This window comes from Stenomitos rutilans, assembly GCF_059505485.1.
Window position 1 is genome coordinate 57,672 of the sequence record NZ_JCACKR010000139.1, and the last position, 115,343, is coordinate 173,014.

Annotated in this window: 97 protein-coding genes (2 of these 97 cut by a window edge); 54 read left to right on the forward strand and 43 right to left on the reverse strand. The window is 50.4% G+C overall.

Going from position 1 to position 115,343, the window contains the following annotated elements; translation table 11 throughout:
• From AC5JLP_RS28805 to AC5JLP_RS28820, 4 genes are all read left to right on the forward strand, one after another.
• Positions 1-779 carry the 3' portion of a nucleotidyltransferase domain-containing protein gene (locus AC5JLP_RS28805; RefSeq protein ID WP_496071287.1) on the forward strand. 70 nt of this gene lie to the left of the window's left edge, so only the last 779 of its 849 coding nucleotides appear in the window; the start codon falls outside the window, past its left edge; its stop codon occupies positions 777-779.
• Between the two features lie 43 nt (positions 780-822).
• A complete protein-coding gene (locus tag AC5JLP_RS28810) occupies positions 823-1,398 on the forward strand; it encodes a GNAT family N-acetyltransferase (protein ID WP_496071288.1) in 576 nt (191 codons plus the stop codon).
• 100 nt (positions 1,399-1,498) lie between these two features.
• Positions 1,499-2,578: an XdhC family protein gene (locus tag AC5JLP_RS28815; RefSeq protein WP_496071289.1), complete on the forward strand. Its 1,080-nt coding sequence runs from the start codon at positions 1,499-1,501 to the stop codon at positions 2,576-2,578.
• A 126-nt stretch (positions 2,579-2,704) separates the two neighbouring features.
• Positions 2,705-4,453, forward strand: coding sequence for an ATP-binding response regulator (locus AC5JLP_RS28820; RefSeq protein ID WP_496071290.1), 1,749 nt, complete (start codon positions 2,705-2,707; stop codon positions 4,451-4,453).
• A 125-nt stretch (positions 4,454-4,578) separates the two neighbouring features.
• Here the strand turns inward: AC5JLP_RS28820 and AC5JLP_RS28825 are convergent, their stop codons facing one another.
• From AC5JLP_RS28825 to AC5JLP_RS28850, 6 genes are all read right to left on the reverse strand, one after another.
• On the reverse strand, positions 4,579-5,334 hold the full coding sequence (locus AC5JLP_RS28825; RefSeq protein ID WP_496071291.1) for an ATP-dependent Clp protease proteolytic subunit: 756 nt from the start codon (positions 5,332-5,334) through the stop codon (positions 4,579-4,581).
• A 117-nt stretch (positions 5,335-5,451) separates the two neighbouring features.
• Positions 5,452-6,672, reverse strand: coding sequence for a hypothetical protein (locus AC5JLP_RS28830; RefSeq protein ID WP_496071292.1), 1,221 nt, complete (start codon positions 6,670-6,672; stop codon positions 5,452-5,454).
• Positions 6,673-6,844: 172 nt separating this feature from the next.
• A complete protein-coding gene (locus tag AC5JLP_RS28835) occupies positions 6,845-7,864 on the reverse strand; it encodes a hypothetical protein (protein ID WP_496071293.1) in 1,020 nt (339 codons plus the stop codon).
• An 89-nt stretch (positions 7,865-7,953) separates the two neighbouring features.
• On the reverse strand, positions 7,954-8,112 hold the full coding sequence (locus tag AC5JLP_RS28840; protein WP_496071294.1) for a hypothetical protein: 159 nt from the start codon (positions 8,110-8,112) through the stop codon (positions 7,954-7,956).
• 150 nt (positions 8,113-8,262) lie between these two features.
• Positions 8,263-8,430 (reverse strand): hypothetical protein, encoded by a 168-nt coding sequence (locus AC5JLP_RS28845; RefSeq protein WP_496071295.1) that lies wholly within the window; start codon positions 8,428-8,430, stop codon positions 8,263-8,265.
• A 5-nt stretch (positions 8,431-8,435) separates the two neighbouring features.
• On the reverse strand, positions 8,436-8,744 hold the full coding sequence (locus AC5JLP_RS28850; protein ID WP_496071296.1) for an NfeD family protein: 309 nt from the start codon (positions 8,742-8,744) through the stop codon (positions 8,436-8,438).
• Positions 8,745-8,994: 250 nt separating this feature from the next.
• On the opposite strand from AC5JLP_RS28850, the gene AC5JLP_RS28855 reads away from it, so the two are divergent.
• Both AC5JLP_RS28855 and AC5JLP_RS28860 read left to right on the forward strand, forming a co-directional pair.
• The gene (locus AC5JLP_RS28855; RefSeq protein ID WP_496071297.1) at positions 8,995-10,362 is read left to right on the forward strand and encodes a helix-turn-helix domain-containing protein; all 1,368 of its coding nucleotides are present in this window, start codon (positions 8,995-8,997) and stop codon (positions 10,360-10,362) included.
• Positions 10,363-10,793: 431 nt separating this feature from the next.
• The gene (locus AC5JLP_RS28860; protein WP_496071298.1) at positions 10,794-12,074 is read left to right on the forward strand and encodes a Sll1247 family protein; all 1,281 of its coding nucleotides are present in this window, start codon (positions 10,794-10,796) and stop codon (positions 12,072-12,074) included.
• Positions 12,075-12,151: 77 nt separating this feature from the next.
• Here the strand turns inward: AC5JLP_RS28860 and AC5JLP_RS28865 are convergent, their stop codons facing one another.
• Together AC5JLP_RS28865 and AC5JLP_RS28870 are read right to left on the reverse strand one after the other, a co-directional pair.
• A complete protein-coding gene (locus tag AC5JLP_RS28865; RefSeq protein ID WP_496071299.1) occupies positions 12,152-13,429 on the reverse strand; it encodes an aminotransferase class I/II-fold pyridoxal phosphate-dependent enzyme in 1,278 nt (425 codons plus the stop codon).
• A gap of 202 nt (positions 13,430-13,631) precedes the next feature.
• Positions 13,632-14,798: an aromatic ring-hydroxylating dioxygenase subunit alpha gene (locus AC5JLP_RS28870; RefSeq protein ID WP_496071300.1), complete on the reverse strand. Its 1,167-nt coding sequence runs from the start codon at positions 14,796-14,798 to the stop codon at positions 13,632-13,634.
• A 323-nt stretch (positions 14,799-15,121) separates the two neighbouring features.
• On the opposite strand from AC5JLP_RS28870, the gene AC5JLP_RS28875 reads away from it, so the two are divergent.
• From AC5JLP_RS28875 to AC5JLP_RS28895, 5 genes are all read left to right on the forward strand, one after another.
• Positions 15,122-15,625 (forward strand): sterol desaturase family protein, encoded by a 504-nt coding sequence (locus AC5JLP_RS28875; RefSeq protein WP_496071301.1) that lies wholly within the window; start codon positions 15,122-15,124, stop codon positions 15,623-15,625.
• A gap of 229 nt (positions 15,626-15,854) precedes the next feature.
• Positions 15,855-16,178, forward strand: a complete 324-nt coding sequence (locus AC5JLP_RS28880) for an Mpo1-like protein (protein WP_496071302.1) — start codon at positions 15,855-15,857, stop codon at positions 16,176-16,178.
• 296 nt (positions 16,179-16,474) lie between these two features.
• Positions 16,475-17,881, forward strand: coding sequence for an amidohydrolase family protein (locus tag AC5JLP_RS28885; protein ID WP_496071303.1), 1,407 nt, complete (start codon positions 16,475-16,477; stop codon positions 17,879-17,881).
• A gap of 181 nt (positions 17,882-18,062) precedes the next feature.
• Positions 18,063-19,310 carry an ABC transporter permease gene (locus AC5JLP_RS28890; protein WP_496071304.1) on the forward strand — a complete coding sequence of 416 codons (1,248 nt, stop codon included), beginning with the start codon at positions 18,063-18,065 and terminating at the stop codon, positions 19,308-19,310.
• A 317-nt stretch (positions 19,311-19,627) separates the two neighbouring features.
• On the forward strand, positions 19,628-20,392 hold the full coding sequence (locus tag AC5JLP_RS28895) for an ABC transporter ATP-binding protein (protein ID WP_496071305.1): 765 nt from the start codon (positions 19,628-19,630) through the stop codon (positions 20,390-20,392).
• A 232-nt stretch (positions 20,393-20,624) separates the two neighbouring features.
• Here the strand turns inward: AC5JLP_RS28895 and AC5JLP_RS28900 are convergent, their stop codons facing one another.
• The 4 genes from AC5JLP_RS28900 to AC5JLP_RS28915 form a co-directional block, all read right to left on the reverse strand.
• Positions 20,625-22,910 (reverse strand): glycosyltransferase family 2 protein, encoded by a 2,286-nt coding sequence (locus AC5JLP_RS28900; protein WP_496071306.1) that lies wholly within the window; start codon positions 22,908-22,910, stop codon positions 20,625-20,627.
• A gap of 174 nt (positions 22,911-23,084) precedes the next feature.
• Positions 23,085-24,365 (reverse strand): ATP-binding protein, encoded by a 1,281-nt coding sequence (locus AC5JLP_RS28905; protein WP_496071307.1) that lies wholly within the window; start codon positions 24,363-24,365, stop codon positions 23,085-23,087.
• A gap of 66 nt (positions 24,366-24,431) precedes the next feature.
• Positions 24,432-25,097 (reverse strand): Crp/Fnr family transcriptional regulator, encoded by a 666-nt coding sequence (locus AC5JLP_RS28910; RefSeq protein WP_496071308.1) that lies wholly within the window; start codon positions 25,095-25,097, stop codon positions 24,432-24,434.
• Positions 25,094-25,465 (reverse strand): thioredoxin family protein, encoded by a 372-nt coding sequence (locus AC5JLP_RS28915; RefSeq protein WP_496071309.1) that lies wholly within the window; start codon positions 25,463-25,465, stop codon positions 25,094-25,096. The genes AC5JLP_RS28910 and AC5JLP_RS28915 overlap by 4 nt, the downstream gene beginning before the upstream one ends.
• A 484-nt stretch (positions 25,466-25,949) precedes the next feature.
• Between AC5JLP_RS28915 and AC5JLP_RS28920 the strand changes: the two genes are divergently transcribed.
• Together AC5JLP_RS28920 and trxA are read left to right on the forward strand one after the other, a co-directional pair.
• On the forward strand, positions 25,950-26,414 hold the full coding sequence (locus AC5JLP_RS28920; RefSeq protein WP_496071310.1) for a hypothetical protein: 465 nt from the start codon (positions 25,950-25,952) through the stop codon (positions 26,412-26,414).
• A gap of 287 nt (positions 26,415-26,701) precedes the next feature.
• Positions 26,702-27,025, forward strand: a complete 324-nt coding sequence (gene trxA, locus AC5JLP_RS28925) for a thioredoxin (RefSeq protein ID WP_496071311.1) — start codon at positions 26,702-26,704, stop codon at positions 27,023-27,025.
• Between the two features lie 161 nt (positions 27,026-27,186).
• Here trxA and AC5JLP_RS28930 read toward each other — a convergent pair whose 3' ends face one another.
• On the reverse strand, positions 27,187-28,368 hold the full coding sequence (locus tag AC5JLP_RS28930; protein WP_496071312.1) for a metallophosphoesterase family protein: 1,182 nt from the start codon (positions 28,366-28,368) through the stop codon (positions 27,187-27,189).
• A 153-nt stretch (positions 28,369-28,521) separates the two neighbouring features.
• Between AC5JLP_RS28930 and AC5JLP_RS28935 the strand changes: the two genes are divergently transcribed.
• The gene (locus tag AC5JLP_RS28935) at positions 28,522-29,712 is read left to right on the forward strand and encodes a hypothetical protein (protein WP_496071313.1); all 1,191 of its coding nucleotides are present in this window, start codon (positions 28,522-28,524) and stop codon (positions 29,710-29,712) included.
• A gap of 33 nt (positions 29,713-29,745) precedes the next feature.
• On the opposite strand, the gene AC5JLP_RS28940 is transcribed toward AC5JLP_RS28935, so the two are convergent.
• Positions 29,746-30,438: an N-acetylmannosamine-6-phosphate 2-epimerase gene (locus AC5JLP_RS28940; RefSeq protein WP_496071314.1), complete on the reverse strand. Its 693-nt coding sequence runs from the start codon at positions 30,436-30,438 to the stop codon at positions 29,746-29,748.
• A gap of 182 nt (positions 30,439-30,620) precedes the next feature.
• Positions 30,621-32,153, reverse strand: a complete 1,533-nt coding sequence (locus AC5JLP_RS28945; RefSeq protein WP_496071315.1) for a SulP family inorganic anion transporter — start codon at positions 32,151-32,153, stop codon at positions 30,621-30,623.
• A 282-nt stretch (positions 32,154-32,435) separates the two neighbouring features.
• On the opposite strand from AC5JLP_RS28945, the gene AC5JLP_RS28950 reads away from it, so the two are divergent.
• The 3 genes from AC5JLP_RS28950 to AC5JLP_RS28960 are packed head-to-tail and all read left to right on the forward strand — an operon-like array spanning position 32,436 to position 34,747.
• Complete coding sequence (locus tag AC5JLP_RS28950; protein ID WP_496071316.1) at positions 32,436-33,374, forward strand: alpha/beta fold hydrolase; 939 nt, start codon at positions 32,436-32,438, stop codon at positions 33,372-33,374.
• Complete coding sequence (locus tag AC5JLP_RS28955; RefSeq protein ID WP_496071317.1) at positions 33,371-33,802, forward strand: GNAT family N-acetyltransferase; 432 nt, start codon at positions 33,371-33,373, stop codon at positions 33,800-33,802. The genes AC5JLP_RS28950 and AC5JLP_RS28955 overlap by 4 nt, the downstream gene beginning before the upstream one ends.
• A 12-nt stretch (positions 33,803-33,814) precedes the next feature.
• Entirely contained in the window at positions 33,815-34,747 is a 933-nt protein-coding gene (locus AC5JLP_RS28960; protein ID WP_496071318.1) for a serine hydrolase, read from the forward strand.
• Positions 34,748-34,756: 9 nt separating this feature from the next.
• On the opposite strand, the gene AC5JLP_RS28965 is transcribed toward AC5JLP_RS28960, so the two are convergent.
• The 3 genes from AC5JLP_RS28965 to ctpA all read right to left on the reverse strand — a co-directional run bounded on the left by AC5JLP_RS28965 (position 34,757) and on the right by ctpA (position 40,143).
• Complete coding sequence (locus AC5JLP_RS28965; protein WP_496071319.1) at positions 34,757-37,057, reverse strand: GAF domain-containing protein; 2,301 nt, start codon at positions 37,055-37,057, stop codon at positions 34,757-34,759.
• 570 nt (positions 37,058-37,627) lie between these two features.
• Positions 37,628-38,884 (reverse strand): HD domain-containing protein, encoded by a 1,257-nt coding sequence (locus tag AC5JLP_RS28970; RefSeq protein WP_496071320.1) that lies wholly within the window; start codon positions 38,882-38,884, stop codon positions 37,628-37,630.
• Complete coding sequence (gene ctpA, locus AC5JLP_RS28975; RefSeq protein ID WP_496071321.1) at positions 38,884-40,143, reverse strand: carboxyl-terminal processing protease CtpA; 1,260 nt, start codon at positions 40,141-40,143, stop codon at positions 38,884-38,886. The genes AC5JLP_RS28970 and ctpA overlap by 1 nt, the downstream gene beginning before the upstream one ends.
• A gap of 264 nt (positions 40,144-40,407) precedes the next feature.
• Here ctpA and petB point away from each other — a divergent pair, with 264 nt between their 5' ends.
• The 3 genes from petB (at position 40,408) to AC5JLP_RS28990 (ending at position 42,385) form a co-directional block, all read left to right on the forward strand.
• The gene (petB, locus tag AC5JLP_RS28980) at positions 40,408-41,076 is read left to right on the forward strand and encodes a cytochrome b6 (RefSeq protein WP_496071322.1); all 669 of its coding nucleotides are present in this window, start codon (positions 40,408-40,410) and stop codon (positions 41,074-41,076) included.
• Positions 41,077-41,207: 131 nt separating this feature from the next.
• Positions 41,208-41,690 carry a cytochrome b6-f complex subunit IV gene (gene petD, locus AC5JLP_RS28985; RefSeq protein ID WP_496071323.1) on the forward strand — a complete coding sequence of 161 codons (483 nt, stop codon included), beginning with the start codon at positions 41,208-41,210 and terminating at the stop codon, positions 41,688-41,690.
• 314 nt (positions 41,691-42,004) lie between these two features.
• Entirely contained in the window at positions 42,005-42,385 is a 381-nt protein-coding gene (locus AC5JLP_RS28990) for a hypothetical protein (RefSeq protein WP_496071324.1), read from the forward strand.
• Positions 42,386-42,537: 152 nt separating this feature from the next.
• Here the strand turns inward: AC5JLP_RS28990 and AC5JLP_RS28995 are convergent, their stop codons facing one another.
• Positions 42,538-42,960: a hypothetical protein gene (locus AC5JLP_RS28995; protein ID WP_496071325.1), complete on the reverse strand. Its 423-nt coding sequence runs from the start codon at positions 42,958-42,960 to the stop codon at positions 42,538-42,540.
• A 117-nt stretch (positions 42,961-43,077) separates the two neighbouring features.
• Positions 43,078-44,955: a tetratricopeptide repeat protein gene (locus tag AC5JLP_RS29000; RefSeq protein ID WP_496071326.1), complete on the reverse strand. Its 1,878-nt coding sequence runs from the start codon at positions 44,953-44,955 to the stop codon at positions 43,078-43,080.
• 290 nt (positions 44,956-45,245) lie between these two features.
• Here AC5JLP_RS29000 and AC5JLP_RS29005 point away from each other — a divergent pair, with 290 nt between their 5' ends.
• Entirely contained in the window at positions 45,246-45,803 is a 558-nt protein-coding gene (locus AC5JLP_RS29005; RefSeq protein WP_496071327.1) for a hypothetical protein, read from the forward strand.
• A gap of 56 nt (positions 45,804-45,859) precedes the next feature.
• On the opposite strand, the gene AC5JLP_RS29010 is transcribed toward AC5JLP_RS29005, so the two are convergent.
• The 3 genes from AC5JLP_RS29010 to AC5JLP_RS29020 form a co-directional block, all read right to left on the reverse strand.
• A complete protein-coding gene (locus tag AC5JLP_RS29010; protein WP_496071328.1) occupies positions 45,860-47,023 on the reverse strand; it encodes a sensor histidine kinase in 1,164 nt (387 codons plus the stop codon).
• A gap of 149 nt (positions 47,024-47,172) precedes the next feature.
• Entirely contained in the window at positions 47,173-47,616 is a 444-nt protein-coding gene (locus AC5JLP_RS29015) for a response regulator (RefSeq protein ID WP_496071329.1), read from the reverse strand.
• Positions 47,613-50,441 (reverse strand): PAS domain S-box protein, encoded by a 2,829-nt coding sequence (locus AC5JLP_RS29020; protein WP_496071330.1) that lies wholly within the window; start codon positions 50,439-50,441, stop codon positions 47,613-47,615. The genes AC5JLP_RS29015 and AC5JLP_RS29020 overlap by 4 nt, the downstream gene beginning before the upstream one ends.
• 465 nt (positions 50,442-50,906) lie before the next feature.
• On the opposite strand from AC5JLP_RS29020, the gene AC5JLP_RS29025 reads away from it, so the two are divergent.
• Positions 50,907-51,299, forward strand: coding sequence for a hypothetical protein (locus AC5JLP_RS29025; RefSeq protein ID WP_496071331.1), 393 nt, complete (start codon positions 50,907-50,909; stop codon positions 51,297-51,299).
• Between the two features lie 442 nt (positions 51,300-51,741).
• Here AC5JLP_RS29025 and AC5JLP_RS29030 read toward each other — a convergent pair whose 3' ends face one another.
• On the reverse strand, positions 51,742-52,245 hold the full coding sequence (locus tag AC5JLP_RS29030; RefSeq protein WP_496071332.1) for a DNA recombination-mediator protein A: 504 nt from the start codon (positions 52,243-52,245) through the stop codon (positions 51,742-51,744).
• A 167-nt stretch (positions 52,246-52,412) separates the two neighbouring features.
• Positions 52,413-53,012: a PadR family transcriptional regulator gene (locus AC5JLP_RS29035; RefSeq protein ID WP_496071333.1), complete on the reverse strand. Its 600-nt coding sequence runs from the start codon at positions 53,010-53,012 to the stop codon at positions 52,413-52,415.
• 145 nt (positions 53,013-53,157) lie between these two features.
• On the opposite strand from AC5JLP_RS29035, the gene AC5JLP_RS29040 reads away from it, so the two are divergent.
• The 4 genes from AC5JLP_RS29040 (at position 53,158) to AC5JLP_RS29055 (ending at position 58,175) form a co-directional block, all read left to right on the forward strand.
• A complete protein-coding gene (locus tag AC5JLP_RS29040; protein WP_496071334.1) occupies positions 53,158-54,252 on the forward strand; it encodes an ABC exporter membrane fusion protein in 1,095 nt (364 codons plus the stop codon).
• Between the two features lie 119 nt (positions 54,253-54,371).
• Entirely contained in the window at positions 54,372-55,526 is a 1,155-nt protein-coding gene (gene devC, locus AC5JLP_RS29045; protein ID WP_496071335.1) for an ABC transporter permease DevC, read from the forward strand.
• 143 nt (positions 55,527-55,669) lie between these two features.
• The gene (locus tag AC5JLP_RS29050) at positions 55,670-56,392 is read left to right on the forward strand and encodes a DevA family ABC transporter ATP-binding protein (protein WP_496071336.1); all 723 of its coding nucleotides are present in this window, start codon (positions 55,670-55,672) and stop codon (positions 56,390-56,392) included.
• 343 nt (positions 56,393-56,735) lie between these two features.
• On the forward strand, positions 56,736-58,175 hold the full coding sequence (locus tag AC5JLP_RS29055; protein ID WP_496071337.1) for a carotenoid oxygenase family protein: 1,440 nt from the start codon (positions 56,736-56,738) through the stop codon (positions 58,173-58,175).
• A 259-nt stretch (positions 58,176-58,434) separates the two neighbouring features.
• On the opposite strand, the gene AC5JLP_RS29060 is transcribed toward AC5JLP_RS29055, so the two are convergent.
• A complete protein-coding gene (locus AC5JLP_RS29060; protein ID WP_496071338.1) occupies positions 58,435-59,109 on the reverse strand; it encodes a response regulator in 675 nt (224 codons plus the stop codon).
• Positions 59,110-59,157: 48 nt separating this feature from the next.
• Positions 59,158-60,282, reverse strand: coding sequence for a sensor histidine kinase (locus tag AC5JLP_RS29065; protein WP_496071339.1), 1,125 nt, complete (start codon positions 60,280-60,282; stop codon positions 59,158-59,160).
• Positions 60,283-60,477: 195 nt separating this feature from the next.
• Here AC5JLP_RS29065 and AC5JLP_RS29070 point away from each other — a divergent pair, with 195 nt between their 5' ends.
• From AC5JLP_RS29070 to AC5JLP_RS29085, 4 genes are all read left to right on the forward strand, one after another.
• Positions 60,478-61,614 (forward strand): sensor histidine kinase KdpD, encoded by a 1,137-nt coding sequence (locus tag AC5JLP_RS29070; protein ID WP_496071340.1) that lies wholly within the window; start codon positions 60,478-60,480, stop codon positions 61,612-61,614.
• Positions 61,615-61,664: 50 nt separating this feature from the next.
• The gene (locus AC5JLP_RS29075; protein WP_496071341.1) at positions 61,665-63,071 is read left to right on the forward strand and encodes an anhydro-N-acetylmuramic acid kinase; all 1,407 of its coding nucleotides are present in this window, start codon (positions 61,665-61,667) and stop codon (positions 63,069-63,071) included.
• 57 nt (positions 63,072-63,128) lie between these two features.
• On the forward strand, positions 63,129-63,575 hold the full coding sequence (locus tag AC5JLP_RS29080) for a hypothetical protein (protein ID WP_496071342.1): 447 nt from the start codon (positions 63,129-63,131) through the stop codon (positions 63,573-63,575).
• A 499-nt stretch (positions 63,576-64,074) separates the two neighbouring features.
• Positions 64,075-65,667, forward strand: coding sequence for a serine/threonine protein kinase (locus AC5JLP_RS29085; RefSeq protein ID WP_496071343.1), 1,593 nt, complete (start codon positions 64,075-64,077; stop codon positions 65,665-65,667).
• A 78-nt stretch (positions 65,668-65,745) separates the two neighbouring features.
• Here the strand turns inward: AC5JLP_RS29085 and AC5JLP_RS29090 are convergent, their stop codons facing one another.
• Together AC5JLP_RS29090 and AC5JLP_RS29095 are read right to left on the reverse strand one after the other, a co-directional pair.
• On the reverse strand, positions 65,746-66,627 hold the full coding sequence (locus AC5JLP_RS29090) for a universal stress protein (RefSeq protein ID WP_496071344.1): 882 nt from the start codon (positions 66,625-66,627) through the stop codon (positions 65,746-65,748).
• 581 nt (positions 66,628-67,208) lie between these two features.
• Positions 67,209-67,406, reverse strand: a complete 198-nt coding sequence (locus tag AC5JLP_RS29095; RefSeq protein ID WP_496071345.1) for an NblA/ycf18 family protein — start codon at positions 67,404-67,406, stop codon at positions 67,209-67,211.
• 644 nt (positions 67,407-68,050) lie between these two features.
• On the opposite strand from AC5JLP_RS29095, the gene thrC reads away from it, so the two are divergent.
• The 6 genes from thrC (at position 68,051) to AC5JLP_RS29125 (ending at position 71,104) form a co-directional block, all read left to right on the forward strand.
• Positions 68,051-69,352, forward strand: coding sequence for a threonine synthase (gene thrC, locus AC5JLP_RS29100; RefSeq protein ID WP_496071346.1), 1,302 nt, complete (start codon positions 68,051-68,053; stop codon positions 69,350-69,352).
• A 98-nt stretch (positions 69,353-69,450) separates the two neighbouring features.
• Positions 69,451-69,816: a hypothetical protein gene (locus tag AC5JLP_RS29105; protein ID WP_496071347.1), complete on the forward strand. Its 366-nt coding sequence runs from the start codon at positions 69,451-69,453 to the stop codon at positions 69,814-69,816.
• 48 nt (positions 69,817-69,864) lie between these two features.
• The gene (locus AC5JLP_RS29110; protein ID WP_496071348.1) at positions 69,865-70,140 is read left to right on the forward strand and encodes a BrnT family toxin; all 276 of its coding nucleotides are present in this window, start codon (positions 69,865-69,867) and stop codon (positions 70,138-70,140) included.
• Positions 70,124-70,336: a hypothetical protein gene (locus AC5JLP_RS29115; protein ID WP_496071349.1), complete on the forward strand. Its 213-nt coding sequence runs from the start codon at positions 70,124-70,126 to the stop codon at positions 70,334-70,336. The genes AC5JLP_RS29110 and AC5JLP_RS29115 overlap by 17 nt, the downstream gene beginning before the upstream one ends.
• Positions 70,337-70,416: 80 nt before the next feature.
• A complete protein-coding gene (locus AC5JLP_RS29120) occupies positions 70,417-70,692 on the forward strand; it encodes a MoaD/ThiS family protein (RefSeq protein WP_496071350.1) in 276 nt (91 codons plus the stop codon).
• A 16-nt stretch (positions 70,693-70,708) separates the two neighbouring features.
• The gene (locus AC5JLP_RS29125; RefSeq protein ID WP_496071351.1) at positions 70,709-71,104 is read left to right on the forward strand and encodes an ACT domain-containing protein; all 396 of its coding nucleotides are present in this window, start codon (positions 70,709-70,711) and stop codon (positions 71,102-71,104) included.
• Positions 71,105-71,222: 118 nt separating this feature from the next.
• Here AC5JLP_RS29125 and AC5JLP_RS29130 read toward each other — a convergent pair whose 3' ends face one another.
• From AC5JLP_RS29130 to priA, 3 genes are read right to left on the reverse strand one after another with little or no spacing between them, the layout of a single operon-like run.
• Entirely contained in the window at positions 71,223-72,164 is a 942-nt protein-coding gene (locus AC5JLP_RS29130) for a tetratricopeptide repeat protein (RefSeq protein ID WP_496071352.1), read from the reverse strand.
• Entirely contained in the window at positions 72,145-72,348 is a 204-nt protein-coding gene (locus tag AC5JLP_RS29135; RefSeq protein WP_496071353.1) for a hypothetical protein, read from the reverse strand. Before AC5JLP_RS29135 ends, AC5JLP_RS29130 begins: the two co-directional genes overlap by 20 nt.
• 12 nt (positions 72,349-72,360) lie before the next feature.
• A complete protein-coding gene (gene priA, locus AC5JLP_RS29140) occupies positions 72,361-75,198 on the reverse strand; it encodes a primosomal protein N' (protein ID WP_496071354.1) in 2,838 nt (945 codons plus the stop codon).
• Positions 75,199-76,068: 870 nt separating this feature from the next.
• On the opposite strand from priA, the gene AC5JLP_RS29145 reads away from it, so the two are divergent.
• Together AC5JLP_RS29145 and AC5JLP_RS29150 are read left to right on the forward strand one after the other, a co-directional pair.
• Entirely contained in the window at positions 76,069-77,346 is a 1,278-nt protein-coding gene (locus AC5JLP_RS29145; RefSeq protein ID WP_496071355.1) for an RNA polymerase sigma factor, RpoD/SigA family, read from the forward strand.
• Positions 77,347-77,480: 134 nt separating this feature from the next.
• Positions 77,481-79,049 (forward strand): glycoside hydrolase family protein, encoded by a 1,569-nt coding sequence (locus AC5JLP_RS29150; RefSeq protein ID WP_496071356.1) that lies wholly within the window; start codon positions 77,481-77,483, stop codon positions 79,047-79,049.
• 8 nt (positions 79,050-79,057) lie between these two features.
• Here AC5JLP_RS29150 and AC5JLP_RS29155 read toward each other — a convergent pair whose 3' ends face one another.
• The 5 genes from AC5JLP_RS29155 to AC5JLP_RS29175 form a co-directional block, all read right to left on the reverse strand.
• Positions 79,058-79,618: a pyridoxamine 5'-phosphate oxidase family protein gene (locus tag AC5JLP_RS29155; RefSeq protein ID WP_496071357.1), complete on the reverse strand. Its 561-nt coding sequence runs from the start codon at positions 79,616-79,618 to the stop codon at positions 79,058-79,060.
• Positions 79,619-79,882: 264 nt separating this feature from the next.
• Complete coding sequence (locus tag AC5JLP_RS29160; protein ID WP_496071358.1) at positions 79,883-81,520, reverse strand: DHA2 family efflux MFS transporter permease subunit; 1,638 nt, start codon at positions 81,518-81,520, stop codon at positions 79,883-79,885.
• 119 nt (positions 81,521-81,639) lie between these two features.
• Positions 81,640-82,272, reverse strand: a complete 633-nt coding sequence (locus AC5JLP_RS29165; RefSeq protein WP_496071359.1) for a TetR/AcrR family transcriptional regulator — start codon at positions 82,270-82,272, stop codon at positions 81,640-81,642.
• Between the two features lie 211 nt (positions 82,273-82,483).
• Positions 82,484-83,728, reverse strand: a complete 1,245-nt coding sequence (locus AC5JLP_RS29170; protein ID WP_496071360.1) for an MFS transporter — start codon at positions 83,726-83,728, stop codon at positions 82,484-82,486.
• Positions 83,729-83,909: 181 nt separating this feature from the next.
• Positions 83,910-84,485: a hypothetical protein gene (locus AC5JLP_RS29175; protein WP_496071361.1), complete on the reverse strand. Its 576-nt coding sequence runs from the start codon at positions 84,483-84,485 to the stop codon at positions 83,910-83,912.
• A 303-nt stretch (positions 84,486-84,788) separates the two neighbouring features.
• On the opposite strand from AC5JLP_RS29175, the gene AC5JLP_RS29180 reads away from it, so the two are divergent.
• From AC5JLP_RS29180 to AC5JLP_RS29190, 3 genes are all read left to right on the forward strand, one after another.
• Positions 84,789-85,961 carry a ferrochelatase gene (locus AC5JLP_RS29180; RefSeq protein WP_496071362.1) on the forward strand — a complete coding sequence of 391 codons (1,173 nt, stop codon included), beginning with the start codon at positions 84,789-84,791 and terminating at the stop codon, positions 85,959-85,961.
• A 155-nt stretch (positions 85,962-86,116) separates the two neighbouring features.
• A complete protein-coding gene (locus AC5JLP_RS29185; RefSeq protein ID WP_496071363.1) occupies positions 86,117-86,926 on the forward strand; it encodes a Uma2 family endonuclease in 810 nt (269 codons plus the stop codon).
• Positions 86,927-86,985: 59 nt separating this feature from the next.
• Positions 86,986-87,141 carry a hypothetical protein gene (locus AC5JLP_RS29190; RefSeq protein ID WP_496071364.1) on the forward strand — a complete coding sequence of 52 codons (156 nt, stop codon included), beginning with the start codon at positions 86,986-86,988 and terminating at the stop codon, positions 87,139-87,141.
• Positions 87,142-87,201: 60 nt separating this feature from the next.
• On the opposite strand, the gene AC5JLP_RS29195 is transcribed toward AC5JLP_RS29190, so the two are convergent.
• Both AC5JLP_RS29195 and AC5JLP_RS29200 read right to left on the reverse strand, forming a co-directional pair.
• A complete protein-coding gene (locus tag AC5JLP_RS29195) occupies positions 87,202-89,478 on the reverse strand; it encodes a tetratricopeptide repeat protein (RefSeq protein ID WP_496071365.1) in 2,277 nt (758 codons plus the stop codon).
• Between the two features lies 1 nt (position 89,479).
• On the reverse strand, positions 89,480-90,829 hold the full coding sequence (locus AC5JLP_RS29200) for an AAA family ATPase (RefSeq protein ID WP_496071366.1): 1,350 nt from the start codon (positions 90,827-90,829) through the stop codon (positions 89,480-89,482).
• A gap of 704 nt (positions 90,830-91,533) precedes the next feature.
• Between AC5JLP_RS29200 and treZ the strand changes: the two genes are divergently transcribed.
• The 3 genes from treZ (at position 91,534) to AC5JLP_RS29215 (ending at position 97,342) form a co-directional block, all read left to right on the forward strand.
• Positions 91,534-93,363: a malto-oligosyltrehalose trehalohydrolase gene (treZ, locus tag AC5JLP_RS29205; RefSeq protein ID WP_496071367.1), complete on the forward strand. Its 1,830-nt coding sequence runs from the start codon at positions 91,534-91,536 to the stop codon at positions 93,361-93,363.
• 185 nt (positions 93,364-93,548) lie between these two features.
• Positions 93,549-96,341 carry a malto-oligosyltrehalose synthase gene (gene treY, locus AC5JLP_RS29210; RefSeq protein WP_496071368.1) on the forward strand — a complete coding sequence of 931 codons (2,793 nt, stop codon included), beginning with the start codon at positions 93,549-93,551 and terminating at the stop codon, positions 96,339-96,341.
• Between the two features lie 377 nt (positions 96,342-96,718).
• Positions 96,719-97,342 carry a DUF2721 domain-containing protein gene (locus AC5JLP_RS29215; RefSeq protein WP_496071369.1) on the forward strand — a complete coding sequence of 208 codons (624 nt, stop codon included), beginning with the start codon at positions 96,719-96,721 and terminating at the stop codon, positions 97,340-97,342.
• 107 nt (positions 97,343-97,449) lie between these two features.
• Here the strand turns inward: AC5JLP_RS29215 and AC5JLP_RS29220 are convergent, their stop codons facing one another.
• The gene (locus AC5JLP_RS29220) at positions 97,450-99,702 is read right to left on the reverse strand and encodes an ATP-binding protein (RefSeq protein WP_496071370.1); all 2,253 of its coding nucleotides are present in this window, start codon (positions 99,700-99,702) and stop codon (positions 97,450-97,452) included.
• Positions 99,703-100,388: 686 nt separating this feature from the next.
• Between AC5JLP_RS29220 and AC5JLP_RS29225 the strand changes: the two genes are divergently transcribed.
• From AC5JLP_RS29225 to AC5JLP_RS29255, 7 genes are all read left to right on the forward strand, one after another.
• Complete coding sequence (locus AC5JLP_RS29225) at positions 100,389-101,081, forward strand: DUF4178 domain-containing protein (RefSeq protein ID WP_496071371.1); 693 nt, start codon at positions 100,389-100,391, stop codon at positions 101,079-101,081.
• Between the two features lie 189 nt (positions 101,082-101,270).
• Positions 101,271-102,752: a spermine/spermidine synthase domain-containing protein gene (locus tag AC5JLP_RS29230; RefSeq protein WP_496071372.1), complete on the forward strand. Its 1,482-nt coding sequence runs from the start codon at positions 101,271-101,273 to the stop codon at positions 102,750-102,752.
• A 40-nt stretch (positions 102,753-102,792) separates the two neighbouring features.
• Positions 102,793-103,818 carry a lipid II:glycine glycyltransferase FemX gene (locus AC5JLP_RS29235; RefSeq protein WP_496071373.1) on the forward strand — a complete coding sequence of 342 codons (1,026 nt, stop codon included), beginning with the start codon at positions 102,793-102,795 and terminating at the stop codon, positions 103,816-103,818.
• Between the two features lie 74 nt (positions 103,819-103,892).
• On the forward strand, positions 103,893-104,759 hold the full coding sequence (locus tag AC5JLP_RS29240) for a DUF350 domain-containing protein (protein WP_496071374.1): 867 nt from the start codon (positions 103,893-103,895) through the stop codon (positions 104,757-104,759).
• A gap of 223 nt (positions 104,760-104,982) precedes the next feature.
• The gene (locus tag AC5JLP_RS29245; protein WP_496071375.1) at positions 104,983-105,600 is read left to right on the forward strand and encodes a TMEM175 family protein; all 618 of its coding nucleotides are present in this window, start codon (positions 104,983-104,985) and stop codon (positions 105,598-105,600) included.
• A 97-nt stretch (positions 105,601-105,697) separates the two neighbouring features.
• The gene (locus tag AC5JLP_RS29250; RefSeq protein WP_496071376.1) at positions 105,698-108,661 is read left to right on the forward strand and encodes a UPF0182 family protein; all 2,964 of its coding nucleotides are present in this window, start codon (positions 105,698-105,700) and stop codon (positions 108,659-108,661) included.
• A 505-nt stretch (positions 108,662-109,166) separates the two neighbouring features.
• Complete coding sequence (locus AC5JLP_RS29255) at positions 109,167-109,943, forward strand: DUF8619 family protein (RefSeq protein ID WP_496071377.1); 777 nt, start codon at positions 109,167-109,169, stop codon at positions 109,941-109,943.
• A gap of 40 nt (positions 109,944-109,983) precedes the next feature.
• On the opposite strand, the gene AC5JLP_RS29260 is transcribed toward AC5JLP_RS29255, so the two are convergent.
• Positions 109,984-110,613 carry a precorrin-8X methylmutase gene (locus AC5JLP_RS29260; protein WP_496071378.1) on the reverse strand — a complete coding sequence of 210 codons (630 nt, stop codon included), beginning with the start codon at positions 110,611-110,613 and terminating at the stop codon, positions 109,984-109,986.
• Between the two features lie 141 nt (positions 110,614-110,754).
• Positions 110,755-111,609 carry a TPM domain-containing protein gene (locus AC5JLP_RS29265; protein ID WP_496071379.1) on the reverse strand — a complete coding sequence of 285 codons (855 nt, stop codon included), beginning with the start codon at positions 111,607-111,609 and terminating at the stop codon, positions 110,755-110,757.
• Between the two features lie 361 nt (positions 111,610-111,970).
• Between AC5JLP_RS29265 and AC5JLP_RS29270 the strand changes: the two genes are divergently transcribed.
• Positions 111,971-113,134, forward strand: coding sequence for a cysteine desulfurase family protein (locus AC5JLP_RS29270; protein WP_496071380.1), 1,164 nt, complete (start codon positions 111,971-111,973; stop codon positions 113,132-113,134).
• 268 nt (positions 113,135-113,402) lie between these two features.
• Here AC5JLP_RS29270 and AC5JLP_RS29275 read toward each other — a convergent pair whose 3' ends face one another.
• Entirely contained in the window at positions 113,403-113,555 is a 153-nt protein-coding gene (locus tag AC5JLP_RS29275; RefSeq protein WP_496071381.1) for a hypothetical protein, read from the reverse strand.
• Positions 113,556-113,823: 268 nt separating this feature from the next.
• Here AC5JLP_RS29275 and AC5JLP_RS29280 point away from each other — a divergent pair, with 268 nt between their 5' ends.
• Both AC5JLP_RS29280 and AC5JLP_RS29285 read left to right on the forward strand, forming a co-directional pair.
• Positions 113,824-114,672, forward strand: a complete 849-nt coding sequence (locus AC5JLP_RS29280; RefSeq protein WP_496071382.1) for an alpha/beta fold hydrolase — start codon at positions 113,824-113,826, stop codon at positions 114,670-114,672.
• A gap of 104 nt (positions 114,673-114,776) precedes the next feature.
• Positions 114,777-115,343, forward strand: partial view of a serine/threonine protein kinase gene (locus AC5JLP_RS29285; RefSeq protein WP_496071383.1) — the start only. The gene runs 603 nt beyond the window's last position; 567 of the gene's 1,170 nt are visible here — the first part of the coding sequence; the start codon lies at positions 114,777-114,779; its stop codon lies beyond the right edge, outside the window.

A 115,343-nucleotide genomic window follows, 5' to 3' on the forward strand; every position in this document is an offset into this window, starting at 1 on the left:
ACGCTAAAGCTGTAATGGTCACAGGTTCAATTGCAGAAGGACTGTGCGATGAGTACTCCGATTGTGACGTGGGCATTTATTATGATGAATTGCCTTCCGAAGCAGAATTACAGCTTGCGCGGCAACAGAATCAGGGTTCAGAACGGCTGTGGACGTTGGGCGATCGAAAAGAAGGTGTGATTGTCGAGAGTTACCTTGTGAGCGGTGTTGAGTGTCAGTTTGGGCACTCGACGATCGCGCAATGGGAAAAGGATATGGCAACCGTCTTGGAAGCATTTGATATTCAATCGCCTATGTTGAAAGCAATGTCTGGAACGCTGATTGGCGTTCCGTTGTATGGTGAAGCATTAGTTCAGCAGTGGAAGGCTAAAGCTGCCAGCTACCCTGATGCACTCGCTCAGGCAATGGTTGAGCATTACCTTAAGTTCTTCGCCATTTGGGGGATGCAGGAAAAGTTTGCCAAGCGTGACGCAACGCTCTGGTACTACCAGATCATGGTTGAGTCAGCCCAAAATCTTCTCGGTGTCTTATCTGGATTAAACCGTTTGTACTATTCGACATTTCAATTCAAGCAGATGAGGAGGTTTATTGAGCAGATGAAAATTACGCCCGAAAAATTTGCCTCTCGTCTTGAAAGCTTGTTTGATCAAGATGCTTCTGTAGCTATCAACCAACTTGAAACATTAGTGCGAGAGACCGTAGAGCTTGTGGAGTTTCACATGCCTCAAGTTGATACTTTGCTAACAAAACGAAAATTAGGGTGGAGACAACAGCCCTAGAAAATGAGTAATGGTGATCGTTAAGGGATAGTTGGTAAAGCTTATGAGTCAGATCCCTGAAATGGATGATGACTTACGCCCTGAATACGACTTTACTAGCCTTACTGTTGTGGCACGGGGTCAAGGACGTATGGATTACACCATTCGCGCTTTGACGGGTGAAGATGGAGCGATCGTGTGGGAAATGTTGCGGTATGCATCACACGAACCCTCGCTGGAGTCTATTCAAGAGCAACCGTATTTAGCTCGTTATGCATCAGGTTGGGGCAGAGCTGGTGACAGCGGATGTGTTGCAACCAGAGGTGCCGTATCTGTTGCTGCAGCCTGGTTGCGTCTATGGTCAGAAGACAACAAAGGGTTTGGCTACATCAGCAAGGAAATTCTCGAATTGGCAATGGCTGTAGCGCCGGATTGTCGTAATCAAGGGATTGGCACACGATTATTGATGCAGCTTTTAGACAGAGCAACCGATCGCTTTCCAGCCGTGAGTCTCAATGTGCGGCAAGACAACCGTGTTGTGAGGCTCTATGAACGAGCAGGCTTTATTAAAGTGCCAGCAAGTGAGGTAATCAATCGGACGGGTGGCGTGTCGTTTAATATGGTGCGTAAGTTCGAGTGAAATCATTGTGTGCCAGCGACTTTAGCTCTTCTGACCACACCCGATACCGAAACCCGATCGCCCACCTCGTACAATGCGATCGCCCCATACTGTATCCTACATGCTTCACTTCTACCAGCAGCTTGCTATTGCACTTCGACAGGGAGCCGTTGTGTTGGCAACGGTCGTCAATGTCAAAGGGTCGGTGCCGAGAGAAGTGGGCGCAATGATGTTCCTTTGTGCGGATGGTAGTCTTGTGGGCACGATCGGAGGCGGGGTAGGCGAAGCCAGTGTCATTGAGCAAGCAAAACAGGTGTTCGTGACAGGCGCAAAGAAAAGAGTTGATATTGACCTATCGGGTCATCCAGAGCAAATCAAACAGGGCATCTGTGGTGGCATGATGCAGGTTTGGCTAGAACGCTGGCAAGGTGAACGTGCGATCGCCCTTGCAAATGATATCGTTGGCCTCTTGCAAACTGGACAATCTGCCTCCTTACTTATTGCTTCTGCACCAGATCGCGCACCCTACCTCACCACACTCCACACCCCACACCCCACACCCCACGCTTTCACAATACCGCTCCTCCCGCCACCCATCCTACTGATCATCGGTGCTGGTCATGTGGCTGTACCGCTAGCACAAATGGCTCACCTGCTTGAGTTTCAGGTCATAGTGCAGGACGATCGCCCGGAGTTTGCGAATACCCAACGGTTTCCAGAAGCCACGGTGCTGGCTCAACCCGTCGATACAGCCGTTGCAACGCTAAACGAGAGACCACAGCTTTACGTTGCTCTGGTGACACGCAGCTATCAGCACGATATGGCGGCCCTAAAAGCACTCTTGCCCCGATCGCCCCACTACATCGGCATGATTGGCAGCCAAAAGCGAGTCAAAACCGTGTTGCAAGCGTTACGACAGGAGAGCCTTTCGGGGATGGATGCAGTCTCGATCGCGTGTCAATTAGAAGCGGTGTATGCGCCGATCGGTCTTGATCTCGGTGCCCTTACACCCGCCGAAATCGCGGTCAGCATTTGCGCCGAGTTGATTACGGTTTATCGTGGAGGCAACGGACGATCGCTCTCAGGTCGATTGCACTTTAACCGATCGCATCCCAACCCTTCGCCAGCCCTGCCAGAACCAACGGGGCTGAACAGTGCGACAAGCACCCAACACGAGCAACAGCAGGCTCAACAGCAATAAGCAAGCGGAAAGAGTTGTCAGGAGAATAGATGGCATCACGCCTTCACAATGTTTGCATTTTTCGTCGCATAGATACCCGCTATAGTAGGCTTGACCGTTATAGCTTGTGTTTTAGCAGTCCGTGAAATGTCGTCTGACCGAAGATTAAGCCTGAGCTGGGTTCTTCCTTGCGGGGCGTTTGAGCAAATTAGCAGCGCCCTTCAGCAAACGGCCCAGACGGGTGATCAAACGAGCTTGGTGCTGACAGAAGCAACGCTGCGGCGCGATCGCACAATGGCTGGACAGGGCGATCGCTTTGTAGTGGTGGTTTCACATCAGTTTAGTGGCCTGTTGATGGCAGATCCAACCCCTAATGAGGCGTTGCACGAGACCATTCATTTGACGTTTGCACCAGAGTCGATCGCAGCTTTCCTGTCCCAGTTACACCATCAGTCTCAGCATCGCTCTAAGTTGGTCGATCGGCTGCATCAGGCTGTGCAGCAAGTGCAGGCAAACAATCCAGATCTTCAAAGTGAGTTTACGCTGCGATTGGCAGACCTGATGCTAACTCACTCTCCCGCTTCACCCACCAATGCAGTCACGGCAGCGCTAGAGCAACAGCACCTGCTTGAACAGCGCGTTATTGAACGGACTCAAGAACTGCATGATGCGCTTTTAGCAGCCCAAGCCGCAAATCGTACTAAAACTGAGTTTCTGGCTGCTATGAGCCATGAACTACGGACTCCCTTAACCTGTGTCATTGGCATGGCAGAAACGCTGCTACGCGTTATGGCAATGAAGCCAGATACTTACCCTTTGCAACCGCAAAAGCAGCAAGAGTATCTCAAGCTCATCAAACGCAGCGGCGAACACTTGCTAGAACTCATCACCGACATTCTGGAAGTGTCCCAAGTTGAGGCGGGCAAGGTTGTGCTGGATGTCAAACCGTTCTCGCTGTCTCAGGTCGCGCATCAAAGCCTGCAAATACTTCAAGAACGGGCACACTCCAAGGGCGTTGAGTTAGCCCTTAAGGCGCTTGAACATGATTCACAAAGCTTAAATAGCACCGATGTAGAAGATGATGCCTTTATGGCTGATCCGCATCGAGTGAGCCAAATTTTGCTGAATCTACTCAGTAACGCTATCAAGTTCACGCCCGCAGGTGGGCGCGTCACGTTGCGGTTTGGCAGTAAGCACAATACGGCTATCTTTCAAGTTGAAGACACAGGGATTGGCATTGCAGACAATCAGCGATCGCTGCTATTCCAGAAATTTCAACAGCTTGATAGCTCCCTAACCCGCAACTACGAGGGAACAGGCTTGGGGCTTGCCCTGACCAAGCAATTGGTTGAATTGCACAACGGCAAGATTGAAGTCAACTCAACTGTTGGCGTTGGCTCAATTTTTACAGTGTGGTTGCCTGCTCAATCAGTGAATCCGTCGATCGCCCATCTAACAGACAAAACCGCTAGCCTTATGCCCGCGATCGCGCCAAACCTTCTAGAAACTGAGGCAATGAAGCGCGCGCTACCCATTGGGGAACGGGTGGTGCTAATTGAAGACCACGATGAAACAGCGCTGTTGATTTGCGACCTGCTCACTGCTGCCGACTGTCAGGTCGTATGGATGATTGATGGTGCTACCGCCATGAGGCAAATTGAGCTACTGCGTCCACGCCTGATCATTGCCAACATCCAGCTACCCGATCTGCATGGCGATCAAATCATCCAGTTTCTGCGCGACCATCCAGCCCTACAAGCCACTAAAGTCTTGGCGCTCATGGCAAAAGTCTCATCCAAAGATCACACCGTTCAGGGCGTTGATGACTATCTCATCAAGCCAGTAGAGCCATATCAATTGTTAGATAAAGTAGCAACATTAGTGGGAAGAGAGTAGAAAATAGGGAGTGAGTTTGTGAGCGATTAGCCCCCCTTGGAATTCAACCTACAGCTATCAGCACTGCTGAAAAACGTTTGTTTTAGTGGTGAATGTTTGGATAGCTCAATCAATGACTACTTTATTCAAGGTCGAGAAGCTGAAGGCAGTTGTTTCACAACCTGATCAACAATGCCATATGCTTTCGCTTCTTGAGCAGACATATAGAAGTTGCGATCGGTATCAGTTGCAATTCGCTTAAGTGACTGACCTGTATTTTGTGACAATAGCTGAGTAAGTTGTTTCTTCTGATACAAAAGTTCTTTAATCTCAATTTCAGCCTCAGTTGCCTGTCCTCCGGCTCCGCCTAGTGGTTGATGAATCATGATGCGTGAGTTAGGCAAAGCAAGCCGTTTTCCTTTTGTACCACCAGCTAAGAGTATGCTTGCCATAGAGCTTGCTTCACCAATGCTAACCGTTACAACATCAGATTTTAGCGATCGCATCGTGTCATAGATCGCCATTCCTGATGTAATCTCCCCGCCAGGAGAGTTGATATAGACATAAATATCCTTTCCAGGGGCTTTACGATCTAAATAAAGTAGCTGTGGTATGACGGCTTCTGCTAATTCAGCATCGATTTCTTTGCTAAGGACTATCACTCGTTCGTTCAGTAGCCACTCACTAATATTGCTATTAATATCTGGTTGCTCTGCTTTCTGAGTAGTAGAATTATCTTGAGCTACGACAGAGCACCGAGAATCCCTTTTATGCTTCTCACCAAGAGCCTGGGCGGAGTTTGCAGGATACAGGCTAGCGATCGCCATGCTTGCGGAAATTGAAACGAAAGGTAAGAAAAAATATCTCATCATCATTGCTTTAGTAGATAGGTCGAGCAGCAAACAACTATCAGACGTGGTGTGACTCAATCAAAACGCGATCGCGTTGCAGCCAAAAGTTCATCCTTTAAAGAATGTGGTTCTTTTAGGCTTAGATTTTTTTAAATTAGAAAAATTGACTCACTCAAGAACCTTTTCGTAAATACGGTAGGTTTTATAGATCGTGCCTCCGGAGGCTTCGATGAGTTTGCGTGAGGGAAAATTGTCTTCGTAAACCCAGGAAAGTTCTGCGCGTTTGTAGGGTTTCCCTTTTTGAATACCGCCTTTCATGCCCAAATAAATGAGTCCCAGCGGTACCATTTTGCGACGGAATTCTGGTAAGGAACAAATGGCAATGACGCGCCCCTGATCAATTTGACGACGATACCAGAGAAACTTAAGGATGCCGAACCAATTCAATTTTCCATTCACATGTTTAAGCGGAACATTGTAGTCTGGCAGACCCATCCAAAAGCCAATCATTTCACCGTTATATTCAGCGATCGGAAACACATCTGGATCAACCAAACTTTGCAGATCTTTTGCTTCCTCCAAAAACTCTTCCTGTGTGCGGGGGGTCGAACTCCAGTTATTTGAGAAGGCTTTTGTAAACAGGTTATAGAGGCTAATGCAATCCTGCTCAAACCCTTCGCCTTTGGTTCGCAATGGCCGAAAGGTAACTCCCGACTTCAACGCAATCCGGTAGCCTTTCTCAAATTCTGGTGACAGCGGTTTGTCGAGTGGAAAGTTGTACGCATAGGCATCTTTTGCTTTTTGCCAGCCGTCTTTCTCTACAAATTGCGGGTAGTAGGGCGGATTATAAGGCATCATCATCATCGGTGGCGAATCAAAGCCATCCACCAAAAACAGACAATTATTGTGGGTCGAAAGGTCGATCGGCCCTCGCACGATCGTCATGCCCTGTTCCCGCAACCACTGGCATGCAGCATCCAACAACGCCTTCGCCACGGCAAAATCAGGCACGCATTCAAAGTAGCCGAACAGTCCCACCTTTTGCCCTTCACGATCGATCAAGCGATCGTTCACCGCTGCCACAATCCGACCAAGCAGAGAAGGTGTTTTGAGTTTTGATCGCCCTCCTGGCTCCTGACTCCTGACTCCTGGCTCTTCCCCCCTCACTGCCAAAAACTGCTGTAATCGCCCATATTGCAAAAACGGATTCGTTGTTGCCAACTGCTTGGCAACACTGCTGCGAAGCGGCGGTACCCAGTTGGAATCGTTAGCATAAACGATCGACGGCACATCTAAGAACCACTCTTGCTCTACGGCTGATTTCACCGGAATGACGCGGATGGCGATCGAGCTTTGAGGTGTTGCCGTTAAGCTTGGATTGCTAGACATAGAGGATTCCATAGACACTTACCTCTGCTTTCTTAGCTTGTTATCAATACAGTTGACATCACTCCATGTGGTGTGCGCTAAAGCAGTCTAACACCGTACTTCACGTTGAGAAGAAAGGCGATATAGTGCTTACTCCACTGTTAAACAGCACTATATCAGCCTTCCTCGCGGTTTAACGCTTTGATTTACGACCTGGAGAATTTAATCCAGGGAGCCAACGGGTCGATGGTAGAAGGTCTACAAACTCCTTCAGCTCCTCTAAGTTAGGGCATCGACTGATGTTGCCTTGGGTCAACGCTCGGCAGCGCGCATCCCATTTTTGAGCGACCTCGTTGTCGGTGAGCTTTTGCTTGACTTGTTCAATGATGATGTTCCTCTTTTCTCTCCAAGGAGCGATTGGTAGAAGTTGATTTACTTCATAAACGGCATTTTCTAATTCACCTTTCTCAAGAAATTCTCGTGCTTTGTACTCGTGTTGATAGGGCTCTATTTTTTGAACCATATCCTCTCTTTGCTGTTGCCAGAATGAATTCTGATTTGTTGCATTCACGTTGATTTGATTGACTTCTTGCAAAGCGGTTTGCCAATTATCTTGGTCTAACGCTAGTTGAGCCAGGTGCCAGTGCTGCTGATTACTTTGCTGTATGGCTTTCTGCTCCGCTTCTTGCTGCAACGCTTGTGCTGACCATTGGTCGATCGCTTGCCGCGTTTCTGGATAGAGCAAACTATCGAAAGGGACTTTGTTTGCCTCTGCGATCGCGTCTTCAAAACGACTGATTGCAGCCAGCCGTCTAGCTCGATTAAGCAGCATTTTTGCTGAGTCTTCATGGCTGTCTTGCGTTTGCAAAGGTGCTTCACGCTTTGGCGATGTCTGATTACCTTGATGCCATCCTGATGGCGTTGGCTCAACGATAGACGGCTGCGATCGTGGTTGAACGTTTGCTTTGGCAAGGATGCTATAAACAACACCTGAAATAACTGTTAATCCCATGACGCTTACAACGGCAATTAACACAGTTTGAGCCATACGGTTTGGGTGCGATGGCTCATTTGATGGATGTGTCTCAGGAGCGGCAATCCATGTTTCTTGAGACGATAATTCAGAGTTTGATAGGTGATCGTTCTGAGCTTCGCTCGTGTGTGATTGATTCGTTTGAGCTTCGCTCGTTTCAGAAACTTCGGTAGAAAACACTGATGATTGGGAACAATTTGTCGGTCTCATAAGTTCGGTTTAGCAATAGCGGTTAGTAGCGTACACAACAGACCTAACGACTGAACTGCTTAAAATGGATTGACTTTAAGCACCGCGTTTAACTGATTAAATATGACTGTGAAATAGAGCAATTCTGTTAGAGGCGTAAGCCTCATCTTGCCATCAGCGATCGACATCATCAAACGCTGATAGCGATCGCTGACGGCTTCAAGTTGAGTTCTGCCCACCACTTTTAGAGCTGCGATGTAGCGCTTCTCAAGCCAGTGAGATATGGCAAATGAGGCAGCATCCAGAAGTCAGCATCAGGAGCCAAGAGTAGCTCAACCAAAGACTTCTGTCTCCTGATTTCTAACTTCTGACTCCTGACTTCTACCCACTTATGGCTTTTCTTTCTCTTCCTCTCGCTTCTTTTTGTTCTCGGCAAGGTACTTTGTGACAGCCTCGCCAATCTCTTCTTCAAGTGTTTTAGGTCGTTTGATTTGAGAAAGGAAATCCACAATGGTCACGAACACTAAGCCCGTAAAGATCGCGATCGCAAATGCCATAGTCGTTAATGTCCTTGTCTAGAATCGATAAAAGCAGGCTCAACGTACAGCGTGATATTTTGACGACTAATCACATAAACAACTTTGCCTGGAAGTAGCGTTAAGCCTTGCATGGATTTAGCCGTCCACCAAGAGCCTTGGCATTTCACTTGCCCTCTTCTGCCCGGCGCAATGGTTTGAGTAACGATCGCTTCCACAATAGGGTTTGTATAGCAATTAGAAGCGTTGGTTGTTTGCGGTTGATGATTGAATTGATGATTAGTCGAAGCGGCGGTGCCAGTTAACGCTTTCACAAAGGGAACCAGACTAAACATGGTTGCTCTCCTTACTTGGGTAGTGACGAAACTTGGGTAGTGACGAAGCAACGGATAATAGTGTCTTTTGCTACTAGCATCCGCGCTGATTTCTGATGTCTCTACTGTGGCAAGAAAATCAAACGTTTGTAATGCAGACAATTCAAGACTATTTCGCCAGCCAAGAAAAAGCTGAAGATCTACGAAGTTCAGGAAAGTTCAGGAAAGTTCAGCCTTACACTAGAGGACGAGCATCTACCTGGGTTTGCAAATGAACGCTGATGAGGCACTCAAGTTTGTTGAGGAGCTACTTTCTGAGAAGGGGAAGCGCCTGAATGATCTCCAACGTATCCTGTTCAAAGGGGCGTGGAATGGTAGGACAACGAAGGAGATTTACAGGGAATGCGCGAACCGCTGTGGTTTTGACCATTTCAATCAAAACGTTGGGCCAGAACTGTGGAAGCTGCTGTCTGACGTTGTAGGCGTTAAGGTCAGCAAACGCGGCTTACAAGGACCAGTTGAAGGAGCCTGGGAAACGCGATCGCAGCACAAATGGTCTGATTCTCCCAACGACGAAGAGTCACTACCATTTGATGGGTACTTGAAAGATGCGTTAGAAGCAGGCTTACTGTGGGACGAGCCAAAACCGTTACGAGAAAGTTTGGATAAAATGCCTGAAGTGCCATTAGTCTTTGGGCGCGACAAAGATCTTGAGCAACTGCAAGAGCGTATTTTTCTCAATAATTACCGTCTCATCAATGTGTTTGGCATCCCCGGCACTGGCAAAACCATACTGGCAGCCAAATTGGCGCATGAGGTTAAAAAACATTTTGATTACTTTATCTGGCGATCGCTAGAGCGTCCACCCGCCCTGCAAACCCTCATTGCCGATCTCGTCCAGTTTTTTTCCAATGGCACAGAAACTAGCACCGATTTATCACGACTGCTGCACTACCTGCGAAACCAGTCGTGCCTGGTGGTTTTAGATGGCTTGGAATCTGTGCTGCGGGGTGGCGTTCACAATGGAGCATACCAGGAAGGCTATGAAGACTACAGCGAGTTTCTCAAGGAAATTGGTCAGACTGCTTATCAGAGCCGCATCGTGATTACCAGTTGGGAAAAGCCAAAAGAAATTGCCCGCATGGAAGGTGAGAACCAGGGCGTTTTTGCCTTAAAGCTTGAGGGGCTAGGGGAGTTAGCCGCCCGTGAGTTTTTGACAGCCAAAGGTGCTTTTTCCTGTGCCGAAGGTGACTGGCGCTCAATTGCCCGTCGCTACGCGGGTAATCCATTCGCCCTAAATGAAATTGCCACGAACGTGCGTGAGGTCTTTGGGGGCGATGTCACCAACTTTTTAGAGCAGCTACAGCACGGTACTGCTTTGTTTGAAGACATTCGATCGCTGCTCGATCGTCAGTTCAACCGCCTATCAGATTTAGAGCGCGCCATTGTGGAATGCCTGGTGACGGGACATGAACCACTGACCATTCCCGAAATTCTGCAATCGCTACCCTGTCCTGTTTCGTCCGTAGAAGTACAGGAGGTTTTGCAGTCCTTACTGCGGCGATCGCTCATTGAAGGCAGTGCTCGTTACTCGCTCCAAACACTCATGACCGAATACATTACCTATCGGAGTCGTTAGAGAGGGCATTGAAGATTAGTGGAGGCGGTTTTCATCAAGAAGCCAGAAGCTAGAAGCCAGCATGAATACCTCTTCTGCCCCCTGAATTCTGGCTCCTGAATTTTGCTCAATCCACAATGCCTCTTACCCAACGGGGCAACGTGATCTCCAACCGCAGCAGGATGCTGCAAAGATTAGTATTACTCAAAACCAGTGGTCAGTTGACCAAGTGTCCTGATTCTCCTTACTGGTAGAATAGAGCAACCGTACAATCACAGACATCCCCAGCAAGCATTAAGTTCCTAAGCTTTACAACTGAGCAAGTCGTTATTACTAACGCTCAAGCATTTAGTCAGGGCTATCCCTTTTTGGACACGGTTTGCTGGTTGAGACTGCATTCATATTCCATCTCAAATTCTACGCACGGGTGCTCCCTAAGGAAGGCTTCTCTAATGTCAGGCTACTCCTACCAAAATTTTCAGTGTGACAAAGAACTTCTCTATACACACTTACTTAACCTTAGAAAAATAGAACATCCTGAGCAATTGCTCGATCGTCTTCATCGCTTATTTATTGAAGGTAAAGACTATTCCGATCCCGATGTTTTAGTAGCTCTAAATCGCATTGTGCTTTCAAAATGGGCAGACCAAGAATTTAGTTTAATTCTTAACCGCTGCTGCTACATTTTGATGAACTATTGGTGGTCTTATTTAGGGCATGCAGATACTGCGTTTGAGTTAGTTGAACTATTCCGCACATCCCCTTCAACGCCTGCTAGCTTTGTCGCCACTCAGCGTCTTCGTGAACTGGTCAAACTCTTTCATCACAGTGAGCAATACGCAGAATTAAAACATCGAGTGGATGCAGCAGAGACAGTATTGCCGCCTGAAACTGATCAAAATCAGCCCATTAAAAGCTTGGTGCCTCGCTATCCCTACCTATATCCGCATTGTTTGATGAATTGGGATAGCAGTGATTTGGGCCATCAAGTCATGAGCCAACTTCAAGCCAAGAAAGAGCAACAATTTGAACAAGATTTACATCGGTACACAACTCATTTGTTGCGTCGTCCGCACTCAGTCGAATCGAGATCTGCCCTTGAACTTCACAATCCTACATTGCTGACAAATCAACAGCTAGAGCTATCTATCCGCAAATTTGCTGGTAAGGCAGAAGGTTCAAAAACCTATCGAGAACTGGCTCAACAGTTTGTTAGCTCTAGTCGTCAAGCGCCTTCGTATCGATCAGTTAAGCAGCAGATGTACGGATACCTGACGGCTTCGATCGATCACTCAAGTTGTCCAAGCTATGGAAAACATCATTTTAACCGCTGGCTGGAGCATCAATTAGAAACCACATTGCCGCAGAATGATACGCTTCGCCCCAACAGTTTTTTGATGGTGCAAACCTGCGGGCAGTTGATCGATCGCCTCATTGCAAACCCCAAACACCAACCTAACCATCACGGCGTCTTTGTTGACTTGACGACAAACCTGGGTGCAACGTTCACGATCGGACTTTTGCTCAAGCTCATGCTGCTTTGTCGCGAAGCAAAATCAAACCTGCTGGCTGTAAAGTCCTATTTAGCGAAGCGTTTTGCGATCGTGCTTAAGCACTATGAGACACAGGTGAGGGGCGAAACAGCATGGCTTATAGAATGCCTTGAAAACTTGATGATTGCTTTTGGCATTCACTTTGGTCAGGCAGATTATTCCTGGATCAACCTCGCATAGTTGTTAGTTATTAGTTGTTAGTTTTTAGATATTAGACAGCTTAATGCGTTCTAAAAACTAACAACCAAAAACTATACTCAAGCGCTAATCGTTGGCTTGTAGAGTAGGTCGCGCACTTTGACCATAGTGGTTACTAGGCGATCGATTTCCTCTTTGGTGTGCAGCGCGTTTACGGTTACACGAATCCGGGGCTTGGCGATAAACCAAATGGGTGAAACCCAAATGCCGTACTCCATCATCTCTCTGGCGTAGAGCTTGGGGTTAATTTCGGGCGGCAAAATGACCGGGACGACGTTCGTTTCGCCAAGAACCAGAAAATCATTGGCTTCAAGGCGCGATCGCAAATAGCGATTGTTTTCCTGGAGTTTCTTGACGCGCTCTGGCTCTCGCTGCACGAGGCGAATACTTTCCAACGCGGCTGCCGTTGTAGGTGGCGGTAAGGAAATGGTGCCGATCGAGGTAGGCGAAACATCCAGCAAGGGCTTCAGTTCGGCCACATGGCTGCTGATGGCGGCTCCTGCTGACGCGGCAAACTTAGAAAAGGTCGTCATGATAAGGGGCACCACGCCTCGTTCCAGGGTTTGCTGAGGCTTCATCCCAAAGTGTTCGTAAATGCCACGTCCGGTCGGGCCGATCGCACCGCTAGCATGCGCTTCATCCATTACCAGAACACTACCCTCATAGTGGCTCATGGCATCCAGCATGTCTGGTAGGGGAGCAATATCGCCATCCATTGAGAACACAGCATCCGAGATGACCATGATGCGATCGTCTGGACGAGCATAGCGCTGTAGCCGCCGAGCCAAATCCTCTGTATCGCAGTGGCGGTAAGCACGCACCCGCACGCGTGGATTATGACCAAAAAGCTTACCAGAACGAGTGCCGGAATGTGCTAATGCTGAAACAATGCAGCCGTGGTTGAGTACATCGGTCAAAATCAGCGTTTCGCGGGTGTGCTGAAAGTTGGGCACCGGAATTGCGAGATGGCAAAAGGCATCAACGAGTGCCTGCATAGCCATCCACGCATTTAAGAAAAGTTGGGTATGAGGTAACTCTTTAAAGGCCGAAATTTCTTGCTCTAGCTGCCGATGCAGATCGATGCGACCACTTAACGCAGAAACAGAGCTGTTGGACGTGCCGTAGCGCAAAATAGCATCGATCGCAGCTTGCTTGACAGCGTCTTCCTGCGTGAGACCCAGCACATCATTTGTGCAGAAGGTGAGCACCGTCCGCCGTTTGCCAGTCGCCTCTTCCTCAATGTCAACGATATTGCCCTGCTTTTGATGGCAGACATAAATGTCGGGATCTAGCCCACTCTCGTACCAGCGCTGGATATACTCCTTGACAACTTGCACAGTAAACTCCTCTCACCTTTTGTAGACAGCCGAATTGCCTCTCGCTCAACAGTATATTTGCCTAGCTAGTGATTGGCTATCCAGCCCGACAGAATTTTGACTGCTGTCGGCTCAGAATGGATCAACGAAATGTTTAGAACGGTCTTATGCCAACTTATCCGGTTACGGACACGATAATGGTCATCTTTATGCTTGTAAATGGTTAGGTCGAATCTGTCCGATCGGAGACCCAACCGCCAGGTTCAGAGCTTTGTGACTGCATTGCTACGGAGCGATAGACGGGTGGACTCAGTGCTTTGTGCCCGCTCATGCTTGTTTGACTGGCACTTTGCCTAAACCGTTCATACTGCCTCACAATCAAACGCTGTACGGCGATGATTGCGGGATTAATCTCAACATACCGTCGCTTCGGGTTCGCCAGATATTGGTGCTGCTCACTTTCCATCATTTCAATGTCCTGAGCCAAAAATCGCATCAGCACAAAACGCTCTAGCACCTGTCGAAGTAATGGTTCAAGTGGCTTCAGCAGCCATTGGGGCAAGCGAATTTTGAAGAAGAAGAGCGCAAACGATCGACTTTCAACCGGGCTGACGGGGAGCCGCATGAGATAGAGCGCCGATACTCCTTGCAAACTGCTTTGATAGTGGGGGTAGCGATACTCCACGGTGATTGGCAAGGTCGTTACCTGATCAGCCCGTTCACTCAGCCCTAAAAACTTCGCCATGTGCCCCTTGTAAGATACCTGATATTCGGCACACACAGCATCCTCCGTTTCGCGCAGTCTCAGCAAACGTGGATCAAACCAGCCCTGTAAGTTTTCGTGTAGGAACCCGTGAAAGACATCCATTGAGTTCTCGTTGCAGATGGAGAAGTGCGCGTTGAAATGCCCAGTGACTAGAACTTTGAGCCAACCGGGTTCTGTGTACTCTGGCATGACAGGTGGCTGTCGATCTTGCGCGATCGTCTCATCCCCCGGAAACACCCAGATCAACCCATACTGTTCCTGCACCGGATAGCTTCGCGCCTGAGCGCAAGGGAGCTTTTGACCCTCTGGCAGGTACGGCACACTCACACACTGGCCTTCAGCATTAAACTCCCAGCCGTGATAGCGACAGGCTAGATGCTGACCCATCACCTTTCCTCGGTGCAGTTCGACGCCCTTGTGCGGGCAAGCATCTTCAAGGGCATGGAGCGCACCTTCAGCATCACGATACACGGCGATCGCTTGCTGCCAGACGATGGCCTGCATCACCTGTCCAGCTTGTAAGTGCTTTGCCCAGCCGATCGCGTACCAGTAGTTGGGGTTAATGCCAACCTCCCGCACTTCTGCACGCACCGTATGGCTTTTCAGGGTCGTAGCCAGATCCATCGCCTCTCCTTGCGCTAAGTCACCGCACCACTTTGCTCTGCACTCACAAGCCGTGCGTGCCTAAAAGACAAAGCCTCTATAAAGGCAGGTTCGCTGAAACCATATCGTCAACATAGGAATTCTCGCCAATATATTACGGTTACGTACCAAAGCGTGCGACAGCTTATTAGAAAGCTGTCAATGCCAAGCTTGGAGTGCATAATAGCACTTAATCTTTGTTAACAGAAGGCTGCCAGTGCGTGAGACAGCCAGAAGCTTGGCTAACTAGCAAAATCTTAGAATATCCGGTACGCTTCAAGCTGAGGTAGGAGTGAGAAAGTAATATGCCTGACCTAACAAAACTCGCTGTAGGACTGGTTTGTTTTGTGATTGCCTTTGTGCTAGCTAGTTTGGTGGAGTACTGGGTACACCGTTTGATGCACGCATCGCAGCGGTTGGGTGAACGGCACCGCGACCATCATCGTCGGAACGAAGGGCAGGGCGTTGTGTGGGAATTCTTGGATTACGTCAAGGGCACATTTGTGGTGATGTCCCTGTTGTTCTTCTTTTCGCTAGAAGCGGGGCTGGGTTGGTGCTTAGGAGGACTTGCCTTCGCCGCTTTTTCGTCCTACGCACACCAGCTACAGCATGAAAATCCAACCAGATGCTTTTGGATGAAGATGCCAGTGCACTACGTTCACCACAAATACGGCATGTGGCACCACAACTTTGGGCTAGCGGTGGATTGGTGGGATCACGCGTTTGGCACTTACAAGCTGGTCAATTGGCTTACAGATGAAGAGTTGAGCCAGCCACCACGCGGCTATGCTGAGTTACGCTGGTGGTAAAGCAGCAGGCGTAAGCTAAGCCGGGTGTGGTTAAGCTTAGAAACCACCTCGATCGTCAAGGTTAACAAGCTGTTATCTTGCGTCGAGCCGTAGCCTGACTCACTGTATACAGGCCAGCCTCTGGGCAAGACTGGGTCAATTCCAAAGACTTTCCATTGCTCACAGATGCCCAGGATTTGTCTATGGTATCGTTCCATAACCCGACTATAACTACCCTGGAGGACGCGCTTTGAGTTATTTCCAAGACGCGAAGGCGCACTTTATCGCCAGCCATCAAAATCCCATTAACCAGGCATTGCACCATCTCACAAATCTTCTGGCGATCGCAGCCGTCGTGTTTCTGTTTTTTGACTGGCGGCTAACCCTCGTTTGCCTGGTGCTGACCCAAGTCTTTGCGCTGGGTGGGCATGCGGTATTTGAAAAAAACGAACCTGCGTTTGTCAAGTATCCGGGCATTACCATCCTGGCAGCAATGTCGTGGTCGTTTGAGCATTGGTTTGGTTTGCGTCAAGTGCTGGCCTATTTCAACCGTGCAGCCGACGCAGGTCATTAGGTTTCTGTGAGTTGAGTTTAACGGTGTCTAAAGCGCCTGTTTAGCTAGTTATTGGCTGCTGACTCGCTGCTCTTTGCCTAATGGTTTTTGCGCCAACGTTGATGTAGAGAAGATGCTTTGCATCTCATCGCTCTTTTTTGATAGAGCAACGACACTGACCCGTTTAACTCAACTGTTTAGGTTCCACTGTTATTTAGCCGCGATCGCAGGCTAAATGCTTTGGTGCAGGTGATGCACTCCTAAAATGCATCACCCCTCTCATTGTTTTTTACCCTCAAACCGAAAGGAGAAAATGCATGTACGAAGGTCTACTGGTTGTAGATGCCGATGCTCATAAGCTGGAGAATCCTCTCGTTTTACGAGACTATATTGAACCAGAATACCGCGATCGCATCGGCCTGGTTGTAGACAGCCTGGGCGACCAACGCGCAAAAGTGATTGATGCGGATCCAGCGACAGGAAAAGCCGACTACCTCCGCATGTTTCCGCAGCCGCAGGGGCTGGGCAAAGGTGGCTTCCGTAACCTGCATCCTGACACTACTTTGGGCGCTATGTTTAACAAAGTGCGCATTCAGCATATGGATCAGGAGGGGGTCGATGTACAGGTCATTTACGGTACCTTAAACCTGATTTTCTCCAGCCTGCTGGATAAAGATCTGGCGATCGCGCTCTGCCGTGCGTACAACAGCTATATTGCTGACGACTGTCGGGGGTATGATAACCGCCTCAAGGCGATCGGCGTGGTTCCCCTCCAGGATGTGTCGGCCGCTGTGGCTGAGATGCATCGCTGCGTCAACGAACTGGGACTGATCGGCGTGGCTGTTGCACCCAACATGCCTGTTCCTCACCCCAAAGCGCCCGATGCCTTCCCCGAAATCCGTACCTGCAAAGCTATCAGCCATCCCGATTTCCGCCCCATTCTGCAAGCCGCTGTTGATCTAGACATTGCCCTGGGCATTCACGGTGGGCCTGGCTCTTACATGATGGGCGGCATTTCTGACCATATGGAAACGTTTGTGCTGAATCACATTTTTGTGCAGCGCAACCAGCAGCAACATGCCATGACCCGCATGGTGTTCGACGGTGCGTTTGAAGCATTTTCCACCCTGCGCGTTGGCTTTCTCGAAGGCGGTTGCGGTTGGGTGCCCGATCTGGCACATGCCATGCACGAACATTGGGAGAAGCGGATTCGTGATTTTGATCCCAAGCATCCCTACCGCCCATCGCTGATGGATTTCACTAAGCTGATGATCCAGGAGCGCGGTACGCACAACAACACCAACATCATCAGTCAGGCGAAAAACCTGTTTGACCTGATGTGGACGAAGGAAAACGATCCCACCAAGATCGAAGACTCCAGCCTTTACGAGCACTACGATCTGCGCCATCGTGATCCCCTGGACTACTTCAAGCGTGGACAGATCTTTACATCCTTTGAGTCGGATGATCCCGGCCCGTCTTACTTGCCGATCGGCCTGGGTGAAGCGGGTAAGCACCTGACCTGCTTCTCCGGTGACTATGGTCACTGGGATGGCGTGCTCAAAGACTGCGTGAAAGATGCGGCCACGAGTTCAGACTACGATCGCGACTACCTTGAGTTGCTACTGGGCGGCAATGCCTTGGCACTCTACGGCGATCGTCTCCGTCAATCACTTCCAGACCAGCTAAAAGCCCAACCTAGCTTGAGTCGCTCGACCCGTTAGGCGCTAAAGGCTAGCTGAGGTTTAAGGATGGAGTTTTGAGTGTTTAGCCTGAGGCTGTCCATAGCAGCTTAAAACTGAATGCTCAAAACTCTTACTGCGCTCAAACACATGAGAAGAAATTCTAAAAAACTCTTAAACTTAATAGCAACGATTCAAAAGCTGCCTTTAAATCACATTTATCATGGCATCCATTGCCCGCAAGAACTTATTTGAAGATATTCCCCGTTTTTTAGTAGCTCAGGCAGGCATTATGTTTGCAGTCAGTCTGGTTACCATCCAGATTGGCATTCTCAATGGCTTCACGCGATCGACGGGGCTGCTCATTGACCACTCAAGTGCCGATCTCTGGCTTGCCTCTCAAGACATGGTGCATCTGGAGGTTACCTCGCCCTTGCCGTTGGAGCAATTGGTCAAGGCGCGGGAAGTAGAGGGCGTGCAGCGTGCGGAAGCGTTGATGATTCGTGCAGCACTCTGGCGTTCTGCTGATCGTCGCATTGCGCCAGTGCGGTTATACGGGTTTGACCCCAACGGCCAATTGTTCGCAAATTGGAAACTGGCTCAAGGCGAACTGAATGCTTTGAACACTCCATATACGATGATGATCGATAAGGCTCAACTGTCTGCGATCAATCTCAAGCAGGTGGGAGACGCTGGCACGATCGGCTCGTTGCCCGCAAAACTGGTTGGGTTAGTGGAAGATACCCAATCGATGGCATCAAGTGCGGCTATCTTTGCCTCGCTTGAAACGGCAAATGCGTTCTCTACCTCTGGTCTTAGCTCAACGGCAACCATTCGCATTCAAAATGGGGAGGTAGAGGTACTGAATAACGCTGAGGCGGCTCCAGCACGTTCGGCCACCAGCCTGCCACCAGCCCCCAAAAAGCTCTCTCTCTCAGACTCCATCAACTTCATTCTGGTACAGGCCAAACCTGGTCAGGATATGCAAACCCTCCGTAAACGGTTAGAATCCGTGCTTCCTGGCACTCGTGCTCTCTCAAAAGCTGAGATGGCGCAGCAGACCCGTGACTACTGGGAAAAGCGGACAGGCGTTGGGTTTATTTTAGGACTGGGCGCAGCCGTTGGCTTTGTCGTTGGCATGGTGGTTGTCAGCCAAATTCTCTACTCATCTGTGTCAGACCACATTAAAGAGTACGGCACGCTCAAGGCAATGGGAGCCTCAGACTGGATTATTTACCGCGTGATTACAGAGCAAGCTTTATGGATGGCCGTCTTGGGCTACTTACCCAGCATGGCGCTCTGCGTGGGTTTGGGCACATGGACAATGGCAGCAAAGGGAATCATGATTTTGATTAGCCCAGTTACGGCGACCAGTGTGTTTTGTATTACAGTCGTGATGTGTGTTGGGTCGGCCATGTTCGCGATCCAAAAAGTGACCAGAGTTGACCCGGCGATCGTCTTCAAGGCGTAGGTTGGTTTCAACCGTTGGTTAGCTCCAGTCGTCAATTTCACCCGAAAGGCTACCTAAAAGTACGATGCGGACAAAGCCCTGGCTCGTTACACTATGTCAATGTCCTTCATTGCGCTGGTGCTGACGCTTTTAACCCTTTAATCGCTGCATGAACAATTCTATGTCACTGTACAAACTCATTCACGTTAAGAGGAAAGTTTAGGAAAACGCTATTGCCCGTGTGAAGTTAGCCTTACCTCCGTGTTTATCATTCGCTCTAGCTCCCCCTGCTCCTCACCGTTGTGCAATCTAACCTATTAGTCAAAGACGTTTAACGAATGACTGCTTCTCAAGTTCATTTTGCCGATTTTATTCAAACTCACGATCGCACCGTGTCTATTCCTACCAGTGCGAAGCGCTTGAGTGAGCATGCGATCGTCGCTCAGGGGATCGAAATGATGTACCACGTTGGTTCGCAAAATTACCACGTGTTACGCGGGGTCGATTTGACCATCCAACAAGGTGATATCCACCTCCTCATGGGGCCATCTGGGTCTGGCAAAACAACGCTGCTATCCATTCTGGCTGGTATCTTAACGCCAACGGCTGGAAGTGTAAAACTACTGGGGCGAGAGATTACCCAGATGACGCGAGAGCAACTCGCTCATTTTCGACTGCAAAACATTGGCTTTATCTTTCAGGGCTTCAACTTATTTCCCGCGCTGACCGCTTCTGAGAACGTGGAAGTTGCGCTCAAGGTCAAGGGCATTCGCGGATCATCTAATCGCCGTCGGCTAGCGCATGAGCTGCTGGCTCAGGTTAAGCTGAGCGATCGCATCAACCACCTGCCGCGTGATTTGTCTGGTGGTCAAAAGCAACGAGTGGCGATTGCCCGCGCCCTGGCGGGTGATCCTCAAATCATCATGGCAGACGAGCCCACAGCGGCTTTAGACTCCCATAGTGGACACGCAGTGATTGAATTGCTTCGACAGCTTGCAAAAGAGAGCGATCGCACAGTATTGATCGTCACCCACGATCCGCGCTTGATGGATGTTGCCGATCAAGTTTCTTCATTGGAAGATGGCCTTTTGACCAGCAGCTAAGGATCGTGGATTAAATAAAACCGACAATTTTTTGCAGGTAGGGGCGCACCGCCGTGCGCCCCTATGAGAAATGCCGAAGTTATTAAATGCTTTTTCCTAAAAGATGTTTGCCAACAGGTAAGCTATCTTACGATGTATCTAAGGCTTTGGTTGCTGTGAGGTTAATCGTCAAACCAAATGTATTGTGCTGTATTAAGGGCATAGTCGCTTTTGAAGTCTTAGAGGGAGCGTTCTACCCCCTGGCTACAGCCGTGATGCTGGTATCTGCATGGCGATCAAATAGCACGCGTGGTTTGAGCAAGATTCTAAACAGCAACCAGAGTGATCGCAACTCCCCTGGAGAACAGCGGCTCTTCCACTGACCGGGACGGCAAAACAACATCTCGACTAGTTGCCGTTGCTGGCTGAGGTCAACCGACTCAAATAAGACTCGAACCGTGAAAAATTCATCCTTCACGCTGGTACAAGTTGCGTTGCCTTGAAGCACCAGACCGTCTTCTAAAATTTCTACCTCGACGGATATTGCCGAACGGTGCATCGAAGCGGCAAGGCTCGGAAAGCCCCTCTGAGTGAGCATTACCTCAGCACCAATTTCTGAGATTGCTGTTGTTGAACCCCAAAAGACTTGCTCACCCACTTGCAACTTTACGGTTCGTCGCAGGTCAAACCATTCATGCAGACTGGGGCGAGGGACATCCAGCAAAACAAGCAGAGAGGCTCCTAGCGTCAACAGGTTATAGATGCTCCAGGTTAGCCCCAGATCGAAGCCTTTCATTTTCTCAGCCATTGCGGGTGCCGTTCCCGGTTGCCACAGCCCGATCGCCAAACTAATGCCCAAACTTGTCCACAGGCTGAACGCACTCGCCACGAACGCCACGATCAGCGGTAAGGCTAATTGCCAATTGAACGCAAAGCGATCGCGGGATGTTCCTTTAGGTGTGACGTTAAAGCCTTTACCAAAGGGGTTTAACATTGTTTTAATCACCGTGAGTGCCAACGGAACACACAACACCAGCGAGTAAATGTCTGCTAGCAAGGCCGATCGCGATCGGTGGTTGAGCCAGGAAAACACACTTAGATTCACCAGATAGTACGGCACAAAAAAATAGAAAATCTCCGCACTGGTTGCCCGTACCGGAATGACACCCAGAAACGCATAGGCGAGGGGCATCAGCAGAAACCCTACACGGGAAATGCTAGTAAACCAGTGTAGTAAGCCCTCAAGATACGCGAGCCGTTGAATGGGACGCAGCCCAGGAATGGTCAGCGGATTCGCCTTGACAAAAAAGGCTTGCAGCGTTCCCTGCGCCCAGCGAATGCGCTGTAATGCCTGATCAGCGATGCTCTCCGCCGCTAGACCAGCACTCAGCTTTTCGTTGAGATACAGCAGACGGTAGCCCTGTGCCGCCAACCGAATCCCAGTAAAGAAATCTTCACTGAGAGATTCGGTCACAAAACCGCCAATGTCAGCGAGGGCAGACCGTCTGACCACGAAGGAGGTGCCTGAGCAAACCACGCCGCCTGCTCCATCACGGATGGGTTGAATTTGGCGGTAGAACACCTCTTCTTCTGGTGTAAGCACTTGCTCTAACCCTAAGTTGCGGGCGATCGGATCAGCGTTGTAAAACGATTGTGGCGTTTGCACTAAAGCCACCTGCACGTCTTGAAAAAAGCCCACCGTGCGAGTGAGGAAGTTTCTGGTCGGCACAAAGTCTGCATCAAAGACGACAATCAACTCTCCCTGCGTCTGAGTCAGCGCATGATTGAGATTCCCTGCTTTGGCATGGCGGTTATCGGGTCGCGTCAGGTACTCACAACCCAGAGTTTCCGCCAGCGCTTTGACATCAGGTCGTCGAGTGTCATCCAGCAAATAAATCGTTTTCGGTTCGTATTCCATTGCCTGACACCCGATGAGAGTACGGCGCAGAATAAACAGCGGCTCATTATAGGTCGGGATTAAAACATCGACTGTAGGTGTAAACGCACCACTAATGACATCCACTGACCACCGATCGGCTTCGGGTCTGCGATCGCGCACTCGCAACAGCAGCACAAGCTGAATCATTCCGCCCAGCAACAACAGCAACTCCAGAAAAAACAGCCCCAGGCTAAATACTCCATTTAGCGGTGTGCTGAGGTTCAGCGTAGAGAGCGATCGCCACAGCAAGTAGCGAACCGTCAGCACCGCAAGAATGCTCACCACCAACCTTCTTGACCAGGTACGCGGATGCGGGGACACCCGTATCACCGCCAGCACGAGCAGCAACAGTACCACCGTCCAAAACAGCAGGTATTGCCCAATCATCATCGGCGCTGAAAGCCACATGGGAGGATGCTGCTGCCATTGATTGAACTGCTGAAAAATCTGGCTGATGGTGCCCTCTCCAGCAAACCAGGCAGTGACAATGCCTCCAGCCAAGATAAAAGCACCTACCATGACCAGGGTGGCAAGCTGGATGCGAGAGAGTTTTTGCCAGAGAAGCAGGAGCGAACGCTGACTAAACTGGGAAGGAGCCATCGCTTAAGAAGTTTGAACGGTTAAGTCGAGCTTGCAGAACGAAGCTGAGTCGCAACTGAGAATCTTCTAAGGACATCCTGAAGGTTGATCAGTAATGGTTTATTAGCACCTTAAACCGATGCCATAAAACGGCATTACAGATAGCTGGCTGTAGAGGCGCGGAACCGTGTGCTCTTACTGTGAAGGAAATTGAGAGAATTGATCGGATTTGGCTGCGATCGGTAACTGGACGCTGACCGTCGTTCCCATACGTGCGTCCGATTGAATGGACAGTTCGGCTCCGTGAGCGGTCAGAATCCGTTTGACGATCGCTAATCCCAAGCCTGTACCAGATGCTTTCGTCGAACAAAAGGGTTCTGTAAGCCTGGGCAAAAGCTCTGCTGGAATCGGCTCACCCCCATTGTGAATGCGAACGAGGATTTTCTCTGTTTGGGCGTTCTGAACGAGTTCACAAGTGACCACATCACCGGGTGAAACTGCTTCACAGGCGTTGCGAAACAGGTTAATAAACACCTGCTTCAACTTATTCAAATCGCCCAAAATCTCTACATTACCGATAGGATTGCTAAATTCGATCGAACGATCGACCGCTTCGGGTAACTCCCGCACATGGACGAGCAGCTCACGCAAAAACTCACTGATATTGACTTTCTCAGGCTGCAAGACTTGAGGTTTGGCATAAAGCAAAATTTCATTGAGCAATTGCTGAAGGCGATCGGCTTCACTGAGAGAGAGGTCAAGTCGATCGTGAGCCGAGACAGTCGAAAGGTGCTTTTTCGCATAGCTTAACCCCATCACCATTGTCGTGAGCGGGTTTCGCACCTCATGCACAATCATGGCCGCAAACTCACCGATCGCTGCCAAGCGTTCTCGTTCCACAAACCTTGTCTGAGCGATCCGTAGCTCTTCCGTTCGGGTCGCCACCTCTTGCTCCAAAAGCTCGTTAAACTTTTGCTGCTGCTGATAGAGGCGGTAATTATCGATCGCGGTGGCAGCACGTTCCGCAAACAGCTCAACCGTGCGAACTTCAGCCTCCGTAAATTGACGCGGCTGCCGAAAGAAGGAACAGATCGTGCCGCTCACCTTCCCATGAAGGGTACGCAACGGCACTCCCACATAGCAGAGGTACTCTTCTGGTAGTTTGCATTGCCTGTAGTCCTGCCGAACGTCTTCAATAATGAGTGGTTGCCCCGTCTCACTGATTTCGCTCACCAGCGTGCCATGCACCGAAAACCCCTCCTCCCCATCGGTTTGCCCCAAGCTATTGGCTACGATCTGCCCTGCATCGCCCTGGCAAACGGTCACAATCGACCAATCCGACTGGAGTAAGCGGCTGACCCCAGAGGCAATTTCATGAAGGTAGCGACCAAGATCCCCCGATCGATAGCTCAACGCCGCCAAGAACTCTAGAACGCGATGGTCGTGCTCATAGGGGTGAAGGTTCTGCAAATCCATAAGTCGCTTTTTAGGAGCTAATGATTGCTATAAGGCCAGAGTTGGAAAGCGCTACAAGCCCTGAAATCACATTGCTCCGAAGTCTAAGCGGCTGGTGCTGGAATCGCCATGATTGGAATCAAGTTCGGGAAATTCTTTACGCAGTGTAACTTTTCGTTTGTTTCGATTAATTTTTCCCTCCTTATGAAGCTGTTTCAAAGTTCTTGATAGCGCTTCGGGAGTTAAGCCCAGGTCATCGGCAAGCTCTTTGAGCGGACGATCGAGAATGACTGTGATGCCATCCGTTTGCACGTGCAACTGTAAATAATGCAAAATCCGCTTTCGAGCCGAACGAATGCTGCGTAACTCCAGCAGCAGTTTGCTTTCATGCAATCGTCGTGCCAGCCCTTCCATGAAACTTTCTGCAAGATCTGGGTACTGCTTGAGGGCGTTCAGAAACAACTGTTTCGGCAGCAGCCAAACTTTGGCTGGCGTATGGGCGATCGCAGTGCAAACGTACTGTTCATTGAAGAGAGCCACCTCTGCAAAACTCTCTCCAGCTTTGACACTGTAATGATTGATCTGTTGTCCATCTTCCGTATAGTTAAGTAGCTGAATCTGACCTGATTCGAGTATAAAAACAGCTTTTGCTGGCTCATGTCGAGCAAACAAAATTTGACCAGCCGGAAGCATTTTCAGGGATGCCATTGCCTGAAGTTCGGCTGGAAGCTGATTGAATTGTGAAAAGCTCATAGACAGCCAACCAAACCCCTATTCTCATGTCTCACTGAGCATAGAACGCTGAGTTTGCTCTTCAGCTTTTGCTTAGAAACGCTGCCGATCGATCGCTCTTGCACCTGCCCATCTTGAAACAAGAGGAGGGTTGGTACGGCGCGAATGCTATAGCGTGTTGCCAGATTTTCAGCCGTTGCAAGATCTAATCTACCAAGCTTCATTTGCCCAGCAAACTCGATCGCCAGCTCAATCAAGACAGGGTTTGCTGGTTGCAAAGAACCACACCAGCTTGCCCAGCAGTCAACCAGTACAGGGATTTTAGCGTTTAGCACTTCAGCCTGAAAGTTGTCATTTGTCAGCGTGATGCACGACATGTCCATTAACATAGATTTAGCCTTTTCAAAGACATTAGTGAGAGCTAAAAGTAGACATTGCACTTATATTTTTTGCAACGCCCTTACACGCTCTATTGTGAAGAAACCGATCAACTTAAGGCTGGGAATTGATTAAGAAGAAAATGAGAATTCTTTAAGCAAAGCCATTTTGTTTCAAAGATAACGAAGCGAAATTATAAATTATCACTTTTGGAGGCGTTGGCAACAGGGCTATACACCGCTTTCTTATTTAAGCCTTATGCCGTTCTAACCTTCTTCTCAGATAAGCTGCTTAGAATTTTCACAACTTCTATTGCAATAGATTCGGTTAAGTAGATGGGTTTAATGAGGCTAAAAGCTTCATTAAGTTAAAGATGAATCTCAAAATTACTGTTCTTTGATCAGCAGGATAGTTAAAGATTCATTTAACCAGTAACTTAATCTCCAAATCGAGGAAGCGTACCCCAATCAATAGCACTAATTAAGGAGATGTCTCGTGAAAAAACTTACCTACGGCATTCTATCAAGCTTGTTAATCCTGTCTGTTACGGTATCGGTTGGAGCCACAACACCACCAGCGGCAACCATCGCTCAAGCCAAACCTTTGACGATTGAGCAAATGTTTGAAACCCAGCGAGTTCTGTCTGACGAGATACAAAGTACGATGGCAGAATTAAAAGCGATGATGGCAGAAATCAAAGCGCTAACGGCTGTACCGCCCGGTCAGAACCCTACGATGGCTGATTTGTACAAGCAACAGCAGGTGATTATTTCGCAACTAGAGGCGTTAAACCTGAGCCAGACCCGGATCGATTCCGTCTTGCCTAAAAAACGAGCCGCGACCGTCCAGGATGTGTATCAACAGCAACAGGCGTTGCTCACTGAACTGAAAAGCATGAAGGCTGAGCTAAAAACAATGGTTGAAACCTATCGTGGTCGGGCAAACCTCTATAAGCAGTAAGAAAAGCACTGATATAGCGATCCGATTTGATGTGTGATCATGATTTTGGTTTAGCTATCAGCGGTCAGCTTTCAGCTTTGTAAATTCCAAGCTGACCGCTGCTCATTAAAACAGTGGTTGGTTGTAAAGCCCTAAAGCCTTTCAGTCATACCAGAAAGGACGTACCAGAAAAGTGGTTGGTTGTTACTCGCAATGAATATGAGTTGAGGAAAAGTGTATTCGTATGACTAGAATCGTTCTTCTCCACCGTGAACCTGTGAGATAATGCGAGCTTTGTAGGAGATTGCATGGCTGCTGCTTATATTCAGGACGAAGCCGAGTTCGACACGCTTTTAAGCGCTGAACCCCTGTTTGTTGTGGACTGCACCGCGACCTGGTGTGGCCCTTGCAAACTTGTTGCCCCCTTGATGGATCAACTCGCTGATGAGTTTAGCGATCGGGTTAAAGTCTTTAAGCTCGACCTCGATGCGAACAAGTCGATCGCCAAGCGCTTTAGCATCCGCAGCATTCCTGCCGTCATGTTCTTTAAAGACGGTGAACTAGCCGAAACAGTGGTTGGCGCTAAGCCCTACGAGGCGTTTAGTGGTGCACTCGCTAAATATTTGACGTGAGCATAGCAATCCTATTTGCTTTGTGAGATCTGAGCTAGCTTTCAGCCGTCAGCTTTGCGGCAGTTGAAAGCTTAAACCATCACAGGCTTTTGATGAGTGATTTAGCACTTAGAGAAAAGCTGAACGCTGACGGCTCGCTGAACGCTGGAAATTTATTCCCCTTAGCTGCTTGGCGTAAAGGTGAGCGATCGCTCTGCTGCCGTCAAATCGCTTTCCTGCACATCCAAACGCAACACTCTGCCAGTCGGCCCGACAATCAAGCGGGGCAAGGTCTTGTGATCAACCACTTGAAGGGTGGTCATGTTGTACGTCGTGTAACGGGTTGCGGCAGTGCTCCAATCGACATCAATCACCGTCAGGGTTTTGAAAGGCGCAAGTTGACTGTTGAGTAAGGGGCGTGGGCCAGCCCCTAGCGCACTGGTATGGAGCAGTTCTAGCTTGCCGCTGTGGGCAGGATAGTATGCATGATCATGCCCGCTGACATAGGTATGAACGTTGTGCTTTTCGAGCATGGCCTGAAGCTTGTCAGCACCCGCAATAATTTCGCCAAGCTCATCTCGTCCAACGGCAACGGCATAAAGGGGCAGATGTCCGATGACAAAGCGCATTTTAGCGGCCTGTGCTGTTGCGCTTGCCAAGCTTTTTTCTGCCCAGGCGATTTGTTCCGGTGGAATCTGCGAGGTCGATGCATCCCAGACGAGATAAAAAATGTCTTTGTGCTGAAAGGTGTAGTAGAAGGGAAACCCAGCCCGATCGATAAATTCCAGGTTGGGATTGTGCCCTGGTGCGTTCCAGTAGGCGGCTGTGGCTTCACGATCGCGGCCAAACAAAAACTTGCCGCCGACCGACAGCGCACCAGAGGCATCGTGGTTGCCGATCGTAAACCCAAAAGGCAATCCCGTTTTGCGGAGGGGTGCGCCAATGTGCCGTTCAAAGCCATCCCACATGGCCTGAATTTGGTCACGACTGAGGGAGGGTGATTGGCCTGCCACCATATCACCGCCACCCAGCACAACGTCCGGCTCCCAACCGGGAATGAGGGCGATCGCCTTCAGCACTTCCGCCTCATAATCTGTAGAGCCATAGGCGCTATTCAGGTCGCTAATGACGGCAATGCGCACATCACCCCGCACAGGCGCAAACAGCCCTTTAGGCGCGATCGCGGTTTTCGCCGCCGTTACTGTCTGTCCGGTTGTCGTTGCTGCTGTTGATGAGGTGCTGGTTGCAGGAGCGATCGAGGGACGATTTACAGCGCTCGTCCAAGCTTTGTGTACTAGCGTCGCGGCACCAACTCCGCCAACGATTCCACCTAAAATTAAGAATTGACGACGACTGAGACTCATAAGGGGGAAGGGGGGAAAGGCTGAAGGCTGACCGCTGAAGGCTGACCGCTAAACGCTGAGGCGTGAATAGCTGGTAAGATTGATGCTGCTGAGGTGGCACCCGTAAGAATTTAGCGCGTTTGAGTCTGTTTGTGCTGCCTGGGAGAGAAATTTATGTCAGCAGAACAGCCTTCATCATCAGAACCGATGGCTCCTGAACCGTCGGAACTAGCCTCAGAGAACGTAGCGGCTACTTCGTTAGGCCAGACGGAGGCAGATCTGGAGTTAGCGAAATCGCCTGAATCAGTAGACGCTACTGTGAACACTTCATCAGGGCAAACAGAAGCAGATTTGGAGTCGGCAACGCCATCTGGGGCTGTGGCACCTTCTCCAGTTTCGGGTGATGCGCAATCGACCTCTATACGAAGACCCCGTCCAACGAATGACGAAGTCTTACCGCAAACGTTGTTACGACTTGCGGGTGAAGCGGTGGTAGCGGCCCAACCGCTGGTCAAGCAGCAGGGCATCAAAGCATTAAAGGGTACCATTCGTCTTCTTGAACAAGCGGTTGAGCGTTTGGAAGCAGAGCCTGCACTGAAGCAAGCACCAAAGAGCACCGCACCAGCAGCATCCACTCGATCGCGACCTGGTAAACGGACACAGCCGCTTGAGGCGGAACCCCTACAAGGGCAACTTCAAACGATCGGTCGACGGCTTTGGCGATCGTGGCGGGGAGTGCTGCGGCAAGTGCGCGATCGCTTGCCTGCCTCGATCAATCGTAAGTGGTCAGATCAGGCTCTCACAGGCGCGATCGTCGGTGGTGTTGTGCTGTTGCTGTGGTCAACCTCTATTCTTTTACCCGATCGAACACAGCCGACAACTGTCGCCAAAGCCCCGCCTGCTGAGACAGTTGTTCCTTCACCATCCCCTGTATCCACACCGATCCCGATTCCTCCTATTGTGAAAGCACCGGAAGCCCCTAAACCGATCGAAAGCAGTCCACCTCCAGTGGTGCCATCGCCTTCACCACCTCCACTCAAACTCACGCCAGAGCAAACCCTCATTGCTCGGATTCAAAATCAGGTTGCTGCAATCAGCAATCAGTATGCCAACGGGTTAGTGCAATCCGTACAAGCAAACTTTCGCAGCAGTCGCTTGATTGTCCATGTCAGCAATGGATGGTACGGCTTGAGTCGATCGCAGCAAGACAAACTGGCGCGCGAACTGTTGAGTCGATCGCAGAATTTGGATTTTCTCAAGCTGGAACTGGTGGATGATGCCGGAAAACTGCTCGCACGTAGCCCGGTTGTTGGCACCGAAATGATTATCTTAAAACGGACAACCGAAGCAGTAGAGGCCGCCTAAACTGGATGCAAACAGGCATCTCAACCCCAGAGCCTACTGCTGTTGGATGGCGGCATTGTAAGCCTTTACCTGGAGATCGATGCCCGTAATCGCCGTGCCAACTACCACCGCATAGGCGCCCAGTTCTAGCGCCTTCCGAGCCATTTGCGGCGACGCAACGCCACCTTCACAGATGATGGGCACCTTGATCGCCGTTACCATCGCCGCTAGCAAATCAAATCCAGGGGGCGTCTGCTGTTGTGTAGCGGCGGTATAGCCATAAAGCGTAGTGCCAACCAAATCCGCGCCAGCCTTAGCCGCCGCGATCGCCGCTTCCAATGTATCCACATCTGCCATTACGGGTTTACCTAGTTCCTCATGAATGCGGGTAATGAGAGAGGTAACCGTCTCACCACCCGGACGATCGCGATTGGTCGCATCGATCGCAATCACATCTGCACCTGCCTGCGCGATCGCCTCTGCATGGTGAAACTGCGGTGTAATGTAGACCTCGAACCCAGGGATTTGCTGTTTCCAAAGCCCAACGATCGGAGCCACAATTTGGGCACGGACGGCTGCAACATGAGCAGGGGTATCCAATCTCACACCGATAGCTCCCTGGTTAATGGCAGCCTGCGCCATTGCCGTAATGACTGCTGGTGCGTGCATGGGCGAGTCGATCGGAGCCTGACAGGACACAATCAACCCATATTTGAGACTTTGAATGAGGCTAAAATCTACTGACATAACCGTTTAAGAGCAGTGCGGGTTTCTGGTGGCATTGAGGCAAAACCCCTGTCTTTACTGAGAATACATCGGCTTTGCCTGTACAGCTAGAAACCTTTCCTCCGACCTTCTACCTTCTTCTTCCCCTGCTCCCTCCGCTTCCCCTGCTCCCTCCGCTTCCGCCCCATCACGCCCCAATGTAGTCAAACTGACAGTCCCACGCTACTCGCATGAATCGCCTGCTCTGGTACCCCAGCGCGTCGGATCAATTGATAGCTATCGGCATTCAGACCCATCAGCGTTACCTGTGTATCGAATCGGTGGTATTTTGCGACGATTTTGGCGATCGCCGCTGCTGCTGCATAATCCCAGACATGGGACTGGCTAAAATCGATCACGACACGAGGAGAATCGGCACTATAGCCGAAGAGATTGACAAAGTTGGTAGCAGAGCCAAAAAACAGTTGTCCTGATAGCGCATAAAGTCTGGCACCATCACGATCGACCGATAGCGTTGCCCGTACTTGAGCCAATTGCCAGCCAAACATCAGCGTACTCAAGATCACTCCGGCAAGCACGCCTTTTGCCAGGTCATGAGTGAGGAGCGCGATCGCAGCGGTAAAGGGCATGACGATCGCTTCACCCAGAGGCATCGTTCGCAGCGTTTTGAGTGAGCTAAAGTCAAACGTTTCAAAGGACACCATAATCATCACGCCCACCAGCGCTGCCATCGGAATCTGCTGCACTATATCTCGCAGCACGAAGATAGAAAACAACAAGAATGCACCTGCCACAGCGGTTGATAAGCGACGACGACCACCTGATCGCACATTAATTAAGGACTGTCCTACCATCCCGCATCCCGCCATGCCGCCCAGAAAGCCCGTTACCATGTTGGCAATGCCCTGACCGCGCACTTCCTTATCTTTAGAACTGCGCGTCTCGGTGAGATCATCTAGCAGCGCCGCAGTCAGCAACGATTCCAGTAAGCCCACGATCGCCAGCGTCAGCGAGTACGGCAAAATAATCGCTAGTGTTTCCAGCGAGAAAGTGACGTGGGGCAGGTGGAACACAGGCAGATTACGCGTAATCTCGCCAATATCGCCCACGCGACGAATAGGAAGGTGTGCTGCGATCGTCACAGCGGTCATCGTCACGATCGCGACCAGAGGCGATGGCACGCGGTTTGTAAGGCGAGGGAACAGGTAGACGATCGCAAGCGTGGCAGCAACCATGACATACGCGTGCCAGGGTTCTCCTGGTAATTGCTGCACCTGTGCCAGAAAGATCAAAAGGCCAAGCGCATTCACAAACCCTGAAATGACCGTTTGTGGAATGAAGCTGAAGAAGCGCCCCAGCTTAAAAATGCCGATGAGAAACTGAATGATTCCCGTTAGAATGGTGGCGGCAAAAAGGTACTCGACCCCATGCTGTGCCACCAAAGTGGTCATGAGCAGTGCCATTGACCCGGTAGCCGCTGAAATCATCGCTGGGCGACCACCTGCCAGAGCAATCACAACCGCCATGCTGAAGGAGGTATACAGCGCCACCATAGGATTGACTTTGGCGATCGCCGCAAACGCCAGCGACTCTGGAATCAATGCCAGTGCGACCGTAATGCCCGCTAGCGTCTCAACGGGAATGCTAGACAACGGTAGCTTACGGGCAAAGGACGATTTGAGCGATCGCACACGCCCAAAGGCCGCTTTGCTAGCTCTGTTTCTAAGCGAAATCATGCTGTTTAAAGGAAGATGGGTACTTCGCGGAGATGTGAATGAACAGTAGATTTAAGGAAGGGTATTAGACAGATGTTAACTTTTCTACTGAAAGAGCCAAATGCGTCAGGGCGCTTGATGGCAAGATTTGATGCCTGCTTGATAAGATAAGGTGCTGATGTGAAGTTTTGGCTAATCTGTCCTCGCTCCGAATTCAGTACTTACGGAGAAACAGAGCAGTAGATCACGGTTGTTCTTATCGTGCAGCGGTAAAGCGCACCAAAATGTTGCATCCTAGTAGGCATGCAAGCTCAACCTTCAACCACACATCCAATGGGCGAAACGACGCCGTTTTATACGTGGCAGAACTACCGCTGCGCCTACGATCGCCTTGCCCCAAATGGTTCTGCTCATGGTTTACCGCTTTTGCTCATCCACCCGATCGGGGTGGGGTTATCACGTACCTTTTGGCAACGGTTCTGCGATGAGTGGTCTCGCACCGGGCAGCAAAATCCGATCTACAACCCTGATCTGCTGGGGTGTGGTGAAAGCGCCATGCCGTCGATCGCCTACTACCCCTCAGATTGGGCAAAGCAGCTTCAGTATTTCTTGCAAACGGTGATTCAAACACCCGTTGTCGTGGTGGTGCAAGGAGCATTGCTACCTGTGGCGATCGAGCTTGTGCATCTACAGCCGGATCTCATTCGAGGACTGGTGATGAGTGGCCCACCTGCCCGCACCTTGATTGCTAACACAACGCCGACCTGGCAACAGCGGGTTAGCTGGAATCTATTCGATTCGCCTTTGGGCAATGGCTTCTACCGCTACGCGCGACGATCGCAATTCCTACACTCTTTCTCCACCCGGCAACTTTTTGCCACGGCTGCTGGTGTGGATGCAGAGTGGCTAGCCATGCTCAGGCAAGGGTCGGCTGATCTGGATAGCCGTCATGCTGTATTCTCGTTCTTGGCAGGTTTCTGGCGGCAGGACTATACGAGCAAACTGAAGGCAATCGCCCAGCCAACCTTGATCGCAATGGGTGAGCAAGCGTCTAGCATCAGCCGCAAAGGCAAGTCAGAAACGCCAGACGAACGGCTGCAAGATTATCTCGCTCACTTACCTCACAGCGAAGGCGTGAAGCTGCCGGGACGCAACGTGTTGCCCTATGAATCAACTGCCGCATTTGTCGAGGCGATCGTGCCTTTCATCCAACGATTACAAGCGGCTGGAGTCAAGGAATGAAGGCGATCGAAACTCGATCTGCATCAGAAGCCGACTTTAATTTTTTAGTGGATCTCCATCGGCAAACCTTTCGGAGCTACGTTGAGCAGAACTGGAGTTGGGATGAAGTCCGCCAGAGGCAAGAATTGCACGAAGACTTTCACGCCTTTCCCTATGACGTGGTGTGCGATGGAGGAGTCGCGATCGGTGTTATCTCGGTTGTTGACGAGGGAGAGGCGCTTCTTCTCCAATACATCGCCATTCTGCCAACCCATCAGCGGCAGGGGTTGGGCACTCAACTTGTGCGTCAATTACAGGCTCAAGCCTTTGAAAAAGGCGTACCTGTCACACTGCATGTGTTGAAAATTAATCCCGCGAAAGCACTGTATGAACGTCTTGGTTTTGTGGTGACAGGTGAAGATGAGTACCGCTACTTTATGAGAGCGTGAAGTGAGATGAGTATGTTTTTCCACAAAGATGAGCCACTGGAAGCGGTGGGCGATCGCATCCTGGAAGCTACGTGGGCGGCGTTTCCAGGGTTAGCCCGTAACCAGTTAGCGATGACCTGGTTGGTCTACGATCCGCCTTCGCCCATGAATACGGGTGGGGCTTTAAGCGCTGAGGCATTCTGGCAATATGCTCCCCATGGTTTTAGCTATCGCGGCGTTGAGAGTATCTATCCTGCTAGCGTGGTCAAATTGTTTTACCTGGTGGCAATCCACGAATGGTTAGAGCAAGGGATGACGCAGCCTTCAGCAGAAGTGGAACGGGCGGTCAAAGATATGATTGTGGACTCCAGCAACGACGCCACGAGCCTGGTTGTAGACGTTCTAACCGGAACCACCAGTGGTCCTGAGTTGCCTGCCGCTCCCTTTGAAACCTGGAAACAGCAGCGTAATCTGGTCAATCGCTACTTTCAATCGCTCGCCTGGACAGAACTGGAAACCATTAACGTGAACCAGAAAACGTGGTGCGACGGTGCCTATGGGCGGGAACGAGCGTTTTTGGGCGAGCTGATGGATAACCGCAATAGGTTAACAACAACCGCTACCGCACGCTTGCTGCACAGCATTGTGGGGGGTGTTGCGATCTCAGCGACCCGATCGCAGTCCATGATGCAGTTGTTAAAGCGATCGCTGAATCCGGCGGATCTGGCGGCTGACCCCGAAAATCAAGTGACAGGCTTTTTGGGTGCAGGACTGCCATTGAAAGCTCATCTTTGGTCAAAGGCCGGATTGATGAGCCGTGTGCGTCACGATGCCGCGTATATTGAGCTGCCCAATGCGGCACCTTATCTGCTCGTCATCTTTACAGAAGGCACGGCCCACAGCCAGAATGAGGCCATTCTACCGTTCATCTCGCGGCAGGTTGCAGAGGCTGTGGTTAATTTTTAGTGCTGAGAGTTAGCTGTGCTTCTGTGGCGAGGGGCGTTGAGGCGCTGCTGGTGCTGATGTCGCAAACGTGATGATAAAGGTTGTTTGCTGATTGGCACTTTCAACGTGGATGCTAGCTCCCAAGTGTTCGATCAATCGGTTAACTAAGGCCAAGCCTAAGCCAGTACCGCCATGCTTCCAGGGGTCGCTGTTGGGAATGCGGTAAAACTTGTCAAAGATACGATCGAGTTCGCTCTCGGCAATCTCAGTGCCCGTATTGCTGACGTGAAGCTGGATTGTATCCGCTGTGGTCTTAGCTAACACATGGATGGTTTCACCAGAAGGTGTGTATTTGAGCGCATTTTGCAAAAGTTCAGTCACAATGCGCTCCAAGCAGGCAAAATCAGTGGTCAAGAATGGCAGATCAGCCGGTACATCAATCAGAAGGTGTTGCTGCTGACTTTTGGCACGATCGACCAACGGAGCCACCACACGCGGAATCCAGTGCTGTAACGGTTGAGTCGTTAGCGTTAAGGTATCCGCACCAGATTCGACGAGAGAAAGATCTAACAAGTCGTTAATCAGATTGATTTCGCGCTGACACTCATCCTGCAAGACTTTAAAGTACTGGGGAATGCGGCTTGACTCGTGGTTAAAGAGTCCTGTCTGCTTGAAGATGATCTCCAGCATTTGAGTCGCCATTTTGATATTTGCCATCGGTGTTCTTAGTTCATGAGATACCGAACTGAGGAAATCATCTTTAAGGTAGTTCAATTGCTCCAGGCCGCTCACCTGGGCTTGAATTTCTCGGTACAGACGTGACTGGCGGAGGGCGATCGCGCACTGGTTTGCAACTTGCTGCACCAAACGCACTTCTGATTCGCTAAAAAACTGCTCACGCGGTCGAAAAAGCCACATGTCCCCCAAAATGCCCTGGCCGTCGATAAGAGGGCAACTCAGAATGGCATATTGGTGGCTGACTTTGCGAAAGGCTTCTAAAGGGGTACGAAGCACACAAAACTGTACCCATCGCCCCTCTAGTATTTCCTGACCCACATCTGCTAGGTCTGGTATAGGAATCACAGCCCCTTTGGCCGTTTCAAACGTATCCGATCGAATCGCCTCGTAGCAAATCGTGATGGCGTTGTGTACCGGATCGTAAAGTCCTGTATCGCAACACAAAACATTCAACTCAGCGGCTAATTCCTGCACGGTTGTTTGCAGAATGTGACGCTCATCCAGACTATCGCGCATGCGATCGGTGATCCGTTTCAGCAGGGCTTCGTAGTCGAGCGCCTTGCGAAGTTGAATGGTGCGTTCCTGAACCTGAATCTCCAGAGTCTCATTTAGTTGACGCACTTGCTGATACAGTTGCGATTGCTGAATAGCAATCGCTAATTGATCCACTACTGCACAGGCAAGCTCCACTTCCGAGTCTTGCCAGCGTCGGTATTGATCTCGAATGAGTGCCAGACACCCCCAAAGCCGAGCATCAAAATGAAGTGGCACCAGTAGCCAGGTACCTGGTAAGAGTTGGGCATATTGGCTCACAGTAGCGTCGGGATGTTGGGCCACATCTTCTAACTGCACCACTTCCAGGCGCTTTAGCTGGGCGATCGGCTCATTAGGGTCATCCGCAAACTCCATTCCTGCAATATTGTGAAGCTGCTGGTTGTAATGGCTGTCTGATACCACCTTCCAAACAGGGCGCTCTGCCAAATATTGAATGATGTCGGCTCGATCGGCCTGAAGCAGTTGAGCAATTTCTGTCGTAGCTGTGGCAAAGATCGTGTTCAAGTCCAGTGAGTTCCGAATCACTTGAATCACGCGATTCAAAGCTTGCTCCCGTTGTGCCTGGACTCGAAGCTGGTCATAGAAGTAGGAATCCATCTCATGTTGAGCCTCAATCACATGCCTACCCCGTAACAGTTCGGTAGACTGCTTGCGCCAAACAGATGGATCAAGTGCTTGAAGCAAACTATGCTCTGTCACCACGCCTAAAACGTGTCGTTCCTGATGCACAACTGGCAGGTGCTGCACGTTATGCTGTTGCATCATCTGCCAGGCGATATCCGATGCGTCAGAAGGGTTGAGGGTGATGGGCGATCGCGTCATCACGGCTGCAACAGGTGTCAGCGTTGGGTTCATGCCTACCGCGATCGCTTTCAGGCAGTCACGCGCGGTGCAAAGACCAACTAATTGCTGTTGCTCCAGCACTAGCACGCAGTCAGTCTGACGTTGACTCATGCCTTGAATCGCCTCTAACACCGTTGCATCAGACGCTAGAGTAAAAGGCTGTTGCTGCATCGCGTGGGCTGGCGGAATTTGCATGTCACCAGAAGTAGAGAGCAAACATCTGCAAACGGGCTTGTTTACATCAAGCCAGATCCTCAACAACTTGCTTCAGTCCAAGGTTCCAGCAATGTAGCAATCCTATTTGGCTGGTGAAAAAGCTTCTGAACGAATCCTTCTTCAAAGCCTCTTCGTTTTACAGTTGCTTCAAGAATGCGATAGATGTCATATCAATTACAACAAACAATACAGCTACAGCAAACAATACGACAGATCACTGGACTCTAAATGTAAAAAAGCAAGGCTTGAATCAAACATCGGTTTGGCATCTATAGCGATCCTGTTTGGATTGTGAGAAAGGATTCCACTGGAATCCTTTCTCACAAAGCCTCTCAATCTCACAAATGATTTAGGACTGCTATAGCTCATACGTTCGCGTTCTAAAGGGCAAACACTTACTGCTACGTGTCAGGAACTTTTGCATCGTAACCTTTGCGTACTAAAACACCTCGAATGATGACGTATATTTGCTTAAGCGTAACGAGTAACACTCAAGAAGTCATCCGACAGTTAGCTGAACGGCACACGTTTGCGATCGCTTCTGTCGCCTCAGGGTGCTTTCAATAGCGCAGACAGGGCAGGCTCGATCGCGCGTGGGTAGATCAGCCATGCTCGCTCATAAGGAGTGGTTAACGTTTGCACCAGGGGAGACAATTCGCTTAATTCCTGCAATCCCTGGGTAGTTTGACACCTGATTCCACGCTGATAAAGGGTATAGCCACGGCTCAGAGATACTTGCAAACCGACATAATAGGTCGCGTTGCTCGGTGTGAGCCGTTGATAGACAGACTGTAACAGGGCTTGACGCTCCTCCTGAGCGAGATGCGTGACATCCAGTGCCTTGGGTAAATCACGATCGATAAACCGTCGGCACAGATCAGCCAAAAGCGGATCGTCACTGGTTTGCCAGCGTTGCAGGTGATAGGTAAAAACACCATCGTCCGCCGCGAGATACTGCTGCAAGGGCAGGCGTGGACAGTCTCCAGAGAGCCATGCCTTGACGGTATCATCGACCTCTAGCCAGCCTTGCTGCAACAACTCACGAGCACGCACAAACGCTTGCTGCAACACCCAACAGGCAGCAATGTTTTTGGGATGGTTGTATACCTGGGCATACATGAAGTAGCGCACGATTAAGTAATGCTCAACAGCAGTCATGCCTTTCCGTGCGACCACAAGCTGCTGCGTCACTGGGTCGTAGCGCATCGCCATGAGAATCCGATCTAAATCGATTCTGCCGTAGGAGGCTCCGGTAAAGTAGCTATCGCGCATCAGGTAATCGAGGCGATCGCAGTCCAATTGGCTTGATACCAGTTGCCAGACCAGCGGGATGGGATGCTTTTTCACGTAGACCTGAAGTATTTGCCCTAGCAGCGTGGGATCAAGGGCATCCAACGCGTCTCGAATGGGTTGCGACTCCTGCAAAATGCGACCCGTCCAGTGCTCATGGTTGCTGCCAAAAACGTCTTCTCCAGTGTGGCTAAACGGCCCGTGCCCAATGTCATGCAGTAAAGCCGCGCAAAGCACAACCGCACGGTAGGGCTGAAGCTGGGGATAGGATTTGGCTAAACGATCGAAGGCTCGACGTGCGATCGCCAGTACCCCAATTGAATGCGTGAACCGTGAACTCTCAGCACCATGAAAGGTAAGGCTGGCTGGCCCCAACTGCCGTACCCGCCGCAGCCGCTGAAAGGCAGGTGTATCAATTAACCGAATGAGTAACGCTTCAGTGGGATCGCTGCCATCCAGCGCGATCGCGCCATGCAGCGGGTCGTGATAGGTGCGCTCGGCAGGCAGCCCTGGCATCAGGCAGCCCCAGCAATCATGGAATGGGTAGTCAACAGCTCTACAGCGGTTTGATACTGGCGATCGTCGGGTGTTGCTACTTGTGCACCTGTAATGGGATCAAGTGGCACGGTCACATCTGGCTTAATGCCAAGTTTATTGATATCAATGTGAGCAGGCGTTTCATACTTTGCGACTGTCACAGCCAATCCCGACCCATCGGATAAATCGAAGAGGGATTGAATCAAGCCTTTGCCAAAGGTCTTTTCGCCCAAAATCGTAGCGCGACCATTATCCTTCAAAGCTCCGGCGAGGATTTCACTGGCGCTGGCTGTGCCCTGGTTGACCAGCACCACCAGGGGATCGCTTGTCAAAGCTTGCTCTGTGGCCTCAAAACTGCCTTGAATGCCTTGTCGATTCACGGTGTAGACGATCGTGCCTTTGTTGAGCCAGAGACGAGCGATCTCAATGCCTGCTTGCAGCAACCCACCCGGATTATTCCGCAAGTCCAAAATGTATGAATCTGCCCCTTGCTTTTCCAGACGTTCGATGGCGTGAGCAAGTTCAACCGTGGCATTCGCATTAAATTGGCTCAAGCGAATATAGCCAACGTTGGCAGGAGTATCCTTGTTTGCCGAAGGAGGCTGCGATCGCAATTCGGCATAGACTGGATTCAATTCAATGCGAGCGCGCACCACGTTCAGTTCAATCGGTGCCTCGCTTTCGCGTTGAATCGTCAGCGTCACCTGGCTACCAATGATGCCCCGCATCCTTGCGGCTGCTTCATCAAGTGTCAGAGTCGCTGTGGGCACTCCGTCAATTTTCACAATAGTGTCGGCTGGCTTGACTCCTGCGCGATCGGCAGGTGAGCCTGCAATGGGTGCAATCACGCGTAACTTGCCTGTCTCGGCATCCGACGCAATTTGCAATCCAACGCCAGTTAGTTCGCCAGAGGTGTTGGTCTGTAAACTTCGGTATTGCACAGGTTTGAGTAACCGCGTAAACGGGTCATCCAAACTTGTCAGCATTTGTTGAATGGCTGCATAGGTCTGCTCACGATCGCCCAACGGCTGCTTAAACGCTTTCTGGCGCACCAGCCACCAGTTTTGATGGTTAAACGTGTCGTCTACATAAGCACGATCAACCAATCGCCAAACTTCTGCCAGCAGCTTTTGCTCATCCGTTAGTGCCTGCGCTTGCGGCACGGCCCAACCCAACGTGATCAAAACCGTTAACAGAACAGCGATAAGCCGTCTAGCCCAGGAGTGATTTTTGCTCATAGTGACTAATCTTAACGTCAGTCAGAGAAAGTCTGCTACTAGCTACCGTGCGATCGCACCATTAGGCAGACCATCGGCTTTAGAAAACTTTATCTGACCTTAAGGATTGCCAGCCTCAGTCGCGCCGGATGGCAAACGCGAGAAGACCCCTGTGCTACTAGACGATCGAGCCATCATAATGATTCGTTTTTCGCATGAAAAGCAGCCTGTGTCTGTGTTACATTCTTTAGGAACAGCAATACATCTTTTAGGAATTCTTGCTTCATGTTCACTAAGCAGGTAACCGACTCGAAAGCATACCAATGGTTCGAGGAGCGGTTAGAGGTTCAGGCACTCGCCGACGATATTTCTAGCAAGTACGTCCCTCCCCACGTAAACATTTTTTACTGTCTAGGCGGCATTACGTTAGTTTGCTTCCTCATCCAGTTCGCTACTGGGTTTGCGATGACCTTTTACTACAGGCCCACTGTGGCAGAAGCGTTTGAATCCGTTCAGTACATCATGAACGAAGTTAGCTTTGGCTGGCTCATTCGCTCTATTCACCGCTGGTCTGCCAGCATGATGGTGCTCATGATGATTCTGCATGTGTTCCGGGTTTATTTGACGGGTGGCTTTAAAAAGCCCCGTGAATTGACCTGGGTTACAGGCGTTATCCTTGCCGTCATCACGGTCTCTTTTGGGGTGACAGGTTACTCACTGCCCTGGGATCAGATTGGTTATTGGGCAGTCAAGATTGTGTCTGGCGTACCCGAAGCCATTCCAGTGGTTGGCGTACTCATTTCTGATTTGCTACGGGGCGGTTCTAGCGTTGGTCAGGCAACTCTAACCCGTTATTACAGCGCTCACACGTTCGTCCTGCCCTGGTTGATTGCAGTCTTCATGCTGCTGCACTTTTTGATGATTCGCAAGCAAGGTATTTCTGGCCCGTTGTAAGGGTTTTCTGACGACGATCCGGGATAGGTGCTTATTTCGGATCAGACCTTATATAGTGGAAACTACTTTGCTCAGACTTCACTGCTTGCACCCCCTGCCGACTTCAGAACAAATAGGAGAGCGATTTTACTATGGCAACGGTTAAAAAACCGGATCTATCCGATCCTCAGTTGCGTGCCAAGCTTGCCAAGGGTATGGGTCACAATTATTATGGTGAGCCTGCATGGCCTAACGATTTGCTCTATATCTTTCCAGTGGTGATTCTGGGAACGATCGCGCTTAACGTGGGTCTCGCAGTGCTCGATCCGGCAACGATTGGCGAACCTGCTGATCCCTTTGCAACCCCGCTAGAAATTTTGCCGGAATGGTATCTTTACCCGGTGTTCCAAATCTTGCGGACTGTCCCTAACAAGCTGTTGGGTGTAGTAGCAATGGCTTCGGTACCATTGGGCTTGATTGTCATTCCTTTCATCGAGAGCGTAAACAAGTTTCAGAATCCGTTCCGCCGTCCCGTTGCAACAACCGTGTTTTTGGTTGGAACACTGGTGACGCTCTGGCTTGGTATTGGCGCGGCCTTCCCTATTGACAAGTCTCTGACGCTTGGTTTGTTCTAGATCATCCGTTTCTGGACTAATAGAGACTCGTTTGTATCAACACCTGTTGGGTTCTCTTAATGGCAGCTTGCTATGGGAGAGTTCGATGGGTGTTATTTTGTAGCGCGGAACTTACGCATTCTGACCAAAGCCTCGGAGGTTTAAGCGACTATGTTTAGTTACAATATCTGATGCTTGGTTGAAACCTCCGAGGTTTGCATAAGTCCTAAATAGTAGGGATCTCTACCCAAACAGGTAGGGAATTTCTCTTAGGCACCGGGGCAATTTCTCAGTAGGATAGGAGTATTCGAGACGACGTTGTGCAGGAGACTGCCGTGAACCAGGATAGTTTTAAGCATTTTCAAAGCGGCTTCGCTGAGGTCAGTCGCTGGCTGTTGCCGTTTGCCATCATCTGGCTATTAGGCGCGATCGGCCTTGGCTGGTTGGTCAAATCATTTTTGATTCTGGTTGGTTTGATTATCATTACACCTGTGATCGCCTTTTTTGGGTTTCGTTGGTGGTTAAAACGTAATCTCATTCAGTCAGATTGTCCTGTATGTCACCATGAATTTTTCAGCCTGAACCAGACAGAGTTTGTCTGCCCTAGCTGTAGTGAGCCGTTGAAGGTTGAGAACGGACACTTTAGCCGTTTTACTCCGCCTGGAACGATCGATGTCAGTGCCGTCGAGGTGTCCGCCCAGACGTTTGATGACTAGCCTACCAAGGGCGCTTATGTCAGGGGTGAAGATCGTATTTAAGAAGTATTCTGCATAAAATTAAAGAGGGGGACGCTGCATGCAGCGTCCCCCTCTTTGCTGATTGTCTTTAAACCACTAATAGCATGCCAACACTTTCTGTTTCTCGCACTCTAGCTGCGAGAAACAGAAAGTGTATAGGGATGTTGACCTTTGGCCCGATCGCCCACGTACACCGAGTAGGTACCTTTGCTCCACCGTCCGGGAATTGTAATTTTGCCATTCGAGTACTCATCGGCTGGCACACAAAAATCTTGCCCAGAACCGCTGCGGATCAGCAGAGTGGGCTCACCAGAGGATTGCACTGTAAATTGCAAGTTGGCATCGTCCGTAATCTGAATGACGTGGTTGGGAGTCGCAGCAATGGAGCCAGCGCACCCTTTGGCATCGCGCTTGCTGCCACCGGATGTTCCACTCAGTTGAATCGTTTGTGAGTTGGGCGTGATCGCAACGGACTGACTGAGAGCGGTTGAAGCGGTTCCCCAGGCGATCGCAGTTGCCATTGGAATCACTAACCAGCGTTGAAAGGCGTTCATTTGACTCATCTCCACCAACACCTGAAACACATGAATATATTCAGTATTACAAGTGACAAAAGTAATCAATCAGCAAATGTACCTGTTTGTGGAGTGGCACGTGTGAGATGGCACTCCCTATTCAAGCTGCCGATACTGCTCAAGCAAAACGGGCAGATGATCATAGCCGTCAACGCCAATCGTCGGAATCAGTTCAGGGCGAAGCTGGGCTAAGATCGTCGCGAATGTCTCACCAAGCTGTCCTTTGAGAATGGTCAACAGTCCTGCGGGTTGCCGCCACTCACGCGAGGCGATGCTTTCGAGGAAGTACATACCCAGGCAACCTGTGTAGATGGCTCTGTTACTATCTTGTAAGCGGTAGTAGGCTTCTGCTAAGTACGCGAGGTTCTGCCCTTGCAAGTATAAATCCCCCGAAACCTGAGCGGCTTTGAGTCCCTCTAATAAATGCTCGACCGCGGCTTTGGGTTGCTCTAACACGACATGCGCAATGCCCAGGCTGTTAAAGGCGAATGCTTGGCTTTGACGATCGCCCAACTGTTCCGCCAGCTTCAAGCCTTGCTGTAAGTAGTTAATGGCCGTTTCGTAGACTTCTGGTTCGGCTTGCTCCACCTGTTGCGCTTGCAGCACTTCGCTGTAGCCCAGGTTTACCAGAGCATTGGCCTCCCCCAAGCGATCGCCCGACTGACGGCTCAAAATCAGCGCTCTTTGGCTGTAATTAATGGCTTCGCTGTAGCGTTTCTGAGCCACACAAGTCCGGCTGAGATGGTTGAGGTTGGCAATCTCACAGGGACGATCGCCTGCTTCGGCTGCAATCTCTCTGGCAATATCGTGAAATTCTTTGGCTCGATCGAGCAATCCTTGTGCCCGTTCTGAGGAGCCAATCAACGTTAAGATGCGTGCTTTTTCCTGGGTACCTTCAACACGCTTCAGTGGTTCATTCAGGTAGTTCACGATGCTCCGCAGTTGGCTCCCTGGAAACGAAGCAAAAACGCCGCCATAAAGGGGAAAATATGGGCGCTGAGCAAACGATCGCAAAATTTGCAGAGTCACTTGAAATGCCCCCTCTGAAAGTTGGGTGCGATGGAGTGAGTTCAATGCCGTTGCCTGAGCAAACCCTCGCGCCAGTTGAGACCAGATGATTGAGAAAGCTAGAAACGTAGAAATCGATAGCTTTGCACCGACTTTCGCATCGTACACCAGCCGATCGAACCAGGCGATAAGTCCTTGCTGTAGGTACTGTAAGAGAATGACTAATTCAATCCAGGTACGCGTGTCTAAGTTAGCAAGACGAGCGGCAAACTCACTGACAGACTCATTCAGCGACAGTGCCCGAAACAACTGAATGAGTAAAGGATTGGTTAGCTGCTTTGACCACACGGCCCAGGGACTGCTCTGTCCAGGCGTACCTGCAAACCCAAGGGCCTGACCCTGATCGTAGATCCAACTGACAAGGTGGCTTTGCACTCTGTCCCATGACTCAAGTCCTTGACGAATGCCTGCGGCTAACTGGTACAGCTCTTGCTGGGTGTCGGTATCGCTCACGTCGCCCTGCTGTTGAAGTGCAGTGGCAAGTTGTTTGAGTTGCGTGCTGCTTAAGCACTGGGGCTGGTTGGGATCGATCGCGCGCAAAAACTCCGTCAGTCGTTGTGCTGCATCCGCTGCAATCACGGATTGGATCACACTGGCGATCGCTTCGGTTGCCTGGTTCTGCTGTTGCCAGCGTTCCCACTCGCCTTGAATCGTTTGAAGTGCTCGACGGCGACGGGATGCTTTTGCCTGTTTCAGCTCATCGGTTTCTGTCGCAACCTGCACTTGAACGCTTTCAACCTGCGTTTGCAGACTGCGCTCAAACAATTCACCCGTGCCAGGGATAACCCCTTCAACGAGCAACTGATAGACCTGTTCCTTCGAGCGAATATTGCCCTTCAGGGTCATTTGCACAATCTGGTCTAGCAATTGGTTGTAGCGATCGGCGGAAGGAAGAAGCTCTGACATACAGACACGCTAACAAATAAAGTAAGTTGGGTAATCAGGAAAAGCTTTTGCAGCTCTACTCGCAGGCATCAGTGACGCTGAGTATAGGCGATCGCGAAGATTCAAGCACCTCTTTTGCTGTGCTGTGCTGACCGAGAGTAGCCAACGTTAAAAACATGAGTGATTGTCCTTGATCCTAAACGCAATCTTGATCCCGTGACTGCCTAAATAAGTGTTTCAATCTTCAAGAATTGGGCTAAATTTAAGCATTGAACTAAGCCCTTGCTGAGTGGGTGTTAAGGAGTAACTACATGAACCATCTCAAGCGCGCCGTTTCCAGTCGGCAGACAACACAACTCTGGCAGAGCGGCTCTATGTTTTTGGGTGGCGCTGCCCTTGCCGTTGGTATGCTATTGACTGTCCAATCGTCTGCGACGGCACAGGCTGCCTACGGAAGCTATGTGGGTGCTGGGGTAGCTGTTGGCTTGACTCACGGTGAGCCAGGAGAGCCTGAGCGGACGTCAGGGGTGATTGCGGCTCGCTATAAGTTTCTCAAGCTGCCTGTCTCGGTTAGAGCACAGGCATTGATTGGTAAACGCACCACGCTGGTTCCTACCATTTCTTATGACCTCCCAATCAACTGGCGCACTGATGTGTATCTCGGTGTGGGCGCAGCCGTGCCTCTGGACGACGATCGCACGACACCATTGGGGAATAAAACTGGCTTTGCGATTCAACCAGGCATTGATTATGTTTTACCAAACAGTCAGGCGGTGATTTTTGGAAATGCCGTTATTGCCTTTGACGCTTATCGCAAAGGGGGCAATACAGCTGCATCACTTCAAGCAGGTGTAGGGTTGCGATTTTAGCAGGACATATTAACTGTTGTTTCGATCGCGCCTGCTTCCTTCTCAACGCCAACCGTCTATTTAAGCAGAACGCGCGATCCGGGTTGTAAGGGCAGCGTGACGGTAAAGGTTGTGCCTTTACCATCTTCGCTGCAAACTTGAATTTGCCCCTGATGTAGCTCGACGCATTTTTTGACGATCGCCAATCCCAAGCCAGTGCCTTGAATTTTGCCGACGTTGGCACAGCGATAAAACGTCTCAAAAAGGTGAGGTTGATCTTTGGTAGGAATCCCAATGCCCTGATCTTGAATATAAAACCTTGCTTTCGCATTCTGATAGCAGAGTGTGAACTGGACTTCACCACCTTGGGGTGAGTACTTCAAGGCGTTGGAAAGCAAATTAGTAAAAATATGCCTTAGTAATGCAGCATCCATTACAGCGGGTGAACAGCTTCCCTGGCAGTCAAACTTGATTGTATGACTGTCGCTATTGCTAAACTGCAATTCTTCGGTAAGTTCAGTGCAGAACTCAACTAAGTCAACTGACTCTGGCTTGTAATGCAATCCAGTCTCGGTGCTGCCCAGTAATAAGACTTCATCAAGCAATTGCATAACTTGCTTAATGGCGGTTTTGATGCGATCGAAATACTCCTGCCGTTTTGTCTCGGTTAATTCATGGTGAAAGTTTTGCAGCAGCTCTACCGCCGTGCGAATCATCGTCATGGGTGTACGAAACTCATGCGATGCCATTGAAATGAAGCTTGACTTCAGCAGATTCAGTTCCTGCTCTTGTTCTAGCGCTCTTAGCATGCTCTGTTCGCTGGTTTTAAGCCGCTTGAGAATATTTCCTCGTTCAATGGCATAGCGCAGCGATCGCCCCAAGAGAGACAGCGTAATTTGACCCTTCACGAGATAATCTTGCGCTCCACCTGCCATTGCCTGCATTGCCAGCGCTTCATCGTCCATCATGGTTAGCACGACAACTGGGATATCGGGCACGCTGACACGAAATTCTAGTAGCGTCTCCTCCTCGTCTGAATCAGGTAGGCGGAGATCCAGCAAGACGATATCAATGGGTTGAGTAGAGCACGCTTCGATCGCGCTGCTTAGCCGCTCAACGTGCGTCAACTGCCACTTTGATTGATGATTCGTTTGTTCTAAGTGTAGAAAAGATCGGCGTAATAAAGCAGCGTCGGTAGGACTATCCTCTACCAACAACACATGCTTTGGTATTTCATTCATAACACCCCGCCTTACCGCAGAGACCAAGAAATTGACGGAGACCTACTCAGTGTGACATTAGACATGCTTCCTCAAGATGCCCTGATAACGCTAACGCGACATCCGTAAATTCACGGCCATCTTAGTTCTGCTTCAGAGCGTCTTTCGGGCTAGTCTCGCGGTAATTTGACGGCTGCCAGCCAAAAATCTCCGATTAGCTGCACTACTTGCATAAATTGCCGTACATCAAACGGTTTTGTGACGTAGCAGTTGGCGTTCAGGTTATACGATCGCAGGATGTCTTCCTCACTGCTTGAAGTGGTGAGAACCACAACCGGAATGCGTTTGAGGTCATCATCGGCTTTGAGTTCTGCCAACACTTCACGACCATCCATCCCTGGCAAATTTAGATCCAGCACAATCAGGTCAGGACGCAGCGCATGGGCATAATCGCCCTGCTGCCGTAAATAATTCATTGCCGTTTCGCCATCTTCAACCCAATGCAGGGTATTGGCAATTTTTGCTTGCTCAAAGCTTTTAATCGTGAGATGAGCATCACTGGGAGAATCTTCCACCAGCAAAATCTCGATCGAGTCTAAGGTTTGTAAGGTCATGGGTCTGAATCGTCAGCAGAAGGAATTGTAAAGTAAAAAGTGGTGCCGTTCCCCAATTCTGATATTGCCCAGATCTGCCCACCATGTCGATCGACAATCTTTTTACAGATGGCTAACCCAATCCCTGTCCCTGGGAACTCAGTACGCGTGTGGAGCCGTTTGAAGATTTCAAAAATACGCTCTAGATAGCGCGGCTTGATGCCAATGCCCTGATCGCGGACGGAGAAAAGCCATGCGGGGTTGAGAGTATCGGGTAATAGGGATGGGATGTCAAGGAGAGTTTTGAGTTTTGAGTTTTGAGTTTTGAGTTCTAGATCTTGCATTTCTTCCCCTGCTTCCTCAGACTCCTCTCTCCTCTCTCCTCTCTCCTCTCTCCTCGCGCTGATGTGTACCTGAGGCGACCCTTCGCGGCAGAATTTAATGGCGTTGCCAATGAGGTTTTGAAAGAGTTGCGCTAATTGGCTTCTATCGGCAAGTACGGTTGGTAGAGGATCATAAGTGATGGTAGCGTTGCTTTCAGCGATCGCAATGTGTAAGGTGTTGAGCACTTGCTCTAAGACTGCATTGCCATCTGTGGGTTCAAAAACAAGGTCACGAGTGCCTGCCCGCGAGTAGTGCAATAGATCCTGAATCAATTGCTGCATCCGCGCTGCGCCTTCAACGATGTAGGTTCCGTAGCTTAGGGCTGTTTCGTCTAAGCGATCGCGGTAGTCTTGAGTTAGCAGTTGGGTGTAGCCCATAACGGCACGCAACGGTTCTTGTAAATCGTGAGAAGCAACATAGGCAAACTGTTCTAGCTCTTGATTTGATCGTCGCAAGTCGTCATTCGTTTGTCTGAGCGCGGTTGTGCGCTCCTGCACCTGTAGTTCTAGCCCTTCCTTAGCCTGCTGGAGAGCTAATTCTGTCTGCTTGCGATCGGTAATATTAAGAATGATGCCTAGAAAGCGAACTGCCTGTCCTGCCTCGTTGTAGAGTGCCCGACCAAACGCTGCTAGCCAGACGATCTGCCCGTTATCAGCGCGAATAATGCGATGCTCGGAACGATAGAGCGATCGGTCTTGGATTGCTCGTTCTGCTGCCAGCGACACCCACTCTAGATCATCGGGATGCGCGCAACTGCGCCACATATCTAATGTGGCCTCGCCACTGGGCACGGGTTCATACCCCAGCAGCTTGAAGTGTTGGGTTGACCAGAGCGCCTTCCCTGTTGCTAAATCAATATCCCACGTCGCCATGCCTGAACCTTCGACGGCCAAGCTCAAGCGCTGCTCACTATCACGTAGTGCGGCTTCGGCTTGTTTGCGATCAGTAATGTCACTGATAAGCGCAAAATAACCCTTTACAGTTCCTTCGCCAAAATCGGGAATGTAAACAGCACTCACCCAACGCTTGCCACCCTCTTTGTAAGGCACATAGCTTTCGTAGTTGACTTGCTGCCCTGATAGCGCGGCCTCAACGTGGGGTTTAATTGCCTGGTAAGCCGTTTCCCCTAAAACATCCTTGAGGTACTGGCCCTGAAGCATTGCCCACTCGTAGCCAAACCATTGCTCATACGCTTGATTGTTGAAGCGGTAGCGCTGTTCTGCATCAACGTAGGAGATGAGTACGGGTAAGGCATCGGTAATCAGGCGAAGTTGCTTTTCGCTTTCTAATAAGGCCTGCTCCGCCTGTTTGCGCTCGATCAGTTCACTACGAAGTAATGCATTTACCTGGGACAGTTCGACTGTGCGTGCCTGCACTCTGGCTTCTAATTGTTCGTTTGCCTGTTGCAGCGCGATTTGGGTTTGCTTGCGTTCGGCTTCGCTGCGTTTCCGGTCGCTGATATTAAACAGCGTCGAGCGGCTCATCACAAAATTGCCCGCCGCATCTTTAATGGCTGTTGCGCTCAGACTGACAGGCAAAATGGTGCCATCTTTGCAAACGAGTTCAAATTCGACATCATTGATCCAGCCCTGCTCTTTGAAAAGAGGAAACTTTTCCTGAGACACTAAAGCACTTTGAGCGGTCGTCAGTTCGCTAAACGCCTTCTTGCCAATGATCTCATCGCGGGTATATCCTAGCCACGCTAGCTCTGTATCGTTGATGCGAATAATGGTGCCTGTGTCATCCAGTGAGTGATAGCCGCAGGGTGCATGATTATACAGGTCGTAAACGTCTTCGGCATGCTTCTGCAGCGCAACTTCGGCCGCTTTACGGGAGCGGATTTCTCTTTGAAGTAGAAAAAAGATGCTGGTTAGCAAGCAAAAGCTTGCGCCGTAGCCGATGCCAGCCACAATGATCGCCTGCGCCACGACGCGATCGATGTCATCTGATCGTTGTTGAAACAGCGTTTGTTCAGTTTGTTTCATCACTTGCAGCTTTAGTTGGATTTGCTGCTGCAAGAAGAGGTTCTGTTTAAGGATGGCATTCTGTTCGACCAGTCCCAGCTTGTTTTGGCGCACCAGTGTGATGAAGCGCTGAAACAACGCTAACCGTTCGGTGATGAGTGGCTCGACTTCGTTTAAGCGCTGCTGCTGCTTTGGGTTATCGGCTGTGAGTTGCCTGGTATCGGCGATCGCTTGTTTCGTTGTTTGTACGCCTGCACGCCAGGTGGTCAATTCGTCTTCACCCTTTGCGGCAAAGTAGGCCCGTCGCCCGCGATCGGCATTTTCTAAGCTGTTGGAAATTTGGTTGAGGGTGTTTAAAACATGGTGCGTGTGGTTAATCAATCGCTGACTCTCGGTCAGTTTGTTGACACTGAGATAGGACTCAACGCCAACACCGCCTAGTAACAGCAGTGCCAAAGTGAACCCACCAGCAACAACTTTTTCAGATAATCCTTTCACAGCAGCTTTTTGGCGACGATTGATCAACAAGTTCAGCAACAGTTCAAGTTCAGCAACAGTTATAACCAGTTTTCTTTGCCTTTACCACACTCCATATCCTAAACCTGATACCCGTCTTAGATGCAACTGTGGCTGATGGATCGAGAAACGCTACAAGACATTTCCACAAGGTTTTGTCCCAGCTTTAGCATGCCACAACGACAAGCTGCCAGTGAAAGCAGACCCATTTCATCTACGTCTGCTTATGGTTAATCAGGCAACGACAACCGTGCGATCGCTGGAAATTTTGTTGCGCCGATGATCGATGAATGTCGCTGTGATGGCGATCGCAGATCTCAACAAAATCCTTAGCGTGCTAATCATTCTTAAGAGATAGGGCAAACTCGCCCACGCTCTTTACACTGAATGTATTGAAACGTTCAGGCGTTAAACCATCGTTCTCTACCCCATCGTTAAGGAGGTACTATGATCAATCACGCTTTGAACCGTGCATTCTTGCCAGGTCTGCTCGCTACAACGTTGGCCGGTACGGCGCTTCTTCCGGCTAGTCCTGCTGCCGCCGATGACCGTCTGTTGAGAGATGTAGGCATTGGTGCCGCTGCTGGCGTTGTTACGGGTGCCATCACTCATAGATCGGCGGCGCGCGGCGCGATTAATGGCGCGGCGGCTGGTGCGGCTGTCAGTGGTGCTAATAGCGCGTTTGGTAAGCACCCTGGGCATCGTGATTTACCGCGCGACGCGGCTGTTGGTGCCGGTGCGTCTGTTCTGACTGGCACCGTTACAGGTCGGCATCATGCCGTGAACAATGCGCTGACAGGTGCCGCTGCTGGGGCTGCAATTAACCTACTGACTCGTTAAGTTGGCTTCAGGTGGCAATCCGATCGAATGACTGATTGAACTTTGCGTTTGTTGCAGTGAAAAAGCGCATCTGGGCCGTTCGATCTGGATGCGCTTTTTTACACACGCATCAGAAGTGCTGTCTGATGTGAAGTTTGCGCTGAAACGTGATTAGTTGAACAACCATTTGGCTCAACTAATCAAAGTTGACTTAACTAATCAAAATAAAAGAGTGTTACGATTTTGCGTTGATCTTCATCCCTAAAAGTGATGCGTTATGCTGCGCTAACACATCCTACCCGAGCCTACGGAGTGATTAAATTGGATGTCTTAAAAGGTATGAATGCCTACCCGAACCGCCCCCCTTACCCCCCAAATTTGAGGGGTTCTGAGGTGGAAATCCCCCAATTCTGGGGGATTGAGGGGGCGAAGGCAGCGTCTCTGACACTTCTCAGACATCCTCTTAGTCAAAGTAGAATAGTGTTACGATTTTGCGTTGATCTTCAGCTTCGCGGCAGGTTGTGAGCAACGTTTGGCTGTCATGAAAGGCAAAGCAAATTAACTGCTGACAGCGCGAAATGATCTCAGCATTACAGAGCGCGCTAGCTTCAGCTAGGGATAACGTGTCGTTGCTAGGGTTTTCAACCAAATGCATAACCTGCTCTAGCTGATCGCGCGATTCTCGCGGCTGTCGCTCCATACTTTGAGGCAGAATCACGGTTAGCAGTGTCGGATCTGCCCGCATTGCACCGCGAATGGCTGCCTGGTTGGTTCCTGTGGCACCAGACGTGATCAAGCGATTACCCTCTAAGACCAGGGCATAGCTCATCATTTCGATCAAGTTCTGATGGGTGATGGGAACGTGGCGTGAGCCCAGCAACGCGATGCGCTTGGAGCCTGTTTGCTGAATGGTTGCCAGTTCTTGTAAAAAATCGTCTACCTTGGGTAGGTCTATGGACTGACTCAACGATGCTATTAACCTGAACAACCTAAATATATTAGCAGACCGGGCTATGATTGCTTGTTATGATTATTTTGTGATTGCAACAAAAAGCGCCATCGAAGGGTGCATGGGTCAGTGGACAGAGTAGTGGATGCCATTACTGCTCTTCTGCGATCGCGGCACTTGCGGCATCATTTCTCCTTTCCTTCTGTCTCCTCATGCAGCAAGGCCAGCGCTTCATCACACCAACCGATCCAATCGGTTTCGTAACGAATGCCCCGACGCAGCACCAGATATTGCAGTTTACTTTCCAGCGTGAGGGCATGGAAGTTCTGAAACTCCACAGCTTCGATTTGACGATAGTGAGCAAGCTGATGGGTATGAATTTGACGATGCTGGAGAAGCTGCTGCTGAATGACAGGCGTTGACACTAGAGCACCGACAAACACTTTGACTAGCAGTTCTTCTTTAATCGCCATTGTGTCGCAGGGAGCCGCAACCCAGGTGGCAAGCTTTTGCTGCCCAAGCTCTGTGATGCCGTAGACCTTCTTATCAGGACGACCTTCCTGTAAGACGGTGGTGGGCTGTACCCATCCCTGCGCTTCAAGTTTGGCAAGTTCACGGTAGATCTGCTGGTGAGTGGCTTTCCAGAAGCAGCCTACAGACTCCTCAAAGTTTTTGGTGAGGTCGTACCCGCTTTGAGGGCAGTTGACGAGAAGTGCCAAAATTGCGTGGGTAAGTGCCATCGGTTCGTTCCTTAATTGGCTCAAATACTTAATCGGCTCAGACATAAATTAATTCAACTATTTGCATATGCACTGATTGACATATGCAAATAGTTGAATATAGACTATCATTTAATGCAATTTATTGCATAAGCACTCATCGCCTTGAATGCGGCTTTGCGGGTTGCTCGAAATCTAGAGGTATTCTCCTATGCAAACAGCGACACCTAAAACGAGCGGGGTTGGTCAGCCACTTTCTAAAGTAACGAATCGACGAATGCTCATCGTAGCGGCAATTGGAGGGACGATCGCGGCCGCCTGTCTGTTCTACGGTTTTTCGCGGCTGGCAGTGGCTCCTCCAAGAGTGGCTCAGGCTTTGCCAGTCAATGCAGGGGCCACCAGCGTAACGGCTTTGGGTCGATTGGAACCCCAGGGCGAAGTCATTCGCCTAGCAGCATCGAGTCAGGGTAGCCGGGTGGAGCAACTGCTGGTGAGGCGAGGCGATCGGGTGCAAGCGGGACAGGTCATTGCGGTGCTGGATTCCCACGATCGTCTGCAAGCCGCGTTGGAAAAAGCCAAACAGGATGTGCAGATTGCGCTCACGAAGGTGGCCCAGGTAAAAGCAGGGGCAAAAACGGGTGAAATTGGCGCACAGGCCGCCGCGATCGCACGGCTGCAAGCAGAGTTAAACAACGCCCAGCTTGAAGCCCAGCGCTACCAGAGACTTTACGAGCAGGGCGCAATTTCTGCTTCGTCACGAGACAGCAAGCAATTGGTAGCAGATACGACTAGAGCGCAACTGCAACAGGCCAAAAATACCTTGAACAGCGTGGCGGAGGTGCGTCCGGTCGATGTTTCTGCCGCAGAAGCGGAGGTGGTAAGCGCACAAACCGCCGTCAAGCAGGCACAGGCAGATCTGGCTCTGGCATTGGTGCGATCGCCCCGTGATGGGCAAATGCTCAAAATTCATACCTGGTCAGGCGAAATTGTGGGCGACCAGGGCATTGCAGAACTGGGGCAAACTGACCAGATGTATGTCGTGGCTGAAATCTACGAAAGCGACATTCAAGCCGTTCGCAGGGGTCAATCTGCCACCATCACTAGCAGCGCGTTTAGCGGTGAAGTGCGCGGTACGGTCGATGAAATTGGGCTGCAAATCCAGAAGAAAGGCGTGCTGGACACGAACCCAACCGCTGATGCCGATGCGCGCATTGTGGAAGTCAAAATTCGGTTGGACAAACTCGGAAGCCGTAAAGTCGCTGGTCTCACTAACCTCGAAGTCACGGTGCAGATCGCTAAAGGCTGAAAGTGAAAGGTGAGGTGAGAAGTGAGAGGGGCCAGAATCAATGAAAACGCCTCTCCTGCTGCCGCCTCTGCTCCCCTTACTCCCCCTTGCCCTCATTGCCTCCCCATCCTACACATGTAATGAAACGCAAAATTCCCCTCGCATGGCTGCAAGTAAGCCGCGATCGCAACCGTCTCCTCGTCGCAATGGCTGGCATTGCGTTTGCTGACATGCTGATGTTTATGCAGTTGGGCTTTCGGACAGCTCTCTATGACAGCAATACACAGGTGCACCGCAGTTTGCGAGCCGATCTGGTGTTGGTCAGTCCGCTGGCACGCAACATTGTGAGCATGACGAACTTTCCGCGACGACGGCTCTATCAAGCAAGAAGTTTTGCTGGGGTGCAGTCGGTTGAGGCGCTGTACGCCGATTCGCGGGAATGGAAGAACCCGGATACACGCCACAATGAAGGCATTTTGTTCTTGGGCTTCAATCCTGAAAAGTCGGTGTTTAATCTGCCAGGGGTCGATCGCAACCTGGACAAGCTCAAAATGCCCGAAATGGCGTTGTTTGACCAGGGTTCGCGGGGAAATTATACCAGCATGATCGCGGCGCTGGAGTCAGGCAAAGTCGTGCCCACTGAAGTGCGAAGCCGCAAAATCAAGGTGGCAGGCTTGTTTCTAGTAGGAGCATCGTTTGCAGCCGATGGCAATGTGATTACCAGCGATCAAAACTTTCTGCGTCTGTTTCCCGATCGCAAGCAGTCAGAAGTCAGCGCGGGGTTGATTACACTAGCACCGGGCGTTGATCCAGCGCAGATGCAGCAAGTCCTCCAGGCAAGTTTGCCGAATGATGTGCGAGTGATGACGCTGGCGGAGTTTGCCGAACTGGAAAAAGCCTATTGGCAAAACAATACGCCGATCGGCTTTATCTTCAGCCTGGGCACAGTGATTGGCTTTATTGTCGGCGCGGTGATTGTCTATCAAATTCTGTCGAGCGATGTAGCAGAGCATCTGGCAGAATACGCCACGCTCAAGGCGATCGGGTATGGCGATCGCTACTTGCTCATAGTGGTGTTTCAAGAGGCGCTAATTCTAGCGGTACTGGGCTTTATGCCTGGAGCCGCGATTTCTACCGGGCTGTATGCCATGACCAGAGGCGCGACGAACCTGCCTTTGTTTATGACGGTCTCTCGCATCACTACCGTTTTCCTGCTGACGATCGGCATGTGTTTGCTGTCGGGGGCGATCGCGACGCGGAAGCTGCGATCGGCTGATCCAGCGGATATTTTTTAGAGACGAGGAGTCATACCGATTAAAAGAATGACGGCTACAGATCAATCGCTGGGTAGGGGCAAGGCAATGCCTTGCCCCTACAGGATGTGTCGCATTTTCAATTCAAATTGGTATCAGGAGTCAGGAGTCAGGAGAAGTGTTCCATGCAATCTCTCAATAAGGCTGAGTCGGTTGTTTCAATTCAAGCTCTGAATCACTATTACGGTCAGGGACGACTGCAAAAGCAGGTGTTGTTCGACATCAATTTAGAGATTCAGGCGGGCGAAATTGTCATTATGACGGGGCCGTCGGGGTCGGGTAAGACGACGTTGCTATCGTTGATTGGCAGTTTGCGATCGACTCAAAGCGGCAGTTTGCAGGTGTTGGGGCAGGAGCTTTGCGGCGCGAAGAAGGCGCAAATGGTGGCGCTACGGAGCAACATTGGCTATATCTTTCAGGCGCATAACTTACTGAAGTCTCTGACCGCCAAACAAAATGTGCTGATGTCGTTGGAACTGCACGACTTATCAACGGCGAATGCGAATGCGAGAACTGAGGCAATGCTGGCAGCGGTGGGGCTAGAGGAACGATCGACCTATTACCCCGAATATCTCTCCGGTGGGCAAAAGCAGCGAGTGGCGATCGCGCGTGCGTTGGTCAGTCATCCCAAGCTGGTGCTGGCAGATGAACCAACCGCTGCACTGGATAAACAATCGGGGCGCGATGTGGTGGAATTGATGCAGCGGCTTGCCAGAGAGCAGGGCTGCACAATTTTGCTGGTGACGCACGACAATCGCATTCTCGACATTGCTGATCGCATTGTGCAGATGGAGGATGGTTATCTCACGACGAATGCTCAATTGGCGCAAAGAAATGTAGTGGCGTGAAGGGGAGTCAGGAATCAGGAGTCAGGAGGTAGAAGACAGGAGTCAGGAGTTGAGTGTCTGACAGCTAACCCGAACTCACGTTAGCTTACGGTTGAAGGACTGTGGGCAATCGCGATGGCAATGTCAGACGATGCAGAAGGATTGTGACTCGATGCAAAAGGATTGTGACTCAATGCAAAAGCAATGTAACTCGATACAAAAGGAGTGTGAGTTGATACAAAAGCATTGCGATGAATGACAGAAGGATTACCAGGGTGATCGACTTACCTGCGATCGCCAAATAATCAACAGAAACTGTCAAGTAAGACAAGATCTACCAACATTAGATATACGGAGCTTAGCAATGATAACGATCGCTAAACCAACTCAAACTGCTGCTTGGTCAAAGGCAGTGCTGCAACCTGCAATAGAATTTGGTCCCGTGCCGCTCACTGTTTTAGCGGGTGCCGTGCCTTTAGGCTTGCGCGGTTCTCTTTATCGCAATGGGCCTGCGCTACTAGAGCGGGGCGGACAACGAGTGGGGCACTGGTTTGATGGCGATGGTGGCATTCTGGGGCTTCATTTTACCGATGCAGGCGCAACAGGGGTCTATCGCTATGTGCAAACAGACGGTTATCAAGCAGAAACGCGAGCAAACAAGTTTTTGTACAGTGGCTATGCAATGCTGCCGCCCGGTTACTGGTGGGAGCGATTTAATAAAGGACTGAAAAACGTTGCCAATACGTCTGTGATCGCGCTGCCCAATAAGTTGTTGGCGCTGTGGGAAGGTGGTTTACCCCATGCGTTGACACTGGACACGCTCGACACATTAGGGCTGGATGATCTCGGTGGCCTGGATGGTGCCACCTATTCAGCGCATCCCAAACGCGACCCAAAGACGGGCGATATTTTCAACTTTGGGCTTAGCTTTGGGCAACATGGCACGCTGAATCTCTACCGTAGCGATGCCAGTGGCAAAGTACGGCAGCACAACAAAATCCCGCTGCAAGGCTTACCTATCATTCATGACTGCGTGATGGCAGGTCAGTACCTCATCTTTTGCGTGTCGCCTGTGCGGTTGAATGCCCTGCCGGTGTTGGCAATGCTCAAGAGTTACAGCGAGGCTCTTTCGTGGCAACCAGAGAAGGGGACGGAAATCGTTGTGGTTGATCGCACCACGCTTGAAGTCGTCAGCCGCAGCGGAGCGGAACCCTGGTATCAGTGGCACTTTGGTAATGGGGGCGAACTGGCGGATGGCTCGATCGTCTTTGACCTTGTGCGCTACCCAGACTTCCAGACCAACCAATTTCTCAAAGAAGTGGCAACCGGGCATACGGAAACGCTGGCAAAAGGCACCCTCTGGCAACTGCGCTTAGATCCTCAAACGGGCAAGGTGTTGGAGTCGAGTCAGGTGGTCGATCGCAGTTGTGAATTTCCCACCGTGCAGCCTCAACAAGTTGGTGAACCATCCCGCTACACCTACCTGTCACTGCATCGTCCAGGTGCGGATCTGCAGCGCGAACTGTTTAGCACGATCGCCCGTTTCGACTACCAAACCGCCACGCTTACCGAAGCCGATTGCGGCACTAACCGCTATGCCAGCGAACCGATTTATGCCCCTGATGCTGAAACGGTCGATCGTGGCTGGGTTTTAACCGTTGTCTATGACGGCAACACCGATCGCAGCGAAGCCTGGATATTTGATCACGATCGTCTGGATGAGGAACCTGTCTGCAAACTCGCTCTCCCTCACGTAGTGCCACCTGGTTTTCATGGCACCTGGAAGGGAAAAGATGAGGGGTGAGGGGTGAAAGACTAAAGGATGTAGTTTGCTTCCCTAAGGAACACAAATAAATAGGACTTACGCAAGAGCGGTCATCTTTCGCCCCCTAGCCCCCAATTCTGGGGGAACCGAGCCAATTAAAGCCCCCAGCATTGTGGATTGGGAGGCAAATTCGCAAATCCTATAAGTTTTGAATTGCCCCCTCTGCTCCCCTGTCCCCCCGCCCCCTCTACTCCCCTACCCCCTCTGCCCCCTTGCTCTCTGCCCGATTCCCTACTCCCTACTCCCTTGAAATTAAACGGTTTTGCAAAGCGACGATCGCGGCTTGAGTACGATCGCGGACATCCAGCTTGTGTAGGATTGCGTGGACATGAACCCGTACAGTACCGGACGTGATGTAGAGAAGATCGGCAATCTCTTGATTGGATTTGCCAGCAGCGACAAGGGCTAAGATTTCTTGCTCACGTGGGGTGAGGGGATTTTCGATCGATCGAGGCGGCATTGGTTCAGACGCGGGAAGAGATGCAGTCTCTTGAAAGGCAGCCTGAATTTCAGCCGTAGCGGTTGAGTCCCACCAGGATGCACCAGCGGCAACCGATCGCAGCGCCAAAATCAACGCCTCAGCCGCAATCCCCTTTAAGCAGTAGCCCTGAGCACCAGCCGCAATTAAGCGAGAAATCAAGTTTTTTTCAGACCGCGATGTGAGCACTAGAACGGGTAACGTTGGTTGCTGCTGCTTAATTTGGCGGCATGCTTCGATCCCCCCAATGCCTGGTAAACCCACATCTAGCAGCACTAAGTCCAGCGATTGACATTTTGTCTGGTCAACGGCAGTCTCGCCATCCTCGGCTTCAGCAACCACCTCCAGATCGGCTTCTTGCTGCAAGCGCATCCGCAGTCCCAGTCGAAAGAGTTCATCATCCTCAGCAATGAGAATTTTTATGGGAGGTTTCATGAAAAGGGATCGATTCTCAGTACTGCATGGCCTCTCTTAACTCATACCCTAAATCTCAGCACTTTTAACGGATGGGTGGGATGTATTGGGCATCGCGGCGATCGGCAGACGAAAGCCAAACAGGGCACCCTGCGGCGATCGGTTCGCTGCCCAGAGCGTACCATGATGCGCTTCAATAATTTGGCGAGTTAGGTATAACCCTAGCCCAGAGCCTTTTGCCTGTCGATCGCCGTGCCCCTGGTAAAACCGCTCAAACAGACGCGGTAACTCATCCGCCGTAATGCCTTGCCCTTCATCCAGCACTTTGACGACCTGATAGCTCGACTGCGATTCCAGCACAATTTCGACCTTGCCGCCGCGTGGAGAATGATTGATGCCATTGGTCAGCAGATTGGCAAAAACGCGCTGGAGCTGAAGTGCATCGCCTTCAACCCACAGCGTCCTGCGAAAGTCTGATGCGCCATAACTCAAGCTCAGATGGACTCGACGGGTAGACGCGAGTTCCCGCAGGTGGGTAAGGGCATCTTCTGCCAGACTTGCCAGATCGATCGGCTGAAGGTGCAGCGTTAACCCCTCGGAGTCGTTGCGATACACATCCAGCATGGTTTCTACCATCTGTAGCGTGGTTTGATGGCTGCGTATCATGGCGGCTAGAACGGCAGATTGAGCCGTCTCGACCGTACCAAACTCCCCGCGCTGAAAGGCTTTGATAGTTTCGATCGCCCCCAACAACGGTGTCTTTAAATCATGGGTCAGCGTGGAAACAAAGTCTTCGCGCATTCCCGCAAGCTGCTCTTGCGATTCAAGCTGTGCCTTTTGGCGGGCGATCGCGTCTTCACTGCGCCGAATGCGATCGCTCAAAATACCTGTCACGACCAACGCCATCACGACAATCAGGCGGTTGGCAAGGGTTGAGGCATCAACACCTTTATCGCCCGGAAGCCATAAGTTCGACAAGGTTAGTAGAGCCGCTAAGAGCGTTACCTGCACCGTTCCCGATCGCTTCAGCCGCGCATTGGCTAATAGAATTGGCCCAATATACAAATACCCAAACACATAATCGGGTGGAGTGGTGTATTCCAGCAGCAGTACGATCGTCACTGATCCGGCAATCAACCAGCGAATGCGCGCGGACGGTTCTTGACCCAAAAGCGTCGTTTGGAGGCTTTTCAACGTGCAGCAAACCTCTAGCGTATGATTACTCTGATGCTAATGAATAATGGCAAAACACCACTTAAAAAGACAGTACAAAGCAATGTTTAGAGCCGATTTATACTGGCAGATATACAACGTTTAGATGGAGTTCTTCAAGGCATCATTTACGCTAGTAAACAGTTGGATATTGTAGCGGTGAGAGCCTTCTGGCAAATGTACGAATCCTCTGTTTCTGCAACCGAAAGTACGTTAATTCGTCCGGCACGTCGCGGTAAGCACAAAATCTTTATTGGCATGTCGCCCGGTGTGGGTAAAACCTACCGCATGTTGGAAGAAGCCCACTGCTTGCGGCACGAAGGTACTGATGTTGTCATTGGTCTCTTAGAAACACACAAGCGGGCTGAAACGGCTCAAAAGGCGATCGGGCTAGAACAAGTACCTCGCCAAGACATTACCTGCTCTGGCATTACCCTGACCGAGATGGACACGGATGCGATTCTGGCACGGCAACCGCAGCTTGTTCTGGTAGATGAATTGGCGCATACTAACGTACCCGGTTCCAAACGCGAAAAGCGCTATCACGATGTGGAAATACTGCTGTCAGCAGGGCTAGATGTCTACTCCACCGTCAACATTCAGCACATCGAAAGCCTGAACGATACGGTTGCTCGCATCACTGGGGTCGTCGTGCGGGAACGCATTCCCGATCGCCTCCTAGACGAGGCCGATGAGGTCGTTGTTGTTGATGTCACGCCCGAAACGTTGGAAGAACGACTTAAAGATGGCAAAATTTACGCGCCTGAAAAGATCGATCAGTCCCTCCAAAATTTCTTTAAGCGCCGCCACTTAATCGCTCTGCGTGAACTGGCTCTGCGCGAAGTCGCCGACAACATTGAGGAAGATGCCTTTGAAGCCGAAAGCACACCCACCTCATTAGCCCCTCACTGCAACATTTTAGAGCGCGTACTGGTTTGCATCTCTACCTATCCCAACGCCGTACAGTTGATTCGGCGTGGGGCACGACTTGCCAGCTACATGCACGGCCCTTTGTACTGTTTGTTTGTCGATAATCCCGATCGCTTCCTGACCAAAGAAGAAAGCCTGCATATCGAAACCTGCGAGAACCTGTGTAAAGAGTTTGGTGGTCAGTTCTTGCGGGTGAACGATCACGATGTGGCGCGGGCAATTGCCACGGCGGCTCAAAACTATCACATCAGCCAGATTTTCATCGGTGAAAGCCGGCGATCGCGCTGGAAGAACCTGCTACGCACCTCTCTCACGCAAAAACTGCTGCGATCGCTTAAAAATATTGACATCCACATTATTGCGACTGAGAAACCATCCACTTGAGTTTTTAGTTGTGAGTTATGGGTTGTTAGACGATGATTGTTTAGCAACCAATGATTCATCACGCAATGCTTGTAATTGGCTTAATCAGCGGGACGTCAGTCGATGGCATTGACGCTGCCCTAGTCAATCTTTCTGGCTCCACAACTGACTTAACGGTTGAACTGCTCGCAGGCGCAACCTATCCCTATCCAGCAGATCTCCGTGAACAAATTCTGGCGGTCTGTGGTGGTGCTGCCCTTTCAATGGAAGCACTAGCAACCTTGGATGACGCGATCGCCCATCAATTTGCACAAGCCGCGATCGCCATCCAGACCGGACATCCTGCTGCTGAACTCATTGGCTCACATGGCCAAACGGTATTTCATCGACCGCCAAGGGAGGAGAGGGGAGAGGGGAGAGGGGAGAGGGGTGTAGGAGAGCAAGGGGGGCAAAGAAAACTCAAAACTCAAAATTCAAAACTCTTTCACCCCTCACCCCTCACTCCTCACTCTCTTGGCTACAGCCTACAACTGGGGCGCGGAGCTACGATCGCTCACACCGCAGGCATCACCACAATCAGCAACTTTCGTGCCGCAGACATCGCAGCAGGTGGACACGGTGCTCCACTCGTTCCTGCTATCGATGTCGCTTTACTCAGCCATCAGACGGAGAATCGATGTGTGCAGAATATTGGTGGCATTGGCAACGTAGCGTATTTGCCAGCCAAGAGTGGAGAATTGGGAGTCGGGAGTCGGGAATCAGCGGTCAGCGGTCAGCGGTCAGCGGTCAGCCCTCAAAACTCTCTAGCGAAGCGGCGCAACGCGCTATTCAAAACTCAAAACTCAGAACTTAAGACTCAAAACTCTCTCCCTCTCTCCCCTCCTCCCCTCGGTTGGGATACTGGCCCTGGCAATGTCCTCATCGATCTAGCTGTGCAGCAGTTCTCTAACGGCACACAGACTTACGATCGCAATGGAGCTTGGGCAGCGAGCGGCACACCTTGTAGCGAATTGGTCGAACAGTGGCTTCAACAGCCGTTTTTTCAGCAACCACCGCCGAAGTCAACGGGGCGAGAGTTGTTTAGTCCTGCTTATTTAGAGCAGTGTTTGGCAGATGTGAGCGATCGCGCTCTGAGCCATGCAGATGTGCTGGCAACCTTGACAGAATTGACGGCAGTGTCGATCGCCCACAGCTACCGCACCTTTTTGCCTCAACTCCCTGACCAGGTCTTACTATGCGGCGGTGGCAGTAAGAATCTATATTTGAAACAACGGGTGCAGCAGCAGCTAGGCAACATACCTGTTTTGGCCACAGATGATGTCGGTCTCAATGCCGAGTTTAAGGAAGCGATCGCCTTTGCGGTGCTGGCCTATTGGCGGCAACAGAGCATTCCTGGAAATCTTCCTGCGGTGACGGGCGCTACCAGCGCAGTGCTTTTAGGGGAAATTAACCAGGCTAGCAGAATGGGTGCGTGGTAGCATGAATTACCACAAATACCAGCATTGCAAGAAGCAACTAACGTAAGGGATGGCGCTGTGGCTCACACCTTTTTAATGGAGGCAGGACGCTGGTCACTTCAGGGGAACTGGCTCGAACGCAACGGCATGCCGATTACTGTGATGGGCAAAACGCTCGTCGGTTGGAGTCGAGATGACTGGTTTACAATGGTGACAAAGCTTGTGTTTCCAGGAGCTGATCGGGAAGAAATTTCCTTTCAGTACCGAGGGCGATTAGATGCGGGCGAACGCCAGTATACGTTTGTGCTTCAGCATAGCCTGCTTGGTCGGGTTGAGGGCGAAGGTTGGGTGGCCCAGGAGTCGATCGTGCAACGCTACTGGGTCCTGGGCGATCGCCAACGTCGCAGCGGCTTTGAAACTCTGTATCGCATGGATGACAATAAATATTATTTATCCAGCGGTATTATGGCAGGGCACTATCTTACTAGCACGATGGAAGCAACATTAGAGCGCCATGTTGGATAGCATGGCTTTGATATCAAGGCTGCGCTTATAGAACAGAAGGCGATCGGCTGCAAGCAAATCAGTAATCTGAAGCAATTTAGATCGCTAAAATGACTTTACGGGATTACTAAGAAGAGATACGAGCTAGAACACCCCTACTGGTAACGTTATCGTGCTGGTATGTGCTGTCTTAACGGTAGTCACCTTCGCAAAAATGCTGCTTGTCAGTTTTCAGGGTGCAAACTTAAACCTGGCGCATCCTGTTACGCTTAACTGCTGCAACGATCGCCTTTAAGGAACTCACTTGAAGGATTAGTTACTTGAGTTACTTCCGGTTTATAGGCCCTGCACCCATGAATGGGAATGTTCCAGTTCTGGCACACCTTCACCTACTGGTATTTATGACGTGCTCGCCTCTGCATCCCTGCCTCTGCTAAACGACTGATTGAACATACCCTGTGCTGCTGAACTGTAGGTGTACCTGGCAACTTACGCTCGGTCATTGCTCCCTCCGCAAACTATGACGATAGATTCTAACGCTGGACGCTTACTGGCTAACCGTTATCGACTTGCCGAACTCATTGGCAGAGGTGCAATGGGGCGGGTTTATCGAGCCGAAGACACATTGCTTGGAGGCGTCATTGCAGTTAAGTTTCTGTCTCAAACGCTGCTAAATCCCAAAATGCGCGATCGCTTCAAAAGTGAAGCCCGCACATGCGCTCAGCTTGGACGCAAAAGCATTCATATTGTGAACGTCATTGATTATGGAGTCACTGACTATAAAGAAGAAGACGTGCCCTTCTACGTCATGGAATATTTGCAGGGGCAAAGCCTGAGCGAGGTCATCAACAATCAGCCGCTCCCGTTACCGCGCTTTCTTACCCTCTCCCGACAGATTTCGCTAGGGTTGCAGTGCGCCCACCAGGGCATTGTCATTGATGGCACCGTTTACCCCATCATTCACCGCGATATTAAGCCCAGCAACATTCTTGTCAGTCGAGACGCCAGCTTGGGCGAACTGGTCAAAATTCTCGATTTTGGCATTTCTAAGCTGTTGCAAGCAGATAGTGAGCAAACCAGTTCTTACATGGGCACGTTGGCTTACTCTTCGCCAGAGCAAATGGAAGGGCGAGAACTCGACTCACGCTCTGACATTTACAGTTTGGGCGTCATGATGTACGAGATGTTGACGGGCAAAATGCCGCTTCACGTTGATACTCACGCCTTTGGTGCCTGGTACAAAGCGCATCACTCTCAACCACCTCGTTCGTTTGAAGCCGTTGACCCCAATCTGAAGCTGCCGAAAGCACTGGAAAATTTAGTCATGAGCTGTCTGGCGAAGTCACCGAGCGATCGCCCACAGTCGATCGTGGATGTGCTGAAGGCGCTGGAGCCATTGGAGCAACGGTATAGCGACAGTGTTCGGGCCGCTAAGGACCTCGACAAAATTCTGAAACGAAAGCCCTTAGAGAACCAACTGAAACCTCAAGTCGATCGTCCGGCGGTTGTTGACGATCTTTGCAACCTGGCACTGTGGCCCAAAGACAAACCCGTTGCGCGGATCGTCTTTGCTCAAAGCATTACGACAAGCAAAAGCACCTTGCCCGCGATTTGGGTTATGCTGCCTCAGCAAGAAATCCAAACCTTGCAAATCTACCGCCTCTACAATGTCATCTACAAAAATTTCCTCTATGCTATGTCACCGCATCCAATCTTGCTGTGGATTACAGGCATTTATAATCGTAAGCGCATTCAAGGCCAAGAGCGTCTTCAGCCTGGGCAAGAACCCGGTTCACGCTGGCTTCCCTGCTATCTAGATCTCAAGACAGCTCATGGTCAAGAAATGAGCCGCCTATTAGTCGAAAAAGGTGAATATCAGGTCTTGCTGTTTGCGCTAGAGCAGCCAGAAACCTGTTCGCATGCCATGACAATCACTATTAATCAATCGCAACGCCTACAGTTACAGGAATGGGTGATTACCAGCCAGTCATATCGATCGATAGGGCAGCCGACCTTGAGTAAAAACTTGCTGAAAGCCGAGTTCGATAAGTTAAAGCCGCGCATTGCCACCGAACTAGAAAAAGACCCTGGCGGTTCTTCCTTTGGGCACTAACAGATTTTCCGGTGCTAAGATGCCTCTGGATTTAGCGCATGAGAGCGCCAAAAGTCCACTAGTCCAGGTCATGCTGATTCACTGCTGCTGTGGCGGAAAATAAATTAGCGGATGCCAACTGCGACGGAGTAACTCATCTACAAACTGTGGCACAGACCATTGCAGTAGTTTGTTTACACGACTGGATGTTGTCACGATCGCGCTTACATCTGCCATTTGAGCGGATGCCAGTACCTCTACGATCGGATCGCCTTCGCGCACCTCAACCGGATCAACAGTGACGCCTGTAGTGCGTAGCACAGCAGCAACAGCCTCTAGCGCCTGCTGTGCGTTTTTAAGTTGATAATCTAGGGGCACATCGCGACGTCTAATGCCCTCCACAACCCAACAAAGATGCAGCCGCTCTGGGGCGATCGACGTCTGTTGCAGTTTTTGTTGAAGCCGTTGAATCAGGAGGTTTGAGGCATCACTTCCGTGATACGGCACCAGCAAACAGCGGAACAGGTGGCGACAGCGCAGATCAAGCTCTTCGGCTGTGTAAGTAGCGATTAGCTGTGGACGCAAAATCATCAGCGGTACCGTAAGACGCTGCGACAGCTCAACCGTAGTGCTACCAAACAGCTTTTCGGCTAGCAAACTACGAGTCGGTGTGCCCACCAGAATCAAGTCCACTGCATGCGCTTCTACCGCTTTCAAAATCATGTCAACCGGACGACCGGATGCAACCTCCAAATGCACATCGATACCTGGCAGCACAGGCTCTAAGGCCGCGCCCAATCGGTTACGTGCCTGTTCTATCTTCGCAGTATCAACTCGCGGTACACCTTCAGACTCTGCAAAAGGAACGCTATGCAGAAACACCAGACGCTCGATACCGCTTGCAGCCAAACTCGGCACAAAATCGACCAGGCGATGCAGCCCATCCGAAAAATCTGTACAGATTAGTAAACGTCGAAACATAGCGGTAACGGCGGCAAGCACAGGGTATCTAGACTATCATCACAGGTTGGTGTAGTGCGTTGATTGGGTAGAAATCTTAGACAACCCTAAAGGCTTAGAGATTTCAAACCCTAATGCTTAACCAATCGATCACAGAGCGCAGAACCCTAATCAAACGAGTATCAATAGATCTCACCAATCCAACGGTGGGAAGCAATATCTTAAACCCTTAGCTACCTTGACCACTCAGAGATGAAGCGTTGGCCGATCGTGCAGTTTGAGTCAGAGAGAAGAGTTATGGGTCAGTCCACGCGCCTCGTTAACCGCATTCAGCATGCCAAAACAGTGGAACGATGCCAGTAACCTCAACTCAGCTTTTAACCAATAATCTAAGGATATTAGTAATCAAGGACGAACAAAAAAATAAGGCTGAGGAAAACTAAGAGATAACGTTAGAGCAATACTCAACAACGCAATAGATACATAGGGTGACAGAGATAAAGCGGCAGCGAACCGCACTTAACGCCCCGACATCACCAGCTTCCTTTCATTCTGCTTGGAAAAAAGCAAGAGACAGAGGTCGTCTATAGCGCAGAAAGACGTTACTGGAACTGAGGACCCGATTCCAATCCCCACTGATGCTTGAGAAAATGCTTGTACATGTTTTCTCGCATCACCATCTGCTCATAGAGCTTGACGAGGAAATCCTGAGCCTGTTCACGGCTCATATTCTGCACTTGAGATTCAAAGGAACGGATACTGAATTGCTGCTCTAAAGACAGCTCAACAGGTTGGTTCATATTCGACTCCAGTTTTGAGAGAGTGTATTCGGACCAACTACTGGCAAGGTTACTCGAGTCAGTAGCTATTAACGACAACAGTGATTTCTTCCATAGTTCCCTAAATAAAGAAATTACCGCTTGGCTCGTATTACAGAATATAACAACCGTTTGACAAAATGCCCATACCCCTCTTGGGGTAATCTGTGATCCCCACGGCTCAACCGAAAGCATGATGCTGGATTCAAGGCGTTCCAGCGTGAATGGGTCGCGTCGTTGCAGTGCTGCAACATAGGCAAAAGAAGCGAATACCCCCAGATTCAGCTCTCCTTCACATGCTTAAGGCGCGCCAACAGCCTGAAGCGCACAGTTCACCAATAAGACACTCTTTGTAGACATCATGCAGATGCATGTGGAGCAAAACGATGCCTACAGACTTATCGATCGAGCAAAGATGATCTGTAATAAAAGCGACTTTATCAGCTAACAGTACAAGTTAAAGCGCAGAATGCTTTCTGGAAAGGGCTTTAGACATACCCGATTAAAAATATCGGGTATGTTTGACGGTATTTGTGACGCATGTTACCATCATTCGAGTCTGGTATTGAATCTTGAATCTGCCCTCTGCTTTTAATTTGTCCTCTTCTACCAAGAGCTTTTGACCCATGACTCAGGCAACTCAGCTACAAACTAAGTCGGCAGCGACCTTTCGTGCCCTCAAATGCAAAGAATGCGGTGAGGAGTACGAGCTGAAGGCTATCCATGTTTGTGAGTTTTGCTTTGGGCCTCTGGAGGTTGCCTATGACTACGATGCACTCCGGCGCGCAGTCACCCGTGAAAGTATTCAGGCTGGCCCCCATTCCATCTGGCGCTATCGCCCGTTTTTGCCCGTTGAAACGAATCAGCCGATCGATGTCGGTACAGGGCTGACCCCACTTGTAAGAGCTAATCGGCTGGCGCGTCGCCTTGGCTTAAAGAAGCTGTACATCAAGAATGACGCGGTGAATATGCCGACCCTCAGCTTCAAAGACCGGGTCGTATCGGTTGCGCTGACGCGGGCTAGAGAATTAGGGTTCTCAACGGTATCCTGTGCCAGCACGGGCAATCTGGCAAACTCGACGGCGGCGATCGCCGCTCATGCAGGCTTAGACTGTTGTGTCTTCATTCCTGCCGATCTGGAAGCGGGTAAAGTGATGGGCACGTTGATCTACAGCCCAACCGTTATGGCTGTACAGGGCAATTATGACCAGGTCAACCGCCTCTGTTCCGAAGTAGCTAACACGCACGGCTGGGGCTTTGTCAACATTAACTTGCGCCCTTACTACTCTGAAGGCTCTAAAACGCTGGGCTATGAAGTGGCAGAGCAGTTGGGTTGGGAATTGCCTGACCATATCGTGGCACCGCTGGCATCTGGCTCACTCTTTACCAAGATTTACAAGGGGTTCCGAGAATTTGTGGATGTCGGTTTGGTGGCTGATAAGCATGTGCGTTTTAGTGGGGCGCAAGCAGACGGTTGCTCTCCCATCGCTCAGGCGTACCGTGAAGGACGCGATTTTGTCACGCCTGTGAAGCCCAGCACGATCGCGAAGTCGCTGGCGATCGGTAACCCTGCGGATGGGGTATACGCGATCGACATCGCTCGTAAAACCAACGGCAATATCGAATCCGTCAACGATGCGGAAATTATTGCTGGGATCAAGCTGTTGGCAGAAACCGAAGGTATCTTTACCGAAACAGCAGGTGGTACCACGATCGCGGTGCTACAAAAGCTGGCCGAAGCGGGCAAGATTGATCCCGACGAAACCACCGTCGTCTACGTCACAGGTAACGGGTTGAAGACCCAAGAAGCTGTGCAGGGCTATGTGGGCGAACCACTCACGATCGAACCAAAACTCGACAGCTTTGAGCGGGCACTGGAGCGCTCTCGCACCCTAGAGCGCCTGGAATGGCAGCAAGTTTCAGTGTAAATTGCTGTGAAGGGGCTATGTGAATGATTGATTTGCGAAACAGTTTGCAGTGTCTATCTAAGAGTACTTAAAATTCAGTCAGCGTCAGATAGACAACGATGTACGGCATTCTTGAAAGTCTTCCGCTGGCTGAATTTGTAGGGCAAGCATACAGCCAAATCAGGTTGAGTGAGTTCCAAATTCAGTTCTATTTTTCTGATGGCAGCAGCATTGATGTTGAGAGCAAATGGGAATTGTGGAACCGAGATCATGTGTTGGTGGATCAGTTCATACTCCATGCCCAGCGAGAGAGATATTGTGTCCACAAGCTTCTTGAATATAAGGTTTGTAGTTTTTCCATTAATGTACCGACATCATTCAGTCTCTACTTTGAGAATGAATTTGCACTGACTATTAGTGATGACTCGGAACAGTACGAATCTTTTTCGCTTCATTCCAATGGTGGTTCCAGTACACACGTTTAGCGATGGCTTCTTGTCAATATTCAGACTGCTTGAAATTATAATAGAGGGATGAGTTTCCAATGGAACCCAGATAAAGCATTTAGCAATGCTGAAAAGCATGGTGTATCTTTTGAGGAGGCAATTACGGTTTTCGGCGATCCGCTGGCAGTAACCATCTTAGACCCTGACCATTCCTTAGGCGAACACCGTTTTTTAACTACAGGTTCATCAACCGCACAGCGTCTTTTAGTTATATCTCACACAGAGCGAGCAGGTGAAATACGTTTAATCAGTGCTCGGTTGGCAACGCGGCAGGAGAGAAGAAATTATGAGTCAGGAATCTGAAATAGTCGGCGATGATGAAATGAGATCTGAATACGATTTTTCAGGTGGTGTTCGCGGTAAGTATTATGAAGCTTATCAACAAGCTACCAATATCGTGGTGCTTGATCCAGACGTGGCAGCAGTCTTTCGAGATTCGGCTTCTGTGAATGAAGCATTACGCTTGCTGACGAAAATTGCAAGATCGACGGCAGTATAGCAATCGCGGCAACAGTGATGCTTCGCGTTTCTGGGTTGCCTAAGGCTAGACACAATCTATCACTCACAACACTCACAATCATGTCCATTAAAGTTCTCATTCCGACCCCGCTACAAAAGCTCACCAATAATCAGGCAACGGTTGAATGTACCGCTGATACGGTGGCTGGTCTGTTGGAGTCGCTTGAAACCAGTTGTCCCGGCATCAAAGCGCGTCTGTGCGATGACCAGGGCGAACTGCGTCGTTTCGTCAACTTCTACGTCAACAGCGAGGATATCCGCTTCCTGGATGGAGCCAAAACCCCGCTGAAAGATGGTGATGAGGTCAGTATCATTCCGGCGATCGCGGGCGGCTAACCCATCGAGCACGCTTATGGTTACAGCTAGTAGCCTCACGTTCTCCATCCTGCAAGAGGTGTTTGCGGTCTGTCGGTTAGAGCCAGAGGAACCGATACCCGTATGGAGCTTGCAGAGGCTTTTCTCGATCACAAGGACAGAGAATGAGTTATCAATCGTCTGTCCGCAGGTAAATGTTCCACTCGAAGCGCAGGCAAGCAACTTTGAGGGAAACTGGCGCTGTTTGAAGGTGGAAGGCCCGTTAGACTTTGCGCTTACGGGCATTTTGGCGGCGATCGCCGCACCTCTAGCAGAGGCTGGCATCAGTATTTTTGCCATCTCCACCTATGACACAGACTACGTGTTGGTGAAACAGCAGGATCTCGATCGCGCCATTCAGACCCTCCTGCAAGCCGGACATCAGATGGTATAGAAGAGCGTCAATGTCGATGGAGCGGTCAATGTGGAAGTTTTGAGTTTGTTGAGCAGTCAGCTTTTAGCCTTTAGCCTTCATCCCTCATCCCTCATCCCCCATCTCCCCTGCCAATCCCCTACACCGCTTCCTGATTGAGTTGCTCGACGCGCTTCAGTAGGCTATCCCGATTTTTGCGTGCGTCAGCATTGTTGGGATTGATTTTGAGCGTGGTATTAAAGGCGGCGATCGCTTCCTGATAGCGCTTCAGGTTTGCCAGGGCTACCCCACGATTAAACCAGGCATCCTCGCTGTTGGGTTCAATCGTAATGGCGCGATCGTAGGACTTGATGGCCTCTGGGTATCGCTTCAAGTCAAACAGCACATTGCCGCGATTGATCCAGGCATTGGTACGACTGGGTTCGAGCTTCACGACTTGCTCATAAGATGCCAGCGCTTCGGTGTGCCGCTCTAGCTTGCTCAGCACGATGCCACGGTTGTACCAGGCGCTGCTGTAAGTCGGTCGTAAGCGCACGGCTTTGTCATAAGCCGCCACCTCTTCTTGATAGCGCCGTAGCCGACCTAATGTGACTCCCCGGTTGTACCAAACATTCGCATCGTTCGCATCGATCGCCAGCGCTTTATCGTAGGCCTTCAGAGCGGGTTCTGGTTGCTTAGAATCATCCAGTGCATTGCCCAACCCGACCCAGGCAGCAACCGATCGCGCGTCTAAGGTTGTGGCTCGCTTGTACGCCGCGATCGCCGCTTCATACTGACTGAGGTAGTAGAAGGCCGTCCCTTGACCAACCAGCGCTTCGACATTGTTGGCATCGATGGCTAACGCTTGCCTGAATACATCCAGAGCCTCTTCTAGCTTGTTGGCATCCAGCAACGCATTACCCTGTTTGACTAGGGAATCAACGTTGCCACTTTGTGCCTGTGTAGACGTTAATGCCACCAAACGGCTGCTCAGCAAAGCCGATTGCACACTCAATGCTTGGGCGGTTGGCATGTTGGCGGGAAGAGCCACACCTACCAACAGTGCAATCAACGCAGATAGTTTAGTGGGCTGAAGCGGCATAGAAAGGTTTCTCAATGAGTGCATTGGATGAGTAATGGTTTAGCAATAGTTCTGACGTTACGACGTAGAGGCGTTGTAAACCGCCTGTAGGCTGTAACGATGGGCACCCTACATCTTTTTGACGATCGCGTTGACTCAACGCATGGGTGGCGGTAGGAGCCAGTCCCCTGTTTATGCTTCCCATTTTCTCTCTTTGCTAAAGCATCGTGAGCGGATCAACATCAATTGTTAGGCTGACGTTGCTGGTGCACCACGATCGCAGCGTTGTGAAGTCTGGCAGCGACACAGACCCCGTCAGCGGTAATTTGAACAGGAGTTGCCAGTGATAACGACGGGCAACGCGCAAAATCGTCGCAGGAGCTGGCCCTAAGCGCTCAACGCCTGGCTCTTCTAGATGAGCCAGGGCAAGCGCTACCCGTTCGGCGGCTTGTTGTACAGCGATCGGGCTGGTGCTGCTAAATCGAAGTAAGATCAGTCGGCTGTAAGGGGGATAGTGAAGCTGCGATCGATGCTGTAACTCGTCCGTAACAAACCGTTCATAAGCATGGTGCTGTACGGCTTGGATCACCGGATGCTCTGGTGAATAGGTTTGCAAAATCACTCGACCCGGTGCTTCCCCACGACCACAGCGGCCCGCTACTTGCGTCAGGGTTTGAAAGGCCCGTTCATTGGCGCGGTAGTCTGCCATGTGCAGCAGGCCGTCCGCCGAGACAATGCCCACAAGCGTCACCTGGGGCAGATCAATGCCTTTTGTCAGCATTTGAGTGCCCACTAGCAAATCTGCGTCGCCGTCCGCAAATTGAGTGAGGAGTGCCCGATGGGCACCCTTTGTACGCGTCGTGTCACTGTCAAAGCGAATCAGCCGCAAGTCTGGAAACTCTTGCGCGATCGCCTGAGCAATCCGCTGAGTGCCACTGCCAAAATACTTGAAGTAGGTAGAACGGCAGGTTGGGCAATCGTTGGGCAACAAGCAGGTATGGTTGCAGTAGTGACACCGCAACAGCGGCGTTGCCTCGCTATGGACATGGTGATACGCCAGCGACACATCGCAATTAGGACAGGTGACCACATAGCCACAGCTTCGGCAAGAGACAAAGGTACTGTGGCCCCGACGATGAATAAACAGAATGCCCTGCTGCTGCCGTTCTTTCAAGTCCAGCAAGGCCAATCGCAGCGATTGACTAAAGATGGAATGATTTCCATGATGCAGTTCCTGCCGCATATCAACCACCTCGATCGGAGGCAACGGGCGATCGTAGACGCGGGTGGGAAGGGTAAGGGTGAGGGAGGAAGTGAGTTTTGAGTTTTGAATTTTGAGTTTTGAGTTTTGAGTTCTGGCTGTTGACTCCCCACTCCCTTCTGCGTTTTGAGTAGCGCTTTGCGCCGCTGAGTCCGTTGAACACGCTACGCGAACGCTAGACAGTTTTGAGTTTTGACTGTTAACCGCTGACTCCCGACTCGCGACTCCCGACTCGCGACTCCCCCCTTCTGCTTCCTGCTTCCTGCCTTCTACCTCCCCGCCCATACACGCTACCCAACTTTCCAATGAGGGCGTTGCCGACCCCAGTAGCAACGGGCAGCACTCCAACTCTGCCCGCCAACTTGCAACCGTGCGGGAATGGTAGCAGGGGGCTGGTTGGTCTTGCTTAAAGCTACCATCGTGTTCTTCATCCAGTACGATCAGTCCCAGTCGCGGTAGTGGTGCAAAGACGGCAGAACGAGTACCAATCACCACCTGAGCGTCGCCGTTAAGCATTTGCCGCCAAGTATCATACCGCTCGCCATCAGATAAGGCGCTGTGATATACACAGACGCGACTACCGAAGCGGGCACGGAAGCGATCGGTTAACTGTGGAGTCAAGCCAATTTCGGGTACCAGCACCAACGCCGATCGCCCTTGCTGAAGAATGGGTGCGATCGCCTGCAAGTAAACTTCGGTTTTACCAGAGCCAGTGACGCCATGTAGCAAAACTTGAGCAAAACCAGAAAGCGCTTGAATCGTTTCTAGAGCAGCTGTTTGATCTGGCGTCAGCGTTTTTGCGTCATCGGCTGATATGGCTGAGCCACCTTCGCGTCGGAGCACCTCTCTCGGTTGAATCACAACCTGCCCTTTCTGCGCCAAGCTTTTTAAGGTGGTAGAACTGGTCTGGCACAGTTGCAGCAGTTCTGTGAGCCAGAGTTCGCCTCCTTGCCGCCGCAGCACCGACAAAATTTCTTGCTGTCGAGGGGTCAGGTCAGATGCCGTGGGTGAGGCTACGAAGGTGACAGCTAACTTTTGTTTAGGGCGGACGGGAGTAGGTGGTTCCAGGTATTGTTCAACCAGGCCCTGTTGCAGCAATGCTTGTAAACCTTGACGCGCTCCTTGAACCTGGCGTTGTAGGAATTGCCAGCTATAAGCTCCTGTTTTGCTAGCGCGAAGGAGCGTGAGGATCTGGTGGGCGGCGGAAGAGTGAGGAATTGGGAGTGGGGAGTCGGGAGTGAGGAGCCGGAGGTCGTCTAGCTTCTTGGCCTCTTTGTCGTGCTCAGTTCTGTCTAAGAGCCGCACACGTCGTTGCGATCGTGCCAACAGTCCCGGTGGCAGGGCAACCCGAACGATCTGCATGAGAGACGTGCAGTAGTAGCTAGCCACCCGATTCAACAACTGCCAGTAGGTTTCAGAGAAGAAGCCCGATTGCACCAGATCGTCTATATCTCGTATCTGAGATGGTTCTAGCCCTGCGGGGAGATGCTCCAGGCAGCGAATGGCGATCGCGCCAACTTGCTGCATCCCAAACGGTACGCTCAAGATATCCCCAGGCTGAACCACCAGGCGTGGCGGCAAGCGGTAGGTAAAAATCCCTTGTGCTCCCGGACAATCAACGAGAACTTCGACCCACATGGCTGGGGTCTCTGTTTGATAGTGGGTTCCAGGCTCAGCCAAGACAGACATACGAGAACACAATGCTTCAGGTGAGTCGATGCCAATCCTACTAGATTGGTGAACGTTGTGCTGGGTTAGCTTGCAGGCATCAGCATTCAGCTTTGGGACCTCCATGACGGTTGCTCGCTAGCCGCTGAGGCTGCAAGCCATTGGCTTATCGCTGCTAATTCTCCACACTCTAGCTTGTGATAGAGGGGTTTTCACCCTACCGATAGAGAGGATCATCTGGTGTTTATGGGAGGCTTTTAAGAGGTAGCCATCATAACCGCATGTGCAGTTGCACAAATTAGATGTCAGGAGTCAGCAGCTAAGAGTGAGAAGCCAAATGGCATAAGCCAGTCTGCACAGTGGTTTCTACCATTCTGCATGCACTTTCGCCATACCCAGCGGTTTAATCATTTCAATCGAGTCATTAGCAGCAAGAGAACCATCTTCCTACCTGGTAATTTCAATTGCCATGTGCAACCTTATAAGCAAGCTTGTTAGTGGTAGAGAAGCAAACGGTGGACGAAGCAAAGGTGGGTGGAAGGGTAGTAATTCAGCAAGCATAGCCGCATTTTTGGGAGCACTGTGACGATCGCACTCATGCAATTTTTTAGTAGTCAAAAACGCGTTTTAGGCAGCGCGGCTCCTGGTTTTGGTGCAGATACATCTTCGCAAGTTGTCATGCCATCAATGCTTTTTGTAGCTGATCGAACAACCCCAAAAATTACTTCAAGTAGCTTAACAGAATGCGATCGGCTTGTAACATCGCAGCTGAGTACGTTGTAGCTTGAGTGCGTTAAGCACCCTCCCCAATTCCACAGTCAAGCCGCTAAGATCAGCAAATCTAAAGATAGCTGACATAAGCAAATTTTCTCAGCTTGAGTGAGTCTTGTCTTCCCATTACTGTATTGACGCGTGTTCGCGTTTAAGCAGCAGTTAGACAACTGTATTTACACATCACGTTTGAGCTTTCAGCCCCTTCACACTCAAATGATTCATATGTCTCAAAAGTTAACGCCAACCCAATCCATAGAAACTTTGCCGCCTGATGCCGCACCTCCAAGTGCGGAACATCTTGATTCGCTTGAATCTCTTCAGTTAGTCGTAGACGGTGATTTGCCAGCCGATTTAATAGATGAAGATTTAACAGCAGAACCAAATTTTGATGAGATGGATGCGGTTGAAGCAGAACTCTACCAGGGTGATGTAGCTGTTGATGATGTTATCAATGCAGGTGATGCTATTAACGCTGAAAATGAGGCGATTAGTGCGGATGAAGATGTGGATCAAATCGCCAGTGCTCGCCCATCTGGATACAGTAAAACCAGTACGGATGATGCTGTAGGTGCCTTCTTTAAAGAAATGGCGCGTTATCCATTGCTGAGGCCGAATGAAGAAGTGGAACTGGCACGACGCATCAGGTATTTGGTTGATATTGATATGGTGCAATCTCGGCTTATTGAAGAACTTGGACGGGTGCCCAGCCGAGAAGACCTGGCCGTTGCTGTAGGATTGACCGAGCGGCAGTTAGAACATCGTCTCTACCGTAGTCGTGTCGCTAAGCGCAAGATGATTCGATCGAACCTGCGACTTGTGGTGTCGATCGCCAAACGCTACTTAAACCGGGGCGTTCCTTTTCTAGATCTCATTCAAGAAGGCGCGTTGGGCTTAAACCGTGCGACCGAAAAGTTTGATCCCGATAAGGGCTATAAGTTTTCTACCTATGCGTACTGGTGGATTCGTCAGGGCATTACCCGCACGATCGCCAATGATGCGCGGACGATTCGGCTGCCCATTCACATCGTGGAAAAGCTGAACAAGCTGAAGAAGGCTCACCGTGACTTGCGCAAAGAGCTACATCGCAATCCCACCGAAGTTGAGTTGGCAACGGTCCTGGAGGTTACACCTGAGCAACTGCGCAATCTACAGCAGGTACGCCGGAAATCGCTTTCGCTCAACCATCGCGTTGGCAAAGGGGAAGACACCGAACTGATGGATTTGCTGGAAGATGGCGATACCCAGTCTCCCGAAGCTCAAATGAGCGAGACCATGCTGCGGCAAGAAATTTGGGATGTTTTAGGCGATGTCCTCACTCAGCGCGAGAAAGACATTATTTCTTTACGTTACGGCCTAACGTCTAGCAAGCCCTGTACATTGGAGGAAGTGGGTGGTCTGTTTAATCTCTCGCGGGAGCGGGTGCGCCAAATTCAAAGTAAGGCCATGCGGAAGCTGCGCCGTCCCCAAATTGCTGAACGGCTCAAGAGTTGGCTGGGTTAATACTGGCTAGGTTAAACTGGTTGAGTTGAAGCTGAGTTAAAAAAAGCTTCAAAGTGCGTCTCTTGCACTAGTCTTGTAGGGCAGATTAATTGTCAGAACAATCTGTCCAAAGGTACTAGTATTCTATGAGGCTTGTGCAGTTTTTCGGAGCGCGCGATCGCTTACATTTATCGCATTTCACCGCTTGGTCTACCCGGTTTAACCCCCATTGGCGCTTACTCGGCCGCAAGGTTACAGCAGCGCTAATGGGTGGTGTTTTAGGGTCTTCTTTAGTGTCGATCGGCCTTCAGGCTCAGACCGTTCCCTACTGTCAGCAGTCAGAAGTCGCAATTAACCAAAAAGAGCTGCTGAGGCAGGCCTCTGCTAAAGGGAGTCAGGATGCCCAACGGCGCTACGCCACCCTGATCAAGCAACATGCGGCGAGTTTGCGTACCTGTCGCCGCCAAGCCTGGACTCAAACTCAGGCGATTTGGATCAGGCTCTACCCGTGTGACATCAAATCAGGAGCGCTCGAAGCGGTGCTCGATCGCATTGTCGACCGCGGCTACAACCAGGTGAATGTTGAAGTCTTTTACAACGGCAAAGTGCTGCTGCCTGCCAGTGACAACCCGACCCCCTGGGCTTCGGTACTGGCTGGAACGAGAGCCGAAAAGACCGATTTGCTAGCAGACATCATTCGCAAAGGGCACTATCGGGGCTTGAAGGTCTATGCCTGGCTGTTTGGCCTGAACTTTGGTGCCAGCTATGTGCGTCGTGCGGATAAACAGGAGACGCTTGCGCGCAATGGATTGGGTCAGACCAGTTTGACGGCCAATACCATCCCTGGGCTGAGCGTTGAGTTGGGCGTTGGGAATCCAGACGAGGCGTTCATTGATCCCTATAGCCTCCAGGCACGGCAAGACTATTTGCAAATGGTGCAGGCGATCGCCAAACGTCAACCCGACGGGGTGCTGTTCGATTACGTTCGCTATCCTCGCGGCTATGGTCCGGCCTCTGTCGCCAGCAAAATTCAGGATCTTTGGGTCTATGGCGAAGCCTCACAGCAAACGCTGCTACAACGGGCGCTGAACTACCGAGGCATGGAACTTATTCGGCGGTTTTTAGGGCAGGGCTTTATCTCTGGCAATGACCTTAAAGATCTCAACGTACTTTACCCCAATGAGCGAGAACCCCTCTGGCAAGGACTAAACCCCGCACGTCTAACGGCTTCGCTGCCCCTGGCTCATCGAGTGTCTCTCTTGCAATCTGACCTCTGGCAGCTCTCTGTAGCCCATGCAACTCAGGGGGTGCTAGATTTTGTCAATGCGGCCGTTGCACCTGTCAAACGCTGGGGCATTCCGGCTGGGGTCGTCTTTTTCTCGGATGGCAATCTGAGCGTAGGTCGCGGGTTTGACTCCCGCTTGCAACCCTGGGATCGCTTCCCTAGTTCAGTAGAGTGGCATCCGATGGCATACGCCACCTGTGGCAACGCAAACTGCATTACAGCGCAAGTCCGACGAGTATTGCAAGCCGCTCCTCGTGGCACGCAGGTCAAACCTGTATTAGCTGGCATTTGGCAGCAATCGGTCAGTAACCGTCCGCCATTAGAAGTGCAGATGCGAGCCGTTCAACAGATGGCACCCCAAATTCGCTCGATCAGTCATTTTGCGTACTCGTGGCAAGAACCGGGATCAGATCGCGATCGCAAGTATTGCCAGCCTTAAACAACCCATCACGGCAATGGCTGACTCGCTAAAGGCGCTGGCAGGCCATCAATGCTGACGCTGTTTTTCTGCTGCTGATACGCGTGCAGCCCCTCTATGCCCTTCTTATCAGCCCACTTAATCAGCGAGCCGCGCTGGCCCGCAGGTTCATACAAAGGGACTCCCATGCCGCAGGAAGTTTGTACGCGATCGATCGTTGCGACAATCATCTGGCGTGCTCCAAGCAGAGGCGGAAACAGGGGATACAGGTCTTGCCATTCTGGTCCAGCAGGTAAAACGGTTTGACCCTTACCGTACAGCCGCAAAATCAGCGGTGGCTCTTGAAAGGCACAAAACATCAAAGTGATCCGCCCATTTTCGTGCAGATGAGCCGATGTCTCGTTACCACTTCCCGTCACATCTAAATAAGCAACCTGGTTTGGGGAGAGAATCCGAAAGCTGTTTAACCCTTTCGGCGACAGGTTTACATGCCCGCCTGCTGCCAACGGTGCTGTTGCAACGAAAAAGATCTGCTGTGCCTCAATAAAGCGCTGAAGCTCATCTGTAATGGAATCAAAAACTTTAGCCATAGGTAACTCAAATTAAGACTCGAACGCGTTTAGTTTTTCAACAAGATAGTGCTGGCCAGCCTAGAACGAAGAGGATAAACGGTTTTCACTTCAGTAGGACTTACGCAAATGCGGTCATCTTTCGCCCCCTAGCCCCCAATTTTGGGGGAACAGAGCCAATTAAAGCCCCCAGCATTGGGGGTTTGGGGGCAAGTGCGTAAGTCCTATTCAGAATAATCCTACACCCCACACCCTATTCCACCTTCTAGATACTCCTTAAGACCCTCAATGAGCCACAGGTGCTTTTGCGCCAGCACCCCCTTTGCCCAGGAACAGCAGCAACGGCAGGGAGCAAAGAAAGACGACACCCACAAACCGGAAGCAATCCGCATACGATAGAACCGCCGCTTGAGTATTCACCAATTGCTCCAGCGACATGAGAGCCTGTTGGTGGGCTGTCGTAGGATCAGCGCCGCCCTGCTGAAACGCACCCGTCAGCGCGTCGAGTCGTTCATTAGTGATGGCATCGTATGGAGTTAACCTGGTCAGCAAGTTTGCTTTATGGAATGCTTCTCGTTGCGCCAACAGCGTTGTCAGAATGGCAATACCAATGCTGCCGCCAAGCTGACGAGTCAGGTTGTAAAACCCTGAGCCAGCAGAAATATCTTGCTTGGGTAGTGACCCCAGAGTCGCTAAGCTCAGCGGCAAAAACATCAGCACGGTCGTTGCGCCTCGCCAAATGAGCGGCAGAAAGAGATCGTTGGTGCCAGTTTGCGGTGTGATCTGCGCCAGTTGAAACATCACAAAGCTCGTTCCGATCGCGCCCATCCCGATCAGAATACGAGCGTCGATTTTCGTCGAGAGTTTACCCAGCAAAACCATCACGATCGCCGATGCCAATGCACCTGGAGCCAGCAACCAGCCTGTTTGCGTCGCTGTAAAGCGCAGCACGCCTTGAGCAAACAGAGGTACGGCAAATAATGCTCCGTATAGCCCCATGCCCAAAATACCGGAGTATAGGCTTCCTGCCGCTAACGAACGATGACGCAGCACCCGTAAATCGACAGCGGGTGCTCTGGTGCTGAGTTCTCGCCAGATAAAGAGGATGAGTCCGATCGCACCCGCGATCGCCAGCATTGTGATCAATTTAGAGTTAAACCAATCGTCTTGTTCGCCTTCTTCCAAAAAAGCTTGCAGACTGCTTACTGCGATGACCAGCAGCCCAATGCCGAGCCAATCTACCGTTTGTTGGCGCTTTGATCCCGTCGCAGTGTCCTTTGGCAGAAAAAATAAGGCCATTGCCACAGCGATGACGCCGATCGGCAAATTGATGAAGAAAATCCAGCGCCAGCCCAGCGTATCGGTCAGGCAGCCCCCCAGAGTTGGGCCGATCGCGGGGCCAGCAATCACCCCCACGCCAAAGACCGCCTGGGCCAACCCTTGTTCAGCGGGTGGAAAGGTTTCAAACAAAATGGCTTGAGCTTTCGCCAGCAGCCCACCCCCAAAAAGCCCCTGGAGAATGCGGGCCATGACCAGCATGGGCAAGTTGACGGCAAACCCACACAACACAGAGGCCAGCGTGAACCCTGCCATCGAGAAGACGAAGTATGTTTTTTTACCGAAGACATCTCCCAGCCACGCTGAGAGCGGAATCAGCACGACGTTGGCGATCGCGTACCCGGTAACGACCCAGCCCACTTCACTCACCGTTGCGCCTAGAGTCGCCTGAATATCGGTCAGCGCCACGTTGACAATGCTGGTATCAATCACCTCAAGGATGGCCCCTAGAGAAGCCGTGAGCGCGATCGCCCACTTAAGCGGCCCCTGTACATAGCCTGTTTGGGTGGCATCAGTATGCTGAAAGTTGGGACGCGCCGCCCCTGAGCTGGGTAAACGGTGTGATCGTCGATGAGTGGTTGCCATAGTAAATTGAATAAAAACGGAGCCTGTGCCTAAAAGCCAACGCTGACGGTTTAACGCTTAAAACGCACCCAGCCGCTGAGTGCACTAAATGACCTGGCTGATGAGCGCGATCGTTTTGCTCATGTATCAGAAGGGGAATGGTGTGGGATGGCGATCGGCGTACCAATGCCTCTAACAAACAGGTCAACACACCCAGCTACGTAGCGATCGCGGCTGTAACCGCGTGAGGCCAGCGTCACGTGACGGCGCAACATGCCAGCCAGCAGCATGCCCGTAAATTGATCTACCACCAGAGGCAAATCAACCTCTGAGCGAACACGACCCCGTTCCACACCGCCACGCAAATAGGCAATCAGCTTTTCGCGTAAGGGTAGAAATGCTTCTTGAAAAACTTGCAGCGCTTCATCAGGATGACGTTGGGCTTCGCCAATAAACATTCGAATCAAGGCTTCGTTTTCTTCCAGCATCTGGTCATGCAGTTGGGCGTAGTGCAACAGATCGATCGCCAAATCTTGCGTCCACTCGTCTTGATGCGAAAGGGCTTCTAGCTTCAGCGCTGTGATATGCTGCGCCACCGCACCCAGAAGCTGCTCCTTATTCTGAAAATGACGAAAGAGCGTGACTTCATTCACATCTGCCACGCGAGCAATTTCACGCGTACTGGCACCTATAAACCCTTTGGCTGAGAACACCTCGATCGCGGCATTAATCAGACGTTCCCTGGTTTTGGCTGGACTTCGATGCAAAGCCATCTTTCTATAATGTAAGCGCTTACTTGCATTATAAGGCGATCGCGACGTTGATGACAAACGATCGAGGACGTGAAGAAGATGGTGAAATGACCGCATAGGCGCGGAGAACGCAGAGTTTTGTCGCTGTTGCTTCTAAATCTAATCTCAACAGTGAGGAGTAGTGGACAGTGGTCTGCTAGTCCTCTACCCTCTACCTTTTACCTTCTGCCTTCTAGATCACATTCTGCAGAACATGACGGGTACTCCGCCATGCCCAAATGCCAACGAGACTCACGATCGCGCCCATGCCCAGCAGCACAACGCGTAGTCCCACCGCATCCGTGAGTGGCCCCGCGATCGCCAGCGGTACGCTTAGGGCAATATTCACCACATTATTCTGAAAGCCAAACACTTTACCGCGCATAGACTCTGGCGTTTGGCGTTGAATGAGGGTCTGCATGGGAACCCCGACCATCGAAGCGCCCACCCCCAGCATGGCACTCAAGCCCAAGCCTACCCACAGATGGCTAGTGAACGTAAACACCGTTAGCCCTGCGGCCATGATGAGAAAGCCAATCAGGGGAAGCGGCTTGTGGTGTAGGCGATCGCCCCAGTGGCCTAGCACTGCCGCACCAAACACCATGCCAATGCCCGCCGCTGCCAGCAAAAAGCCAAACTGAGTAGACGCTAACCCAATTTCTTCCACCAGGTTAATGGTTAGCACCGTCAGAGCCGCAAAGACAGAGTACAGAATAGTCAACTGCACCATCGCACTGCTCACCAGACGATCTTGCCTCAGGTAAGACAACCCTGCTTTAAAGTCGCTCCAGGGATGGGCTTGCACAATCTGAGGGTCAGCGCCACTTTTGTGAATGGGCAGGCAAGACAGGATGGCCGCACCGATGAGATAAAGCCCACCAATTAAGAACGCCTGCCCAAACGGCCCCCCTGCTTTTGCCAGGGTCAGCAACGGGTCGCCGATCGCAAAGCCCACAATTAGCGACCCCATCAACGTGGTGGTAAAAAGCGCATTGGCACTCATCAATCCCTGACGAGGCACCAACAGCGGAATGGCGGCCTGTTCTGCTGGTGCAAAAAACTGGGTTAGCGTAGATTCGATAAAGCCAATGACTAAGAGCACAACAAACGCTTTGGGCAACAGCGGCATAGCGAGAATCAACACGCCGCGCAGAAGATTACAGCCGACGAGAATTTGTCGTTTGTCGAAGCGATCGACAAAAATGCCCGCCGCCGAACCAAACATAATGGCTGGCAGGGTGATGGCAAACATCAGCGCTGAACGGGCCGAATTTGCCAGACCCGGTGCTGGCTGATAGTTGACCAGTAACGCAATCAAAAAAACAAAAAAGATCTTATCGGCCACCTGCGATAAGACTTGCGCCGTCCACAGCGCCAAAAAAGGTCGATTCTTGAGGAGTGTACCAAACCCGCCATCAGAAGGATTGGTTGGAAGCATAGCGTTTTGTCTAGAAAAGCGTTTGGGAACCAGGTGGATGTCCTCCCTTGATGTGCAATGGGATGGTGTGGCGATTGGAATGCGATCGCGACCAATCTCCAAAGCAGCAAGCTGAGCTATTTTAGTGTTCCCACATCAAAGCAGAGCAGAAAATAAACAACCTTATCTTTCACGTTACTCCTCACAATTCATCGTAACGGCGTAACAGGGCAGTTAGAAAATTGGCCGCTGACAGAGCTATCGGGGGTCTGGCTGCATCAGGTGTCAGCCACCAGCCATCTGCCGTTTGGGGCGATCGCCAAAGCTCAAGGTGCGCCACACCAGGGTCAGCATAGAAACTGTCCTCACCAGCACCCAGCGGAGCCGAACTCCAATGGGTAAAGCAATCATGGCTGAAGCGGTGCACCGGAAAGCCACCGACAAGCGGCACACCCCAACCATCGATCGCCAGCACCGCTTTAACGGTTCCCCTCCACCCCTGCCAGACCAGAGCCGCACTCATGGCACCCACAACGCCCGCACTAAACCCAATTAACACTAACGGAGGACTCACCCTCAGATCCGGATGATTGTGACTGTTTCGCTCATGGAGAAACCGCAGCACGTGCCATCCTGAATAGGCAGGATATCGCTCTGTGGGAAACACCAGCAGTGATTTAGACGGCAAGGCCAGGCCGTTGGAGGCTTCCCGCACACCCTGAATAAACTGCTGAGTCAACCCTCGATCGTGCACCCCAGGACAAAGCACAACTGTCATTCTTTAGCCCCCAGCGGTCAGCTTCCAGCGATCAGCCTTTAGCCTTCAGCCCTCATCCTACTTTTAGCCTCTAGCCCTCAGCCTACCCTTTGGGAAGCAAGCTACAGCCTTTAGCTTTCTACCCCCTCGTGCATCTTAAACATTTTCAAACACATTGCTTGTCCTGTCCCCCCGGATGGGATGTTACGCTAGACGATGATGGGTAACGTTTCTAAGCCCTATCCTCTTGTCTCAAAGATGACTGGGATAGCAGCTTCAGGCGATCGTTCCCCAGCTTAGTCCATTCATGTTGAGGCAGTATCAGTGGTCGCTACTCCTGAAAAACTCCAGCCCCTAGTCAATGAATCCAGCGCTCACGATCGGGTTGCCGTTCTCTTGATGGGTTATGGCGAAGTGGAAAGCTACGAAGACTTTGCCAACTATAACGAGCAAGCGCTAAATCTATTGACCGCAAAGTTTGCCCCAGTGCCAACCTGGATCTATCCGCCGCTAGCAAAGCTGCTAGCCGCGTTTGACCTGCATGAGTGGAGTCATCAGCACGATCATTTCATTTCGCCCCATAACGCCATTTTTGAGCGCCAACGTGCGGGTGTAGAACAATACCTGCAAGACCGCTGGGGCGATCGCGTCAAGGTCTTCAAAGCATTCAACTTCTGTGCACCTTTTCTACCAGAGCAGGTGTTGGCAGAGGTCAAAGCGGAAGGATTTGACAAAATCCTCATTTATCCGCTGCTGGTGGTCGATTCCATCTTTACCAGCGGCATTGCAGTCGAGCAGGTTAACAAAGCGCTGGCGAAGCTTGCAGATGGCACTGAGCATTGGGTCAAAGGCACGCGCTACATTCCATCGTTCTACAACGAGCCAGAGTATATCGATCTGCTTGCCAACCTGGTAGAAGACAGGATCAAAACCGATCTGGCAGTGGCTCACCTTCCTTCACAAACGGGCATTGTGCTGATGAATCACGGCTGCCCTCATAAGGCCAAAGGCTTTACGTCTGGGATTGATGAAAGTCAGGCGTTGTACGATCGCGTGCGTGAAAAGCTGATCTACCGCTATCCTCTGACCTCGGTTGGCTGGCTGAATCACCAGACTCCGCTGATTGAATGGACGCAACCCAACGCTGAACTCGCTGCCAGTAACTTGATCGATCTGGGTGCCACAGCACTCGTTTTCATGCCGATCGGCTTTGCGACTGAGAACCACGAAACGCTGTTGGATGTAGACCACATCATTCATACCCTGCGCCGCAAGCATCCTGAAGTAACCTATGTGCAGATGGAATGCGTCAACGATCGTTCTGACTTTCTCAAGATGGTCGCTGAGTGGGCGCATCCACAAATTGAGGCTCTCTTAGCAGAGCAAGCGTTAGCAGTAAATCCCAGCCTTGCCCACAGCCGCGAGCATCACGATCACGGGCATGGTCATTCCCACGATCATGGGCACTCGCATGGACACGGGCACCATCACCATTAAGTAAGCCTTAAAAACCACCTCACGAAGCTAGTCACACCGTTGTGTTGCTGGGTGCGATCGCGCCCAGCAATACAACGTTTTTGCATTCCGTTCAGTACCATAGAAATACCTGCTGCAAGCCACCCTGCTGGTGAAACCTCTATTGGTGAAACGCGATGTCCCTACTTGAACTTCCACCCACCCAAGCGGAACTTCCCTACGATGATGGTGTCCCGATGGAAAGTGCGCGACACAAAACCCAGATGGACTTGCTGATCGACGTGCTCACCCCCTGGTTAGCTCAGCGAGAAGATGGCTTTGTCGGGGGCAATATGTTTGTCTACTACAGTCTGGCGCAGGTACGAAACCAGGACTTTAAAGGACCAGACTTTTTTGCCGTGTTGGGAGTGCCCAAAGGGGAACGCAAAAGTTGGGTTGTGTGGGAAGAAGAAAGAGCACCCGATGTCGTGATTGAGTTGCTGTCAGACAGTACTGCTGCCGTTGACAAAACGAAGAAAAAGCTAATCTATCAAGATCAAATGCGAGTGCCAGAATACTTCTGGTATGACCCCTTTAATCCGAGTGACTGGGCTGGTTTTGCAATGCAGCAAAATAGGTATCAACCCCTTGTTCCCAACGATCGTGAGCAATTGCTGAGTGAATCGTTAGGGTTAGCCTTGCAGCGTTGGCAGGGCACTTACAAAGGAATTGATGCAACCTGGCTGCGCTGGGCAACGATAGAAGGAGACCTGTTGCCAACGCCTGAAGAACAGGAACATCAACGCGCAGAACAGGAATGGCAACGCGCAGAGCAAGAACGTCAACGCGCAGAACAAGAACGCCAACGAGCGGACAGTGCAGAGGGGCAGCTCTTACAAACCGCACGCAACTTGCTGGCAGAGGGGATGACGGTAGAACAGGTTGCCAGACTCACAGGGCTAAGTGCAGAGGCGATCGCACCCTTGCTTTTGTCATCGGAGCCGTAAGCGATCGAAGCCGCGACGCGATCGCGCCTAGCAATAGGACGATCGTGGTTAGTCACACGATGACATTTCTAACAATCATGACGATGTTTGTTAGAAACACGCCGATCGCGCTTAGTCACGTAGCGACGTTTGTTAGACACACACCGATGGTTCTAGCAACGGTTGGTGCGATTGGTAGACACGTGACGACGTTTGTTAGCAAGGTTGCAATGTGATGAACCAACACACCGATCGCAGGATGTAACGCGACAATAGCGATTGCAGCACCCCACACCCTATACCCCAATCACCGCCCGAAACCGCTCATCGTCTCGAATGCCATCAAAATCCGAGTCTGTTTTTGCCATCTCCCAATACTCGGAATCCAGGATAATGGACTGCTGTAAGTTTTCAATGGCTAAATCAACGTTTTTCTGCAATCCATAACAGCAGGCTTTGTTGTAATATGCAGGTGCAAAGTCAGGCTGAGTCTGAAGGGCTTCATCATAGCTGACAAGTGCTTCTTCATAGCGACTCAAATAAACTAGCGCAGTTCCTCGCTTGCTCCAAGTATCAGGCTGGTGCGGCTTAATTGCTAGGGATTTATCATAGCTGGCGACTGCCTCACTGTAGCATTCTAGCCTTCTAAGAGCATTACCTAAGTTATACCAAGCTTCATAGTCATCCGGCCTATATTTGAGTGCTGCATCGAAATCACAGATTGTCTGACGCTTGAACCATCGCTTGAGTAATGCTGTTAAGCTTGAAGCAAATCGTATCAATCGTAGATTTTTCAATAAAACATTGGCTCCTATTCTGAGCCAAATCTTGTACGAATTAAGCCTAGCTTTCCGAAGAGTTTTATAAATTACAACAATAGTTTGATAAAAACTTTCAATTGCCTGACTATATCTACCTAACTTCCAGAAGGCAAATCCAAGACCCTTTAAAGCATAGTAGCGGTCAAAGAAATTGCTATCTAGTTGAAAAGCTAGAGCTTTATCAAAACTAATAATTGCTTCTTGATACCGCTTTAAACCGTTGAGTACATAACCTCTGAACTTCCAAGTATAATAAAGATCAGCATAATCATTGCTGAGCGGTTTGATTTCTAAAGCCTTGTCAAGGCTGGTGAGTGCATCTTCATAAGCTTTTAGCCTACAAAGTTCAATACCTCGTGACCTCCAAAGATAGTAGTTATTAGAATCACTCTCTAGGGCTTGATTAAAGTTTTTAACTGCTTCTTCTGTTTGTTTCAAACGTCTCAGAACACTGCCGCGATCATTCCAAGCATATATATAACTTGAATCAATCTCCAATGCTTTTTCAAAACTGTAAATTGCCTCTTGATATTGATTTAGATCTGCCAGCAACCGACCTCGCCGCCGCCAAGCATACTTGTCAGGCTCAATCTTCAAAGCATTGTTGTAGCTAGCGAGTGCATCATCATATTGTTTTATGGTGTGTAATACATCACCCCGGAGAAGCCAAGCATAATTGTCATCAGGTTTAATTCTCAGAGCTTTGTTAAAGTTAGAGACTGCTTCTTCATAATTTTTTAGTGCGCTGAGCGCTTGTCCCCGATTACGCCAAACATAGCCCAAATTTGACTTTAGCTTAAGTGCTCGATCATAGTTAATAACGGCTTCCTCATAACGTCCTAAATCATGTAGCGTAATTCCACGTGCGTTCCAGGCTTCGTAGTAGTCCGGTTCGATCTCAATCGCTTTATCGTAGCTAGCAATTGCCTCCTCATAGCGCTTTAAGTCAGACAGCACATGACCTCGGTAGAGCCAGGCTTTATCATCGTCTGGTTTGACCTCAATCGCTTTGTCATAGCTGGCGATCGCCACTTCATAGTTTTCATCAGCAAAGAGAATATTACCTTTTTCAAACCACAAACTGGCTTGCTGCGCTGGAGTCTGTTGATCTTCTTCCAGGATGCCTTGAATCTCGCGGATGCGATCCATGCGTTGCGAATGGCTCCAGGTTAGATACTCCTGATAGTCTCCCTGGAGTTCCTGCGTCAATTTGCCAACGGTTTCGGAATCGGGGACAAACTCAAAGATGCCCGATCGCCAGTCAAAGAAATCGGGTGCCCGACGCGCAATGTATTTAATGCCAAAGGCAGACAGAAAGAACACCAAACAGAACGGAAAATCATCCCGAAAGCGCTCTCGCTGCAAATTCAAATGCCCCAACACGCGGGGCACCGTGTCAAGTTTGTAGTAGTCACCCTGACCGCCATAGCCCGACTTAACGTAAGGGTCTAAGGACTTTTCTAACCCAGAAATAAATAGCACGTTGATTTCAGCCATATCGGGCAGCGTCGCTACCCGCTGGTACAGGTTGCCATCGACCAGTTCTTCGTTCAGCACTAACCGCTGCATGTGTAACGTGGGCAAATCTGCTTGGAGGCGCTGCACCAAATCCGCCTGATCGCCCGGTACACAGCGGACAAAGAATAAGCCGAACCCTTCCGTGCGCTGGAGCGATCGCTCCAGCGATTCATAGGACTCTGCCGGGTCAGCAACCACATCCTCATCCCAGTTGATTTCCCCAGTCGCTACCATTTCACTCGCTCCTTTGGCTCCCGTGCTCATGCCGCTCTAACGCCCGCTTAAACCCATCCAACCCACGTACCAGCGGATGCACATCATGCCAAACCTGCACCTCGCCCTCGCCATCAATGTAGCGATATTCTAAGATGCAGCGGCGAAACAGCAAACTGCGAAATTGATCGTCATTCTCGGTGATGAGCTTCTCTTGAGACACCCGCACCAACGCTTCCCATTCGTGTCCGTCAATCACTTTCCGGTAGGTATCTCGCAGTTCCGAAATTGCCCGCTGCACCGATCGGGTTGAAATCGGTAACTCCCGCGTGTTCTGCAACGCCGCCTTCATCAAATTCATCAAGTTGCGAACGTGCCCACCACTCATTTCACACAGCTTATCTAATGCCTCCGCCGACTCAAATGCCGCTTCCAGTTCCACCCCCGATTGGGCAAACCGAAACCGCTGGCGAATCAATTCCTTCAGCTTTAGCATTCCAGTTTCACTGATCTCCCCCTCTGGTGTTTTGAGCATAATCATCGGCAGCACTTCTACTGGCTTATAGCGCTCCTCCATTGCCGTCAAATGCACCGAATAGGCAAGGGAAATCGGCACGGTATAAATCACATGGCAGTTGAGCGCCCGCAATTGATCGCTATGGTTGACAAAAATTTGCTCGTAATTGCTTGGCTGATTGTCACTGTCGCGCCGTTCGATAATGCGATCGAGATTATCCACCATCAGCACTAGCTCTTGAGGCTTGCGATCACCTAACGCTTTGCCAATAAAGTCATTCAAAATATCAATCAGTGATTCTGCCTGTTGTTCCACCTGACGGCGAATCACCTGTTGCTTGCTGACATTGGTTTTAATCGTGGTAGAGACTTTCCCCAGCGGTGTTTCGGGTGTCTCATAACTCAACTCATCCAGCGATAGCTCCGTCACCCCCAAATCTCGCAGATCTCGCAGCAGGCGATTCACCCACTCTCGAAATTTGTCATCCTGTCCAGGCTGCGATCGCAGTTTGCTAATCAGTTGCCGCGCACAGGCCAGCAAAATATCGCTGTATTCGGTATTTTCGGGTTCTAAATCACCATCATCGGCAGCAAAATAGACCACCCGAAAGCCCTGGCGTTGTAAGTCATCCTGAAGCCGCAGCAATTCGGTAGATTTGCCCGCGCCCCGATGACCCGCATAGAGTTGGCAGGTCACTTTCTCCGATCGGGCAATCTCTAGCCCCAGCCCTTGCAGAATATCCTCCTCGCCTCGCACCGATGCACAATCCACCCAGGCCGGATCATTCGCGGGCAATGGTCGAAACGGATCAAAGGCAGTGTAAAGCTTTTTCCAAAAATCCGGGCTGGCGGTCATGCAGCGAACCTAAAGCGGCACTTCGCCTCCATTGTACCGATTGGTGCTAAAAGCTCGGCAAAATGCTTCGTTCGTCCTTTGCCGCATTGGATGGTAGTCATCTCCATTAGCTCCTCGCTTCTAGATAGCTGGAAAAATTCAGTCGCTTTCTGCTGCTGCATTAGCTTATTTTTTGCGCTTGATCGCCCAGAAGCGTCGTGTGCTGATTCTCAAGCAATAGCTCAAATCTACTGGCCGCTCACTCGCTACGAGATAGGCGTCTTTTTCACTGAAACCGCTTCTCCAAGCAGAGCCGCTTTTTACCTGTGCAGATTCACACTTTCAATCGCCGACCATTGCAGGAACCCAATTCCTGTTTGCTGTCACGGCTTCATACCTTCAACACCAACAATTCTGTACGTCAATGAATCCGATCGCGCTGTTGGTGCGTATAGCTCTTAGTGCCACGTGAAAACAACGCACTAGACTAAGCCTCATCGGGCGGATTGAAGCAACTGGCTGACCTTAAAAGCCTGTTAGCAATCCGCCCGTCTTTCTTTTGCAGACCAGCCGCTCTTTCTTTTGCAGGCCAGCCGCCTGACGCTGAAATCTGCAACATCAGACCTTTGAGCCAGTGCGCAAAATCAGCTTTAAGGAAGGTTTCACCAGCGCCTTGAGAAGCATATACTCCCTGCAAACGTATGGAACGATGGGGCAGGGATTCTATGGATGTTGGGGCATTCTTTTTGGGTCACGATCGCTGCCGCTTTACCGTGTGGGCACCGTTGCATCAGCAGGTTGCCGTTAATATCATCTCTCCAAATGGTCGTTCGCTTCCCATGCAATCTGTGGGTTCCGGCTACTGGCAAGTGATAGCAGACGGGGTTACCTCTGGAACGCAATATTTTTACCAGTTGGATGAAGACCTTGAGCGGCCCGATCCGGCTTCCCAGTTTCAACCGGATGGCGTGCATGGCCCTTCGCAAGTCATTGATCACTCGACCTTTCAATGGTCAGATGCTCAGTGGTCAAACATTCCGCTAGAAGAGTTCATTATTTATGAACTGCACACAGGCACTTTTACACCAGAGGGCACCTTTGAGGCCATTATTCCCCGCTTGCCTGAGTTAAAGTCGCTGGGTGTGAACGCGATCGAGCTGATGCCGGTTGCTCAATTTCCGGGTAATCGCAACTGGGGCTATGACGGGGTGTATCCCTACGCCGTGCAGAATTCTTACGGTGGCCCTGAGGGCTTAAAGCAGTTGGTCGATGCATGCCATCAGCAGGGAGTGGCGATCGTCCTGGATGTGGTTTACAACCACTTTGGGCCAGAGGGCAGCTATTTCAGCGATTATGGCCCCTACTTCACCAACAAATATAACGGTATCTGGGGCAGTGCGCTGAACTTTGATGGCGCACAAAGCTACCCAATACGCCAGTACTTTCTACAAAACGCGCTGTATTGGTTTGAGACGTACCACATCGACATGCTGCGGCTAGACGCCACTGATCACATCATTGATTTGACCGCCAAGCATTTCCTCCAGGAATTAGCCGAACATGTTGCCGAGCTTTCTCAAAAGCAGCGCAAATTCTATCTGGTTGCCGAAAATGATGTCAATGATGTCCGTCTGCTTCGCCCCATTGAAGCCGGTGGCTATGGTCTGGACGCTCAGTGGAATGATGGCTTTCATCACTGTGCTCATACGCTGCTGACGGGTGAGCAGATTGGCTACTACCAGGATTACGGCACCTGCGCTCAGATGGCAAAGGCCATAAAGGAAGGGTTTGTTTTCTCCTGGGACTATTCACCGTTCCGCGAACGCTGGCACGGCAGTGATTCCAGCGCGTTACCGGGTCAACAGCTTGTGGTGTGTATTCAAAACCACGACCAAATTGGCAACCGCATGTTGGGCGATCGACTCACTCATTTAGTGTCTTTCGACGCGCTCAAACTTGGAGCCGCCGTTCTGCTGTTGTCGCCCAACGTCCCGCTCTTGTTTATGGGTGAAGAATACGGTGAAGATGCGCCCTTTCTTTATTTTGTTAGCCATACTGATCCCAATCTGGTAGAAGCGGTAAGGGCGGGCAGAAAACGAGAATTTGCCCACTTTCATTTGGAAGGAGAATACGTTGATCCTCAAAGTGAGGAAACGTTTCACCGATCGCAGTTGCGCTGGGAAACTCGTCATGAAGGTAAGCACAAAGTTCTGCGCGATCTCTATCAGCAGTTAATCGAGCTGCGTCGCACCCTTCCTGCGCTCAAAAAACTGGATAAGCACAACTTAGAAGCGATTGCTCTAGAGGATGAGAAACTGCTTCTACTGCATCGGTGGTCTGCTGAAAGTCAAATCTTTTGCTTGCTCAACTTCAGCCAAAATGATGTTAGCTTCACGCCCAAAATTCCCAAGGGTGATTGGCAAAAAAGGCTCGATTCTGCTGATGAAGCGTGGCTAGGTTCAGGCGCTCATCTACCAAATGAATTAGTCTTTGGTCAGGCAATAACCATTCCGGCCGTCAGCTTTGCTCTTTACCAGGCTGAGAGAATGTCTTAGAAGGTATAGCTCATAGCCAAGAGCTGTCAGGATGCGGGCAACAATGTTTCGAGGACTAAGGGGCTGGTTTGCCGTAGGCCACACTCCCACGAAGGCGATCGCAACGTCTCAGACATCCTTTCAGGTACGATCAATTAATGTTGGACAAGTTATTGATTAAAGGTGTTTACTAAAGAGCAAAATGTATGAGAATTCCAGTGTCAACGTACCGTATTCAGTTTCGTAAAGAGTATGACTTTGCAGCGGCGGCGGCGATCGTGCCTTACTTGGCGGCGTTAGGGATTTCTGATCTCTATGCTTCTCCCATTTTCAAAGCAAGGGCAGATAGCAGTCATGGCTATGATGTCGTTGATCCCACACAGTTGAATCCAGAATTAGGGACGCAAGCAGATTTTGACGCGTTGGTGAGTGCTCTCAAACAGCAAAAAATGGGCTGGTTACAAGACATTGTGCCCAACCATATGGCTTATGACAGCCAAAATTTGTGGCTCATGGATGTGCTGGAAAATGGAGCAGATTCCGATAGCTTTGATTATTTTGATATTGATTGGAATCATCTATATGAAGACATTCGAGAGCGGGTTTTAGCACCACTGTTAGGTGATTTTTATGGAAACTGTTTAGAGCGAGGCGAAATTCAGCTTGCTTATGACGAAGCTGGTTTAAGCGTCAACTATTACAGGTTACGGTTACCTGTTCGGATTGAATCCTATGCACGGTTTATTACCCATAATTTGGGGCATTTAACAAAGTCACTGGGTCGGCGGCATCCAGATTTTGTCAAACTTTTAGGCATTCTCTATCTAATTAAAAATCTTCCAGCTGAAGCCAGGGGACGAGAGCGCTACGATCAGATTATCTTTGTGAAAGGGTTGCTTTGGGAGTTGTATGAGCAAAATGAGGCTGTAAAAGAATTTTTTGCTGCCAATGTAGAGTCGTTTAACGGTGAACCTGGTAAACCAGAAAGCTTTAACCTTTTAGACAACTTGCTTGGTGAACAGTTTTACCGTCTCTCCTTTTGGAAAGTGGGAGCTGAAGAAATTAATTATCGCCGTTTCTTTACGGTCAATGAATTGATTTCAGTCAAGGTTGAAGAAGTTAAGGTCTTTCACAAAACGCACTCCTTAATTGCTCAACTGGTTGAGCAGGAGACGTTTACAGGGTTACGCATTGATCATATCGATGGGCTGTATCATCCAGCCGAATACCTGGAGCGGCTCCGTGAGAAAGTCGGTGACGTTTACATCACAGTTGAAAAGATTTTAGAGGCAACAGAAGCATTACCTGATGATTGGCCGATAGAAGGAACTAGTGGTTACGAGTTTCTAAACTATGTGAATGGGCTGTTTTGTGATACCGCTAATGAAGGCGCGTTTGATCAGTTCTACACGACTTTTACAGGTGTAACAGCGACTTACGATCGCTTAGCTGTTGAAAAAAAAGGACTCATTGTTGAGAAAAATTTAGCTGGTGACGTAGAGAACCTTGCCCAGCGTTTGAAGCGAATTGCAGGGCAAACGCGCTATGGTGGAGACTTTACGGCCTACGGTTTGAAACGAGCCTTGAGCGAAATTTTAGCGCTCTTTCCGGTATACCGAACGTATATTGCCTCTGATAGTGTAAGTGAGACGGATCAGCATGTCATTCAAGAGGCGATCGCGGCTGCAAAACCACAACTTCCCCTACTCTTAAGAGAACTTGAATATATTGAGTCTATTCTGTTGCGTAAGGATGAGGATTACTTAACGGACGAGCAGAAAGTTGAACGATTACACTTCGTGATGCGAATGCAGCAGTTGACTGGGCCGTTGATGGCGAAAGGGATTGAAGATACGCTACTTTACGTATACAATCGCCTGCTATCACTAAATGAAGTGGGCGGCAACCCTAGTAAATTTGGCCTTAGCCCAGTAGAATTTCATCAGTTTAACCAACATAAAGTAGCGCACTGGCTACATTCAATGAACACAACTTCTACGCACGATACAAAGCGAGGAGAGGATGTGAGAGCACGCTTGAATGTGCTGTCAGAGATACCAGATGAATGGGCCAATCAAGTGAAACAATGGGCAGAGTTAAACTTTAGCAAAAAGGTGCGATCGGGTGGTAGAACGATTCCCGATCGCAATGATGAATACTTTCTTTATCAAACGTTAGTAGGATCATTTCCATTCGACGAGGCAGAGTTTACTGAGTTTGTCGATCGCACAAAAGATTACGTCATTAAAGCAGTGCGAGAAGCCAAAGTGCATACAGCCTGGTTACGGCCTGATAGTGATTACGAAAATGGTTTTAGTGCATTTGTTGAAGCGCTGCTTACATCCTCCGAAAGCGCTGATTTTCTCGGTCAGTTCAAACCCTTTCAGCAACAGATTGCCGAATACGGCATTTTGAACTCGTTGTCTCAAGTGTTAATCAAAAATACGGCTCCTGGTGTTCCTGACTTGTACCAGGGGGATGAGTTTTGGAACCTGAGTTTTGTGGATCCAGATAATCGTCGTCCTGTGATCTATGAGCAACGAATCAAAGCACTGGATCAGATTAAAGATCAGCTAGCAGGTGATCCGTTAGCTCTAATTGATGAGCTTTTGACCACGAAAGCAAACGGTGATATCAAGCTCTTTTTGACCTATCAGTTGCTACAAACCAGAAAAACGTTTGCAAACTTGTTCTACAGCGGGGACTATAAGCCGTTGGACATCACTGGCGCATTGCAAGACCACATTATTGCGTTTGCAAGAGTCTTTGAAGGGCAGGTTGCGATCGCGATCGCACCTCGTTTTTTCACCCGTCTGGTGCAGCCGGGAGAGCGTCCGTTTGGTAATGCGCTCTGGCAAGATACTCACATTTCGCTGCCAAGCGATTTTCCGTCTACATGGACAAATATCATTACAACCCAGGTCATGGAGGGCAAAGGCGCGATCGCGGTTGGTGAAGCGCTGCAACATTTTCCAGTAGCCTTGCTTGTGAATCACTAGGGAAATGTGTTCTCTGAGAGGTATAGGTATATATACCCGTAAAGCAGAATGACCAGTTGACTAGACGTGCCATTTTGCTCAAGGTTGTCTTGGTTGGTAGTGTTTTTGGGTTATGGTATCGTTCAACTCCGCAAGCGCAATCACCCTCAACAGGTTGATATTAGAGACAGGCGATCGCAGGACCATGACTTGGCATAGCTCTTGCGACTCTGGCGCTTACCTAGTGCAGCGACACAATGTGCTGTTTGGCTTCACAAACGACAATTTATGGTTCAAATGTACTAAATAATCTGGTATATTGATGACTATTGATTGCGGTCTGGGTCAACAACCCGTATCATTTGCCTACACTGCCTGCACGTCTGAGGGAGAACCCAATGAGCGTTGAGCAAACAACCCAGTTGATACAGCTAATTCTAAACTCGGTGTTAATGGCGTTCGCTTGTACGCTGCTGCTAAATCGCATCAATCTGCGCCAAACGGCTCTTGAGGAACAGTTGCATGCGGCCAATCGACAGTGTGTTGAGCTGCTGAGCATTAGCAACGAGGGTCGGAGCGATACTTCGAGAGGCGATCGCTCAACGAGTCGGCTTTTGCAAGCGAAGAAGTTTCTGCGCCAGCTTCAGTATCGCTATCAAGTCATTCGCTATGGTGTGCTAGCGAATGCTTATGCGCTACTGTGTGCGATCGCCAGTACCTTGGCGCTTGCCGTGAGGGCGTTAGTCAACTTGGAATGGCTCGTGCCCCTCTCGCTGGGATTATTTGTGCTAGGGGTTACGCTGCTCTTGCTGGGAGTAGGCTTGATGCTAGTTGACTTGCATACAGCCGATCGCTCGCTGTGGGAAGAAATCACCAGTCTACTTAGCCCAGGACGGTTTGATAATCCACTTAAATCAGATTGGCAACAGCGCTCTAAAATTGCCGATCGCTTTCTGCGCGAGCAAGTTTTGCGGGGACAAGCTTCGCGGATGAAACCGTCTTCACGGGCTAGAGTCTCGTAGTCTGTAGATGTGTTCTCTCTAGTGACGCTTAGCCAAACTGTGTGAAGCCGTTACCTCTTAGCTTGCAACTCTAAAGCACTGAGTACCGTTTTAGCTCATGCTGGACGTCAGCCATAAATGGGAAACCAACAGGGTGCGTTAGTGACTTGGCCTCGCTCAGTCAACTGCTGTAGATGGTGAGCTAGATGATTACCATTCATCGGGGTAATCAGGTAATCCTCAAGGCTCAAGAATCCATCCATCCAGGTTTGTCCACAGCCCGCTTTAGCACTGAGTGCAATGATGGGTGTATGTCGAAGCTGAGTGTAGCGACGCAGGGTTTGCACCCAACTTTGAGCCTGCGATTCTGAGAGGTCTTCAAGCAGTAGGATTAACTCTACTGCCTCTGGTAGAAAATCTAACGTCATTTCATCAGGATGGGCTACAAACGAGACTTCAAACCCATTGAGCTTAAACCATTGCTGAAGCTCTTCTACGTGAGGGGGTAATTGTCCGACCACGATGATATACGTCAATGGGGGCTGAACGCTGGCCTCGATCGCGATCGCGCCTAGCGGGGCAATCAGCTCATTGAGCAACGGGTCGTCGCAACGGGTACAACTGGGTGTTGTGTAGGCTTTTCCGGCTGGATTTGGGATGGGTAAGCAGCAGCGAGCACACTTACTGACGGTATAGTTACCGTCTAGAAACTGATGAAAGGAAAAGGCATCTTTTTCAAGATAAAGATAACCAAAATCTCTGCGTTGCTGAAGTTGTTGCCAAAAGCTTAAAAAGTCTTGATGGTAACCCCAGTAGTTGTACACAAGGCCAGTAAAGGTTAACGCTCCATAGGTAGGGCTGATGATGGTTTTGCCACGGCTGAGGTAGTAAGCCACGTAACCCATCAAGCGATCGTGCTCAGCCACCTCACGTACGCATTGGGTCTGGGATAACTCCACAACAAAGCAAACCTGATGATTGGTGCTGCTGACCCGAATGGAACCACCTAAATGAGTCATCAACCCTTTAATGAGGGCTAGTCCCAATCCTGTGCCTTGATGCTGCCAGGAGTCGTTTATGGGCACCCGATAAAACTTGTCAAACACATGCTCAAGCTCGGTTGCAGGAATTTCAAGACCTGAGTTAACGACGCTAATTTGGATGGTACCCAAGACCACTTGCGCCGATACTGTAATTTTGCCATCGGCTGGAGTAAATTTGCACGCATTTGTTAATAGCCCTCGCAGCACACGATCGAGGAGAATCAGATCACAAACGAGCCGTGGCAGATCATCACTAAAATGAAGCTCTAAGTGCTGACGCTGCTCTAGAGCTTTGGACTCAAAGCTTTGGACGATTTCGCTCAACCAATCTTGTACCAGGATGGCATTCGGTAAAAGTGGATAAATGCCAGCTTCAAGCTGCTGGAGCAAAAGGAGATCATTAACGAGATGAATTTCTTGTTCACAAGCATCTTGCACAAGTTTGAGATAATAAGCTGCACTTGCGGGTTGCCCATGCAGCTGCTGATCATCGCCGTTGAGTGCAATCTCCAACATGGCTAGCCCTAATTTCATGTTAGCTAAGGGGGTTCGCAGTTCGTGAGAGACCGTATTGAGAAAGCTATCTCTCAGTTGGTTGAGTTTTTCAACTTGGTCAACTTGGGTTTGAACTGCTTGCAATAGGTGCTGTTGTTGCAGAGCGATCGTATATTGCGTTGTTACTTGCTCTACTAAGTGCATTTCGGTGCTACTAAAGCCTGTCTCACAATTCGCTAATTTGCTTAACCAAAGGATACCGACGATTGCCTGACCAGTAGTATTCAGAGCGCTATCCATCACGATCGATGAAACAAGGATTTCTAGCGGTTGATAGGAAGATGGATTAGATGAATGCGTACTATGGCCGAGTGGGCACAAAAGGAAGAGACGCTGTAAGTGAATAAGGCTCTTTGCTTCCAAATACTCATGGATGGATTGAGTAAAGCGTTGTTCTGAAGCTGATGGCGCTGCGTAAGTATAGCGGGCGTTCCATCGTTTTTGGTTAGAATCATATAAGATGACCCCACAATTCATGATGGTTGGCATTGTGCTTAACTCCCTGACAATCACTTGCAGGATTTGATCATCGTCTAAGCGATCGCGAATCTGATCAGTAATTAGCTTCAAGCGTTGCCAACTTGCCTCGTTTGTTTGAGATTCTTGAGGTGTTGGACGCTCTTGAGACGTAGGAGGTGTTTGCATTCGGGTTGTATGAGCAGGTTCATCAATGCCGTAAGGAAACGCTTGGTGGCAGTGCATGCAGAACCAGCCCAACTTCCCAGCTTGCACTTGGCAGAGTAGTGAGTAGGAGCAACAGGGACATACAAACTTTGCTTTCATTGTCTTGCATCCTAAAACTATCTCAACCCTTAACCTGTTGGGTTACAAAGCGGTTAGGTTCTATTTCTAGAGTTCACAGGATGATGGGATCTATAACTGAAACGTATAAAAACACTGGTTTTCTTAATACAGCTTGCGTGCGGGTTAAACAGAACGGAGGTTCCTACTAGCGTCTACGCAAGGACTTCAGATTGCAGTCTTTACGGAGATCGGCACTAGTCTGCTAAAAGATAAACCAAAGGCTGCGTTGAGATGCCGCAATAAACTGCCCAGCTTGCCACAGATCAAAACGTTGTGAATCATCGTGATTAAGCAAACGGCTGAGAGCACCGGGGGGTTTGAGTGGGCTGTGTTGAGACAAGGGATGCCTGAGCTTTGAGAAACAATCCCAACAATGCTGGCAGACTATCGCGCTAGTAGAGTGATTGCGCTAGTAGACTGTCGACAGCAAAGCAAGCAGGCTGTAGACTGGGGCCTAGACGTGCACCAGAATAGTTTCTACTGTCCTTGGAGTTTTTGCTACTTCATGCCCTTTTCTCCTATCGATTGGCTCTGAAGGGAAGTAATTCGGCTGTACTGGTGAAAGATATCAGATTAAGTAAAGTTTTGAGTGATGCGGGCTGCGTTTTGAGCAGAGCAACTTAAGTTAGAACTCAGACTCTAGATTCTCCTTGAGACAGCATTCCATGACAGCAGGGCTATCTGAAACCCAACTACGCGATTTGCGAGAAGGCAGCCAACTAAAATACCACGGTGTCCAGTGGGTAGTGCAGGACTACAGCACCTATACCGATGCCAACAGCTATGAAACCGAAGAGTGGCTGTTGAAATCCAGTACCAGCAAAGCATACTATCTACTGCGTGAAGTCGATCCGCAAAATCCAGAAACTCTCGTTCATTGGTATCTCGCCGAAGAACTGCGGTATCCTACACTCCTTGATCCCAAAACGTCCCGCGATCGCCTGACGACTGTGGGGAATGATATGCGATCGCACGCGACTCCGTACCCAGAACTGCAACTCTTCAATCGCGTTTATGCGTTTGAATCTCAAACCGAGGGCGACTACGAATCAGACGGCACGCTCGGCCACCGCATTACCTGGGACTACTGGGATAGTGCCCATCTCTGGAACCTGGCCCTAGAAGCCTGGAGCGACGGTACTCTAGCCGTTTACTCCACCCGTGTGGTGCAACCCACTGACTTTACCGAGATTCAGTCTGGCGATCGTCAGGCCTTTCTCAGTGGACAAAACGCCGAAAGAAGTGTTGATCTGGCTGCCTATGCAGCCTTCAAAAAGCGTGACGCTCGAAGTCGCGAAATCTTGATTGCCTGGATTGTGACGATCGTCGGCTTCTTTTTAATGCTTTCCGGCATCTAAATGGAGTGAGCAGTCAGGAGCGAGGCGTGACGGCAAGGTTCAAATAAAACAACCATGGCCCTTCTCAGCTATCAACAGTCAGCTTTTGGTGAATAACGCCTACTCACCAAAAACCCGCTTTCACCCACTGAACTCACTGTAAAAACTGATGTTCTAACTCAAAACTTAAAACTCAAAACTTCTCCCTCAATGACCTCTCTCTTCATCGAACATCACTCCAACGGTCTTGCCTTTTATATCAATGGTGATTTGCAGTTTGACACGGCAGATGAAGCGATTTATCACGAATACTTAGTGGTGCCTGCGATCGCCCTTGCTGTCCAGCGTTTCCCAAATACGCTTTTGCGTGTCCTCCTGTGTGGTGGTGGCGATGGTTTGGCTGCCCGTGATATCCTTCGGTTTCATGAAGTGAGCGATGTAACTCTGGTGGACTACGACGCGGACGTACTAGAACTCGGTCGAACCGTCTTTCAACCCTACAATCAAGGCAGTTTGCTCAGCCCATCGGAAACAGCTTCAGGCGGGAATCGTCTCACCGTTTTGACCCAAGAAGCGTTTGAGTTTGTGGCAAACGTGCCCGATGCTTGCTATCACGTGGTCATTTGCGATTTCACCTTTCCGAGCCGATCAGAGGATACCAAAATCTACAGCTACGAGTGGTTTCAGCAAGTGCAGCGTACCCTCCACCCTGGTGGCATCATGAGTACGAACGCTGTATCGCCCGAACAGCGCACGTTGGGTTTTTGGTGTCTCTACCAAACCTTATTAGCGGCTGGACTATGGGCAAAACCTCTACAAGTTGCCATTCCATCGTTTCGAGAACACGGCTATGGTGATTGGGGATTCTTTCTGGCCTCGGCACGATCCATCACGCGATCGGAAGTCGAAACCATTGACCTACCCGAAAAGCTAAAGGCCCTGCATTCCCATAACTGGCAACACGCCTTGCAAATTCCTGCTGCGATCGCCCAGCTTCGCCACGTTCCAAAGATACATACGCTCGATTGTCCGCAACTTTTTTACTACTTGTTGAATCCTCGATCGCAATTAGCGGCAACGACGATCGATGATCCAAAGCCGCAACCTATCGATTTTTTAGATCTAGAAGAACCTGGCACTGGTGCGATCGGCACTGATGATTTACTGCAATTAGATGCCATTGCAACCATGTGGCTAGGCCACTTGCATCAAGCAAAGAATCATCAAGCAAAGAATCTCCTTCAGCCTGCCCAAAACGTTGAACTCATGCCAGTTCAGCATCGTTATCACAGTCCGCAGATGACGACAGAATGGCTCAGTTATCTCAGAGCGTTGTTAGAAGAAGTAAACCTCAATCAGCTTTTAGCCAGTTTGCTGGAACGCGCGCAAGAATTACCCCCTCAACTTGTGCGTGAACTCAAACAACTTGCAGAGAAAATGCGCACAGGACAACCCGTGACTTACATTTCAGAACACACAGCCGAACTGATCACCCTCCTTTCTGTCACAATTTTGATGGCAAATATTGCAACACCGGATATTGTCTTTGCTAAAGGGTATTCTGGCTCTTCAGGAAGCTATTCTAGCTATGATGGCGATTCGGGCGAGGAGAACTTTGGCTGGCTTGGCTTTTGGACAATGATGATTGGGGGCATTTGGCTCTGGAATCTCTACAAGCGTTCCGATGATTAAAGCGATGTTAACTGAATCTTTAGCGCCAGCCCAATGAACCGTGCTTTTTGAACGTTCAACCACACTAGAGATCCGCCTACTGACGTTGAACGATCGCGCTCAGTGGGATGCCTTTATGCAAGCGTCACCAGTGGGATGTTTTATGCAAGCATGGGCATGGGCAGACTTTAAGCAATTAGAAGGCTATCAAAGCTTTCGCTATGGTCTTTTTGCTGAAAATAACTTAGTTGGAGGCTGCTGTTTTTATTACTATCCCTGTGAACATAATGCCAATATGTTAGTCGCTCCAGGTGCTCCTTGCTTTTTACCAGGGTTTGAGCAAGCAGGAATGCAACTGCTTGTAGAACAGGCAAGAGTGTTGGCAAAAAAAGTAGGCGCGATCGCGCTCCGTTTTGAGCCGTTGTGGTTAGAAAAATTGATGGATCTTGATGGCTTTGTACGCGCCCCAGTTGAACTCTTACCATCAGAAACACTCTTAATTGATCTATGTCCCGCGATAGCTAAAATTCTGGCAGCCATGAAGCCTAAAGGTCGATACAACATTCGGCTGAGCCAACGGCATGGAGTTACCACACACTTTACAACTGATGCCCAAGCCATTCCTGTGTTCTATAATCTGTTCTGGGAAACGGCACAGCGACAACAGTTTTTTGGTGAGCCTTATAGCTTCTTTATTAATCTTTGTCAGACGCTTTTTGCCGCAAATATGGCAGAAATTGGTTGGGCCACTTGGCAAAACGAAGTACTGGTAACCGTCCTGATTGTGTATTGGGGAAAGCGTGCCACATACCTGTACGGTGGACGTACTGATCGTCATGCTCACGTCATGGCAAGCTATGGTCTTCACTGGGCAGCGATGCAACGCGCTAAAACAAAAGGCTGTAGCCTTTACGATTTCTACGGCTACACCCGTAACCCAAAGCATAACTACGCCAAATTCTCACAGTTCAAACGACAGTTTGGAGGCGCACCCGTCACCACGATCGGCGCTTATGATTACTTCTTTTATAACCAGCTAGCAGATACCCTGATTGGGCTATACAAGCGATTGGGAAAAGAAAGTTAAAGCATGACGCTTTAAGGTTTGCACTAACCCTGACACCGACTGCTGACAACCAACAACCAACAACTAAAAATTCTATGACCTCTGTACTGCTTAACAGCATCCCTAGCATTGGATTAGTAATCACTGAGCTAGTGATTGGGTTTGGTGTCTTTTGGCTAGGGCAGTTAGCCTACCAAAAAATATTCCGACGTCTGGATCTGAACCTTGAGCTGTTTGTGCGGGACAATTCAGCAGTCGCGATCGCGTTGGTGGGCTACAACTTTGGCATCATCCTGGCGTTGGCGGGTGTGCTAGATAAAGAGCGCGTTATGTGGCTTGATCATTTAATCTACCTGGCAAGCTATGGTGCGAGCGTAATTCTGCTGATGCTAGTCGGTGCCTGGGTGGGCGATCGGTTGATTCTCCGACGCTGTGACTGTGCCCGTGAAGTGGTTGAGGAACAGAATGTAGGGGCGGCCTCTGCTGAGGCTGGTGTACATATCGCCAATGGCTTAATTTTGAGTGCGGCCCTCGGTGGTCAAAGTGGCACCTGGATTGTCGGGTTGGTGTGCTGGTGCATGGGCCTGGGTGTGTTGGTGCTGGTGAGTGCCCTTTATCCTCGCGTGACCCAATACAGCGTGTTTCGGGAGATCTGCAAACGCAACAATCCGGCAGCCGGTGTGGCGCTGGCTGGATTGCTAATTGCCACAGGCAATATTGTGCGGGTTGCGTTTACGCCAGACTTTCAAAACTGGGCTGAGAGTTTTACCCAATATCTTGTGGTGTTGGGCTTTTGCCTGCTTGCCCTGGCGTTGATCCGCTGGCTTGCAGATGTCGTGCTGGTGCCAGGGGTAAAAATCTCAGACGAAATTGTTAATCAAGCGACCCCTAATCTCGGAGCCGGTCTGGTCGAGGCATTTGCCTATATAGCCGGGTCGTTTCTGCTTGCCTGGAGCGTTTGAATAGGCTTGCGTGAACCCTCTTGCTGAATCGGTACTGTGGTGACAAACTCTGTGCCCTGGTTGAGGATGGAGCTGATGTCGATCGCGCCCTGGTGTTTGTCTACGATGATTTAGCGGGCGATTGCTAATGCTAGGCCAGTATTCTGTCTAAACCGTTCTCGTAAGTGGTTGGATTGGTGGAGCGTCTTTGCTATCGATCGTAGGGGATGCGGTAATCTAAGAAATGTCCGAACCTGCGTTGATTCAGCAGAAAAGGAGCCTGGACAAAATGGATAAAGGTCGGTTAGAAGCGTTTAGCGATGGTGTCATTGCCATTCTCATCACCATCATGGTGCTGGAGCTAAAAGTGCCCCATGAAACTAATTTGGCTGCGCTAAAGCCGCTAGTGCCGATCTTTCTGAGCTATGTTCTGAGTTTTATTTATTTAGGTATCTATTGGAATAATCACCATCACCTGTTTCAGGCGGTACAGCAAGTGAAGGGCAAGGTTTTGTGGGCCAACTTGCATTTGCTCTTTTGGTTATCACTGATTCCCTTTGTGACTGGGTGGACTGGCGAGAACCACTTTGCTGCTTTGCCAGTAGCTCTTTATGGCATAGTGCTGCTCTTCTCAGCGATCGCATACTTTATTCTTAGCCGTATGCTCATTGCCACTCATGGTAAAGATTCCACGTTAGCAACTGCCATTGGGCAAGATTTTAAGGGTAAGGTGTCTGTGGTTATTTATGCCCTAGCCATTCTGCTTTCGTTTTTGAATCCGTGGGCTGCTTGCTTGTTGTATGTTTTGGTTGCAGTGATGTGGTTAATTCCTGACCGTCGCCTTGAGAACGCATTGACCTAGTGGTAGCAAGGGCGCAATCTAGTTTCGATAAGGACTAGACGGAATTGTTTAAAGGTTTTGTTAAAAAAGCACCTACCTCATTGACTAGTGAACGTCTGTGATCCAGAAACGGTTTCAACTGATTACGGGACTCCTGGGAGTAGGGCTGTGCTTCGATTTGCTCTCCCGTTTTGGGGCGGAAATACTCTGGTTCCAGGAAGTTAATTATCTTTCAGTGTTCCTGCTTAAGTGCCAGGTGCGAGCGATCGTGCTGGTCGTTGTGTCGGTTTGTACAGCAGTGTATTGGCTGGGAAATCTGGCTCTCGCTCAACGGTTGAAATATACTCATGTTTCTGATGCGGCGACCCAGGAGCAACCCCTTAATCATAATTCGCCAGCTTTTTTGCCGCCTTACAGCGTGAGGTTACAGCGTTCATTTGCCTTGCCCCTTCAAACTACCGTTGCTTTAAGTCTGCCGTTGCTGCTTTCCTTAGTCATTGCGCTGGGTCTGGTTGTGGGCATACTATTGCTGCACTACGGACAGCTTGCCTTAAGCTACTGGCAGTCAGGGCCGACACTCTCCACCACTGTTGCCTCTCACGTCAACCTAAGATTATTGGCCTCGATTGGCACGCAGTTGAGCGGTCATGTTTGGTGGCTTGGTGGGGTATTGGGTGTGACGATCGCCCTGCTTCTTAATCCTCGCGTTTGGTTAAGGGCGATCGCTCTGACGCTGAGCCTTTTGCTGGGTTGGTTGTTCTCTAAGCAATGGGCCGTCGTTTTGCAGTGGTTACATCCCACCACGTTCAACAAGGTCGATCCGTTATTTGGGCGGGATATTGCCTTTTACCTCTTTGCCTTACCCTTCTGGGAATTGCTGGAGCAATGGTTGTTTGGACTGTTCCTTTTTGGGTTTATTGCGATCGCGCTGACCTATTTGCTATCGGGTAATAGCCTCAGCCAGGGAAGTTTTCCGGGTTTTTCATCTGCTCAGCAACGGCATCTCTGTGGCACGGGTAGCGGACTCATGGCAGCGATTGCGTTGAGCTATTGGCTAGGGCGCTATGAACTACTCTACTCTCCGCGTGGCGTCTCCTTTGGGGCTAGCTATACCGATGTGGCGGTACAACTACCTTTCTACGTTGGGTTGAGCCTCTCGGCTTTAGCTATCGCAGGCTACCTTTTGTGGCAAACCGTGTTTTGGCAGCCGAAAGCACCACATCAGCAGTGGAGCCAACTAAGCTTAGGGCTGTTTGGTGTGCTGATCGTTGCCAGTCTAATCATGCCCGAAGTCGTACAGCATTTGGTTGTGCAACCCAACGAATTGGCGCGGGAACGACCCTTCATTGCACGCACGATTGCGTACACCCGACAGGCGTTTGATCTAGATGTGGTTGAGGCCAGCAACTTTAATCCCCAGGGGCAACTCACAGAAAAAGATATGGCGGCAAACGCGCTAACCATCCGCAACATTCGTTTGTGGGATCAGCGACCGTTGCTAGAAACCAATCGCCAATTGCAGCAGATTCGCCCCTACTACCGCTTTCCAAACGCTGACCTCGATCGCTACACCCTCCAAACCAATGTGCTACCGCGATCGCCTGCCACCCCTGCTGTGCCTACAGAGCAACGACAAGTGCTTATTGCAGCACGGGAGTTGGATTACAGTGCCGTACCTCAAGAAGCTCAAACCTGGGTAAACCGCCATTTGATTTACACCCACGGCTATGGGTTCACGCTCAGTCCCGTCAACACCGTTGCAGCAGGCGGCTTACCAGAATACTTTATCAAAGATATTACGGAAGGAGAGACAGGCGCACTCACGACTGCCAGCCCTGCTATTCGTGCCAGCATACCCATTGGGCAACCCCGTCTCTACTATGGCGAGATTGCTAACACCTATGTCATGACACGCACCTTAACGCGGGAGTTGGACTACCCCAATGGAAGTGATAATGCTTACCACGTTTACGAGGGGCAGGGTGGCATCAATATTGGCTCCTGGTGGCGGCGGGATTTGTTTGCCATCTACTTGCGAGATTGGCGAATCTTGTTCGCACGGGACTTTTTGCCAGAAACAAAGGTATTGTTTCGCCGCAATATTAACGATCGCATTCGAGCCATTGCACCGTTCCTTCATTACGACAGCGATCCATATCTGATAGCAGCCAAGGTACAGAACCCTGTAGAGAAAGATCAAAACTATCTTTATTGGATGGTGGATGCCTACACCACGAGCGATCGCTATCCCTACTCAGATTCGGGCATTGAAGGCATCAATTACATTCGTAATTCAGTCAAAGTGGTGATTGATGCCTATCACGGTTCGGTGGCGTTTTACGTCGCTGATCTCAGTGATCCCATGATTGCTACCTGGTCAAAGGTCTTTCCCAACCTCTTTCAACCGCTCACGGCAATGCCTGCTGGTTTACGAAGTCACCTTCGCTATCCGGTAGATTTCTTCAAACTGCAATCGGAGCGGTTGCTCGTTTATCACATGACCGATCCTCAGGTGTTTTACAACCGGGAAGACCAGTGGCAGATTCCGAATGAAGTGTATGGCGATGAGGCGCGTCCAGTTGAACCGTATTATTTGATCACTAACTTGCCTGCCGTACCGTTTGAAGAGTTTATTCTGCTGTTGCCCTACACCCCTCGGCAACGCACAAATCTTATTGCCTGGTTAGCGGCTCGATCGGACGGTGAGCACTACGGCAAATTGTTGCTTTATACCTTTCCCAAAGAGCGGTTGATTTACGGCCCAGAACAAATCGAAGCGCGCATCAACCAAGATCCTGTAATTTCTCAGCAAATTTCGCTCTGGAATCGTCAAGGTTCGCGCGCTGTTCAGGGTAACTTGCTCATTATTCCGATCGAACAATCGCTGCTCTACGTGGAACCCCTTTATTTAGAAGCGACTCAAAACAGCTTACCAACCCTGGTGCGAGTGATTGTCGCCTATGAGAATCGCATCGTGATGGCACCTACTTTAGAAGAAGCCCTTCAAGCCATCTTTAAACCCCAAGTTACTCCTGATGCCACCATTATTCGCCCAGTTGAAGCACCAACGTCTGGGCAGTAAAGCTACTGTCAACCACTTTAATCTGGAACAGAATCACTTTAAATTGGACAACTTGCTTTAATGAACGATGGACAACGAAAAATGATCAAAAAATTGCCTGACCCTAATAAGCCCCCAGGGTCAGGCAGTCTGCCTGTAAGGACGCGTTCCTAAACGCAAAAGCCAAATGAGCATAGTTGCCCCCTATAGCTCTTTAGCTTTTCCGACTGCGTTCCTCAGATCTATATCGATTCTGCTTCCTTCCCTTGCTAAAACCATCCGATAGAGTACTCAAGTTAAGATGAACATTCACCTGTCCTCTCCCACTTCGTATCCGTAGATCCACGCTTTTGGTGGATAAAAATCTTGCCGCCAGCCGTAGTTGCGGGGTTACAGTCATACTGCATGACGGGCATTGGTGAACATCACCTGCCATACTGAACGACTACCCAACAGTGGGTGGAATTTATGCGTCTAATGCTAGGCTCGTAGCAGTTCGTTTGCGATCGCGGCTCTTGGTCAAACTATGCTCATTCCACTTACCCGCAAGACCTTTGAAAATTTGGTGCCTGCGGTGGCTACGGGGCCGCAGTATGTTTACTGCTGGGGAAAATTTCCGGCGCTACTGCTGCGGCTCCTGGTTTCCATTGTAGGCGTGACGGTCATTTGGCTACTGGGTGGTTTTTTAGGTGATGGGTTTGGGTTTATTCGCTTCTTGTTGGGTATCATCACCGGGCTGTATTGGCTCTGGGGGCCTGTGTTCTGGGCAAGCCTCAAAAATATTGAATGCCGCAAGTTTCCCTATAGTGGGTTTTGGCAAGGTGAGGTTGTCGATGTGTACGTGACAGAAGAACTCATCGGCAAAGAGGAAACCGTGAACGAACACGGGGAACTGGTGATTGTAGAAAACCGTGAGCGACGGTTGAACCTGGTTGTGGGCGATGAATCGGGTTTCACCAGTCGGCTGCAAGTGCCCCTGAAGCGCAATTACCAGGCGATCGCGATTGGAGATGTGGCCGAAATGGTTGTCATGTCCAATCGAGGCGATCTGGGTCGCATTAGCAAAACGTCAGATGTATACATTCCCAACCACAATCTTTGGGTAAGCGACTATCCTTTGCTGTTGCATGAGGCGTTTGTGGATGTGAGCCGGAGGCTCAATGCACGCCATCACAACGATCGCGTTGAGCCAGAGCGGGGTAGACCCTCAAGAGACCGCTATGAAGCACCGGAACGAGGTGGCGCGATCGAACTCAGCCGTCGCCCTCGTCGATCGTCCCGTCGCCCTTCCGCTGATTGGTGATGCCGCGCTGCTAGTTTGTCATGGTTGTCAGCGGTTGCTCTTACATCACACCACCCTGTTCGCGTCCATATGCCTGCCATGCCAAATCCACCAGACCGTTGACGATCGCGGCAGCAACCACCGCACTCCCTTTCCGTCCTGCGATGCGAATATGGGGAATGACCGAATCGGCTAACCGCTCCTTGGCACTCTCAACGTCAACAAAACCTGAAGGCGTTGCCACAATCAGCGCAGGACGGATTTCTTCTGCTTCAATTAAATCCACCAAGGCAGTGAGTGCTGTTTGCGCCTGACCCACCACAAAAATGCCTTCGGGATAGCGTCGAGCGAGTGTTTCAATGCCCCAGGCGGCGCGGGTTTTCTCCTTCTGAGGACGGGTAAGCGCCTCCATACTGCAATACACAGGATTGGCAAAGGTATTCTGAATATTGGTGGTAATGCCAACTTGTACCATCGGCACATCCACCACGATCGTACTCCGGGCCGCTAGCGCCGCAGCACCAGACTGAAGTGCGGCATCGGAGAAGCGAATCAAAGACTTGTACTCAAAATCTGCCGTAGCATAGACGACGCGACGCACAATCTCATATTCAGCGGGTGAGAAGATGTGTTCACCGATCTCACGATCGATAATCGCCAGACTTTGAGCATCCGTTGCGTGCCATTCCATTGCGACCCTTTCCGAAAAATAGTTGCCCGTGGTAAACAGCCTACACGCGCTAGCCAGAAATGGCGATTATTTGCTTGCGATCGTGGCGGTTGCTGCCTCAAAGCCATGTTTAAGAGGCATCGACTAGACGCTACATTTAGATTACGCTTCAGAGGACGGGGTTCGGGTAAGCAGAGGCACCAGATAAGCTGCGACGGCACCCCCCGCAAAGCCCGCAAAGTTGCGGAAAAGCGGCAACCAGTCAGTCGTGCGGGTGATCACAGGCCCAATGCCAAAGGCGATGAAGAGAATACCCCATAGTGGCGAAAAGATCAGCGCCCATTGCCACGCTACAACTTGACCTTCTCTCCGAGGTTTGGCCGCAAAACCGCAGACCACACCACCAACCACAGACGTAATCAACGTCAGAACCCATTGCTCTGGCGGCAAACCAGGCACAACCTGACAGCCACCTTGACGCAAGCATGTTTTAATCGAGGACAGCGCTTCTAAAATTGACTGGTCTTCGCCGTGTTCCCGCACAAAAAACTGATTGCCAAAACGGGTTTGTAGCTCAATCCAAAAGGTGCGGGGCATCAGCGGGTAGAAATCATCGCCGACGCTGAAGTTGAGCAGGTTGCCACCGCGTGGATCGGCGACTAGCAGAACGCTGTGGTCATCCAGGCTCCAATAGTCTTTTACAGCAATACCTGGTGTGCGCTCAAACTGAGTTAACACGCGTAGCTTCCAACCAGTTTCTTGCTCAAAGTCTTCTAAATCTTTTGCGAGGGTAACTTCCTGCTTCTCTGTGAGCGCTTTCGCCAAATCGATGATGGGCGTTTGCACGTCTGGCAGGAGGTCTGGGTTGTTATAGGCATAGGCGACCGATCGCCCCAGGCCATTTGGCGGACTTAGCCAAAGGGTTAGAACGAAGAGAAATCCGACTGCGTAACGCACAAACGCTTTAAATGGAAGCTGTTGTGATCGCCCTGTAACAAAAGCATGAGGAGTGAGCATAGGAAATCTTGGCTTAGCCATAAAACGATAGCGATACACGGGCGTAATCTTTCTTTACACTCTTTAATCTTATTCTAATCTTAAGAAGCGGGGGGATCGCCGTCAATCACTTTGTGTATAAACGGAGGCTGCTGTTGAGGAGCGCGCGCGATCAGCGGCAGGCAAGCATAAGCATGAAAGAAATCAGAGCGTAAATCACCGCAGAGGCGTAGAGGACGCAGACGGTGATCTGTATTGCCTCTGGGTGTCGGTGGTTGATCGAGAGCCGTCCACTTATGCGATTCTCAGATGCAGCAGCAGGTGACCAACAATGCCTGACCGCTAAACTAGGAAGAATCGGTGTCTTTGCGAAACGCTTTCTATGGTACAACGTCCTATTTATCTGGATTGTCAGGCGACGACTCCTGTTGATGAGCGGGTGCTAACGGCAATGCTCCCTTACTTTACGGAGCACTTTGGTAATGCGGCGAGTGCTAGTCACCTGTATGGTTGGGAAGCAGCCGCCGCCGTGCAGCAGGCGAGGGAAACGTTAGCCGAGGCGATCGGTGCAGCGCCTGAAGAAATGATCTTTACCAGTGGTGCCACAGAGGCAAATAATCTGGCGATCAAAGGTGTTGCAGAGGCAAATCTTCACAAAGGTCGGCACATCGTCGCCGTTATCACTGAACATAGCGCCGTGCTTGACCCTTGCCGCTATTTGCAAACGCTTGGCTTTGATGTGACCATCTTGCCCGTAAAGCCGGATGGACTGCTGGCATTGGATACGCTGACACAAGCACTGCGACCAGACACGCTCTTGGTTTCGGTCATGGCTGCCAACAACGAAATTGGTGTGTTGCAACCGCTGGCGGCGATCGGTGCCTTGTGCCATGAGCGTCAGATTCTCTTTCACACGGATGCAGCGCAGGCGATCGGCAAAATTCCCCTGGATGTAGCCGCGATGCAGATTGATCTGATGTCGCTTACGGCTCACAAAGTGTATGGGCCTAAAGGGGTTGGCGCACTATACGTGCGGCGGCGAAATCCGAGGGCGCAACTGGCACCACAGCTACATGGTGGTGGGCATGAACGTGGGCTGCGATCGGGTACGTTGTATGTCCCGCAAATTGTTGGTATGGCGAAAGCGGTAGAGTTGGCGATCGCCGAAATGCCACAAGAAACCGAGCGGCTCACTCATCTGCGCGATCAACTCTGGCAGCAACTTAGTCAGGTAAGCGATATTTATCTCAACGGTCATGCCACCCAACGACTAGCTGGGAACTTGAATATTAGCGTTGCGGGTATCAATGGACAGGCACTCTTGCTGGGTCTTCAGCCTGTGGTAGCGGTTTCTTCTGGATCTGCCTGCTCATCAACGCACACGGCACCTTCTCACGTGCTGAAAGCGTTGGGGCATACGAACGAACTGGCTTATGCCTCCATTCGCTTTGGTTTGGGGCGCTTTAATACTAAACAGGAGATTGACCAGGTGGCAGAGTGTGCGATCGCAACGATTCGATCGCTACGGCAGGTGGCTAAAGTTTAAGGCAAAAGGCAGAAGGTAAAAGAAGTGGTTGGTTTTTAGTTGTTAGTTTTTAGAAGCAATCGGGGCAGTGGAGCGTCAAAAGCTGTAGCTTGCTTCCGTTTTGCGGTTGGCTGACCGTTGACCACTAATGGCTCAAAGAAAGGCAGAGGGCAGAACTGAAGGGCTTCGTACTGAAGAACGGCTACAAAAATGGGCATCATCTAAAGCGGTGATGCCCATTCTTAGAACTAATAAGGTTGCAAAAGCTGAAAAGACTGATATTGCTGCTTTAGCTCATGCCAACCGTGCGAGATTGATTGCGAACAGCATCGTCCGATACGCCAACTTCAGCGGCTATGCGGCTGAGGACGGACTGTTCACGATTTTTGATGGTGTGCTGGTGGCGATTGACGATCGCCCGTGCTTGATCTTGAGTAGACATGGTATTTCTCCTGCATGCATTATTTATTGTTCTTGACATCCAATATAACAGAAATTTCTGTATCTAAAGTTACAAAAATTGCTCTTAATCAAAATTTACTTTTTGGAGTGCGATCGCTTTTCACATGAGCACGCTCCAAAACCAACCAAACTAGCTCTACATCTTGTTCCAAAGCGCTTGTCACCATCATCATGCAATCATCTTCTGCTTGCTCTGTGATCCCATCAAACGGTAAGCTCAGGCAACCGAACGTGATGTAGAAAACATTGTGGCTACAGGTGACAACTGGATTGAGGTTGGCGACTTAACGTGGTTCTACCGTGAGGCAGTGCCGCTGGGCAAGACGACGCGATCGCCCGTGCTACTGCTGCATGGCCTTCCGTCCCAAAGCTATGGTTGGCGGGAACTTTTGCCCGTCCTGGCGAAGCAAGGCTTTCGTGCGATCGCCCCTGACTGGATTGGTTCTGGTTTTTCGGCGCAGCCTGATCGACGTGACTTTGCTTACACGCCAGCAGCCTACCTACAAGCGCTAGAAGCGTTTCTCAAAGCAATGGCACTGGAGCGCTTTTCCCTCGTCGTCCAGGGTTTTTTGGGGTCTGTTGGCTTGCAGTATGCACTTCGCCACCCAGACCAGATCGATCGTCTAGCCATTCTAAATACGCCACTGACGACTGCTGCCAGACTACCCTGGAAAATGCGGCAATTGGGGCTACCGTTGATTGGCGATATGATGACTCAAGATCCCTTGCTGGTAGATCGGACGCTTGAGGGGGGTGGCGGCTACCGTGTTGAGGATGATGATCTGGATGTTTACCGTCGTCCCTTTCTCAGAAGCTCTGATGCAGGACGTGCGCTGCTGGCAACCATTCAAAACCTTCAGCTAAGTCAGGTCACGGCAGAACTGGAAACTGGGTTCCAGCAATGGCAACATCCCACACTCATTGCCTGGGGAAGCCGTGATCCGTGGTTGTCCCTAGAGGTTGCTAAACAAGTGGCAGAGTCACTTCCCAATGCTGAATGGGTTGAACTGGAGGAAGTGGGACACTACCCTCAAGAAGACTGGCACGAGAAAGTCAGTGATGCGTTATTGCCGTTTCTCCGTCGCCAGTTGGTTTAACGGGCTACTGGTTGAACAGATTACTTTGATGCAAGACTGATACCCTATTGATGTTCCGCATTGTCCAGAGTTATAACCGAACCTGTAGGCATTGGTGGCAAACGATGGCTGGGCAAATATTGGGCGATCGCTACGAAGTAGAGCGTCAGATTGGTAAGCAAACTGGGCGCTGGACACTGCTAGCTCGTGACCTGGTGACTCAAGACCGCGTGGTCATCAAGATGCTTTTTCTCGATGAAACGGTGGAATGGGATGACCTGAAGCTGTTTGAGCGTGAGGTCGAAATCCTCAAGTCCCTCTCCCATCCAGCGATTCCACGCTATCTAGGCTTTTTTGAACACCAACTGCCCAACGACAAAGCCCTGGCCCTTATTCAAACCTACGTAGAAGGCAAGTCTCTGGAGCAATGCTTACAGGAACAGCGGCTGTTTTCGGAGGCAGAAACTAAACAGCTTGCCAAAGCCTTGCTGCATATTTTGGTCTACTTGCATGGGCAGCATCCGCCGATCGTGCATCGAGATATCAAACCCAGCAACATCTTGCTGGCAAACCGACAGGCCTATCTGGTCGATTTTGGATCAGTCAAGGCACTGACCAATAGTGGCGATACCGCCGCTTTCACGGTAGTTGGCACCTATGGCTATATGCCACCAGAACAATTTAGCGGACGG

Bases quoted from the DNA above. Each gene is read 5' to 3' on its own strand.
- AC5JLP_RS28810 (WP_496071288.1), top strand. From the start codon at position 823: ATGAGTCAGATCCCTGAAATGGATGATGACTTACGCCCTGAATACGAC.
- AC5JLP_RS28815 (WP_496071289.1), top strand. From the start codon at position 1,499: ATGCTTCACTTCTACCAGCAGCTTGCTATTGCACTTCGACAGGGAGCC.
- AC5JLP_RS28820 (WP_496071290.1), top strand. From the start codon at position 2,705: ATGTCGTCTGACCGAAGATTAAGCCTGAGCTGGGTTCTTCCTTGCGGG.
- AC5JLP_RS28830 (WP_496071292.1), bottom strand. From the start codon at position 6,672: ATGTCTAGCAATCCAAGCTTAACGGCAACACCTCAAAGCTCGATCGCC.
- AC5JLP_RS28845 (WP_496071295.1), bottom strand. From the start codon at position 8,430: ATGGCATTTGCGATCGCGATCTTTACGGGCTTAGTGTTCGTGACCATT.
- AC5JLP_RS28850 (WP_496071296.1), bottom strand. From the start codon at position 8,744: ATGTTTAGTCTGGTTCCCTTTGTGAAAGCGTTAACTGGCACCGCCGCT.
- AC5JLP_RS28855 (WP_496071297.1), top strand. From the start codon at position 8,995: ATGAACGCTGATGAGGCACTCAAGTTTGTTGAGGAGCTACTTTCTGAG.
- AC5JLP_RS28860 (WP_496071298.1), top strand. From the start codon at position 10,794: ATGTCAGGCTACTCCTACCAAAATTTTCAGTGTGACAAAGAACTTCTC.
- AC5JLP_RS28870 (WP_496071300.1), bottom strand. From the start codon at position 14,798: ATGGATCTGGCTACGACCCTGAAAAGCCATACGGTGCGTGCAGAAGTG.
- AC5JLP_RS28875 (WP_496071301.1), top strand. From the start codon at position 15,122: ATGCCTGACCTAACAAAACTCGCTGTAGGACTGGTTTGTTTTGTGATT.
- AC5JLP_RS28885 (WP_496071303.1), top strand. From the start codon at position 16,475: ATGTACGAAGGTCTACTGGTTGTAGATGCCGATGCTCATAAGCTGGAG.
- AC5JLP_RS28890 (WP_496071304.1), top strand. From the start codon at position 18,063: ATGGCATCCATTGCCCGCAAGAACTTATTTGAAGATATTCCCCGTTTT.
- AC5JLP_RS28895 (WP_496071305.1), top strand. From the start codon at position 19,628: ATGACTGCTTCTCAAGTTCATTTTGCCGATTTTATTCAAACTCACGAT.
- AC5JLP_RS28900 (WP_496071306.1), bottom strand. From the start codon at position 22,910: ATGGCTCCTTCCCAGTTTAGTCAGCGTTCGCTCCTGCTTCTCTGGCAA.
- AC5JLP_RS28905 (WP_496071307.1), bottom strand. From the start codon at position 24,365: ATGGATTTGCAGAACCTTCACCCCTATGAGCACGACCATCGCGTTCTA.
- AC5JLP_RS28910 (WP_496071308.1), bottom strand. From the start codon at position 25,097: ATGAGCTTTTCACAATTCAATCAGCTTCCAGCCGAACTTCAGGCAATG.
- AC5JLP_RS28915 (WP_496071309.1), bottom strand. From the start codon at position 25,465: ATGTTAATGGACATGTCGTGCATCACGCTGACAAATGACAACTTTCAG.
- trxA (WP_496071311.1), top strand. From the start codon at position 26,702: ATGGCTGCTGCTTATATTCAGGACGAAGCCGAGTTCGACACGCTTTTA.
- AC5JLP_RS28930 (WP_496071312.1), bottom strand. From the start codon at position 28,368: ATGAGTCTCAGTCGTCGTCAATTCTTAATTTTAGGTGGAATCGTTGGC.
- AC5JLP_RS28935 (WP_496071313.1), top strand. From the start codon at position 28,522: ATGTCAGCAGAACAGCCTTCATCATCAGAACCGATGGCTCCTGAACCG.
- AC5JLP_RS28940 (WP_496071314.1), bottom strand. From the start codon at position 30,438: ATGTCAGTAGATTTTAGCCTCATTCAAAGTCTCAAATATGGGTTGATT.
- AC5JLP_RS28945 (WP_496071315.1), bottom strand. From the start codon at position 32,153: ATGATTTCGCTTAGAAACAGAGCTAGCAAAGCGGCCTTTGGGCGTGTG.
- AC5JLP_RS28950 (WP_496071316.1), top strand. From the start codon at position 32,436: ATGCAAGCTCAACCTTCAACCACACATCCAATGGGCGAAACGACGCCG.
- AC5JLP_RS28955 (WP_496071317.1), top strand. From the start codon at position 33,371: ATGAAGGCGATCGAAACTCGATCTGCATCAGAAGCCGACTTTAATTTT.
- AC5JLP_RS28960 (WP_496071318.1), top strand. From the start codon at position 33,815: ATGTTTTTCCACAAAGATGAGCCACTGGAAGCGGTGGGCGATCGCATC.
- AC5JLP_RS28965 (WP_496071319.1), bottom strand. From the start codon at position 37,057: ATGCAAATTCCGCCAGCCCACGCGATGCAGCAACAGCCTTTTACTCTA.
- AC5JLP_RS28970 (WP_496071320.1), bottom strand. From the start codon at position 38,884: ATGCCAGGGCTGCCTGCCGAGCGCACCTATCACGACCCGCTGCATGGC.
- ctpA (WP_496071321.1), bottom strand. From the start codon at position 40,143: ATGAGCAAAAATCACTCCTGGGCTAGACGGCTTATCGCTGTTCTGTTA.
- petB (WP_496071322.1), top strand. From the start codon at position 40,408: ATGTTCACTAAGCAGGTAACCGACTCGAAAGCATACCAATGGTTCGAG.
- petD (WP_496071323.1), top strand. From the start codon at position 41,208: ATGGCAACGGTTAAAAAACCGGATCTATCCGATCCTCAGTTGCGTGCC.
- AC5JLP_RS28995 (WP_496071325.1), bottom strand. From the start codon at position 42,960: ATGAACGCCTTTCAACGCTGGTTAGTGATTCCAATGGCAACTGCGATC.
- AC5JLP_RS29000 (WP_496071326.1), bottom strand. From the start codon at position 44,955: ATGTCAGAGCTTCTTCCTTCCGCCGATCGCTACAACCAATTGCTAGAC.
- AC5JLP_RS29005 (WP_496071327.1), top strand. From the start codon at position 45,246: ATGAACCATCTCAAGCGCGCCGTTTCCAGTCGGCAGACAACACAACTC.
- AC5JLP_RS29010 (WP_496071328.1), bottom strand. From the start codon at position 47,023: ATGAATGAAATACCAAAGCATGTGTTGTTGGTAGAGGATAGTCCTACC.
- AC5JLP_RS29015 (WP_496071329.1), bottom strand. From the start codon at position 47,616: ATGACCTTACAAACCTTAGACTCGATCGAGATTTTGCTGGTGGAAGAT.
- AC5JLP_RS29025 (WP_496071331.1), top strand. From the start codon at position 50,907: ATGATCAATCACGCTTTGAACCGTGCATTCTTGCCAGGTCTGCTCGCT.
- AC5JLP_RS29035 (WP_496071333.1), bottom strand. From the start codon at position 53,012: ATGTCTGAGCCGATTAAGTATTTGAGCCAATTAAGGAACGAACCGATG.
- AC5JLP_RS29040 (WP_496071334.1), top strand. From the start codon at position 53,158: ATGCAAACAGCGACACCTAAAACGAGCGGGGTTGGTCAGCCACTTTCT.
- devC (WP_496071335.1), top strand. From the start codon at position 54,372: ATGAAACGCAAAATTCCCCTCGCATGGCTGCAAGTAAGCCGCGATCGC.
- AC5JLP_RS29050 (WP_496071336.1), top strand. From the start codon at position 55,670: ATGCAATCTCTCAATAAGGCTGAGTCGGTTGTTTCAATTCAAGCTCTG.
- AC5JLP_RS29055 (WP_496071337.1), top strand. From the start codon at position 56,736: ATGATAACGATCGCTAAACCAACTCAAACTGCTGCTTGGTCAAAGGCA.
- AC5JLP_RS29060 (WP_496071338.1), bottom strand. From the start codon at position 59,109: ATGAAACCTCCCATAAAAATTCTCATTGCTGAGGATGATGAACTCTTT.
- AC5JLP_RS29070 (WP_496071340.1), top strand. From the start codon at position 60,478: ATGTACGAATCCTCTGTTTCTGCAACCGAAAGTACGTTAATTCGTCCG.
- AC5JLP_RS29075 (WP_496071341.1), top strand. From the start codon at position 61,665: ATGATTCATCACGCAATGCTTGTAATTGGCTTAATCAGCGGGACGTCA.
- AC5JLP_RS29085 (WP_496071343.1), top strand. From the start codon at position 64,075: ATGACGATAGATTCTAACGCTGGACGCTTACTGGCTAACCGTTATCGA.
- AC5JLP_RS29090 (WP_496071344.1), bottom strand. From the start codon at position 66,627: ATGTTTCGACGTTTACTAATCTGTACAGATTTTTCGGATGGGCTGCAT.
- AC5JLP_RS29095 (WP_496071345.1), bottom strand. From the start codon at position 67,406: ATGAACCAACCTGTTGAGCTGTCTTTAGAGCAGCAATTCAGTATCCGT.
- thrC (WP_496071346.1), top strand. From the start codon at position 68,051: ATGACTCAGGCAACTCAGCTACAAACTAAGTCGGCAGCGACCTTTCGT.
- AC5JLP_RS29105 (WP_496071347.1), top strand. From the start codon at position 69,451: ATGTACGGCATTCTTGAAAGTCTTCCGCTGGCTGAATTTGTAGGGCAA.
- AC5JLP_RS29110 (WP_496071348.1), top strand. From the start codon at position 69,865: ATGAGTTTCCAATGGAACCCAGATAAAGCATTTAGCAATGCTGAAAAG.
- AC5JLP_RS29115 (WP_496071349.1), top strand. From the start codon at position 70,124: ATGAGTCAGGAATCTGAAATAGTCGGCGATGATGAAATGAGATCTGAA.
- AC5JLP_RS29120 (WP_496071350.1), top strand. From the start codon at position 70,417: ATGTCCATTAAAGTTCTCATTCCGACCCCGCTACAAAAGCTCACCAAT.
- AC5JLP_RS29125 (WP_496071351.1), top strand. From the start codon at position 70,709: ATGGTTACAGCTAGTAGCCTCACGTTCTCCATCCTGCAAGAGGTGTTT.
- AC5JLP_RS29130 (WP_496071352.1), bottom strand. From the start codon at position 72,164: ATGCCGCTTCAGCCCACTAAACTATCTGCGTTGATTGCACTGTTGGTA.
- AC5JLP_RS29135 (WP_496071353.1), bottom strand. From the start codon at position 72,348: ATGGGAAGCATAAACAGGGGACTGGCTCCTACCGCCACCCATGCGTTG.
- priA (WP_496071354.1), bottom strand. From the start codon at position 75,198: ATGGAGGTCCCAAAGCTGAATGCTGATGCCTGCAAGCTAACCCAGCAC.
- AC5JLP_RS29145 (WP_496071355.1), top strand. From the start codon at position 76,069: ATGTCTCAAAAGTTAACGCCAACCCAATCCATAGAAACTTTGCCGCCT.
- AC5JLP_RS29155 (WP_496071357.1), bottom strand. From the start codon at position 79,618: ATGGCTAAAGTTTTTGATTCCATTACAGATGAGCTTCAGCGCTTTATT.
- AC5JLP_RS29160 (WP_496071358.1), bottom strand. From the start codon at position 81,520: ATGGCAACCACTCATCGACGATCACACCGTTTACCCAGCTCAGGGGCG.
- AC5JLP_RS29165 (WP_496071359.1), bottom strand. From the start codon at position 82,272: ATGGCTTTGCATCGAAGTCCAGCCAAAACCAGGGAACGTCTGATTAAT.
- AC5JLP_RS29170 (WP_496071360.1), bottom strand. From the start codon at position 83,728: ATGCTTCCAACCAATCCTTCTGATGGCGGGTTTGGTACACTCCTCAAG.
- AC5JLP_RS29175 (WP_496071361.1), bottom strand. From the start codon at position 84,485: ATGACAGTTGTGCTTTGTCCTGGGGTGCACGATCGAGGGTTGACTCAG.
- AC5JLP_RS29185 (WP_496071363.1), top strand. From the start codon at position 86,117: ATGTCCCTACTTGAACTTCCACCCACCCAAGCGGAACTTCCCTACGAT.
- AC5JLP_RS29190 (WP_496071364.1), top strand. From the start codon at position 86,986: ATGACATTTCTAACAATCATGACGATGTTTGTTAGAAACACGCCGATC.
- AC5JLP_RS29195 (WP_496071365.1), bottom strand. From the start codon at position 89,478: ATGGTAGCGACTGGGGAAATCAACTGGGATGAGGATGTGGTTGCTGAC.
- AC5JLP_RS29200 (WP_496071366.1), bottom strand. From the start codon at position 90,829: ATGACCGCCAGCCCGGATTTTTGGAAAAAGCTTTACACTGCCTTTGAT.
- treZ (WP_496071367.1), top strand. From the start codon at position 91,534: ATGGATGTTGGGGCATTCTTTTTGGGTCACGATCGCTGCCGCTTTACC.
- treY (WP_496071368.1), top strand. From the start codon at position 93,549: ATGAGAATTCCAGTGTCAACGTACCGTATTCAGTTTCGTAAAGAGTAT.
- AC5JLP_RS29215 (WP_496071369.1), top strand. From the start codon at position 96,719: ATGAGCGTTGAGCAAACAACCCAGTTGATACAGCTAATTCTAAACTCG.
- AC5JLP_RS29220 (WP_496071370.1), bottom strand. From the start codon at position 99,702: ATGAAAGCAAAGTTTGTATGTCCCTGTTGCTCCTACTCACTACTCTGC.
- AC5JLP_RS29225 (WP_496071371.1), top strand. From the start codon at position 100,389: ATGACAGCAGGGCTATCTGAAACCCAACTACGCGATTTGCGAGAAGGC.
- AC5JLP_RS29230 (WP_496071372.1), top strand. From the start codon at position 101,271: ATGACCTCTCTCTTCATCGAACATCACTCCAACGGTCTTGCCTTTTAT.
- AC5JLP_RS29240 (WP_496071374.1), top strand. From the start codon at position 103,893: ATGACCTCTGTACTGCTTAACAGCATCCCTAGCATTGGATTAGTAATC.
- AC5JLP_RS29245 (WP_496071375.1), top strand. From the start codon at position 104,983: ATGTCCGAACCTGCGTTGATTCAGCAGAAAAGGAGCCTGGACAAAATG.
- AC5JLP_RS29255 (WP_496071377.1), top strand. From the start codon at position 109,167: ATGCTCATTCCACTTACCCGCAAGACCTTTGAAAATTTGGTGCCTGCG.
- AC5JLP_RS29260 (WP_496071378.1), bottom strand. From the start codon at position 110,613: ATGGAATGGCACGCAACGGATGCTCAAAGTCTGGCGATTATCGATCGT.
- AC5JLP_RS29265 (WP_496071379.1), bottom strand. From the start codon at position 111,609: ATGCTCACTCCTCATGCTTTTGTTACAGGGCGATCACAACAGCTTCCA.
- AC5JLP_RS29270 (WP_496071380.1), top strand. From the start codon at position 111,971: ATGGTACAACGTCCTATTTATCTGGATTGTCAGGCGACGACTCCTGTT.
- AC5JLP_RS29275 (WP_496071381.1), bottom strand. From the start codon at position 113,555: ATGTCTACTCAAGATCAAGCACGGGCGATCGTCAATCGCCACCAGCAC.